The organism is Fodinicola acaciae (assembly GCF_010993745.1).
Taxonomy (GTDB): domain Bacteria; phylum Actinomycetota; class Actinomycetes; order Mycobacteriales; family HKI-0501; genus Fodinicola; species Fodinicola acaciae.
Genome location: NZ_WOTN01000001.1, coordinates 1,493,903 through 1,609,245, shown reverse-complemented (window position 1 = coordinate 1,609,245; position 115,343 = coordinate 1,493,903). Strand labels below are relative to the sequence as shown.

General features: G+C 68.1%; 105 protein-coding genes, 1 pseudogene and 1 riboswitch (2 of these 107 running past the window's edge). Of the genes and pseudogenes, 57 read left to right on the top strand and 49 right to left on the bottom strand.

Features of this window, described 5'->3' with window-relative positions; all coding sequences use genetic code 11:
• Positions 1-455 carry the beginning of a hydroxyacid dehydrogenase gene (locus GNX95_RS07555; protein ID WP_222853454.1) on the bottom strand. Its footprint begins 505 nt before the window's first position, so 455 of the gene's 960 nt are visible here — the first part of the coding sequence; it begins with the start codon at positions 453-455; the stop codon falls past the left edge of the window.
• 35 nt (positions 456-490) lie between these two features.
• On the opposite strand from GNX95_RS07555, the gene GNX95_RS07550 reads away from it, so the two are divergent.
• Positions 491-1,444 (top strand): dihydrodipicolinate synthase family protein, encoded by a 954-nt coding sequence (locus tag GNX95_RS07550; RefSeq protein WP_222853453.1) that lies wholly within the window; start codon positions 491-493, stop codon positions 1,442-1,444.
• Here GNX95_RS07550 and GNX95_RS07545 read toward each other — a convergent pair.
• From GNX95_RS07545 to GNX95_RS07535, 3 genes are read right to left on the bottom strand one after another with little or no spacing between them, the layout of a single operon-like run.
• Entirely contained in the window at positions 1,420-2,175 is a 756-nt protein-coding gene (locus GNX95_RS07545; protein ID WP_222853452.1) for an amidohydrolase family protein, read from the bottom strand. The genes GNX95_RS07550 and GNX95_RS07545 overlap by 25 nt on opposite strands.
• Entirely contained in the window at positions 2,172-2,885 is a 714-nt protein-coding gene (locus GNX95_RS07540; protein ID WP_163506391.1) for a hypothetical protein, read from the bottom strand. Before GNX95_RS07540 ends, GNX95_RS07545 begins: the two co-directional genes overlap by 4 nt.
• A complete protein-coding gene (locus GNX95_RS07535; protein ID WP_163506390.1) occupies positions 2,875-4,110 on the bottom strand; it encodes a DegT/DnrJ/EryC1/StrS family aminotransferase in 1,236 nt (411 codons plus the stop codon). The genes GNX95_RS07540 and GNX95_RS07535 overlap by 11 nt, the downstream gene beginning before the upstream one ends.
• Before the next feature lie 116 nt (positions 4,111-4,226).
• Here GNX95_RS07535 and GNX95_RS07530 point away from each other — a divergent pair, with 116 nt between their 5' ends.
• Positions 4,227-6,197 carry an NHL repeat-containing protein gene (locus GNX95_RS07530; RefSeq protein ID WP_163506389.1) on the top strand — a complete coding sequence of 657 codons (1,971 nt, stop codon included), beginning with the start codon at positions 4,227-4,229 and terminating at the stop codon, positions 6,195-6,197.
• On the opposite strand, the gene GNX95_RS07525 is transcribed toward GNX95_RS07530, so the two are convergent.
• From GNX95_RS07525 to GNX95_RS07515, 3 genes are read right to left on the bottom strand one after another with little or no spacing between them, the layout of a single operon-like run.
• The gene (locus tag GNX95_RS07525) at positions 6,190-7,449 is read right to left on the bottom strand and encodes a helix-turn-helix domain-containing protein (protein ID WP_163506388.1); all 1,260 of its coding nucleotides are present in this window, start codon (positions 7,447-7,449) and stop codon (positions 6,190-6,192) included. The genes GNX95_RS07530 and GNX95_RS07525 overlap by 8 nt on opposite strands.
• Positions 7,450-7,469: 20 nt before the next feature.
• Complete coding sequence (locus GNX95_RS07520) at positions 7,470-8,444, bottom strand: dihydrodipicolinate synthase family protein (RefSeq protein WP_163506387.1); 975 nt, start codon at positions 8,442-8,444, stop codon at positions 7,470-7,472.
• Positions 8,444-9,487: an NAD-dependent epimerase/dehydratase family protein gene (locus tag GNX95_RS07515; protein ID WP_222853451.1), complete on the bottom strand. Its 1,044-nt coding sequence runs from the start codon at positions 9,485-9,487 to the stop codon at positions 8,444-8,446. The genes GNX95_RS07520 and GNX95_RS07515 overlap by 1 nt, the downstream gene beginning before the upstream one ends.
• Positions 9,488-9,641: 154 nt before the next feature.
• On the opposite strand from GNX95_RS07515, the gene GNX95_RS07510 reads away from it, so the two are divergent.
• From GNX95_RS07510 to GNX95_RS07480, 7 genes are read left to right on the top strand one after another with little or no spacing between them, the layout of a single operon-like run.
• Entirely contained in the window at positions 9,642-10,907 is a 1,266-nt protein-coding gene (locus GNX95_RS07510) for an ABC transporter substrate-binding protein (protein WP_163506386.1), read from the top strand.
• Between the two features lie 4 nt (positions 10,908-10,911).
• Positions 10,912-11,847, top strand: a complete 936-nt coding sequence (locus tag GNX95_RS07505; RefSeq protein ID WP_163506385.1) for a carbohydrate ABC transporter permease — start codon at positions 10,912-10,914, stop codon at positions 11,845-11,847.
• Positions 11,844-12,647: a carbohydrate ABC transporter permease gene (locus GNX95_RS07500; RefSeq protein ID WP_222853450.1), complete on the top strand. Its 804-nt coding sequence runs from the start codon at positions 11,844-11,846 to the stop codon at positions 12,645-12,647. The genes GNX95_RS07505 and GNX95_RS07500 overlap by 4 nt, the downstream gene beginning before the upstream one ends.
• Positions 12,648-13,430 carry a Gfo/Idh/MocA family protein gene (locus GNX95_RS07495; RefSeq protein ID WP_163506384.1) on the top strand — a complete coding sequence of 261 codons (783 nt, stop codon included), beginning with the start codon at positions 12,648-12,650 and terminating at the stop codon, positions 13,428-13,430.
• A 20-nt stretch (positions 13,431-13,450) separates the two neighbouring features.
• The gene (locus tag GNX95_RS07490) at positions 13,451-15,568 is read left to right on the top strand and encodes an outer membrane protein assembly factor BamB family protein (RefSeq protein ID WP_222853449.1); all 2,118 of its coding nucleotides are present in this window, start codon (positions 13,451-13,453) and stop codon (positions 15,566-15,568) included.
• 50 nt (positions 15,569-15,618) lie between these two features.
• On the top strand, positions 15,619-16,611 hold the full coding sequence (locus tag GNX95_RS07485) for a hypothetical protein (protein ID WP_163506383.1): 993 nt from the start codon (positions 15,619-15,621) through the stop codon (positions 16,609-16,611).
• 51 nt (positions 16,612-16,662) lie between these two features.
• Positions 16,663-17,793, top strand: a complete 1,131-nt coding sequence (locus tag GNX95_RS07480) for a hypothetical protein (RefSeq protein WP_163506382.1) — start codon at positions 16,663-16,665, stop codon at positions 17,791-17,793.
• Between the two features lie 24 nt (positions 17,794-17,817).
• Here the strand turns inward: GNX95_RS07480 and GNX95_RS07475 are convergent, their stop codons facing one another.
• The 5 genes from GNX95_RS07475 to GNX95_RS07455 form a co-directional block, all read right to left on the bottom strand.
• On the bottom strand, positions 17,818-18,633 hold the full coding sequence (locus tag GNX95_RS07475; protein WP_163506381.1) for an FAD binding domain-containing protein: 816 nt from the start codon (positions 18,631-18,633) through the stop codon (positions 17,818-17,820).
• The gene (locus tag GNX95_RS07470) at positions 18,630-19,094 is read right to left on the bottom strand and encodes a (2Fe-2S)-binding protein (protein ID WP_163506380.1); all 465 of its coding nucleotides are present in this window, start codon (positions 19,092-19,094) and stop codon (positions 18,630-18,632) included. The genes GNX95_RS07475 and GNX95_RS07470 overlap by 4 nt, the downstream gene beginning before the upstream one ends.
• A complete protein-coding gene (locus GNX95_RS07465) occupies positions 19,091-21,382 on the bottom strand; it encodes a xanthine dehydrogenase family protein molybdopterin-binding subunit (protein WP_163506379.1) in 2,292 nt (763 codons plus the stop codon). Before GNX95_RS07465 ends, GNX95_RS07470 begins: the two co-directional genes overlap by 4 nt.
• Positions 21,383-21,636: 254 nt before the next feature.
• A complete protein-coding gene (locus GNX95_RS07460; protein ID WP_163506378.1) occupies positions 21,637-22,383 on the bottom strand; it encodes an IclR family transcriptional regulator in 747 nt (248 codons plus the stop codon).
• Entirely contained in the window at positions 22,380-23,798 is a 1,419-nt protein-coding gene (locus GNX95_RS07455; RefSeq protein WP_163506377.1) for an APC family permease, read from the bottom strand. The genes GNX95_RS07460 and GNX95_RS07455 overlap by 4 nt, the downstream gene beginning before the upstream one ends.
• A 178-nt stretch (positions 23,799-23,976) precedes the next feature.
• Between GNX95_RS07455 and GNX95_RS07450 the strand changes: the two genes are divergently transcribed.
• From GNX95_RS07450 to GNX95_RS07440, 3 genes are all read left to right on the top strand, one after another.
• A complete protein-coding gene (locus GNX95_RS07450) occupies positions 23,977-24,132 on the top strand; it encodes a hypothetical protein (protein ID WP_163506376.1) in 156 nt (51 codons plus the stop codon).
• A gap of 13 nt (positions 24,133-24,145) precedes the next feature.
• Complete coding sequence (locus tag GNX95_RS07445) at positions 24,146-26,032, top strand: primary-amine oxidase (RefSeq protein WP_163506375.1); 1,887 nt, start codon at positions 24,146-24,148, stop codon at positions 26,030-26,032.
• 143 nt (positions 26,033-26,175) lie between these two features.
• Positions 26,176-27,030 carry an SAM-dependent methyltransferase gene (locus GNX95_RS07440; RefSeq protein WP_163506374.1) on the top strand — a complete coding sequence of 285 codons (855 nt, stop codon included), beginning with the start codon at positions 26,176-26,178 and terminating at the stop codon, positions 27,028-27,030.
• Here the strand turns inward: GNX95_RS07440 and GNX95_RS07435 are convergent.
• Complete coding sequence (locus GNX95_RS07435) at positions 27,002-27,601, bottom strand: TetR/AcrR family transcriptional regulator (RefSeq protein ID WP_163506373.1); 600 nt, start codon at positions 27,599-27,601, stop codon at positions 27,002-27,004. The genes GNX95_RS07440 and GNX95_RS07435 overlap by 29 nt on opposite strands.
• Positions 27,602-27,665: 64 nt before the next feature.
• On the opposite strand from GNX95_RS07435, the gene GNX95_RS07430 reads away from it, so the two are divergent.
• Together GNX95_RS07430 and GNX95_RS07425 are read left to right on the top strand one after the other, a co-directional pair.
• Positions 27,666-29,087 (top strand): MDR family MFS transporter, encoded by a 1,422-nt coding sequence (locus tag GNX95_RS07430; protein ID WP_187369607.1) that lies wholly within the window; start codon positions 27,666-27,668, stop codon positions 29,085-29,087.
• Between the two features lie 70 nt (positions 29,088-29,157).
• Positions 29,158-30,672: an O-antigen ligase family protein gene (locus GNX95_RS07425; RefSeq protein WP_163506372.1), complete on the top strand. Its 1,515-nt coding sequence runs from the start codon at positions 29,158-29,160 to the stop codon at positions 30,670-30,672.
• Here the strand turns inward: GNX95_RS07425 and GNX95_RS07420 are convergent.
• A complete protein-coding gene (locus tag GNX95_RS07420) occupies positions 30,601-31,407 on the bottom strand; it encodes an MBL fold metallo-hydrolase (protein WP_163506371.1) in 807 nt (268 codons plus the stop codon). The two genes, GNX95_RS07425 and GNX95_RS07420, sit on opposite strands and share 72 nt — an antisense overlap.
• On the bottom strand, positions 31,407-31,781 hold the full coding sequence (locus tag GNX95_RS07415; protein WP_163506370.1) for a thioesterase family protein: 375 nt from the start codon (positions 31,779-31,781) through the stop codon (positions 31,407-31,409). Before GNX95_RS07415 ends, GNX95_RS07420 begins: the two co-directional genes overlap by 1 nt.
• A 258-nt stretch (positions 31,782-32,039) precedes the next feature.
• On the opposite strand from GNX95_RS07415, the gene GNX95_RS07410 reads away from it, so the two are divergent.
• The 7 genes from GNX95_RS07410 to GNX95_RS07380 all read left to right on the top strand — a co-directional run bounded on the left by GNX95_RS07410 (position 32,040) and on the right by GNX95_RS07380 (position 40,026).
• A complete protein-coding gene (locus GNX95_RS07410) occupies positions 32,040-33,233 on the top strand; it encodes a C40 family peptidase (protein ID WP_163506369.1) in 1,194 nt (397 codons plus the stop codon).
• A gap of 321 nt (positions 33,234-33,554) precedes the next feature.
• The gene (locus tag GNX95_RS07405) at positions 33,555-34,745 is read left to right on the top strand and encodes an AAA family ATPase (RefSeq protein ID WP_246281530.1); all 1,191 of its coding nucleotides are present in this window, start codon (positions 33,555-33,557) and stop codon (positions 34,743-34,745) included.
• A 113-nt stretch (positions 34,746-34,858) separates the two neighbouring features.
• On the top strand, positions 34,859-35,740 hold the full coding sequence (locus GNX95_RS07400) for a DUF58 domain-containing protein (RefSeq protein ID WP_163507908.1): 882 nt from the start codon (positions 34,859-34,861) through the stop codon (positions 35,738-35,740).
• Positions 35,737-36,687, top strand: coding sequence for a VWA domain-containing protein (locus tag GNX95_RS07395; RefSeq protein WP_163506368.1), 951 nt, complete (start codon positions 35,737-35,739; stop codon positions 36,685-36,687). The genes GNX95_RS07400 and GNX95_RS07395 overlap by 4 nt, the downstream gene beginning before the upstream one ends.
• Before the next feature lie 169 nt (positions 36,688-36,856).
• Entirely contained in the window at positions 36,857-37,564 is a 708-nt protein-coding gene (fabG, locus tag GNX95_RS07390; protein ID WP_425483893.1) for a 3-oxoacyl-ACP reductase FabG, read from the top strand.
• A 30-nt stretch (positions 37,565-37,594) separates the two neighbouring features.
• Positions 37,595-38,380, top strand: a complete 786-nt coding sequence (fabI, locus tag GNX95_RS07385; RefSeq protein ID WP_163506366.1) for an enoyl-ACP reductase FabI — start codon at positions 37,595-37,597, stop codon at positions 38,378-38,380.
• Positions 38,381-39,015: 635 nt separating this feature from the next.
• Positions 39,016-40,026, top strand: coding sequence for a ferrochelatase (locus GNX95_RS07380; RefSeq protein WP_163506365.1), 1,011 nt, complete (start codon positions 39,016-39,018; stop codon positions 40,024-40,026).
• On the opposite strand, the gene GNX95_RS07375 is transcribed toward GNX95_RS07380, so the two are convergent.
• On the bottom strand, positions 40,016-40,780 hold the full coding sequence (locus tag GNX95_RS07375; protein WP_222853448.1) for a hypothetical protein: 765 nt from the start codon (positions 40,778-40,780) through the stop codon (positions 40,016-40,018). The genes GNX95_RS07380 and GNX95_RS07375 overlap by 11 nt on opposite strands.
• A gap of 78 nt (positions 40,781-40,858) precedes the next feature.
• Here GNX95_RS07375 and GNX95_RS07370 point away from each other — a divergent pair, with 78 nt between their 5' ends.
• The 4 genes from GNX95_RS07370 to GNX95_RS07355 all read left to right on the top strand — a co-directional run bounded on the left by GNX95_RS07370 (position 40,859) and on the right by GNX95_RS07355 (position 44,077).
• Entirely contained in the window at positions 40,859-41,662 is an 804-nt protein-coding gene (locus GNX95_RS07370; RefSeq protein ID WP_163507906.1) for a DUF3097 domain-containing protein, read from the top strand.
• A gap of 142 nt (positions 41,663-41,804) precedes the next feature.
• Complete coding sequence (locus GNX95_RS07365; RefSeq protein ID WP_222853447.1) at positions 41,805-42,224, top strand: NfeD family protein; 420 nt, start codon at positions 41,805-41,807, stop codon at positions 42,222-42,224.
• Positions 42,225-43,280 (top strand): SPFH domain-containing protein, encoded by a 1,056-nt coding sequence (locus tag GNX95_RS07360; protein WP_163506364.1) that lies wholly within the window; start codon positions 42,225-42,227, stop codon positions 43,278-43,280.
• Complete coding sequence (locus GNX95_RS07355; RefSeq protein WP_163506363.1) at positions 43,277-44,077, top strand: TrmH family RNA methyltransferase; 801 nt, start codon at positions 43,277-43,279, stop codon at positions 44,075-44,077. Before GNX95_RS07360 ends, GNX95_RS07355 begins: the two co-directional genes overlap by 4 nt.
• On the opposite strand, the gene GNX95_RS07350 is transcribed toward GNX95_RS07355, so the two are convergent.
• From GNX95_RS07350 to GNX95_RS07320, 7 genes are all read right to left on the bottom strand, one after another.
• Positions 44,064-44,966 (bottom strand): aldose 1-epimerase family protein, encoded by a 903-nt coding sequence (locus GNX95_RS07350; protein ID WP_163506362.1) that lies wholly within the window; start codon positions 44,964-44,966, stop codon positions 44,064-44,066. The genes GNX95_RS07355 and GNX95_RS07350 overlap by 14 nt on opposite strands.
• Entirely contained in the window at positions 44,963-45,925 is a 963-nt protein-coding gene (locus GNX95_RS07345; RefSeq protein WP_163506361.1) for a quinone oxidoreductase family protein, read from the bottom strand. The genes GNX95_RS07350 and GNX95_RS07345 overlap by 4 nt, the downstream gene beginning before the upstream one ends.
• Before the next feature lie 85 nt (positions 45,926-46,010).
• The gene (locus GNX95_RS07340) at positions 46,011-47,456 is read right to left on the bottom strand and encodes an FAD-binding protein (RefSeq protein ID WP_163506360.1); all 1,446 of its coding nucleotides are present in this window, start codon (positions 47,454-47,456) and stop codon (positions 46,011-46,013) included.
• A gap of 9 nt (positions 47,457-47,465) precedes the next feature.
• The gene (locus tag GNX95_RS07335; RefSeq protein WP_163506359.1) at positions 47,466-47,891 is read right to left on the bottom strand and encodes a hypothetical protein; all 426 of its coding nucleotides are present in this window, start codon (positions 47,889-47,891) and stop codon (positions 47,466-47,468) included.
• On the bottom strand, positions 47,888-49,561 hold the full coding sequence (locus GNX95_RS07330; RefSeq protein WP_163506358.1) for a PHP domain-containing protein: 1,674 nt from the start codon (positions 49,559-49,561) through the stop codon (positions 47,888-47,890). The genes GNX95_RS07335 and GNX95_RS07330 overlap by 4 nt, the downstream gene beginning before the upstream one ends.
• A gap of 132 nt (positions 49,562-49,693) precedes the next feature.
• The gene (locus GNX95_RS07325) at positions 49,694-50,773 is read right to left on the bottom strand and encodes an S-adenosylmethionine:tRNA ribosyltransferase-isomerase (protein WP_163506357.1); all 1,080 of its coding nucleotides are present in this window, start codon (positions 50,771-50,773) and stop codon (positions 49,694-49,696) included.
• Positions 50,770-51,462 carry an SDR family oxidoreductase gene (locus GNX95_RS07320; RefSeq protein ID WP_163506356.1) on the bottom strand — a complete coding sequence of 231 codons (693 nt, stop codon included), beginning with the start codon at positions 51,460-51,462 and terminating at the stop codon, positions 50,770-50,772. Before GNX95_RS07320 ends, GNX95_RS07325 begins: the two co-directional genes overlap by 4 nt.
• A 535-nt stretch (positions 51,463-51,997) precedes the next feature.
• Here GNX95_RS07320 and GNX95_RS43030 point away from each other — a divergent pair.
• Together GNX95_RS43030 and GNX95_RS07315 are read left to right on the top strand one after the other, a co-directional pair.
• Positions 51,998-52,354 (top strand): annotated as a pseudogene (locus GNX95_RS43030) (transposase); the annotation flags it as partial.
• Positions 52,353-52,820, top strand: a complete 468-nt coding sequence (locus GNX95_RS07315; protein WP_343034779.1) for a transposase — start codon at positions 52,353-52,355, stop codon at positions 52,818-52,820. The pseudogene GNX95_RS43030 and the gene GNX95_RS07315, both read left to right, overlap by 2 nt.
• Here the strand turns inward: GNX95_RS07315 and GNX95_RS43775 are convergent.
• The 6 genes from GNX95_RS43775 to GNX95_RS07285 form a co-directional block, all read right to left on the bottom strand.
• Complete coding sequence (locus GNX95_RS43775; protein WP_163506355.1) at positions 52,801-53,151, bottom strand: 13E12 repeat family protein; 351 nt, start codon at positions 53,149-53,151, stop codon at positions 52,801-52,803. The genes GNX95_RS07315 and GNX95_RS43775 overlap by 20 nt on opposite strands.
• Entirely contained in the window at positions 53,097-53,453 is a 357-nt protein-coding gene (locus tag GNX95_RS43770; protein WP_163506354.1) for a DUF222 domain-containing protein, read from the bottom strand. Before GNX95_RS43770 ends, GNX95_RS43775 begins: the two co-directional genes overlap by 55 nt.
• 230 nt (positions 53,454-53,683) lie before the next feature.
• Entirely contained in the window at positions 53,684-54,319 is a 636-nt protein-coding gene (locus GNX95_RS07300) for a response regulator (RefSeq protein WP_163506353.1), read from the bottom strand.
• Positions 54,309-55,442: a GAF domain-containing sensor histidine kinase gene (locus tag GNX95_RS07295; RefSeq protein WP_163506352.1), complete on the bottom strand. Its 1,134-nt coding sequence runs from the start codon at positions 55,440-55,442 to the stop codon at positions 54,309-54,311. The genes GNX95_RS07300 and GNX95_RS07295 overlap by 11 nt, the downstream gene beginning before the upstream one ends.
• A gap of 12 nt (positions 55,443-55,454) precedes the next feature.
• Positions 55,455-56,027, bottom strand: a complete 573-nt coding sequence (locus GNX95_RS07290) for a class I SAM-dependent methyltransferase (protein ID WP_222853445.1) — start codon at positions 56,025-56,027, stop codon at positions 55,455-55,457.
• Between the two features lie 57 nt (positions 56,028-56,084).
• A complete protein-coding gene (locus tag GNX95_RS07285) occupies positions 56,085-56,939 on the bottom strand; it encodes an LLM class F420-dependent oxidoreductase (protein WP_163506350.1) in 855 nt (284 codons plus the stop codon).
• 182 nt (positions 56,940-57,121) lie between these two features.
• Between GNX95_RS07285 and GNX95_RS07280 the strand changes: the two genes are divergently transcribed.
• Positions 57,122-58,069 carry an RNA methyltransferase gene (locus GNX95_RS07280; protein WP_163506349.1) on the top strand — a complete coding sequence of 316 codons (948 nt, stop codon included), beginning with the start codon at positions 57,122-57,124 and terminating at the stop codon, positions 58,067-58,069.
• A 156-nt stretch (positions 58,070-58,225) separates the two neighbouring features.
• Positions 58,226-58,993 carry a glycoside hydrolase family 20 zincin-like fold domain-containing protein gene (locus GNX95_RS07275; RefSeq protein ID WP_163506348.1) on the top strand — a complete coding sequence of 256 codons (768 nt, stop codon included), beginning with the start codon at positions 58,226-58,228 and terminating at the stop codon, positions 58,991-58,993.
• 523 nt (positions 58,994-59,516) lie between these two features.
• Here the strand turns inward: GNX95_RS07275 and GNX95_RS07270 are convergent.
• The 3 genes from GNX95_RS07270 to GNX95_RS07260 form a co-directional block, all read right to left on the bottom strand.
• Positions 59,517-60,776, bottom strand: coding sequence for a hypothetical protein (locus GNX95_RS07270; RefSeq protein WP_163506347.1), 1,260 nt, complete (start codon positions 60,774-60,776; stop codon positions 59,517-59,519).
• A gap of 70 nt (positions 60,777-60,846) precedes the next feature.
• Positions 60,847-62,016, bottom strand: coding sequence for an ROK family transcriptional regulator (locus GNX95_RS07265; RefSeq protein WP_163506346.1), 1,170 nt, complete (start codon positions 62,014-62,016; stop codon positions 60,847-60,849).
• Between the two features lie 546 nt (positions 62,017-62,562).
• Positions 62,563-63,945 carry a threonine/serine exporter family protein gene (locus tag GNX95_RS07260; protein WP_163506345.1) on the bottom strand — a complete coding sequence of 461 codons (1,383 nt, stop codon included), beginning with the start codon at positions 63,943-63,945 and terminating at the stop codon, positions 62,563-62,565.
• Positions 63,946-64,360: 415 nt separating this feature from the next.
• On the opposite strand from GNX95_RS07260, the gene GNX95_RS07255 reads away from it, so the two are divergent.
• A complete protein-coding gene (locus GNX95_RS07255; RefSeq protein ID WP_163506344.1) occupies positions 64,361-67,456 on the top strand; it encodes an alpha-mannosidase in 3,096 nt (1,031 codons plus the stop codon).
• A gap of 65 nt (positions 67,457-67,521) precedes the next feature.
• On the opposite strand, the gene GNX95_RS07250 is transcribed toward GNX95_RS07255, so the two are convergent.
• Positions 67,522-68,121: a hypothetical protein gene (locus GNX95_RS07250; protein ID WP_163506343.1), complete on the bottom strand. Its 600-nt coding sequence runs from the start codon at positions 68,119-68,121 to the stop codon at positions 67,522-67,524.
• 46 nt (positions 68,122-68,167) lie between these two features.
• Positions 68,168-68,275: riboswitch (ZMP/ZTP riboswitch) on the top strand.
• Positions 68,276-68,298: 23 nt separating this feature from the next.
• Here GNX95_RS07250 and GNX95_RS07245 point away from each other — a divergent pair.
• The 4 genes from GNX95_RS07245 to GNX95_RS07230 all read left to right on the top strand — a co-directional run bounded on the left by GNX95_RS07245 (position 68,299) and on the right by GNX95_RS07230 (position 71,377).
• Entirely contained in the window at positions 68,299-69,564 is a 1,266-nt protein-coding gene (locus GNX95_RS07245; protein WP_163506342.1) for a serine hydroxymethyltransferase, read from the top strand.
• A gap of 229 nt (positions 69,565-69,793) precedes the next feature.
• Positions 69,794-70,537: a GNAT family N-acetyltransferase gene (locus GNX95_RS07240; RefSeq protein WP_163506341.1), complete on the top strand. Its 744-nt coding sequence runs from the start codon at positions 69,794-69,796 to the stop codon at positions 70,535-70,537.
• A gap of 13 nt (positions 70,538-70,550) precedes the next feature.
• Positions 70,551-70,775, top strand: coding sequence for a translation initiation factor IF-1 (gene infA / locus GNX95_RS07235; RefSeq protein WP_163506340.1), 225 nt, complete (start codon positions 70,551-70,553; stop codon positions 70,773-70,775).
• Between the two features lie 41 nt (positions 70,776-70,816).
• Entirely contained in the window at positions 70,817-71,377 is a 561-nt protein-coding gene (locus GNX95_RS07230) for a dihydrofolate reductase family protein (protein WP_163506339.1), read from the top strand.
• Here the strand turns inward: GNX95_RS07230 and GNX95_RS07225 are convergent.
• The 5 genes from GNX95_RS07225 to GNX95_RS07205 are packed head-to-tail and all read right to left on the bottom strand — an operon-like array spanning position 71,355 to position 76,858.
• On the bottom strand, positions 71,355-72,722 hold the full coding sequence (locus tag GNX95_RS07225; RefSeq protein WP_246281529.1) for a GAF domain-containing protein: 1,368 nt from the start codon (positions 72,720-72,722) through the stop codon (positions 71,355-71,357). The two genes, GNX95_RS07230 and GNX95_RS07225, sit on opposite strands and share 23 nt — an antisense overlap.
• A gap of 21 nt (positions 72,723-72,743) precedes the next feature.
• Entirely contained in the window at positions 72,744-73,820 is a 1,077-nt protein-coding gene (locus tag GNX95_RS07220) for an acetoin dehydrogenase dihydrolipoyllysine-residue acetyltransferase subunit (RefSeq protein ID WP_163506338.1), read from the bottom strand.
• Entirely contained in the window at positions 73,820-74,833 is a 1,014-nt protein-coding gene (locus GNX95_RS07215; protein WP_163506337.1) for an alpha-ketoacid dehydrogenase subunit beta, read from the bottom strand. Before GNX95_RS07215 ends, GNX95_RS07220 begins: the two co-directional genes overlap by 1 nt.
• A gap of 13 nt (positions 74,834-74,846) precedes the next feature.
• Complete coding sequence (locus GNX95_RS07210; RefSeq protein WP_163506336.1) at positions 74,847-75,836, bottom strand: thiamine pyrophosphate-dependent dehydrogenase E1 component subunit alpha; 990 nt, start codon at positions 75,834-75,836, stop codon at positions 74,847-74,849.
• Positions 75,833-76,858 carry an ATP-NAD kinase family protein gene (locus GNX95_RS07205; protein ID WP_163506335.1) on the bottom strand — a complete coding sequence of 342 codons (1,026 nt, stop codon included), beginning with the start codon at positions 76,856-76,858 and terminating at the stop codon, positions 75,833-75,835. The genes GNX95_RS07210 and GNX95_RS07205 overlap by 4 nt, the downstream gene beginning before the upstream one ends.
• 98 nt (positions 76,859-76,956) lie before the next feature.
• On the opposite strand from GNX95_RS07205, the gene GNX95_RS07200 reads away from it, so the two are divergent.
• Positions 76,957-77,706 (top strand): MBL fold metallo-hydrolase, encoded by a 750-nt coding sequence (locus GNX95_RS07200; protein ID WP_163506334.1) that lies wholly within the window; start codon positions 76,957-76,959, stop codon positions 77,704-77,706.
• Here the strand turns inward: GNX95_RS07200 and GNX95_RS42430 are convergent.
• The 5 genes from GNX95_RS42430 to GNX95_RS07175 all read right to left on the bottom strand — a co-directional run bounded on the left by GNX95_RS42430 (position 77,703) and on the right by GNX95_RS07175 (position 83,338).
• A complete protein-coding gene (locus GNX95_RS42430; protein WP_222853442.1) occupies positions 77,703-78,518 on the bottom strand; it encodes a septal ring lytic transglycosylase RlpA family protein in 816 nt (271 codons plus the stop codon). The two genes, GNX95_RS07200 and GNX95_RS42430, sit on opposite strands and share 4 nt — an antisense overlap.
• A gap of 246 nt (positions 78,519-78,764) precedes the next feature.
• Positions 78,765-80,342 (bottom strand): PH domain-containing protein, encoded by a 1,578-nt coding sequence (locus tag GNX95_RS07190; RefSeq protein ID WP_163506333.1) that lies wholly within the window; start codon positions 80,340-80,342, stop codon positions 78,765-78,767.
• Positions 80,339-80,863, bottom strand: a complete 525-nt coding sequence (locus tag GNX95_RS07185) for a PH domain-containing protein (RefSeq protein ID WP_163506332.1) — start codon at positions 80,861-80,863, stop codon at positions 80,339-80,341. The genes GNX95_RS07190 and GNX95_RS07185 overlap by 4 nt, the downstream gene beginning before the upstream one ends.
• 45 nt (positions 80,864-80,908) lie before the next feature.
• Positions 80,909-82,027 carry a CaiB/BaiF CoA transferase family protein gene (locus GNX95_RS07180; protein WP_163506331.1) on the bottom strand — a complete coding sequence of 373 codons (1,119 nt, stop codon included), beginning with the start codon at positions 82,025-82,027 and terminating at the stop codon, positions 80,909-80,911.
• Between the two features lie 261 nt (positions 82,028-82,288).
• Positions 82,289-83,338 carry an amidohydrolase family protein gene (locus GNX95_RS07175; protein ID WP_163506330.1) on the bottom strand — a complete coding sequence of 350 codons (1,050 nt, stop codon included), beginning with the start codon at positions 83,336-83,338 and terminating at the stop codon, positions 82,289-82,291.
• Between the two features lie 36 nt (positions 83,339-83,374).
• On the opposite strand from GNX95_RS07175, the gene GNX95_RS07170 reads away from it, so the two are divergent.
• The 3 genes from GNX95_RS07170 to GNX95_RS07160 all read left to right on the top strand — a co-directional run bounded on the left by GNX95_RS07170 (position 83,375) and on the right by GNX95_RS07160 (position 86,444).
• Complete coding sequence (locus GNX95_RS07170; RefSeq protein ID WP_163506329.1) at positions 83,375-84,148, top strand: SDR family oxidoreductase; 774 nt, start codon at positions 83,375-83,377, stop codon at positions 84,146-84,148.
• A gap of 24 nt (positions 84,149-84,172) precedes the next feature.
• Positions 84,173-85,414 (top strand): DUF445 domain-containing protein, encoded by a 1,242-nt coding sequence (locus GNX95_RS07165; RefSeq protein WP_222853441.1) that lies wholly within the window; start codon positions 84,173-84,175, stop codon positions 85,412-85,414.
• Positions 85,415-85,556: 142 nt separating this feature from the next.
• Positions 85,557-86,444 carry an AurF N-oxygenase family protein gene (locus tag GNX95_RS07160; protein ID WP_187369606.1) on the top strand — a complete coding sequence of 296 codons (888 nt, stop codon included), beginning with the start codon at positions 85,557-85,559 and terminating at the stop codon, positions 86,442-86,444.
• On the opposite strand, the gene GNX95_RS07155 is transcribed toward GNX95_RS07160, so the two are convergent.
• Positions 86,437-87,921: an alpha/beta hydrolase gene (locus GNX95_RS07155; protein WP_163506328.1), complete on the bottom strand. Its 1,485-nt coding sequence runs from the start codon at positions 87,919-87,921 to the stop codon at positions 86,437-86,439. The two genes, GNX95_RS07160 and GNX95_RS07155, sit on opposite strands and share 8 nt — an antisense overlap.
• 250 nt (positions 87,922-88,171) lie before the next feature.
• On the opposite strand from GNX95_RS07155, the gene ectA reads away from it, so the two are divergent.
• From ectA to GNX95_RS07140, 3 genes are read left to right on the top strand one after another with little or no spacing between them, the layout of a single operon-like run.
• Positions 88,172-88,627: a diaminobutyrate acetyltransferase gene (gene ectA / locus GNX95_RS07150; RefSeq protein ID WP_246281628.1), complete on the top strand. Its 456-nt coding sequence runs from the start codon at positions 88,172-88,174 to the stop codon at positions 88,625-88,627.
• Positions 88,624-89,874 (top strand): diaminobutyrate--2-oxoglutarate transaminase, encoded by a 1,251-nt coding sequence (gene ectB, locus GNX95_RS07145; RefSeq protein ID WP_163506326.1) that lies wholly within the window; start codon positions 88,624-88,626, stop codon positions 89,872-89,874. Before ectA ends, ectB begins: the two co-directional genes overlap by 4 nt.
• A 17-nt stretch (positions 89,875-89,891) precedes the next feature.
• Positions 89,892-90,287 carry an ectoine synthase gene (locus GNX95_RS07140; protein WP_163506325.1) on the top strand — a complete coding sequence of 132 codons (396 nt, stop codon included), beginning with the start codon at positions 89,892-89,894 and terminating at the stop codon, positions 90,285-90,287.
• 7 nt (positions 90,288-90,294) lie between these two features.
• Here GNX95_RS07140 and GNX95_RS07135 read toward each other — a convergent pair whose 3' ends face one another.
• Together GNX95_RS07135 and GNX95_RS07130 are read right to left on the bottom strand one after the other, a co-directional pair.
• The gene (locus GNX95_RS07135) at positions 90,295-90,648 is read right to left on the bottom strand and encodes a hypothetical protein (protein ID WP_163506324.1); all 354 of its coding nucleotides are present in this window, start codon (positions 90,646-90,648) and stop codon (positions 90,295-90,297) included.
• Between the two features lie 449 nt (positions 90,649-91,097).
• Positions 91,098-92,195, bottom strand: coding sequence for a pyridoxal phosphate-dependent aminotransferase (locus GNX95_RS07130; RefSeq protein ID WP_163506323.1), 1,098 nt, complete (start codon positions 92,193-92,195; stop codon positions 91,098-91,100).
• Between the two features lie 63 nt (positions 92,196-92,258).
• Between GNX95_RS07130 and GNX95_RS07125 the strand changes: the two genes are divergently transcribed.
• Positions 92,259-93,677 carry an aminotransferase-like domain-containing protein gene (locus tag GNX95_RS07125; RefSeq protein ID WP_163506322.1) on the top strand — a complete coding sequence of 473 codons (1,419 nt, stop codon included), beginning with the start codon at positions 92,259-92,261 and terminating at the stop codon, positions 93,675-93,677.
• Positions 93,678-93,694: 17 nt separating this feature from the next.
• Here GNX95_RS07125 and GNX95_RS07120 read toward each other — a convergent pair whose 3' ends face one another.
• A complete protein-coding gene (locus GNX95_RS07120; protein ID WP_163506321.1) occupies positions 93,695-94,639 on the bottom strand; it encodes a hypothetical protein in 945 nt (314 codons plus the stop codon).
• 176 nt (positions 94,640-94,815) lie between these two features.
• On the opposite strand from GNX95_RS07120, the gene GNX95_RS07115 reads away from it, so the two are divergent.
• From GNX95_RS07115 to GNX95_RS07080, 8 genes are read left to right on the top strand one after another with little or no spacing between them, the layout of a single operon-like run.
• Complete coding sequence (locus GNX95_RS07115) at positions 94,816-96,513, top strand: acyclic terpene utilization AtuA family protein (RefSeq protein ID WP_187369605.1); 1,698 nt, start codon at positions 94,816-94,818, stop codon at positions 96,511-96,513.
• Positions 96,468-97,649 carry an acyl-CoA dehydrogenase family protein gene (locus tag GNX95_RS07110; protein ID WP_163506320.1) on the top strand — a complete coding sequence of 394 codons (1,182 nt, stop codon included), beginning with the start codon at positions 96,468-96,470 and terminating at the stop codon, positions 97,647-97,649. Before GNX95_RS07115 ends, GNX95_RS07110 begins: the two co-directional genes overlap by 46 nt.
• Complete coding sequence (locus GNX95_RS07105; protein ID WP_163506319.1) at positions 97,646-99,241, top strand: acyl-CoA carboxylase subunit beta; 1,596 nt, start codon at positions 97,646-97,648, stop codon at positions 99,239-99,241. Before GNX95_RS07110 ends, GNX95_RS07105 begins: the two co-directional genes overlap by 4 nt.
• Positions 99,242-99,246: 5 nt before the next feature.
• Positions 99,247-101,187 carry an acetyl/propionyl/methylcrotonyl-CoA carboxylase subunit alpha gene (locus GNX95_RS07100; protein ID WP_163506318.1) on the top strand — a complete coding sequence of 647 codons (1,941 nt, stop codon included), beginning with the start codon at positions 99,247-99,249 and terminating at the stop codon, positions 101,185-101,187.
• Positions 101,184-102,341 carry an acyl-CoA dehydrogenase family protein gene (locus GNX95_RS07095; RefSeq protein ID WP_163506317.1) on the top strand — a complete coding sequence of 386 codons (1,158 nt, stop codon included), beginning with the start codon at positions 101,184-101,186 and terminating at the stop codon, positions 102,339-102,341. Before GNX95_RS07100 ends, GNX95_RS07095 begins: the two co-directional genes overlap by 4 nt.
• A 9-nt stretch (positions 102,342-102,350) precedes the next feature.
• Positions 102,351-103,115 (top strand): enoyl-CoA hydratase family protein, encoded by a 765-nt coding sequence (locus GNX95_RS07090; protein WP_163506316.1) that lies wholly within the window; start codon positions 102,351-102,353, stop codon positions 103,113-103,115.
• Entirely contained in the window at positions 103,112-103,717 is a 606-nt protein-coding gene (locus GNX95_RS07085) for a TetR/AcrR family transcriptional regulator (protein WP_163506315.1), read from the top strand. The genes GNX95_RS07090 and GNX95_RS07085 overlap by 4 nt, the downstream gene beginning before the upstream one ends.
• 11 nt (positions 103,718-103,728) lie before the next feature.
• Positions 103,729-104,619: an alpha/beta hydrolase gene (locus tag GNX95_RS07080; RefSeq protein WP_163506314.1), complete on the top strand. Its 891-nt coding sequence runs from the start codon at positions 103,729-103,731 to the stop codon at positions 104,617-104,619.
• Here the strand turns inward: GNX95_RS07080 and GNX95_RS07075 are convergent.
• Positions 104,616-105,659, bottom strand: a complete 1,044-nt coding sequence (locus GNX95_RS07075) for a LacI family DNA-binding transcriptional regulator (protein ID WP_163506313.1) — start codon at positions 105,657-105,659, stop codon at positions 104,616-104,618. The genes GNX95_RS07080 and GNX95_RS07075 overlap by 4 nt on opposite strands.
• A 112-nt stretch (positions 105,660-105,771) precedes the next feature.
• On the opposite strand from GNX95_RS07075, the gene GNX95_RS07070 reads away from it, so the two are divergent.
• Genes GNX95_RS07070 through GNX95_RS07040 form a run of 7 tightly spaced genes read left to right on the top strand, consistent with a single transcriptional unit; the run spans position 105,772 to position 113,268 of the window.
• A complete protein-coding gene (locus GNX95_RS07070) occupies positions 105,772-106,854 on the top strand; it encodes a Gfo/Idh/MocA family protein (RefSeq protein ID WP_222853439.1) in 1,083 nt (360 codons plus the stop codon).
• Positions 106,851-107,795: a DUF6807 domain-containing protein gene (locus GNX95_RS07065; protein ID WP_163506312.1), complete on the top strand. Its 945-nt coding sequence runs from the start codon at positions 106,851-106,853 to the stop codon at positions 107,793-107,795. The genes GNX95_RS07070 and GNX95_RS07065 overlap by 4 nt, the downstream gene beginning before the upstream one ends.
• Positions 107,792-108,511 carry a cupin domain-containing protein gene (locus GNX95_RS07060; protein WP_163506311.1) on the top strand — a complete coding sequence of 240 codons (720 nt, stop codon included), beginning with the start codon at positions 107,792-107,794 and terminating at the stop codon, positions 108,509-108,511. Before GNX95_RS07065 ends, GNX95_RS07060 begins: the two co-directional genes overlap by 4 nt.
• Positions 108,508-109,659: a Gfo/Idh/MocA family protein gene (locus GNX95_RS07055; protein ID WP_163506310.1), complete on the top strand. Its 1,152-nt coding sequence runs from the start codon at positions 108,508-108,510 to the stop codon at positions 109,657-109,659. The genes GNX95_RS07060 and GNX95_RS07055 overlap by 4 nt, the downstream gene beginning before the upstream one ends.
• Positions 109,656-110,798, top strand: coding sequence for a dihydrodipicolinate synthase family protein (locus GNX95_RS07050; RefSeq protein ID WP_163506309.1), 1,143 nt, complete (start codon positions 109,656-109,658; stop codon positions 110,796-110,798). The genes GNX95_RS07055 and GNX95_RS07050 overlap by 4 nt, the downstream gene beginning before the upstream one ends.
• The gene (locus tag GNX95_RS07045; RefSeq protein WP_163506308.1) at positions 110,795-111,613 is read left to right on the top strand and encodes a sugar phosphate isomerase/epimerase family protein; all 819 of its coding nucleotides are present in this window, start codon (positions 110,795-110,797) and stop codon (positions 111,611-111,613) included. Before GNX95_RS07050 ends, GNX95_RS07045 begins: the two co-directional genes overlap by 4 nt.
• The gene (locus GNX95_RS07040; RefSeq protein WP_163506307.1) at positions 111,610-113,268 is read left to right on the top strand and encodes a hypothetical protein; all 1,659 of its coding nucleotides are present in this window, start codon (positions 111,610-111,612) and stop codon (positions 113,266-113,268) included. Before GNX95_RS07045 ends, GNX95_RS07040 begins: the two co-directional genes overlap by 4 nt.
• Here the strand turns inward: GNX95_RS07040 and GNX95_RS07035 are convergent.
• A protein-coding gene (locus GNX95_RS07035; RefSeq protein ID WP_163506306.1) for an AfsR/SARP family transcriptional regulator crosses the window boundary here: on the bottom strand, positions 113,242-115,343 show its 3' portion. Its footprint extends 664 nt past the window's final position; 2,102 of the gene's 2,766 nt are visible here — the last part of the coding sequence; the start codon falls outside the window, past its right edge; it ends in the stop codon at positions 113,242-113,244. The two genes, GNX95_RS07040 and GNX95_RS07035, sit on opposite strands and share 27 nt — an antisense overlap.

Below are 115,343 nucleotides of genomic sequence, written 5' to 3'. Positions count from 1 at the left end.
GTGCGCGATGCGCCGATGACACCGATCCGACAGCCGAGAATTTCGTGCTGATCCGGTGCGTCCTTTGCCTCCTGCCAGCTCGAACGCGCGTGCATCGCGTGATCGAAACGGGGAATCCGATGCAACAACGCCAACGTGAAGGCCAACGCTGCCTCGGCCACCGGCCGCGCCATCGCCTGACCCGCCTGCGTGACGCGGATTCCGCGCGACCACAGCTGTTCGGTGACGAAGAACTTGACCGTCGCACCAGTGTGGGCCACCAGCCGAAGGTCTGGCGCGAGATCCAGGAGCTGCGCGGTCAGCGCCGGCTGCCCCCAGCTGGTGACCAGCACTTCGGTGCCAGGCAACGCTTCCGTCAGCTCGGCGTGGTCGTCGATCAGCCGCATGCCGGCCAGCGCGCCGTCGGCGAAGAACCTGTCGCGCAGATACGGCGACACGTCGACAAGGATGTTCACAGGCACTCCGGGATCAGGCATGCGAGGATGCGATGGTGGACTCCACGACGATGGCCAACGCGGTGCGCGGCGCCTTGCTGGCCGCGCCGGCGACGCCACGGGACGACACCGGCCGGATTGTCCAACAAGATCTGGAAAACTACGCCACCGCGATCGCCGGCGGCGTTGACGGCATCTGCGTATGGGCTCACACGGCGCGTGGCCTGCTGCTGTCCGACGCCGAGCGAAAGGCGGTGTTGGCGGCTTTTCGTACGGTGACGACCGGTCCGGTGGTCGCGGCGGTCGGGCCGCGGCCGGACGCGGTCGGCGATTTCGCCGCCGAGCTGGTGAGTACGCAACGAGTCGCCGAGGAGGCGGCCGCCGGCGGCGCGGACGCGCTGATGGTGTTTCCGGCGCCGAGCCTGGAGCCGGTGCCGACTCGCGCCGAGCGGACAATTCGGTTGCACACCGAGGTTTCCGCGGCCGCCGGACTGCCGGTGATCGGTTTTTTGCTTTATCCGGAGGCCGGCGGCGTCGCGTACGGTCCGGAGCTGCTCGCCGAGCTGTGCGCGCGGCCGGAGGTTCTCGGCGTCAAACTGGCCACGTTGTACGACGCGATGGCCTGCCAGGACGCGATCGCGGCGATCCACTCGAGTGGCGCGCTGGCCATCACCGGTGAGGACCGGATGTTCGGTCCGTCGCTGATGTGGGGCGCCGACGCGGCTCTGGTCGGCATCGCCGCGGCCGGCACGGCCGTGTCGCGAGCGCTGATGCGAACCTGGTTCGCGCAGGACGCGAAGGGGTTTCTGGTCGCGTCGGACCGGCTGGACCGGTTGGCCGTCGCGACCTTCCGTGCGCCGATGGATGGCTATGTGCAGCGCATGTTGTGGGTCGCGGAACGAGAGGGCATCCTGCCGGCGCGGTCGGCGTACGACCCGCACGGGGTGCGGCTGCCGGCGAGTGAGCGTGCCGAGATCCATGCCGCCTACGACGCCCTGACCGCGTCCTGAAGGCCGAAGAGCTCGGCGGCGTTGCGCCAGTACATCGCCTCGGCGGTGGCCGGAGCCAGCCGTGCGTCCTCCACCAGGCCGAAAGACACCGCGGGGTCGATAAGTGTCGCGTCCGTGCCGAAAAGCAGCTGCCCCTCCGGCACGCGCGCGGCCACGTGCGCGACCTGGCCGGCGTCGGTGATCGAGCACGACGGCTCAAGATAGAGCCGGTCGCAGTCTTTCGCGGCCTCCGCGGCGAGGTCCCACCGGTCGGCTCCCATGTGTGCGGCGATCACCCGTAACCGCGGGTTGGCATCGAGCAGCCGGGGCAGGTCGAGCACGTCGCCACCCCAGGTGTGGATGAGGATCACGGCGTCGAAGTCGTTGAGCAGAGCGAAAAGATCACGCATCTGTGGAGCGGAGATGGCGCGCCGCGGATAGCTGGTGTGGATTTTGACACCGACGAAGGAGTCCGTGGCCAGATAGCGGCGCAGATCGGCCTCGCAGGCGGTCAGGTCGTTGGGGTTGCAGACGACATATCCGCGCAGCCGTGGCTGGTCTTCCAGCAGTCGCGCCAACTTCGCGTTGCCACCAGGTGCGTCGTACGTGACGGCCTCGGACGCCGAGACGATCTGCAGGTCGATGCGCCACTCGTCCAGCACCCGCAGGTTTTCCCGTACGTCCCCGATGTCCATCGCGAAGAACCACGGCCCCCAGTGGCCGTGCACGTCGATGACCGGATGGTCTTTCACGTTTTCTCCAGTAGAGACCGGATCGTGCCGCCAGTGACCGCGGTCCAGTCCACATCGGACAGTCGTGCGTGCCGCATCCGCAGCACCGAAGGCGAGGTGTCGTGCAGGGGCGTACGCGATCCGAACGCGAGGTGACTCGCGCCGACCTCACCGACGACGGTCTCGATGGAGTCAGGAGCGTTGAGCAGTCGCGTCGAGGCGACGAAACCCGGCTCACGCCGCGCAAGCAGGATGAAGTCGGCGAGATGGTAGGCGTGTACGTCCAAAAACACGACGCGCGCGCCACGATCCGCGAACGGCTGCCAGCAGTGCCGCAGGTCGCCTTCCACCAACGGCACCATGCCGCGACCGAGAATGCCGTCGACCACGTGCCGATAGCCGGGAAAATGCGGCTCGCAACCCTGCAGTGGTCCGAAAATCCGCACCGCGCGCACGCCTGCGGCCTGCAAGTCATCGAGCACAGCGGTCGCCCGTAGCGCGTTGCGCAGGTTGACCGTGCCGACCGGAATCGCGTTGTCGAGGGCCAAAGTTTCGGCGTTGCCGTCGGCGTCGTCAAACCACGCGCCGCGTCCGGAGCACGCCAACGCGTTCTCGATGCCGGCGGCATCGAGCCTGGCGCGTACGGCCGGCCAGCTGAAGTCGAGCTCCGCGCGCGGCGGCCAGCTGCCGCAGAGCACGTCGCAGTCGATGTCGATCGGATCAGCGCGCATAATGCTCGTGGACTTTTCGCACCGCTGTCACGATGTCGGTCACGTCCTGGTCGGTGAAGCGTTCGTTGCAGTCCAGGACGAGGAGCGTACGCCCGATGAGCTTCTCCGCCACCGGACAGTCGCCAGCCGCGTAGGTGAATTCGCGGCGTGCCGGGGGAGAGGTCAACGGAAAACCGGACGTGCCGTAGGTCCGCCGCTCGGTCAGCGCCGGCGTCAGATAGACCGGACGGTCCAGATAACCGGCGTTGGCGGTGATGCCTTCGGCGGCCAGCGCCTTGCCGAAATCGCCGTTGCCGACCGGAAGGTCAATGAGAATGGGGAAAAGCCAGAAGCTGTGCTGCCGTGTGTCGGCGGGCAGCCGCAGCCCGGGGAGTGCGCCGAGCTCCGCGACAAGCCGGCGTGCGACCGCGCGCCGGGCTGCGACCACGTCCGCGAGCCGGGTCAGCTGGACCCGGGCGACCGCGCCGACCATCTCGTTCATCCGATAGTTGAGGCCGAAATGCAGGTGCGTACGCTCACCGGTGTCGCGCGGCCAGCCCTTGTCGGCGAAAAGCCGCATGCGGCGAGCGAAATCCGGGTTGTCGGTGACGGTCAGGCCGCCGTCGCCGGCGCTGATGTGCTTGGACTGCTGCAGGCTGAAACAGCCGATATCTCCGCGGGTGCCGGCGAAACTGGCGCCACCGGACGGAATCGTCAGATATGCCTGAGCACAGTCCTCGATCACCGCGATGCCGCGCGGCCGACAGAGTGCGACGATGTCGTCGATTGGTGCGGGTCCGCCGAAAAGATGGACCGGGATGACCGCACGCGTACGCTCGGACAGGCAGGCGCGCACCGAGTCGGCCGTGAGGCAGCCGGTCACCGGGTCGACGTCGGCGAAGACCGGCACCGCGTTGCAGGCCAGGACGGCTATGACCGTGCCGAAATCGGTGATCGGCGGCACGATGATCTCGTCGCCCGGCTCCACATCCAGTGCCGCGACCGCCAAATGCAGAGCAGCGGTGCCGGACGTGCTTGCCACCGCGTGCGAAGCGCCGATGTAGTCGGCGAATTCCGTTTCCAGCGCCGCGACCTCGGTGCCGGTGACGCGCCACAGCGCGCCGGAGGCGATCGCTCGGGTCGCGGCGGCGGCCTCGGCCGCGCCGAAGGTCCGGCCGGATGCGTCGAGCACGGTCGGCATCGGAGCCGTCCGCACCGGCGTGCCGCCGTCGATCGCGAGCGTCATGACGTCGATTATGGCCACGACCGTAAGTCGAAGCAAGACCGTTGACCGCGAGTGGAAGCGCGGCTAGCGTGCACGCAGCGACCAATTAGAGACATGACCGTAATTGGAGACGCCGCATGATCGTGTCACGTAGGACATTTCTCGCCGCCGCTGGCGGCACGCTTGCGGCGGCGGCCTTGCCGGCACCGGCGGCGGCCGCCACGGTGACCGAGCTCGGCATTCCGTTGAGCGACGTGCTGTTGATCGGCGGCGCGATCGGTCCCGGTCCGGAAGGCCGGCCGGTGATGTGGTCGGCAGCGAGCGGCGAGCCGGCGCACCTGGTTTCGATCGATCCGAAAACCGGGAAAACACTGACGTATCAGGCCTTGGAGGGTGCGCCGGGTTCGTACGCGGTGGCCGTCGGGCCGGATGGCACGGTGTGGGTGGGCGCGTACGGCACCGGCCAGCTCTATCGCCGCAAACCAGGCCGGAACTCGCCGGTGGAAAACCTCGGCCTGCCGCTGCCGGCGGAAACCTACATCTGGCGGCTGGTCGTCGACTCCTGCGGTGTCGTTTTTGGCTGTACGTATCCAAACGCCAAGGTGTTCGCCTGTCACCCGGACGGCACGGTGCGCGACTACGGCACGATCCTGCCCGGCTTCTCGTACGCACGCAGCATCACCGAGTACGGCTCGAAAATCTACGCCGGCACGCAACCGGATCCGCATCTGATCGAGATCGACAAGGTGACCGGCGCGAAACGCGAGCTGCCGCTGCCGGCCGGCGTCAGTGCCGGCCAGACCGTCTATGACCTGAACGCGTACGACGGTCGCGTGTACGCACGGTTCGGCGTCGCCATCACCGGAAGGCTCGGGATCTGGGACATTCGCGGCCAAAAGTGGGGACCGCTGCTGGACAACGTTGCCGGACTGGACGTTTCCGCGCCTGGACCGGGTGGATTGGTCTACTACACCCGAAACAGTGAGCTGACCGCACTGAAACCGGCGACCGGCAAGGAAACCGGCACGGGACTGACGTTCGCCGGTCGCGTGGTCAACAACCGGGGGATTGGCTGGGTCGATCTGCGCGACCGGGACTGGCCTGGACCGACGCTGATCGGTTTGCTGTGGCGCGGCGAGATGTTCCGCTACAACCCTCGCACGCGCAAGTCCGACGTGCGGCTGACCGACGTGCCGGGTGAGCCGATTCCGCTGGCCAGCCTCAGCGTCGGCGCGACCGGCCGGCTGTGGGCCGGCGGCTATCTGAACGGTGGCCTGGCGCAGGTCGACCCAAGCACCGGCAAGCCGTCGTTCAACCGCTTCGCTCAGACCGAAAGCGTGCTCGACCTCGGCACGACGATCTGGCTCGGCACCTATCCCGACTCGCGGTTCTATCGCTACGACCCTGCCCTGTCCTGGAACAGCATGGAATATTCGCCTGGCTCCGGGCCGGAAAATCCGGTGAAGGTGGTGGATCTCAAGGACATCGACCAGGTCCGTGCGCGCGCGAGCGTCGACGCCGGCGACCACGTCGCGTACGGCACGATGCCAAACACGACCCTCGGCGGCGCTTTGGTCATCGTGGACAAGGCGTCCAGCGCCTCGCGCGTCCATCGTCCGGTGGTGACCGACCAGTCGATCGTGGCGCTCGCGTACGCGTCCGGCCAGATCATCGGCGGCACCAGCGTCTACGGCGGCTATTCGGTGCCGGCACCGACGCAGTCTGAGGCGAAGATCTTCGGCTTTGACCTCGCCGCGGACGCGAAAACGTTCGAGGTCACGGTGCCTGGCGCGAAGGCCGTCGACGGCCTGGTGTCGGCGGCCGGTGAGATATGGGGCCTGGCTGGCGGAAAACTCTTCGCGTTCGATGTCCCGACGCGTACGGTCACGCGCCAGGTCACGGTGCCGTCGGGCACCGGCCGGCTGGCCTATCACGCCGGATCGGACAGTTTCTACGTGCTGGCCGCCAACACGCTCGTACGCGTCGCCCGCTCGACGCTGGCCGTCACGACCGTCGTGCAGCGCACGGCGCAGTTTTTGGCCGTACATCAGGATGGCCGGGTCTTCCTCGGCGACAACGCGACCCTGTATCGCGTGGACGCTATTTGAGGCGTACGCGATAGACGATCGGCGGGCGGCCGGAGGTGCCGGCCAGGACGCGACCGACGGGCTGCGCGACTCCGGCCCGTTCCAGCCGTTTGAGCGTACGACGTGCCGACCGCGGCTCGACATCGAGAGCTTCCGCGATGTCGCTCGCGGTCACGCCATCGTCGCCGTGCTGGTCCAACATCGCCTTGAGCCGGTCGAGATTTCCCCGTGACAGTCCCGATCGCCGCGCGGCGACCGCCACCGGGATCGGCTCGTCGCTTGCCGCGGACGGCTGATCGCCGCCGGCCAACATCAGGTCGCCGCCATTTCCGAGCGACACGAAGGCAGAAAACGGCCCGGTGGCGCGGCATCGCGCCAATGCTCGCCGCGCCAACGCCTCGGCTTCGGCCGCTGACCGGCCGACGCCGAGGCCGACATGAGCCCACATGTGTCGTTGGCTCAGCGAGGAAAGCAGCGGCAGTTGCTGGAAGCCATTGGTCGTCTCCTCCAGGATGCCGCGCGTGGTGACGAGCAGATATCGGCCTTCGTGCAAGGTGAACAGGCTCGCCGCGAGGGCCGTCACGTCGTCGGCGAGCTCCGGATCCGGATCGGAAACATCAACGAAACCAAGCACAACCTGGGCATCCGCCGTCACCCTGCCGAGGCAGGCGAGTGCGATTGTCTGCAACGCGGCGCGTACGGACACGATCGCCGGCGCCAGCCGGTGGATCTCCATCTCGCCGCTCAGCTCGTCGTAGACCGACCGTACGCAGGTGATGGCCACGCTGCTGGTCGCGCCGCGGGCGGACTTCCGGTGGAAATCGGCAAACTGCGCGGCGTCGCGACCGGGCCGGAACTCCATCACCCGTACGCCGTCGATCGGCAGCGCCGCGTCGCGCATCGCCTCGACCACCTGGTCGCGGTCGAGCGTGTCGATGCTGATCCGGTCGACCGTGCGTCCACTGGACAGCAGTTCCACCAAAACCCGGTAAAGGGTGGCGCCGGAGTAGGTGATGTAGGTGGCCGGCCGGTCCAACACGCCGGCTTGTTGTGCGAGCGTGTAAGGGATCGTGCCGGTGAACAGCCAGCCGTCGACCTCCGGCGGCCGGTTGCGCACCAGCTCGACCGCCTCGGTCTCGTTTCGGTATGGCATCGGCAGGATCCGCAGGTTACCGAAGTCGCGGTTGGCGACCTGCACGACCAGCGGCACGAGGTCGGGGGGGCCGATCACCGCGATCGTCCCCTGTGCCTCGGCTGTCCGTACACTGGCCATCACGCCAGCATCGTGCCACGTCACGACGCGACGCGTGGGTACGCGGCGGCGACACGCGTGATTTCGTCGGCCTGGCCAGGCGAAAGCCGCTCGTGGTCGGCGAGGCACCAGTTGCCGGCCAGCCGGCCTTCGCGGGTCAGCACCTCGTTGACGCCGGCTATGCTGCCGGCGAAGCCGTTGGCCGCGTCGAAAACCGCCGCGTTCGCGTCGGTCAGCTGCGTCGCGCGGGTCAGCAGTTCCAGCGGCACGGGACCGCCGGCTCGGACGATCGCGCGGCATTCGGCGTGCAACGCGACGGCGGCCGGTGTCCACACGGCCCACTGTCCCAGCAGACCGCCGACAATGTGGACAGTCGTGTCACCGAATCGGTATGGCGTCAGCAGATCCACGACGATGTTGTCGTCGTTTCCGGTGTAGAGCGCGATCTCGCGTCCGGAGTCGACGACGGCGCGTACGACGTCGAGCGTCGCATAGCGGTCGAACGGCGCGATCTTGATCGCCTCGACCGCCGGTATTTCCGCGTACGCGCGCCAAAACTCGTAGCCGAAGCGGCGCTGGCCGAGTGCCGGCTGCAGATAGAAACCGAAAACCGGCATGATCTCACCGATCGCGGCGATGCCGTCGAGAATGTCGGCCTCCGGCGCCGATCCCCAGCCCGGCAGGGCGACCAGCGCGAGATCGTAGCCGAGGTCCGCGGCCAGTTTTGCCTCGTTGACGGCCCTTTCGGTCGGTCCGAGCACACCGGCGACCAGCAGTGCGTCACCGGCTTCCTGCGCGGCGCAGGTCAGCACCGGCTCGTACAAACCGTGGTCGCGGATCTCGAACTGTGTGGTGTGTACGCCGACCGCGACACCGCCGGCGCCGGATTCCACGTAATAGCGGGTAAGTGCGCGCTGCCGCGGCTCGTCGAGGCTCCGGTCGGCGCGCAACGCCAGCGGATGCGCCGGAATCACCACGCCGTCGCGCAGCCGCGACCGTCTTTCCGCGGTCAGCATCAGAAGTTGCCCTTGCGCTCGGTGAAATGCGTGGGTTTGTCGAGGAGCTGGCCGCCTTCGGTCAGCCAGGCGACGGTCCAGTCGAGCATCTCGGCCAGGCTGACGCCGGGATAGCCGAACAGGCCGAAGCAGCGAGCGGCGTTGGACAGCAGCGCCGTTTCGGCTTCGCTGCCAACGAAAACCGGCTCACGGCCGAGCCGCCGGCCGAGCTCGTGAGCCAGCCAGCGTACGGACGAGGCCTCCGGACCGGTCACGTTGAGCACCAGTGGTGGGGTGTCCGCGTAGGCGAGTGCGCTGAGCGCATATCGGTTGGCGTCGCCCTGCCACACCACGTTGACCATGCCGTTGCCGAGATCGACCGGCTCGCCGGCCTGGACCGCTCGCGCGATGTCGGTCAGCACGCCGTAGCGGCAGTCGATGGCGTAATTGAGCCGGACAATGGCGAGCGGACTGCCGGTCGCCTGCGCGTGATAGGTGAGCACGCGTTCGCGGCCGAGGCAGGACTGCGCGTACTCGCCGACCGGGTCGGCCGGCACGTTCTCGTCAGCACCACCCGCGGTAACCGGCACGAGTGGGTAGACATTTCCGCTGGAAAAGGCGGAAATCCGCGCGCCGGCATAGCGTTGCGCGACCCGGCCAGGCAGGTAGGCGTTCAGAGCCCAGGTGGTCGCGGTGTCGGTCGACGTGCCGAATTTGCGGCCAACCATGTAAACGACGTTTGGCGCGTCCGGAAGTGCGGCCAGCGCGGACTCGTCGGTGAGGTCGGCGGCGACGGTGCGTACGCCGGCGCGGTCCAACTCAGCGCGTGCGTCCTGATCGCTGAATCGCGACACCGCATAGACGCGCCGCTCGCCGGGCAGCCGTTCGAACGCCGCGGCCGCCATCCGGGCCAGACTGACCCCCATCTTGCCGGCGGCGCCGAGCACGACCAGGTCGCCTTCGGTCTTGGCGAGCTGGTCGAGCAGCCGGTCGTCGGGCTCGTACACCCGCCGAGCGATCTCCGCCAGCGACATCCAGGCCTCCTCGTTGCCAATAACGGTCATGCCGAAAATAGCCGATCGTCGGCCGAACGTCACTATGCAGTCTGGTGCGGTCCAGTTGTCGGCCGGGTATTGACCGCCAATTAAAGCCTGGCTAGGGTCATGGCCAATTCGGCCACGACCGTAATTGCGTCCGGGGCAGGACGAGGAGACACACATGCAGATGAACCCGATCCGCCGGATCGGCGCGCTGGCCACCGCCGTCGTGCTGGCGGCGGCCATGGCGGCCTGCGGGTCCGGCGGCGGCGTCCCGTCCGATCCGTCCCAGGTGTCCGGCAAGGTGACGATGTGGATCTATCCGATCGGTGCCGACCTGGAAAAGACCTGGTGGCAGCCGAAAGTCGCGGAATTCCGGAAAAAATATCCCAAGGTGAACGTGGACGTGGTCGTCCAGCCGTGGGCCAACCGTGACGAGCAGCTGACCACCGCGATCGCCGGCAACAAGGGTCCGGACGTGGTTTACCTTATTCCGGACCAATTGTCGCAGTACGCCGACACCGGCGCATTGGCGGACGTCACGGACGTGATCAGCTCCGATCGCAGCGACTTCCGCGACAACGCGCTGCAGGCCATGACGTACGACGGCAAGCTCTACGGTGTGCCACTGCTGATGTCGGTCACCACGACGATGGTCAACAAGAAGGTCATGCAGGCCGCCGGCGTCACCTCGGTCCCGCAGACCTGGGACGATCTGCTCGCCGCGGCACCGAAATTCAAGGCCAAGGGCTACTATGCGACGTACTACATCGGCGACCCGAAGCAGACGCTCAACCAGACCTTCTATCCGTTGCTCTGGCAGGCCGGTGGCGAGGTGCTGTCCGCCGACGGGAAGAAGTGCACGATCAACTCGGCGGCCGGCCTGAAAGCCCTTGAGTTCGTGAAGAAACTCATCGACAACGGCTACACGCCGAAGGACGCGCTGACCGCCGCCCAGCAGGCCGAGACGAGCCCGTTCGCGCAGGGCAAGGTCGGCGTGACGATCTCCACCGCGTCCGCGGACCTGGCGACGTACAAGCTGTCCAAGGAAAACTACCAGGTCGGTCCGCCGCTCAAGGACGTCAAGTCGGTTGGCTATGGCACCGTCGGTGGCTTGTCGGTGTTGCAGTCGAGCCAAAACGCGGCCGCCGCGAAGGCGTGGGTCCAGTGGGTGACGTCTACGGCGCAGATGAAGGAGTTTGACAAGTCACGCAGCTACTTCCCGCCGCGCAAGTCGGTCGGCTCGTTGTACGCGAGCGATCCGCTGGTCGGTGGCGAGGAGAAATACCTCGACCAGATGCGGCCGGGCGTGATCAGCCCGCAGGGTCGCGCGCTGATGGACCTGATCAAGCCGCACCTGCAGGCCGCGCTGCTGGGCAAGGTCACGCCGAAACAGGCCCTGGACGCGGCGGCTGCCGAGGTCGACGCGCTGCTGGCCCGCAGCTGACGAGATGGCGACCGAGCTGCTGACCGACCCCGCGACGGCGTCCCGTACGAAACGTACGGCCGCGCCGTCGCGGTGGCAGCGGATGCGGCGGGACGGATCGGCGATCGCGCTGGTCTTCGTGCTGCCGTACGTGCTGCTGTTCCTGGTCTTCCGGATCGGCCCGGCGATCGCCGGAATGCTACTGTCACTAGTGAAATACCGGATCACCGGCACGATCCAGTGGCGCGGCCTGGAAAACTTCCAGCGGCTGTTCGCCGACTCGTTGTTCTGGAACGCTTTGCAGGTCACCATCGTCTACACGCTGATCGCAGTGCCGCTGACGGTCGTCGTGTCGCTGGCGATGGCGCAGCTGTGCGCCCGGTCGATCCGCGGCATCAAGGTCTATCGCGCGTTGTATTTCCTGCCGGTCATCACCAGCCTGATCACCAGCGGGGTGATCTGGCAGTGGATTTATTCCGGCGATGGCCCGCTCAACTGGTTTTTCAGTGCCATCGGCGTTGGTCCGCTGCCGTGGCTCTCCTCCGGCGCGATGGTGCTGCCGTCGCTGTCACTGATGAGCGTGTGGACGCGCTTCGGCTATGACATGCTCATCCTGCTCGCCGGCCTGCTCGCGATTCCGCGTGAATACAGCGAAGCGGCGATGGTCGACGGTGCCTCGGCGTGGGACCGGTTCTGGCGCGTCACGCTGCCACAGCTCAAACCGGCACTGTTCTTCGTCGTGATCCTCGAGCTGATCCAGTCGTTCCAGGTCTTCGACATCGTCTACGTGATGACCGGCGGCGGTCCGGTGCGGTCCAGCTACTCGCTGGTGTTTTTCCTGTACGACCAAGGCTTCCACTACTTCGACTTCGGTTACGCGAGTGCCGCCGGTGTGGTGCTCTTCGCGATCACGCTGGTCGTCTCGCTGTGGCAGCGGCGGCTCTTCCGGGAGGACTCGTGAGACGTCGACTGCTGCCGCACCTGCCGCTGGCGCTCGTCGCGGTGGCGACGGTTTTTCCGTTCTACGTCATGGTGGTGCTGTCCGTGCAGCACGGACGTCCGCTGTCGCTGCCAGGGTCGCTGCTGCCGATTCACATCGATTTCGGTGCGTACGCGGAGGCGCTGGCCGGCAGCGACATGGGCCGCTGGATCGGCAACACGGTGGCGTACTCGGGGATCTCGGTCGTGCTGGTGCTGGTCTTCGCGTCCATCGCCGCGTACGCCTTCGCGAAAAAACGCTTCTTCGGCAGCAAAGTGCTGTTCTGGACGTTCATCGCGATGCTGATGGTGCCCTATCATCTGACCCTGATCCCGCAGTTCATCCTGATCTCCAAGCTCGGCCTGCTGGACACGATGACCGGCCTGATCGTGCCGACGCTGGCCAACGCGCAGGCACTTTTCCTGATGCGGCAGTTCATCATCGGCATCCCCGACGAGCTGATCGAGGCGGCCAAGATCGACGGCGCCGGCGAGGTGCGGATCTTCTTCCAGATCATCCTGCCGCAGTGCAAGCCCATCCTCGCAACGCTCGGCGTGTTCGTGTTTCTCTGGCACTGGAACGACTTCCTCTGGCCGCTGGTCGCCACCAGATCGCCCGGCAACTACGTCCTCACCGTCGGCCTTTACAGCCTGCAGGCCAAAGACGTGTCGCTGGCGGTCACGATGGCCGCGGCGGTCATCACGTTCCTGCCGATCTTGCTGGTCTATCTGCTCCTGCAACGCTATTTCGTCCGTGGTGTGACGATGAGCGGGATGAAATAGATGAACGTCGGCATCGTGGGGACCGAGAGCTCGCACGTCGACCACGTCGTACGCTATTTCAACGCCGAGCATCGAGCCGGCGATGCGCGCGTCGTGGCGGTGGCGGAGGCGACCCGGGATGTCGGAGTGTCCACTGTGGTCGATCGCGCCGACGATCTGCTCGGCATGGTCGACGCGGTGATCGTGGCCGATCGCGACGGCCGGCAGCACGCCAGGCAGGCGATCCCGTTCCTGCGGGCCGGCGTGCCGGTTTTCGTCGACAAACCACTCGCCGCCAGTGTTGCCGACGCGGAGGCGATCGTAGGCGCGGCGCAGCAGAGCGACACGCCGGTCACGTCTTTTTCGGCTCTGCGCTGGCATCCACGTTTGCGCGAGCTGACCGGGCAGCCGACCGCGGTGGTCACCACCGGTCCGGTGGATCCGGCCAGTTCGTACGCCGGCGTTTTCTTCTACGGCATTCATCCGGTCGAGCTGGCGCTGATCCTGGCGCCAGGACCGGTCAGCGATGTGCACGTGCGCCGGGTCTCCGGCGCGATAGTTGCGACCGCGACTGTGGGCAGGGTCGCGGTCTGCGTACAGATGGTGGAAAAAGTCGTTCCGTTCCACGTGCTGCTGACCACCGGAACCTCGGTGACGGCGGTCGAGCTGCCGCTCGGCCCGGACTATCTGCATCCCGGGCTGGACGCGTTCCTGGACATGGTGCGCACCGGCAAACCGCCGGTGTCGTACGAAGATCTGCTGCGGCCGGTGAGCTTCCTCGCCGCCGTCGACACTGCTCTCTGACACGTCTCGCTGGAGGCGCCGTGCGTACGTTCTGGTCCGTGCTGCTGGTTTTCGCCCTGGTTCTTGGACTTTCACCGGTTCCCGCGACCGCGGCGACCGATCCGGTGGAGGATCTGGGGACACCGCTGACTTCTCTGACCATCATGAAGGGCGTCGTCGGTCACGATCCCGATGGCTCCGATGTGGTTTATGCCGTGCCGGCGGGAGAAAACGCCCGGTTGAACATCGTCGACCTGCACACCAAGCAGCTGAAGAAGGCGATCCCACTGCCGGGCGCGTCCGGCGCCTGGGCCATCACGATCGCGTCGGACGGCAACGTTTACGTCGGCAGCTACAGCAACGGCCGGCTTTATCGCTATTCGCCGGCCACCGGCTCCGTCACCGATCTGGGACAGCCGATCGCCGGTGAGGCGTACATCTACGGCTTGACGCCCGGCGAGAACGGCGTCATTTACGGCGGCACGTATCCGAACACACACGCGTTTCGCTACGACCCCGCCGGCGGCGGCAAGGTCACCGATTTCGGCACGCTCGACACGGTGCAGCAGTACGTACGCGCGACGGCGTACGACCCCGACCACAAGGTCCTGTACGCCGGCCTGCTCTCGCCGCACGCGCGGCTGTTCCGGATCGACGTGACGACGGGCGAAAAACGCGAGATCACCCCGGCTGGCTTCACCGGCAACGGATATTCCGACCTCGACTACGCGAATGGCCGCGTGTTCGGAAATGTCGACAACCAGCTGGTGGTTTTCGACGCGGCCACCGGCCAACAGGTGACCTATCGGGATCCGACCGGCGCGGCCGTCCAGCGTTTCCCGATCATCGCTCGCGGTGTGTCGCCGGTGTACGACGGCTCGGTCTATTTCACCTCCACTGCCTCGGTGCTCTATCGCTATGACCTGGCGACGGACGCGGTGATTCCGGTGACCGACAACGGAAAGAACGTCACGCTGACCCGTGGCGCGGCGATCGCGTACGGCTGGATGGACGAGGACGGCGGACCGAAACTGTATGGCCTGGCCGGCAACTACTCCGGCGGCACCTACCGCTTCGACCCGGCCACCGGCGGTGTGACGCAGTGGTCGTCGCCGTTCGAGTACGTGCCGGTGCCGCTGATGAACGTGCTCGCCGATCCGAGCAACGGCAAGGTTTTCGTCAACGCGTATCTGAACGGCTCGACCGTCGTCTACGACCCGGCGACCGGCACCAGCACCGCGACGGCGAGATCGGGACAGGTCGAGGACTGGACGTGGAGCGGCGACAAGGTCTATTTCGGCACGTATCCGTCCGGACAGCTCTCGGTGTGGGATCCGCATTCGACCGCCGCGCCACAGTTGTTGTTCAGCCTCAAGGAGGCGTACGAGCAAAACCGGCCAGTCGCTGTCGTGCCGCACGACGGCAAGCTCTTCGTCGGCACGACACCGGATTACGGCCTCTACGGCGGTGCTCTGACCATCTACGACCTGGCGACCGGATCGCTGACCGTACATCGCAACATCGTGACCGACCAGACCGTCGCGTCGATTCTGCCGGTGGCCGGCAAAATCTGGGCAGGGTCCAGTGTGGACGGTGGCCAGGGCACCGAGCCCCGCGCAACGGAGGCGGTGTTGTTCCAGTTTGATCCGGCGACCGGTCAGAAGACCGCCGAGATCCATCCGGTCGCCGGCGCGCAAAGCATCAACGAGCTGACGATCGGCCCGGACGGCAACATCTGGGGCCTCGCCGACGGCACGGTCTTCGTCGTCCAGCCGTCCACCGGGAAAGTCCTTCGCCGGATTTCCATGTTCACCGCGGACACCGGCGCTCAGGACGGCTCGTTGGTGTGGCGTGACGGCTATCTCTACGGCGTGACCGGCAGCCGGCTGTTCATGGTGGATGCCTTGTCCGGCAAGGCAACCGTGCTGCGTACCGGAGGATCGCTGCTGCGGCTCGCGCCGGCACCGGACGGCCGGATGTATCTGGTCTTCGCCGTGGCCGGCGAGTCCAACCGCACACATCTCGGCCGCTACACGCCGCCGGCAGACCCGTGTCCGAACTCCGATCTGCGCGCGCACGTGTGGATGCATGGCCACGAAACGAAGATCCCGAACAGGTTCGTGACATACGGCTGCACGCTGGCCGACTATCTCGGCTGACATCGGCAAGCACTCTTTCCCAGCCAGGGCAGGAGAACGAGGAGTAGGCCATGCGACATCCCGTGCGGAGCATCCTGCTCGGAGCAGTCACCGCCGCGGTTCTGGTCGGCGCCGCGGCCACGCCTGTGTCGGCCGCCGAGGTGCTGTACGACACCGTGTCACCGGCCAGTTCCTACCGTGCACCGGAGGAAGGAGCGGACTACGCGGCGTATCCGCTGGCGGCCATCAGCATCAACGTGGCGGCCGGTCAGCGGACGTACGTGTCCGGCGTACTCGCCTTCGCCAGTTCCACCGTCGGGTCCATTGTGGACACTTCAGTGCAGTGCAAGAACGGCACCAATGACGCCGGCAAGGTCGTACACGGCGAAAATATCGGCACCAACTACGAGCCGTCGGCGGCGATCAGTGGCCGGCTGCTCGCCACGTCGGCGACGAGCGGAACGCTGGTCTGCACGTTGTACGCGTACGCTCACTCGCTCGCCACGGCGGCGACCCGGTTTTCCATCACTTCCGGACATATCGAGGTCGGCAGCCGCAGCGTGCCGGGTGGAGTGCAGGCGGCGTCGACCCAGCAGCTCGCCAGTGTGGGCAGTCCCGTGTGGACGCCGCGCATCGTCGGCACCGAGAGCCTGCCGGGTCATTCGAACCTGTGGCGCGCACCGGCCGGGTCGACGAGTCTGAACGTGTTCGCCGACCAGTCGATCACGGCATGCAAGACCTCCGGTGACTCGGTCTACGGTTGCCCGAGCGGCACGACCGGATCGTCGTCCGCGGTGCACACGACGCTCTATGCGACGCAGTTCACCTCGACCGGTGGAGTCTGCAGGACAAGCACGTACGCGGTCAGCAGAATCGTCACGACGACACTGCACCACGACGTGTTTTATCACAATATTCCTACGGTTCCGGTGCTGGCGAGCGGTGGTTGTGTGCCGGTTTTCAGCATCTATTTGAAAATCGAAGTCTCGTCGGGCCAGGATGCGGTGGCCAACGACGCCGCGCCGACCGGTGAGATGGGTGTCCTGTTCGTCCTGCCGACCTGACCGTTGCGCCGGCTCGGTAAGGTTGGGGCGGGCAGGGGATCGAAGGAGGCCATGAAACTGCGAAGTCTGGCGGTCGTCGCCGTGGCGGCGACGGTCCTGACCGGCGCAGCGGTCGCGGCGGCCGCGGTGACCATTCCGGCCGCGACGAAGAAGGCACCGGCCAGCGCCGACGCCCAGGCCGCAGTGAACGAGCCGGCCGCCGCGGCCGCGCCGGAGGCCGCCGATGCACCGGCGCCGGCCGCATCGGCCGCGCGTGCACCGGCGGCCGCTGCCGGGGAGGTCCTGTACGATACGGTGGCACCGGCCACTTCCTATCGTGCGCCGCAGAAAGGCGCGGCGTTCGCGGTCTATCCGCTGGCCGCGGTCACGATCAACGTGGTGGCCGGCCAGCGGACGTACGTATCCGGCGTGCTGGCGTTTTCCAGCACCAATCTCGGGTCCATTGTGGACGCTTCGGTGCAGTGCGGAAACGGCCCCAGAAACGCCGGCAAGGTCGTGCATGGCGAGAACGTCGGCACGAACTACCAGCGGTCCACGACGATCACGGCTCGCCTGCTCGCCACGTCCACCGCGCGTGGCACGCTCGTGTGCCGGCTTTACGCGTACGCACATTCGCTCGGCACGCCGGCGACCAGATTTTCCATCACCTCCGGGCATCTGGAGGTCGGCCGTCGCAGCGTACCCAACGGTGTGCAGGTGGTGTCCGGTCAGCAGCTCGCGAAGGCTGGGCATGCGGTCTGGACGCCGCGAGTCACCGGCAACGCCTCGGTGCGCGGCGTCTCGAATCTCTGGCGCTTGCCGGCGGGGACGAAGAACCTGAACGTCTTCGCCGACCAGTCGATCACGGTCTGCAAGACGTCCGGCGACGGGAAATACGGCTGTCCCGGTGGCACCAGGGGATCGTCGGCTGCGGTGCGTACGACGCTGATCGCGACCCAGTTCACCTCGACCGGAGCCGTGTGCCAGACACGCACGTATCCGGTGAGCCGGACCGTGAGCACGGCGCTGCATCACGTCGTCTTTTACCACAACATCCCCAATGTCGCGGTACGCACGACCGGTGGCTGCGTGCCGGTTTTCAGCATCTACCTGAAGACCGAAGTGCGCTCCGGCCAGGCGGTGGTCACCAACAAGGCCGCGCCAACCGGCGAGATGGGCGTGCTTTTCGTGCTGCCGAGCTGAGATCCGGCAAAAGCCGGACGGGCTTCAGTCCCGTCCGGCTTTGCGCAGCCCGCGTTTCGTCAGCACCCGCGCCAAATGCCGGCGGAACTCCTCGCCGGCATGCATGTCGGCCGGGGGAGAGGTGTCCTCGGCCGCCAGCGCGGCGGCGTCGGCGGCCGACGCTCCGGACCGCAACGCCTCCTCGACTTTGTTGGCGCGCAACGGAGTCTGGCCCATGTTGACCAGCGCGACGCGACCGTCCACAGTGGCCACACCGACGATGGCCCAGTCGTTGGCGCGCCGGACGAACTTCTCGTACGCGTAGCCGCGGCCGGCCAGCCGAGGCAGCCGGATCTCCACCAGCAACTCGTCCGGCTGCAGCGCGGTTTCGAAGAAGCCACGGAAGAAGTCGGCCATCTCGATGGTCCGCCGACCGCTTGGTCCCTGTGCCACCAACGATCCACCGGTGGCCAGCACCGCGCCAGGAAGGTCGGACGCCGGGTCGCCGTGCGCCAGCGTGCCGCCGATCGTGCCGCGATGGCGCACCTGCTGGTCGCCGACCAGCGACGCGGCGCGGCCGATCAGCGGAGCTTCGGTGGCGATCGTCTCGGACGTGACGAGGTCGCAATAGCGGGTCAACGCGCCGATGGCGACCTCGTCGCCTTCGGTGCGTACGTAGGAAAGATCCGTCAGCCGGCCGATGTCGATCAGCATGGCCGGACTGGCGAACCGCAGTTTCATCAGCGGCAGCAACGAATGGCCGCCGGCGATCAGCTTGGCGTCGTCGCCGTGCTCGACGAGCAGGCGTACGGCGTCGTCGGCGGACTCGGCGCGGGCGTAATCGAATGCCGTGGGGATCATGCGTCAGCTCCTTCGGCGGCACGCCGCACGGCTCGTACGATGTTGTGATAGCCGGTGCACCGGCAGAAGTTTCCTTCCAGCCCCTCGCGGATCTCCTGCTCGGTCGGATGCGGATTCTCCGACAGCAGGCCGACCGAGGCCATCACCATGCCGGGGGTGCAGAATCCGCACTGCAACGCGTGCTCCTGCTGGAACGCGCGCTGCACCGGATGCAGGCCGTCGTCGCCGGCCAGACCCTCCACAGTGGACACCTGCCGGCCGTCGGCCTGGACTGCCAGCACGGTGCACGACTTCACCGACTCACCGTCGACCAGCACCGTACAGGCGCCGCACGAGGAGGTGTCGCAACCGATGTTGGTGGCTTTGAGGCCGCGAACCTCGCGCAGATAATGTGCGAGTAAAAGCCGTGGCTCGACGTCGTCGGTGGTTTTCTCGCCGTTGACCGCGATCTCGACCTTCATGCCTGTCCTCCGGTCGCGTCCTGAATGGCTGTCCACACTCGCTCCGGAGTGGTCGGCATCTCGATGTGCCGTACGCCCAGATGAGAAACCGCGTCGACCACCGCGTTTTGCACCGCGGGAGTGGCGCCGATCGTGCCGGCCTCACCGATTCCCTTGGCGCCCAACGGATTGTACGGCGTCGGCGTCTGCATCCGGAGCAGGTCGAAGCTGGGGACCTCGGTCGCGGACAGGAACGGGTAAGCGGCGAAGGTCGACGTGAGCGGGTTGCCGTCGTCGTCGTAAAGCACTTCCTCGTACAACGCCTGCGCGACGCCTTGCGCGATGCCACCGTGTCGCTGGCCGTCGAACAGCAGCGGGTTGAGAATGGTGCCGGCGTCGTCGACGGTCACGATCCGGCGCAGCTCGGCTTTTCCGGACTCGGTGTCGACCTCGACGATCGCGATGTGCGCGCCGAACGGGAAGGTCGCTCCTGGCGCGGTGAAAACCTTTCGTACGGACAGCTTTTCCTTCTCCGCCAACTGAGCGAACGTGATCGCCGTGGTCGGCACACCGGCCACCGTGATCGCCGCGCGATCGGTGTCGACGACGAGATCGTCCACGTTGGCCTCAAGCAACTCGGCCGCACGTGCTTTGGCGATCTGGACGAGCTCGGTTGTCGCCTCGTGTACGGCGACGCCGCCTTGCTGCAGGCTGCGCGACCCCATCGTGCCGCCGCCTTCGGGGATCAGGTCGGTGTCGCCGTATTTCACCGTGATCCGGTCGAGCGGGATGCCGAGCTGGTCGCTGACCAGCATCGACCACGCGGTCTGATGGCCCTGGCCGTGCGGCGACGTGCCGGTGAGCACGGTGACCGTGCCGTCCGGATGCACCTCGACGGTCGCGTTTTCCTTCGGTGCTCCCGATTCGTCGCCACCGCCGGTGACCTCGACATACACGGACACGCCGATGCCGAGCTGGACGACGTCGCCGCGTGCGCGTCTTTCCGCCTGTTCCTGGCGAAGTTTCGGATAGTCGACCTCGTCGGTGACCATCTTCAGCGCCGCGGCGTAATCGCCGCTGTCGTAGAGCGAGCCGCCTTTTGTCTTGTACGGAAAGACTTCCGGCGGCAGCAGGTTCCGGTGCCGCACCTCGACCGGGTCCATTCCGATCTCGGCGGCGAAAAGATCCATCGCGCGCTCGATGGCGGCGGCCGCCTCCGGCCGTCCGGCGCCGCGGTAGGCGGCGACGCTGGTCTTGTTGGTGGCGACGCTGCGAGAACGGAACTGCAACCGGTCGATGGCGTACACACCGGTCGCCATCGAGAACGTCAACGCCGGCAGCAAGGCGCCGAAAAGCGGATAGGCGCCCGAGTCCTGGATCACGTCGAGGCGATAGGCGAGCACCTTGCCGTCGCGGTTGCCGCCGATCTTGATCGTCTGCACCTGGTCGCGGCCGTGCGTCATGCCGACCAGGTTTTCCGAGCGCGTCTCGACCCAGCGCAGCGGGCGGCCGATTTTCCCGGCTATCCAGGCAACCAGGCACACTTCCAGGTCGGCGCCGATCTTCGCGCCGAAACCGCCGCCGGTGTCGGGCGTGATCACCCGCACCTTGTCGGCGTCGACGGCGAGCGCGGCGACCAGTGCGGCCTTGGCCATCTGCGCCGCCTGGTTGGAAATCCAGGTGGTCAGCCGGCCGTCCTCACCCCACACCGCCGCCGACGCGCGTACCTCCATCGGAGCTGCCGCCAGCCGCTGGTTGACGATCTCGCGCGTCACGACGACGTCGCAGTCGTCGAACACGCTGTCGTCGAATTCGCCGGGGATGGTGAAGATCGTGTTGGTGCCGGCCTCAGGAAACAGCAGCACCTCGTCGTCGAGCGCCTTACGCGGATCGACGACCGCCGGCAACGGATCGATGTCGACATCGACCAGCTCGGCGGCATCCTCGCCTTGATAACGGTCCTCGGTCACGATCGCCGCGATGATGTCACCGACGAACCGTACGGTGTCCTTCGCGAATGGCGGCCGGTCCATGCCCTTGGTGAACATCGGCAGCGGCGGCGGCAACGGGGACAGGCCACCGTCGCCTTCGGTGTCGGCCGCCGTGAAGACCGCCACGACTCCCGGCGCCCCCGCGGCCGCGCTCGTGTCGATCGACGTGATCCGGCCGTGTGCGATCGGCGACCGCACAAACGTCACGTACGCGGCACCGCGGAGTCGTTCGTCGACGAGATCGTCGGTGTACGTCGCTCCTCGGGTCAGAAACAGCGGATCTTCGGTGCGGACCACCCGTGTACCGAGAATGCTCACCCAGCGCCTCCAACTTGGTCGTCGCACCTTGATGTCTAGCAGCCCACGGCACCAGCCGGCAGCTCAGGCTTCCCTCACCGGATGTCCGGATGTGGCCCCGCCCGATTCACCCGGAGCAACTCCAGCTCACGGCCGCTCGCCAGCGGATGGTCGCGTCTCGCATAGGTAACGAAGGCGATCGGGACACGCCGGTGGAGCGGTCACTTTCGTTACATACGTGGAAACCCGGCCAGGTTGCAACGTTGGAAAGGCGGTCACGAAAGAAGTGGCGCGAGGCGGTTGGCGTGTTTGCGCAGGAGCGCGACCATCTCGGTGTTCGGTTCGGCGATGCGGTCCGGGGGACCGCTGACGGCGAGGCCGGCGACGAGGGCGCCGGTGTCATGGTCGCGGATGGGTACGGCCAGGCAGCCGCGGTCGGTGCGCAGCTCGCCGCACTGCCGCGCGACGCCGGTCGAGGCCACCTCGCGGAGGTTGGTGTCGAGCTCGGCGCGTCCGACGACGGTGTGGTTGGTGAAGCCGCGCAGCTCGCGGACCATCGCGCGCCAGTCCGGCTGCTCGGCCAGCAGCAGCTTGCCGAGCGCGCACGCGTACGGATAGCGCGCCAGCACGGCCTCGTCGGTCGGCGGGTGGTCGCGGTCGGCGTCGATCAGCACCAGGCGGCCGGAGGAAAACGACGCCAGGTGCACACCCCACCGTACGTTTCCGCGCAGATGCTCGACAATCGCGCGTGCGGCGGCCGGCGGACGCGTGCTGAGCGGCAGTGAGAGCCGAGCGGCGCGCCGTCCCAGGGCGAAGCCGCGCAGGTCCGGCAGCCGGACCAGGTATTCCTCGCCCACCAACAGGTTCAGCAGCCGGTAGGTCGTCGCCGGCGGCAACTTGAGCGCGGCGGAGATCTCCTTGGCGGTCACGCCGGGACCGGCGGCGACCACTTCTTCCAGGATTGCCAACGCGTTGCGGATGGCGCGCGGCTGCCGGCCAGGCAGCGGACTCGGGTCGGTCATCGGGACGCACCGCCGAGCACGTCTTCGGCCGACGTCTCGTCATAGACGCCAATGCCGGCGATGACGGCCGGCCGCCGCCAGCGCAGCCAGCCATGCCAGAGCAGACCGGCGGCCGACAGGAGTCCGAAGACGTACGGGTACGGTCCGCGCCAGGCGGTGACCAGGAATGCCACCAACACCGCCAAAAGCACCGGTCCGACCACAGCGGCGGCGAGCACCGGGCCGACGGTCAGCTCGCCGATACGCCGTAAGAACACCGGCGCGGACGCGCAGATCAGTAAATACGACACGAGATAGCCGGTCACCGCGACATTGACGAAACTCAACAGCAACATCGGTCCACCAGCCCCGAAAACCAGGAAAACAAAGGGAACCGCGGTGACGACCGGCACCGCCACGAAAATGGCGAGATGCGGCGTACGGTGCCGCGGATGCGTCGCGCCGAACCAGCGTGGCGCGATCTCGTCGCGGCCCATGGAGAAGAGTACGCGCGACAGCGCGGTCAGCGTTGCCAGCGTACACGCGAAAAACGACGCCGCGATGCCGAAGTCGAGAGCGACCGACAGCCACGGCGACCGGATCAGCTCGGTCATCGGGCTGCCCTGGTTGGCCAGGCCGCGACCGAGCCCGACGACCTGCGTGTACGAGGCGAGCACGAACAAAACGCCGGAGAGCGCCGCCGTCCACTGCACCGCGCGCGGGATGGTCAGATACGGACGGCGCGCTTCGACGCCGAGTGCCGCGGACGCCTCGAATCCCACCAACGCCCCCAAAGCCGGCAGCACGCCGGCCGCGACCACGCCGAGATCGCCAAGCGGCAACGAAAATGGCCGGATGTCCAGGTGTCGACCGCTGCGGACCAGCAGGATGGCGAAGATCGTCAGCATCAACGCGATCGACATGGCCTCCACGATCAGCACGACCTGCGCGGAAAGTCGTACGCCGCGCAGCGTACAGGCGGTCGCGAGCGCGCCAAGGACGAGCACGGCGGTCGCCGCGACCACGGTGTTGACCGGAATGCCCAGCCGCGACAACAGATCTCCGAGGTACAGGCCACATCCGGTCAGCATCCCCATGGCCAGTACGCCATAGCCGACCAGCAGCGCGCAGCCGGACGCGAAAGCCGCCGTCGGTCCGAGGCCTTTGGCGGTCAGGCTGTAGAGCGAGCCGGCGGCCGCCATCCGCCTGGTGAAATAGCCGATGCACCGGCCGATCACCAGCGCGATCCCGGTCGCCACAACGAAAGACCAGGTCACCCCGGAGCCGGCGGTCGCGGCCGCGATCGCCGGACTGGTCGCCATCGCCGCCGACGGCGCGACCGCCGACACCGACTGCGCGATCACCTGTGCCGGACCGAGCCGCCGCCGGTCCAGGCCGGCCACCGGAGACTGGCGGCGCAGTTGCAGGTCCACCACTGGCGTTCCTTCCGTTTCGTGCGGAAAGAAGGTAGCGCGTCGGACTCGGGACAGCGGAAGATTCCCGGGTTATGAGAATGCCACTTGCCAACTTCCCGGCAGCCGGCTCCGGAGTTTGACCGCTCGTACGGCCAGCGGCCACCCTGAAGCTGTCTGGCTCGCTCGGGGCTGCGCGGTTTTGCTGACGATCCCCTACTTCGGCACCCTCACTGGCGGGTCGCCGATTCTGGCCACCGCGCTCGGTTTGGTGCCGCTGGCGTTCTTCGGCTTCGGTGTCCGCCGGGAACTGTTCCGTGCCGACATCCAAAAGCCTAGTCTGGCCAAAACGGCGTGAAGGGGAGCATGAGATGACGGTGAGCCATCCGCTCGACCGGGTGACCGAGGGCGAGATCCGCCAGGTGAAGGCCGTGCTGACCGAGGCCGGTCTGCTCGGCGAGACCGTACGCTATGCGTTCTGCGGTCCGGAGGAGCCGGCCAAGGCCGAGGTGCTGGCCTACGACGGCGGAGCGGTGGACCGGCGGTTCCGCGTGCTGCTGCTCAACCTGGCCACCGGCGAGTCGCGTGACGTCGTCGTCTCGGTGACCCGGTCCACTGTGGACAGCGAGACGCTGCTGGACACCGAGAAGACCGGCCAGCTGCCGATCATCGACAGCGAGTTCGAGATCGTCGAGGAGATCGTGGCGGCCGATCAGCGCTGGGTCGACGCGCTGGCCAAGCGCGGCCTGGAGCCGTCGACGGTACGCGCCGTGCCGCTGTCGGCCGGCGTGTTCGACATCCCCGACGAGCCCGGCCGGCGGCTGCTGCGGACCATCGGTTTCCATCAGGAGCACGAAAAAGACCACCCCTGGGCGCATCCGGTGGACGGCCTCTCCGCCTACGTCGACATGACCAGGCGGGTCGTCACGCAGGTGATCGACCACCAGGTGCACCCGGTGCCGGCCGAGCCAGGCAACTACGACGATCCGGAGCAGGTCGGTCCGCGGCGTACGACCCTCAAGCCGATCGAGATCACGCAGCCGGACGGCCCCAGCTTCAGCGTCGACGGCGACGTCGTCGAGTGGGAGAAGTGGCGGCTGCGTTTTGGCTTCAACGAACGTGAAGGCCTGACGCTGCACCAGATCTCCTTCGACGGCCGGCCGGTGGTCTATCGCGCCTCGATCGCCGAGATGGTGGTGCCGTACGCGGACCCGTCGCCGGTGCGGTTCTGGCAAAACTACTTCGACGCCGGCGAATACATGTTTGGCCGCTACGCCAACGCGCTCGAGCTCGGCTGTGACTGTCTCGGCGAGATTCATTACGAGGACGCGGTGATCGCCGACGACTTCGGTGAGCCGCAGACGCTGGCCAACGCGATCTGCATGCACGAGGAGGATTTCGGCGTGCTGTGGAAGCACACCGATCTTTTCACCGGCGCCAAGGAAACTCGCCGCCAGCGCCGGATGGTGATCTCGTTCTTCACCACGGTCGGCAACTACGACTACGGTTTTTACTGGTATCTCTACCTCGACGGCACCATCCAGTGCGAGGCCAAGGCGACCGGCGTGCCGTTCACGTCCGCCTATCCCGGCGACGGGCACGCGTACGCCACCGAGGTCGCGCCGGGTCTGGGCGCGCCGTTCCACCAGCACCTTTTCTCGGCGCGGCTGGACATGATGGTGGACGGCCTGACCAACGCGGTCGACGAGGTCGACGTGGTGGCGGTGCCGGTGGGCGCCGACAACCCGTACGGCAACGCCTTCACCGAGGCGCGTACGCGGCTGGCCCGCGAGTCCGACGCGCAGCGGCTCGGCGACAGGAGCAAGGCGCGGACCTGGCACATCGTCAACCCGGAGGTGACCAACCGGTTCGGCCGGCCGGTCGGCTATGCGCTCTATTCCGAGGGCCTGCCGACCTTGCTGGCCGACGAGTCGTCGTCGATCCACCAGCGAGCGGCGTTCGCGACCAGGCATCTCTGGGTGACCGCGTACGACCCGGCGGAGCGCTATTCGGCCGGCGACTTCGTCAACCAGCACGCCGGCGGCGCCGGCCTGCCGACCTGGACGGCGGCGGACCGGTCCGTTGACGGCGCGGATGTGGTGCTGTGGCACACCTTCGGCCTCACCCATCTGCCGCGACCGGAGGACTGGCCGGTCATGCCGGTCGACTACGCCGGCTTCACGCTGAAGCCGGTCGGCTTCTTCGACCGCAACCCGACCCTCGACGTGCCGCCGAGCACCGGCAGCCACTGCCACTGAGCAACGAAGCCGAAACCCCCTGCTTTTGTAGGGGGTTTCGCTTTGTCCGCAACAGCTGATTGATCACATTGCCATCGCCGCAAACCGGTAGTTAGGGTGGATCTGTTAGCCATACCAACTTTTCCGGACAAAGCGAGGCTCCGATGGCCGTGGAAATGGCGGATGTCAGCTGGACGGCGCTCGGGGTGGCGATGGCGCGCGCGGCCGAGGACGACCGGCCGGATCCGCTTTTCCACGACCCGCTGGCCGCGGCTGTCATCGCGGCCGGCGGCGAGCACGCGCCTTTCGCCGCAGGGCAAGGCGAAGCGGACCTGTGGCAGCTCATGCGGGAGCTGATGGGCGACTACGTGAGCGTACGCACCAAATACTTCGACGACTATCTGTTGGCGGCCGGCTGCCGGCAGGCCGTGCTGGTCGCGGCCGGGTTCGACGCGCGCGCGTTCCGGTTGGACTGGCCGGCCGATGTGCGCGTTTTCGAGCTGGACATGCCGCAGGCGCTGCGGTTCAAGGAGCAGATCGTCGAGCGCGCCGGCGTGCGGCCGCGGTGCGAACGCGTTGTCGTGCCGACCGATCTTCGCGAGGACTGGCCGGCCGCGTTGCGCGCCGCGGGGTTTGATCCCGGTACGCCGACGGCGTGGCTCGCCGAAGGCCTGCTGCCCTATCTGAGCGTGGCCGACAACGACCGGCTGATCGCCGGCATCACCGAGCTGTCGGCGCCGGAAAGTCAGCTGTCGGTGGAATATCTGGATGCCGAGCCGGGCCAGGTGCCGGAGCTGGACGAGGTCGAGCCGCAGGTGACGGAGTGGTTCCGCGAGCTCTGGAAAGGCGGCGTCGGAATGGCCGCGGACCGCTGGCTCGGCCAGCATGGCTGGGATGCGCGGATCGACGATCCGATCCGGCTCGGCGCCGACTACGGCCGCGCGCCGTCGCCGATGTTCGCCGAGTCCGGCGCCGGCGCGCCGCAGTTCGTTACCGCGCGATTGGTTCCAGCGCGGTAAAAACCTCGTTGGCCTGGCGGCGCAACTCGGCGAGGATCTGGTCCGGCGGCTGCTCGGCCAGGCTGGCACGCAACGCGACGTCCAGCAGCAGGCGGTGCGCGGCGGTGAGCTGTGCGGCGACCAGCCGGTCGCGGATGTCCGGTGGATCGCCGAGCTCGGCGGCGACGGCCTGCTCGGCCTGTTCGTAGATCTCGCGCAGCCGCGAGCGCAGGCCCGCGCTGCCGAAGAGCGTCGCGACCCACCTCGGCCCGCTGATGCCGAGCGTGGCGTCGCGGCGGTCCAGGCGTTGCAGGTACGCGCGTCGGGACGCGTCGACCAGTGACTCGTCGGGTTTGCGCGCACGCACCGGCGCGACGACCGCGTCGATGAGCTCCTCGTACTGGTCGAGGAGCAGGTCCTCCTTGCGCGGGAAGTAGTTGGTGACGGTCATCTTGGCCACCTGCGCTGCCGCCGCGATGTCGGCGATGGTCACGTTGTCGTATCCGCGCTCCAGGAACAGCTCGGTCGCCGCCGCGCTGATGGTGTCGCGCGTCTGCCGCTTCTTGAGCTCTCGCAACCCCTCTTCGCTCACGCTCGCCAGTCTAACGCCAAATATGGGGTTGACACATTGTTAGGTCCGACCTAATTTTATGCTCATGCTTGTTACTGGAACGAGAACCGAGCGACTGGATCCGCAGCTGCTGCGGATCGGCGCCGTACTGGTGGCCGCGCCGATCCTGGCCAGCCTGGACGCGACCGGCGTCGGCGTGGCCACCGACTCGCTGACCAGCTCCTTCCACACGGACGTGAGCTCGGTGCAGTGGGTCTCGGCCGGCTATCTGCTGGCGATGGCGTTGGTGATCCCGGCGGCCGGCTGGCTGAGTGACCGGTTCGGTGCGAAGACCGTGTGGATCTCGGCCGTGGCGATCTTCATGGCCGGCTCCGCGCTGTGTGGCGTCGCGTGGTCGCTGCCGGCGCTGATCGGCTTTCGTGTGTTGCAGGCGATCGGCGGCGGCCTGATGAACCCGGTCGGCCAGGCGCTGCTGGCCAGAGCCGCCGGCCCACACCGGATCGGCCGGCTGATGAGCCTGCTGACCATCCCGGTCACCTTCGGCCCGGCGGTCGGACCAGTCGTCGGCGGCCTGCTCGTCGATCAGCTGAGCTGGCGGTGGATCTTCTTCGTGAACGTACCGATCTGCCTGCTCACGCTGCCGATCGCGGCTCGGTTGCTGCCGGCGGAGACGGCCATGACGGGTGCGCCGCTGGACTGGCGTGGCCTCGCGTTGCTGTCGCCGGGCCTGGCCGCGGCCGTGTACGGCTTCACCGTGGTCGGTGAGGGGTCGCCGATCGGCTGGTGGCTCGCCGGCGGAGGACTGGCCCTGGTCGTCGCGTACGTCGGACATGCCATGCGTACGCGCGGCGTGCCGCTCATCGACGTACGGCTGTTCGCGCGTCGCGGGTTCAGTGCGGCGACGGCGATGTCCGTGCTGCTCGGAGCGTCGCTCTACAGCTCGATGGTGTTGGTGCCGCTGTTCTTCCAACAGGTGGCGCACGCGAGCGTGCTCGAAGCCGGCCTGCTGGTGACACCGCAGGCCGTCGGCGCGGCGGTCGGCGCGTTCGTGGCCGGCCGGCTGACCGACCGGTACGGTCCGCGAGCCGTCGTCGCCAGCGGCATCGCACTGGCCGTGGTCGGCACGGTCGCGTTCGCGCAGCCGGCCGCCGCCGGTTGGCTGCTGACCGTGTCGCTGCTGGTCCGCGGCCTGGGGATCGGGGCCGTGATGGGGCCGAACATGGCCGCCGCGTACTCCTCGGTGGAGAAGCGCCAGGCGTCCCGTGCGTCGAGTGCGATCAACGTCCTGAACCGGATCGGCGGATCGCTTGGCACGGCGCTGCTCGCCGTTGTGCTGCAGGCGCAGCTCAGCCAGGTCGCACCGGTGAACGCGTACGCGTGGACGTTCTGGTGGGTCGTCGGGCTCTCGGTGGTGGCTTTGGTTCCGGCGATTTTCTTCCCTGGACGGCCCAAACCTGCCACGTACGAACGGGAGTGTGGCGCAGGCAACACCGACAAATCGGGTTAATATTCATCTCCCCGAAACCTCGCCGCCTTCGGTAATCGTCAAGGTGGGAGGGCGGTGAGAACGGAGGGGTATGCAGCAGCGCGTACGGATGGCGACGGTGGTTGCGGACGCCGAGGAACATAGCGGAAGCAAAGCCCACACAGCGTCACGCGTGTTACGCGTGGCGCTGATCGCGCTTCTGCTCGCTCTGCTGATCGACGTGCTCCTGGAAGGCTGGGTCCAGCAGGTCTTCGGCCATCCGGGTCCGGTGGATGCCCGCGGCCACTCGACCTGGATCCTCGCCGGCTGGCCGAAGACGCTCAAGAGTGTGCTGTTCCTGGCCATCCTCGGCGGCACGCTGGCGAAGGTGGCGGTCGACCGGAGCTGGCGTGAGTTCACGACCAGAGCCGAGATCGCGCTGGCCGTCGTCGGCGTGGTGATGGTGGCCGCCGGCCTGCTCGGCGGCTCGTCGGCCACCATCATCGGCCAGGCGCTGTTCGTGTATTTCCGCGGCGTCATCGTGTTTTTCGCCTGGCGTGCGTTGCGGGACGTGCCGGTCAGGCCGGTGCTGTGGACGGTCGGACCGGTCGCCGTGCTGGCCGCGGCGGTGGCGATCGTCCAGTTCGTGCTCGGAGAGCCGGCGGTCGTCGCGCTCGGCTGGACCGAGCTGACCTGGGCCGGGTTGGGTCGCGCGCAGGCGTTTTTCAACCACCCCAACCATCTCGGCCACTTCCTGATGGTCGTCGAGCTGGCGCTGCTGTGCTGGTTTGTCACCAGGCCGAAGGTGTCCTGGAAGCTGTGGCTGCTGTTCGGCTTCCTCGCGCTCGGCATGTCGACCACGCAGTCCCGCGAGTCGGCGCTCGGCTTCGCGGTCGGCGCGGCCGTGGTGATGGTCCTGCGCCGACGGCAGCTGCGTACGACGGTCAAGCCGGTCGCGGTCGCGATGGCGCTGATCATCGGGTTCGCCGGCATGCAGCTGCTGATCCCGCAGAACCAGACCACCTTCGGCGGCCGGATCGGTGGCGTCTTCGCGGCCGTCCGTGGCATGAAGACGGCCGCTGCCGCGCCGGGACAGCCGAGCGCGGAGAAGTACGAGATCCGCGTGCTGTTCTGGAAACAGGGCCTCGGCCTGTTGGTGCACCGGCCGGTGCTCGGCTATGGCGTCGGCCAGTTCGGCGGCGCCGTCGCCTTCCAGTCCGACCCGTACTGGTATGCCACCCTGACCAGCGACAAGCCGGACCTGCGGCATCCGGACTTTCCGCCGTGGACCTCGCATCCGGAGCAGGTGGACTCCTTCTGGCTGCACCTGGTGATGGAGACCGGCGTGCTCGGTCTGCTGGCGTATCTGGTCTGGATGTTCTTCGTGGCGGCGCCGACCGTACGCTCGCGCGATCCGGTCGCGCGGATCTGTCCGGCCGCGTTGGTGGCGGCGGCGCTGCTGATCGCGTGGTTGTCGCCGTCGCTGGAGGACCAGCTGTTTCCGGTGCTGCTGTTCACCGTGCTCGGCTGGGCGTGGACCCTGTCTCAGCCGACGTCACGCACGACCGTCGAGGTCGGCGTACGCGCGCCGGATGGCGACCAAGGAGTGCTCCGGTCCGAACGGTGACCGCTGCGCCAGCTCGAGCGGGTCGCGGCCGTCGCCGTAGCCGTCGCGACACAGCCACTCCAGGCTAGCCAGCTCGCCGTGCTGGCGGTGCAGGAACTCCTGGTCGACGACCGCGCCGTGGCCCGGCACCAGCTGCCAGGAGCCGCCGGCGTCGGTGAGCCGGCCGGCGAGCGCGGCCAGTGTCGCCGGCCAGTCCAGCGGATACGCGTCGCCGAAGGACGGCGGCGCACCTTGCTCGACCAGGTCGCCGCAGACCGCGACGTGCGCGTCCGGCACGACCACGACGAGGTCGTGGTCGGTGTGGCCGCGGCCGAGGTGGGCCAGCACGGCCGTACGTCCGCCGAGGTCGACCGACTCCTCGACCTCGACCGAATGGGTGGGCGGCACCGGATCGACGGCGGCCAGCTCGTCGGCGAAGCCGGGGCCGGCGTCGCCGTAGTCGCCGATCGCCGCGGCGATCGGCTGCGCGTCGATGTCCCACTGGCGCTGGCTCCAGATGCGCTCGGCGCCGAAGGCGGCGTTGCCGTACCAGTGGTCGAAGTGCACATGCGTGTTGACCAGCTCGATCGGCCGATCGGTGACGGCGCGTACCGCGGTGGCCAGGCGGGTCGCCTGAGCGACACTGGACAGAGTGTCCACCACCAGACACTTTGTCGAGCCGACGACCACGGTGGCATTCACGTCGAGCACCGGCTCGCGCCAGACGTGCACGCCTTCGGCGATCTCGACCAGCATCAGGCCCGCTTGAGGAACCAGTCACGGTCGACGATGACCCGCTCGATCAGGCCTTCGGCGACGGTCCGGTCGCCGTCTCGTACGGTCACGGTGAAGCGCAGCGTGTGACCGTCGACCTCGGTCAGCGCGGCGATCGCCTCGACTCGGCGGCCCACCGGCGACGGCGCGCGGTGGCGCAGCGACACCTGCGTGCCGACTGAGGTCTGGCCCTCCTCCAGGTGGCCGTCCAGCGCGGCGATGGCGGCCGCCTCGGCGAGCGCGACGACGCGCGGCGTGGCCAGGGTCGGCACGTCACCGGAACCGGTGGTCAGCGCGCTGTCGTCGTCACTGACGACGATGCTCTGCTGGCCGGACAGGCCGACGTATGGACCCATGAGGCCACAGCCTACTGAGTTGTCCGACAGTTGCCAGGCGACCCGCCAAGCGTTGGCAACAGCACGTCGAGCGGCGATTCGTTTATCCGATTCGTCCTGCGTACGGCCGTCGCGGCCGCGATTCGCCTAGCACATCGACCCGGCACGACACGCCGCGACACGCCGAAAAACAATCGGACAAACGATCTAATTTAGGACTTAAGCTGTCGCTTTTCTCTGGAGTGTGATCTCCTGTCACCACTGTGACTGGAGGTGTCGATGAGGGAGAAGGGTAACCGAGTGCTCGCTGGTGCACTTGGGGCATCTCTTGTGGTGGGGTTCCTGCTGGCTCCGTCGATGGCGGCCGCGGCTCCGACGCCGCCCAACCCGACCGACCAGCAGCTGGCCGCCAGCAGGCAGCAGGTGGCCGCGGCGTCCAAGCTTGTCGGCATCATCAACGGCCAGCTGGCGGCGTCGCAGGCGGCACTGTCCGCCGCGCAGGTGCAGACCGAGGTGGCCATCGAGGCGTACAACACCGCCGTCTACCTGCAGGGCCAGGCGCAGACCGGCTACAACAACGCCACCCGGGCGCTCAAGACCGTGCAGGCCGCGGTCGCAAGCCAGCGCAGCCAGATGGACCACCTGGTCGCCGCCACGTACATGACCGGCGGGGCCAACACCGCGGCGATGCTGATGACCGGCGGCAACCCGGCGAACTACGGCCACGAGCTGGCGATGCTGGACATCGTCAGCGGCGACCAGGCCGGCTCGCTCGCGCGGCTGCAGCAGGCGCAGGGCAAGCAGAAAGAGCTGGCCAACGCGGCGACCATCGCGCTGAAGGCGACGCAGGCGGCCGCCTCGCGTGCCTCCGCGGCGAAGAACGCGGCCATCGCGGCGATCACCGCGCGACAGAAGCTGACGACCACGATCCAGGCGCAGCAGGCGGTGCTCAACCAGCGGCTGGTGTCCGCGCAGCGTACGGCCGGACTGCTGCGACAGGCACGTGCCGCGGCAGACGCGCGTGCGGCGGCCGCCCGGGCGGCGGCCAACGACGACGATGACGACCCGCCGAGCAGCGGCGGTGGTGGCGGTGGCTACACCGGCGGAGGCTCCGGGTCGACGATCGTACGGGCGGCGCTGACGCAGCTTGGCAAGCCGTACGTGTGGGCCGCGGCCAGCCCGTCGGTCGGTTTCGACTGCTCGGGCCTGGTCCTGTGGGCGTACAAGAAGGTCGGCATCTACCTGCCGCACTCGGCACACCTGCAGTACGCGGAGGGCCGGCCGATCTCACGCAGCCAACTGCGGCCGGGTGACCTGGTCTTCTGGTCGTACGGGTCGAGCTGGACCTCGATCCACCATGTGGCGATCTGGGCCGGCAACGGCAAGATCATCGAGGCCGCCGACTTCGGCATCCCGGTGCACAAGAGATCGATGTACTGGTCCGGCTACTTCGGCGCCGCACGCCTGCTCTGAGCCACCGACGACGCAATCGGAATCCGATTGCGTCGTCAGGTGGCGTCTGACCTGCGGCGATGCTTTCCAAGGTGACAACCGGACACGCCTTTTGCGGGTCCGGTTGTCACCTTGTTGACCTGCTGAACCGAGCCAGCAGGTCAACAAGGTGACAGTCGGACATCCGGTCGTGGTCGCGTACGCGCGCTAAGAAGTGGATGAAGGCCGGCTAAGGATGCCGGCCGGCCCACCCCCGGCACCGGCGCGGGCGGCGCGGACGTGTCAGGCTTGACGCCGGACCGCACGATCGAGCGGTACGCATCTTCTCTGGAGGGCCCGACGGTGACGGAGCAGGCGGCTGGCCAGCACACGCCAGCACAGGACGCGACCGAACTTGAGCGCGTGCTGTTCGAGATCAAGAAGGTGATCGTCGGACAGGACCGGATGGTCGAGCGGATGCTGGTCTGCCTGCTGTCCCGCGGCCACTGCCTGCTCGAGGGCGTGCCTGGCGTGGCGAAGACGCTGGCGGTCGAGACGCTGGCCAGGGTGGTCGGCGGCAGCTTCACCCGGATCCAGTTCACCCCCGACCTGGTGCCGGCCGACATCCTCGGTACGCGCATCTACAAAGCGTCCAGCGAGGCCTTCGACGTCGAGCTCGGACCGGTGTTCGCCAACTTCCTGCTGGCCGACGAGATCAACCGCGCGCCGGCCAAGGTGCAGTCGGCGCTGCTGGAGGTGATGGCCGAGAAGCAGGTCTCGATCGGCGGCAAGACGTACGACCTGCCCAAGCCGTTCCTCACGCTGGCCACCCAGAACCCGATCGAGCAGGAAGGCGTCTATCCGCTGCCGGAGGCGCAGCGCGACCGGTTCCTGATGAAGATCGTCGTCGGCTATCCGACCGACATCGAGGAGCGCGAGATCGTCTACCGGATGGGCGTACGGCCGCCGGTGCCTCAGCAGATCATCGATCCGGAGACGCTGATGCGGCTGCAGGCCGCCGCTGACGACGTGTTCGTGCACAACGCACTGGTCGACTACGCCGTACGGCTGGTGCTGGCGACCCGGTCGCCGGCTGAGCACGGCCTCGCCGAGATCGCCAGCCTGATCTCCTACGGTGCCAGTCCGCGCGCCTCACTCGGCCTGGTCGCGGCCACCCGAGCGCTGGCATTGATGCGCGGCCGCGACTACGCGCTGCCGCAGGACCTGCAGGACGTGGCGCCGGACATCCTGCGCCACCGGCTGGTCATGTCCTACGACGCGCTCGCCGACGGCGTGCCGTCCGAGTACGTCGTCGAGCGCGTGCTGGCCAGCGTGCCGCTGCCGACGGTGGCCCCTCGGCAGAGCGCCGCGCCGCGCCGGCCGACTCCGCCGACGCTGCCGGCCGCCGCACCCCGGCCGTCGCCGACCAGCACGCGAGCGGTGCCGCCGGTGCCGGCGCCGCCAACGAACGAGACGACGACCCTGCCAGCGAGCACCTCGCTGAACAAGAGCTCCGCCTGGGAGCCGCCGGCCAGCGGTGAGCGGCCGGCGTGAGACGACTTCGGTCCGTCGAGCCACCACCTGGCGATCCGGAACGCGGCCTCGGTGGCGGCCCGCCGCGGTTGGACGACGAGCGCGTCGACGTCGTGCTGCGCCGCCTGCAGCTGATGATCACCCGCAAGCTCGACGGCCTGCTGCAAGGTGACTACCTCGGCCTGTTGCCAGGGCCGGGCAGCGAAAACGGCGAGTCGCGCGAATACCGGCCCGGCGACGACGTACGCCGGATGGACTGGCCGGTGACCGCGCGTACGACCGTGCCGCACGTCCGCCAGACCATCGCCGACCGCGAGCTGGAGACCTGGCTCTGCGTCGACCTGTCCGCGAGCCTGGACTTCGGCACGGCGCGGTGCGAAAAGCGTGACCTGGCGATCGCCGGCGCCGCGGCGATCGCGCACCTGACCGTACGCGGCGGCAACCGGCTCGGCGCGGTCGTCGTCAACGGCGAGGGGTCGATCCGGCTGCCGGCCCGGCCCGGCCGGCTGGCCGCGCAGGGGATGCTGCACCGCATCGCCGAGACACCGCGCGCCAAGCCGGGCCAGCCGACCGACCTGGCCGGCGCCATCGACATGCTCAACCGGCCGCCGCGGCGGCGCGGCCAGGCGGCGGTGATCAGCGACTTCCTCACGCCTGATGTGGTCGACCCGGCCACCGAGCCCGCCTGGGAACGGCCGCTGCGCAAGCTCGCCGTACGCCACAACGTGCTGGCCGTCGAGGTGGTCGACCCGCGTGAGCTGGAGCTGCCGGATGTCGGCGTGCTGACCGTTGTCGACACCGAGACGGGGAACACTCACGAGGTGCACACCGGCGACAAGAGATTTCGGGAGACGTACGCTGAAGCGGCGCGTACGCAGCGCGCGGCCATCGCCGCCGCGGTGCGCCGGGCCGGGGCCGCGCACCTGCGGCTGCGCACCGACTCCGACTGGCTGGTCGACATCGTTCGCTTCGTCGCCGCGCAGCGCCGCGGCCAGACCCGTGGAATGACCCGATGATCCGTTTCCTCAGCCCGTGGTGGCTCCTCCTGGTCCTGCTGGTGGTGGCCCTCGCCGGCGCGTACGTGCTGGTGCAGCTGCGCCGCAAGACGTACGCGGTGCGGTTCAGCAACGTCGGCCTGTTGTCCCGGCTGGCGCCGCGTGGTCCCGGCTGGCGGCGGCACCTCGCCGCGACCGCGTTCCTGCTGTGCCTGCTGGTGCTGGCGACGGCGATGGCCAAGCCGTCGGCGGACGTACGCGTGCCGCTCGAACGCGCGACGATCGTCCTGGCGCTGGACGTGTCGCTGTCCATGCAGGCCACCGATGTCACGCCAAACCGGATCGAGGCGTCCAAGGCGGCCGCGAAGCTGTTCGTCAACCAGCTGCCGGACACGTACAACATCGGCCTGGTGTCCTTTGCCAAGAGCGCGTCGGTGAAGGTGTCGCCGACCAAGGACCATAACCAGATCATCGCCGGCATCGACGCGCTCCAGCTGCAGGAGTCGACCGCCATCGGCGAGGCGATCTTCACGTCGCTGGACGCGATCGCGAGCGTACCGGCGGACGGCGCGTCCGGTCCGCCGCCGGCACGGATCGTGCTGCTGTCCGACGGCTACACCACCTTCGGCCGGCCGAACGACCTCGCCGCGGCCGCCGCGAAGAAGGCCAAGGTGCCGGTGTCGACGATCGCTTTCGGCACACAGGAAGGCACCGTCGAGCTGTCCGGCCGGCAGGTCCCCGTACCGGTCGACCGCGACGCGTTGCACAAGCTCGCCACCGACACCAGCGGCCAGTACTACGACGCGGTCACCTCCGAGGGCTTGAAGAAGGTCTACAACGACCTCGGCAGCTCGATCGGCTATCGGACCGAGTCGCGCGAGATCACGCAGTGGTTCGCCGGCCTCGCGCTGCTGTTCGGCTTCGCCGGCGCGGTGCTCAGCCTCATCTGGACCCAGCGCCTGCCGTAGAGGCTTGGTCGCATGGCCACCATGCGTGCGCTGGACGCACGCATGGTGGCCATGCGTGCACTAGCGCCGATCCACAACAGCGGGGTGCCAGGTTTGTAAATCCCCTGACCACGGGCGTACGCGCCGGCCGGATAGCCTGAAGCCTCCAGCAGCGCGTACGAGTGGAGGCATCTTGAGCCGGACGGTCCTTGTCACCGGAGGCAATCGGGGGATCGGACTGGCGATCGCGCAGGCGTTCGCCGACCAGGGCCACCAGGTCGCCGTGACGCATCGCGGCAGCGGTGCCCCGGACGGGCTGCTCGGCGTCCAGTGCGACGTGACCGACGCGGCGTCGGTCGACCGCGCCTTCACCGAGGTGGAGGAGAAGTTCGGTCCGGTCGAGGTGCTGGTGTCCAACGCCGGCATCACCGACGACACGCTGCTGTTGCGGATGAGCGAGGAGTCCTTCGCCAAGGTCCTCGACGCCAACCTGACGGGCGCATACCGGGTCGCCAAGCGCGCGACCGCCAAGATGCTGCGCAAGCGCTGGGGCCGGCTGCTGTTCGTCGGCTCCGTGGTCGGCCTGTCCGGCGGCCCTGGCCAGGCCAACTACGCCGCGTCCAAGGCCGGTCTGGTCGGTCTGGCGCGCTCGCTCGCGCGTGAGCTGGGCAGCCGCAGCATCACCGCCAACGTGGTGGCGCCCGGCTTCATCGAGACCGACATGACCGCGGTGCTCGGCGAGGACCGCAAGAAGGACATCCTCGGCCAGATCCCGCTCGGCCGGATGGCCGCGCCGGCAGAGGTGGCCAAGGTGGTCACCTGGCTGGCCTCAGACGATGCCGGGTATGTGACCGGTGCGGTGATCCCGGTCGACGGCGGCCTGGGCATGGGTCACTGATCTTTCCCTCGTACGAAAGGATTTTTGCCCGTGAGCGGGTTGCTGGACGGTAAGCGTGTGCTGGTCACCGGCGTACTCACCGAGGCGTCGATCGCCTTCGCCGCGGCGCGGATCGCGCAGGAGCAGGGTGCCCAGGTGGTGCTCTCCAGCTTCGGCCGCGCGCTGTCGATCACGAAGCGGATCGCCAAGCGGCTGCCGTTCGAGCCGCCGGTGATCGAGCTCGACGTCACCAACGAGGAGCACTACGCGTCGCTGGAGGAGCGGCTCCGCGAGCACGTCGACGGTCTCGACGGCATCGTCCACTCGATCGCCTTCGCGCCGCAGAACGCCCTCGGCGACGGCTTCGTCGACGTGCCGTGGTCGGATGTCGGTCCGGCCGTACAGATCTCCGCCTGGTCGTACGCGGCCGTCACCCGCGCCTGCCTGCCGCTGTTCGGCGCGCGCGCCTCGGTCGTCGGCCTGGACTTCGACGCGACGAAGGCGTGGCCGGTGTACGGCTGGATGGGTGTCTCGAAGGCAGCGCTGGAGTCGACGAACCGTTACTTGGCCCGCGACCTCGGTCCGCAGGGCGTACGCGTCAACCTGGTCGCCGCCGGACCGCTGCGGACGATGGCGATGAAGTCGATCCCCGGCTCGGAGAAGTTCGAGGCGCTGTGGGAGACCGGCGCGCCGCTGGGGTGGAGCCTGACCGACACCGAGCCGGCCGGCAAGGCGATCGTGGCGCTGCTGTCGGACTGGTTTCCGGCCACCACCGGCGAGATCGTGCACGTCGACGGCGGTTTCCACGCGGTCGGCGCCGAGCCGCCGAAGGCCTGAGCCCGGTTGGTCGCATGGCCACCATGCGTGCGCTGGACTTGAGTTCCAACCTGTTTGGCTCTGGCGGTCTTTGGGGGCTGTGTCTGTTTTGCCGTTCTTGAGTGGGGCGCGTCGGGCATTGGGTGATCCTGGTGGGCGGCTCGGTCGGGGTCGGGTGGTTTTGGTGCGCTGGCGGGGAGAGTGTTTTTCGGCCGGAGGTAGCCAAACGCGCGTTGGACCCGGGCGGGGGTGAGTTGCTTGGGTTGGTCTGGTCAGGCGCACACGTAAGGAGTGCACCCCCGGACATTGAGCTCGGCCCGGCCAGCAGTCACAACGGCATTACTCGCCTCGGCAGTCACACCCACCACAGGGGCTGACGGTCACGCAGGCGTGAAAGCCGTGTTTCGTGCATCTAGCGCCAGTAACTCGACATTCACGCCTCCGGTAAACCTCACAAGGCAGACATTTAGCGTTACGCTCAGCTGTGGATCCCATGTAGTGGACCTTTTCGCCATCTACCGGGACCACGACACCTTCCGCGCCGGTCCAGTGGCGCGGAACCACTCACCAACCCAGAGGTTAAAACTCAAGCTGGACGCACGCATGGTGGCCATGCGGACGTACGACCGGTTTCTACTGCGTGTAAAACTTGACCTGTGACTGAGTCGTACGACGCGTTGCTCCTGCTGTCCTTCGGCGGCCCGGAAGGACCGGACGACGTGATGCCGTTCCTGCGCAACGTCGTACGCGGCCGCGGCGTGCCGGACGAGCGGCTGGCCGAGGTCGCAGAGCACTACCGCCACTTCGGTGGCGTCTCGCCGATCAACGAGCAAAATCGCCAGCTGCTAGCCGCCATCAAGGCCGACTTCGCGGCCAACGGTGTCGACCTGCCGGTCTACTGGGGCAACCGCAACTGGCATCCGATGCTGACCGACACGCTGCGCCAGATGTACGCGGACGGCGTACGCAAGGCGCTCGTCTTCATCACCTCGGCCTACTGCTCCTACTCCAGTTGCCAGCAATATCACGAAGACCTCGCCAAGGCGCACGTCGATGGCCTGGAAACCGTTGTGCTGCGCCGATTCTTCAACCACCCCGGTTTCATCGAGCCGCACGTCGACGCGGTGCGCGGCGCGTACGCCTCGCTGCTGCCGAAGCGGCGCGACGACGCGCGGCTGGTGTTCACCGCGCACAGCATCCCGACGCGGATGGACGAGCAGGCCGGCCCGACCGGTCACCTCTACTCGCGCGAGCTGCGCGAGGCGGCCCGGCTGGTCGCGGAGCAGGCCGCGCCAAACGCGCAATGGGATCTGGTCTGGCAGAGCCGCAGCGGACCGCCGCAGGTGCCGTGGCTCGAGCCGGACATCAACGACCATCTGGAGGCGATCGCCGCCGACGGCGTCACCGATGTGGTGATCAGCCCGATCGGTTTCGTGTCCGACCACCTGGAAGTGTTGTGGGACCTGGACAACGAGGCGCGTGAGACGGCCTACAAACTCGGCCTCGGCTTCGCGCGGGCGGCCACGCCGGGCACCGACCGGCGGTTCGTCGCGATGGTCCGCGAGCTGGTGTTGGAGCGTACGGCCGGCGCCGAGCCGCGCGCGCTCGGCGACTTCGCCGCGCCGCAGGCGTGCACGGACCTCTGCGCCGACCTGGTCAGCCGATAGGCGAGTTGTACGCCGCGAGCCGCGCCTGCCGTGCCGCGGCCGCCAGCGGTCGCAACGCGTCCGTACGCCGGTTGGCTTCCAACACGGTCGACGCTCCGCCGTCGTCCGTACCAGCCAGCTCGACGATGCCGGCCACCAACTCCGCTCGGTGCAGCACGCGCTCCGCGCGCGGCGAATAGCCAGGCGGCAGTTCGTGCGAGCGACCGGCGCGACGCAGGTCCATCAGCGCGTCCGCGATCTCCGGCCGCCAGCGTGCCACGTCGAGGTCGACCAGCAGGTCGGTGGTCTGCCGCAGCGCGTCGGCCAGTTGCATCTCGGCCTCGCCGACGGTGCACGGGTCGTCGACGATCGGCGGCCGCAGCGGGTCGAAAGGGATCGGATGGCAACGCCACATGACCGTCTCCCACACATCGCCGGAACCGGACTCACGCGAGGTAACCTCAGGCACCAGGCCAAAATCCGGACACCGTACGGCCTCGCCGGCGGCCAGCCCGGCACGCGCCAGCGACGTGCCGGCCGGCAGGCCGCGCGGATCGCCCGGCACCGGCAGCGCCAGCCGGATGCTGTCCGGCGAGATCCGCGACAGCTCCTTCAGGGCGTACGGCAGCGGCACCGTGTGCACCGCGCCAGGCAGGTCGGCGACCTCATGTTCACCGTCGTCGCCGAGCACGGCGGACACCACGTCGTCGTATGGCACCAGACCGGTGCGCCACGACCGCAACCACGCCACCAGGCGGCCGGACCGAAGACTCACCCAACCAGCGTAAGAGATCGCGGCGCGTCGATGCCGGCCAGCCGACCACAAATGGCTAGCGTCTTTTCCGTGCGGAGCATGGATTACGGACCGGACATAATGGCCAACGACCCGCGGCGTAAGCGGGTCGCGACGGTGCCGGCGGAGCTGGACATCGTGGTGGAGGAAGCCGGCTCCGGCTTCTGTGGCGCAGTGGTGGCCTGCCACGCCGACCGGGTGGTGCTGGAGGACCGGCACGGCAAGCAGCGGACGTTTCCCTTGCTGCCAGCGGGTTTTCTGCTGGACGGAAAGCTGGTCACGCTGACCCGGCCGGCGCCGAGCCAGGCCGCGCCGAAGCCGCGGCGTACGGCCTCCGGTTCGGTCGCGGTAGCCAATGCACCGGCCCGAGTGGCGCGCGCCGGCCGGATCTATGTCGAAGGCATCCACGATGCCCAGCTGGTCGAACAGATCTGGGGTGACGACCTGCGGGTCGAAGGCGTCGTCGTGGAGCCGCTGCACGGCGTCGACGATCTGCCTGGTGTGGTCGCGGACTTCCGCCCGGGTCCGGGCCGGCGCCTCGGCGTGCTGGTCGACCATCTGGTCGCCGGCAGCAAGGAAAGCCGCATCGTGGCGTCGGTGACCAACCCATACGTGCTGGTGACCGGCCATCCGTACGTGGACATCTGGCAGGCGGTGAAGCCGGCGGCGGTCGGCATCCGCGCATGGCCGCGGGTGCCGCGCGGACAGGACTGGAAGCAAGGCGTCTGCGCCGCTCTCGGCGTCTCGGACGTGCACGAGATGTGGCGGCGCGTACGGTCGGCCGTACGCGATTTCAACGATCTGGAGTGGGAACTGCTCGGCGCAGTCGAGCGGTTGGTTGACTTCGTACTGACTGACGCGTAGGCGACGGGTTCGTGAGCATCGCATGGAAGCGGCGAGCAGAGCGGTTCCGGAGTCGAGCCATGACTCCGGAATAGGTCGTCCGAATCGTCCGATATGTTGAAGCGGCACGAGCGTCGCGGTGGGATGATGAATCATGGCCTGGTTGATCTGGCTTCTGATAGCCGCCGGATTGGCACTGGTCGAGATCTTCTCGCTCGACCTGGTGTTCGTCATGCTCGCGGCCGGCGCGTTGGCGGCCGCCGGTGGCGCGGCGGTCGGTGCCAACCTGCCGATCCAGCTGGCGCTGTTCGTGGCGGTGGCGGGGCTGGCGCTGTTCCTGGTACGGCCGGTCGCGAAGCGCCATCTCGTGCAGGGCCCCGACCTGAAACACGGCGTCGAGGCGCTGGTCGGCGAGACGGCGAAGGTGTTGGAGCGGGTCGGTCCGGACTCCGGGCTGATCAAGCTGCAGGGTGAGGAGTGGACCGCGCGTCCCTTCGACGCCACGCAGGAAATCGAATCGGGGGAGACCGTGCACGTCTTGAAGATCCAAGGCGCGACGGCACTGGTGTGGAAGGAACCGTAAATGGAAATCCTCGGGGTCCTCATTCTTTTCTTGGTCGGCGCCGTCGGCCTCATCTTCGTGGTGGCGCTGGTACGGTCGGTGCGGATCATCCCGCAGGCCCGGGCCGCGGTGGTGGAGCGGTTGGGTCGCTACACACGCACGTTGCAGCCGGGCCTGGCGATCGTGGTGCCGTTCATCGACCGCGTACGTCCGCTGGTCGACCTGCGCGAGCAGGTGGTGCCGTTTCCACCGCAGCCGGTGATCACCGAGGACAACCTGCTGGTGAACATCGACACGGTGATCTATTTCCAGATCACCGACGTGCGGAGCGTGACGTACGAGATCGCCAACTTCATCCAGGCGATCGAGCAGTTGACGGTCACCACCCTGCGTAACGTGGTCGGCTCGATGAACCTGGAAGAGGTGCTGACCAGCCGCGACCACATCAACGGCCAGCTGCGCGGAGTACTGGACGAGACGACCGGCCGGTGGGGGATCAGGGTTAGCCGGGTCGAGCTGAAGGCGGTCGAGCCGCCGCCGTCGATCCGCGACTCGATGGAGAAGCAGATGCGCGCCGAGCGTGACCGGCGTGCCGCGATCCTCACCGCCGAGGGTGTGAAGCAGTCGAAGATCCTTGCCGCGCAAGGCGAAAAGGAGGCGGCGATCCTGCGCGCGCAGGGTGATCGCGAGTCGCGCATCCTGCAGGCACAGGGTCAGGCGCAGGCCATCGAGACCGTCTTCAACGCGATTCACCAGGGCCGTCCCGACCCGGAGCTGCTCGCGTACCAGTATCTGCAGACCCTCCCGCAGATCGCGCAGGGCGACGCCAACAAGGTGTGGATCGTGCCGTCCGAGCTCGGCAAAGCCCTGGAAGGCCTGGGAAACGCGGTCGGCAAGATCGGCGAGCGGGTCGCGTCGCCGCCTCCACCGCCAGCGCCGACGCCGGCGCTGACCAAGGAGGACGACGCGTACGCGGAGCGGCCGGAGGTCGTGGCGGCTGAGAAGGCGGCGGAGGAGGCGACCGCGGAGGTCGGTGGCTCGGCGAACGGCCAGGTGACCCGACCGGTCGACAGTTGATCGTCGAGCTGACCGACCCGGACGACCCACGGCTGGCCGACTATCGCTGCCTGACCGATGTGGACCTGCGGACGGCTTTCGAGCCACCGCACGGACTTTTCATCGCCGAAGGTGAGTTGGTGCTGCGCCGCGCCGTGCGCGCCGGTTATCGGCTGCGGTCGGTTCTGGTCGACAGCAAGCGTACGGACGCGGTCGCCGACATCGCCGCGCAGACCGGCGCACCGGTGTACGCGGCCAGCCAGCAGGTTTTGCAGGCGACGACCGGATTTCACGTGCACCGGGGCCTGCTGGCCTCGGTGCACCGGCGTCCGCTGCCGGTCGTCGCCGACCTGCTCGCGGCGGCGAAGCGGCTCGCCGTGCTCGAAGATGTCAACAACCACACCAATGTCGGCGCGATCTTCCGGTGTGCCGCCGGGTTGGGGATCGACGGCGTGCTGCTGTCGCCATCCTGCGCCGACCCGCTCTATCGGCGCAGCGTACGCGTCAGCATGGGTGAGGTTTTCGCCATTCCGTACGCGCGGCTGGACGACTGGCCGGCCGGCTTGAAGGTCGTACGCGACGCGGGTTTTCGCGTGCTGGCACTGACTCCGGCCGCTGACGCTGTCGATCTGGACGGGCTGGCTGCCGACGACCGCGCCAAGCCGGCGCTCGTACTCGGCGCCGAAGGTCCCGGCCTGACCGCCGGAGCGGTCGCGGCCGCCGACAGGGCGGTGAAAATCCCGATGAGTGGCGGCGTCGACTCGCTCAACGTCGCGGCCGCGGCGGCCGTCGCCTTCTGGGAGATCAGCCGCCGCTGACTCCCCAGCTGCCGGTCCAGCGGTCACCTGGCGCAAGGACGACCAGGCCGTCACCGGAGTTGAAGGCGTTGGCGGCGCAGCTCATCGGCTCGATGGCGACCGCCGCCGGATGGTCTGGCAGCGCGTCCGGCGTGAAGACCTGGATCCAGTCGAAGGCCTCGTCCATCCAGATCGTGCCACCACCACCGGGATATTCGACGCTGGCGACGGCTCGACCGTCGGCTCCGCGCTCCGGCGCCGCGTACGAGAGATCGAGACCGACCTCGGTCAGCGGCCGGCCGGCGCGCAGGTCATCTGCCGTGCCGTCGACCGGCTTCGTGCCGGTCGGGATTTTGTTGTCGTCGACCAGAACTCGCAGCGTCGCCGGCACGCGCACGGTCACCTCGGCGCGGTCGGCGCCGTTGATCGCCAGATACGGATGGATGCCGATGCCGAACGGCGCGGCGGTGTCACCGACGTTGACGGCCTCGTGCGTGGCCTGCAGGCCGTCGTCGTCAAGCGTCCACGTCGTCCGTACGTCCAACTGGAACGGATAGCCGCTCTGCGGCGGCACGGCCCACCCCAGCGTGACCGAGTTTTGGCTCTGTGTCACGACATTCCATCGGGTCCACCGGCCGAGGCCATGGTTGGCGTTGCCGAGCGCCGGCTCGCTGATCGCCGCCTGGTGCGTGACACCGTCGAAGGTGTACGTGCCGCCGGCCAGCCGGTTGGGCCACGGCACGAGCACCGCGCCGGCCGCGCGCGGACACACGACATCGGTGCCGTAGCCGGCGAGGATGTCGCGACCGGCGACGGCATACGTGCGTACGCCACCGCCGACCTCGACGATCGTCGCCTCCGCGTCACCACGGCGCAGGACGAACTGCTTTCCGGAAAGGGCCTCGGTCACACGGTGAGGATAATCTTGCCGGTCGTCTTGCGTCCTTCCAGGTCGTTGTGCGCCTGCACCACGTCAGCGAGGTCATAGCGGTGGCCGATGCGTACGGTCAGCGAGCCGTCGGCGATCCAGCCGAACACCTCGTCCGTACGGGACACCAGCTCGTCGCGGTCGCTCGCGTAGTGCACCAGTGTCGGCCTGGTCAGGAAAAGGCTGCCGCCGCTGTTGAGCCGCTGCGGGTCGACCGGCGGCACTTGGCCGCTCGCGCCGCCGTAGAGCACCATGTAGCCGCGCGGCCGCAGCGCGGCGAGGCTCTGGTCGAAGGTCGTCTTGCCGACGCCGTCATAGACCACGTGCGCACCCTTGCCGCCGGTGAGTTTCTTGATCTTGTCGGCGAAATCGTCGTACGTCGTCACCTCGTCGGCGCCTGCGCTGCGCGCCAGCTCGGCTTTCTCCGGCGTGGAGGTGGTGGCGAGCACGTTGCCGCCGCGCTTCTTCACGATCTCGGTGAGCAGCAGGCCGACGCCACCGGCGCCGGCGTGCACGACGGCCCAGTCGCCTTCCTTGACCGGATACGTCGAGACGGCAAGGTAATGCGCGGTGAGACCCTGCAGCATCACGGCCGCGGCGAGCTCCGGCGAGACGCCGTCCGGCACCGGCACGGCCTCGCTGTCGGACACCGCCACGTACTCAGCATAGCTGCCTGGCGCGGCCTTCCAGGCGACCTGCTCTCCGACCGCGATGTCGGTCACGCCGACACCGACCTCGACGACCTCGCCGGCGCCTTCCAGGCCGAGCGTGAACGGCGTGGGGATCGGATAGACCCCGGAGCGCTGGTAGGTGTCGATGTAGTTGACGCCAGCCGCCGCGTTGCGCACCAGCACCTGGTTGGCGGCGATCGCCGGCTGGTCGATGTCCACCACCTTCAGCACGTCGGCTCCGCCGGGTTCGGTCACCTGGATCGCGCGCATTCGCAGTCCTCTCTGGTCGGTCCTGTCTGCTCATCCTGTCTGCTCAGCCGAACAGTACGACCACCGGATCTGTTCCGCGCGCCGGCTAACCGAACACCTCCGGACCCGGCGTCAGCAGCCGGTCGGGATCGACTGTTTCCTTCAACGCCAACAAATGTGGCCAGCGCTCGCCGTAGTGCCGCAGCCAGTCAGCCGGATCGAAATCGACGGACTCGATCGGATAGCGCCGGCCGCCTGACGCGTACGCTTTCTCATAGAGGCGGCGGTTGCGCTTGACCATTTCCTTGCCGAAGGCGACATCTCCTGGCGTGCCGGAGGTCATCAGCGTGAACAGATAGACCCAGTCGCTGCCGTCCTCGTCGGCGAGCCGCAGCGACGGCCTGGTGAGCTTCGAGCGGCGGTGCACGTACATCAGCACGAATCCGGCGTCGCCGACATCACGCGGTTGTAGAGACGGCACCACATCGCGGACGTATGCCTCGATCGTCGACTCGGACAGCCACAATGTCACCCACGGCTTGATCCGGTGGTCCCAGTCGAGGACGCGGCGCAGCTCGTCGACCGCCGCGTCGATCCGCGTGACGTGCGGCAGATAGTCGTCGTCGGTGATAACGGCCTTGTCGGGCGACTGCGTCAGACCACGCAGAATGTGCGCGTCGTCGGGTGGGTTTTCCTTGTCATAGAACGTAAACGCATTCAAGTGTACGGTCCCGCCGTGCTCGCCGGGACGCCACCAGTCGCCGTAGATCTCGCTGATCTCACCGCGCCTGATCAGTGTCCGCACGTCCTGGAAAAACGCCGTCTGGTCGGTGTAAGTGAGCTCGTGACCGCGCACTTTGGCCGGAGCCCTGACAAGTCGTACGGTCGCGCGCGTGATGATGCCAAACTGGCCGATGCCGCCGAGCACGGCCTCGAAAAGGTCGCGGCGGTGCGTGGCCGAGCAGCGCACCAGCTCGCCGGTGCCGGTGACGACCTCCAGATCGAGCACGTTGTCGACCTGCGCGCCGGTCTGGATGGCCGGCGGAACGCCGCCGAGCGACAGCGTGCCGCCCATGGTGAGGCCGAGGTAGCCGGTCAGCGCCGGCGGCGTCAGGCCACGCTCATGCGCCGCTTTGGTCAGTTCCAGCCAGGTCGTGCCGGCGCCGACGACCGCGCGGTCGGCCTGGATCGACTCGATGCCGGCCAGGGACCGGTTTTCGATCAGCAGGCCGCTGACCAGACCCTGCCCATTGGTGGTGTTGGCCAGCCCGCGAGCCGCGACCGGGATCCGGTGACGCCGGCAGAACCGGATCATCTTCTGGATGTCGGCCACCGAACCCGGCCGCAGCACGGCAGGTGGCAGCCGGGTCAGATAGCGGCCGGCATCCTGCGCGTCCGCGCGGCGGGTCGGCTCGTCCAGGTGCAGCGTGCCCTCCAGTGGCGGCACGCGATCGGCGTCGCCGTCACTGGCCCATGCGCGAGTGACCGGATCGAACCCGGCCACCAACGTGCCGATTCCTAGCGCCGCCAGGACATTTCGTCGCGTCTCCATGCGGCGACACTAGCGATGATCGGCGCAGCAGGGTGTCGGATTCGGGACCTCGAACGGTGCGATCCGGCCGCCGGCGGCGGGCGTGCAGACCAGCGTCAGTACGCCGTCCATCCACAGTGGACGGACGAAATCGCGCGTGTCCACCAAAGTTTCCGGTGTCGCCGGCGCGCCGCCGATGACACGCACCTGGTCGATCGCGCTCTTCTCCAGCAGGTCGGCGACCGTCAGCGTGCCGGTCAGCGCCTCCACGCCAGGGAAACGTACGGCCCGGCCGCCATCGACCGGCTCGTCCGCGATCGTGACGGCGACATGTGGTGCGTCGCCGCGGACCAGGTGCGTACAGGCGATCTCGCCGGGCACCGGCGGCCGGTCGGCCAGCCAGTGCTCGGCGTCGGCGACCGTACGGTGGCCGAGATCGTGGCGCTCGACCGTCATCGCGCCGGCAGGACCCAGATCGGGTTGGTGTAGAACCACAGGTCGTTCCACGGATCGGCGTCACCGACCACGTCCATCGCCGGACCGGCCGGGTCGATCGCGGCGCCGTGAAAGCCCGGTGCGCCGCGCTTGCCGTCGGTTCCTCGCAGGCGTACGTAAAAGCCGTCGTCGAGCCGGCCGAGGTCGTAGGTGAAGGTCGCCTGGCCGGTGGTTTTGCCGATCTGGAACGACTTCGCCACCGCGGTCTTCGGCGCAGCGAACGTGTCGCGGTCGGCCACCGGGCCGGTCACCGCGCCGCGAATCACGTCGACTCGGGCGAGTTTTGGCACGAACTGGGCCCAGTTTGGCCGGTCGGCGAGGTCGATGGTCACGGCGAGCTGCACGGACGAGCCGCGTCGCAGCACCAACGTGTCGCCGAGGGTGACCCAGCGGCCGCCAGAGCGTACGCGCACGTCGATGCCGCCGAGCAGTCCACCGTGGTCGACCCAGACCCGGCCGGCGCGCAGTCCGGCCATCACCGCCGCGTACGAGAAACCGGTCGCGCCGACGTGCGTACGACTGTAGTAACCGGGCCAGAAATCGCTGTTGGTGCTGCCAACCTTGCCGGCGTAGACCGGATCGTTGTAATGGCCGTTGGTGGGGAAGTCGCTGCCCGGGCCACGATCACTGGTGTCGTTGTAGACCCAGTGCGAGTCCGAGTTGGCGGTGATCCACCACGGCTTGCCTTCGGCCAGCAGGCTGTCCCACAGGCCGCCGACGGTCGCGGTCAGCCAGTCGAAGCCACCCCAGGTGCGATAGCTTTCCAAGGGATAGCCGGGAAAAGAGTCGGCCGACGGCGAGTTGTCGTAGGCGCCGCGGCCGCTGCCGGGACCGTACGGCTTGGGGATGCCGGAGGCCTGGTGACCCGGTGCTCCTTCGAAGCCGACCGCGATGTGCGGCTGCGCGTCGCGCCAGCCGCGGATCTCGTGCGGCGAGTCGATGCCCTTGCGGGCCGGATGGTTGGCCAGGAACAGCGCGTCCTGCACGCGGCGCTTTTTCACCGCGCTGGCCAGGAAGTTGACGCCGCTGATGGCCAGCGCCTCGTTGGCCGGCGTGGACGAGCCGGCGTTCTTCACCGACCCGTCGAAGGAGTTTTCGAACTCCTTGAGCACCGAGACCTCGTTACGGCCCGGATGCACGAAGACCGTGCCGTGCTCGGCGGCCGGGATGTTCCACTCCAGGCCTTGGAAAACCAGCGTGTCCGACACCTTGGCGCGAGCCGCCACAATGTCCGGGTTGACTTTCTCCACGCCGATTTTCGCGTGCTGGACGCTGCCGTGATCGGTGATCACCATCCAGTCCAGGCCGAAGGCGTTGGCGTGCTGGACGTGGTCGATCACCCGATAGACGGCGTCGTTGCTGTATTGCGTGTGGATGTGGTGGTCGCCGGCCAGCCACCGGAAGCCGCCGTGCTGCGAGTGTCCGGACCAGTCGCTGGCCGCGGCGGCGACCGGCACGCCGAAGGTGCCGGCGGCCGCCGCGCCAGCGCCGAGCAGGCCGGCGTTGCGAAGAAACCCGCGCCGCGACAGGTCGCCGGGCGCCAGCTCCTCGTCCGGCACGCTGCTGTCCAGTGCCGGTGGCAGGTCGACCGGCTCGGTGGCGTGGTCGTGATGGTGGTGGCCATGGGTCATGTCGTGCGCTCCGTCTCGCCGCGGTGTCCGGCTCAATCTCGGCGAGCCAGGTGAACGGCCGGCGGACGCACGTCGAAGATTGCCTAAAACATGCAGGTCGGCGCATGTTTGATGGGGAAATGTCGGATCGGTTCAGGGTTTCCAGAGCAGGTGTACGTCGCCGAACTCATGCCACCGATAGCCGGCCGCGATGGCCTCCTCGTACGACTCGGACAGCAGCCGCGGACCGCTGATCGCGGCCAGCATCTGCAGGTGCGAGGCCTCCGGTTCGTGCCAGCCGGTCAGGATGCCGTCCACAGTGGACACTCCGGACGCCGGAGTGACGACGTGCTCGGTCCAGCCGGTTTTGGCCGCCAGCCGACCATCGGTGACGGCCGACTCCAGGGCGCGTACGACCGTCGTGCCGATCGCGAGCACGCGGTGGCCGGAGGCATGTGCGGTGTCGATGGCGTCCACAGTGGACCTCGGCACACTGAACCACTCCGCGTACGGCGGCTCGCCCGACTCCTGCGATGAGACACCGCAGTGCAGCACGACCGTGGCGATCTGCACGCCGATCGCGCGCAGGTGCCGCAGCATCCCCGCGGTGATCGGCCGGCCGGCCGACGGCATTTCGACACTGCCAGGCGTGTCGCCGTGTTCGGTGCGGTAGGCCGAAATCGGCCAGCGCGCGGACACGTAGTCATAGCGGATCGGCTCGCCGTGCTCGGTGAGCCAGCGCAGCAGCGGCGCCGGTGTGCGTACGGTCGCCGCATAAAGCCTTTGTTGGCCTGATGGATACGGCCGATCGACGGCGATTTCGGCAACACCGCCGCGAAGCCGGATGGTGGCCGCCGTACGATCCACTGTGGACTGACGGCTGCCGACCGGCAACGGCGTACGGATTTCCACGATCCACTGCGATTCCGTCGCGGCCAACGCGGTGGCGGGGGACAGGCCGGTGGACGGCAACGGCGTGGACAGGTGCACCTCGACGCGCTCGCCGGCTTCGGTCACACCGGTGACCGCGGCAGGAATCGTGTCGGAGGTGTTGAGGACGACAACATCGCCGGCCGCCAGCTCATGGTGCAGGTCGCGTGCTTTGCGGTGGCGCAACGGTTTTCCGGGTTCGGCGACCAGCATGCGCACCGCGTCGCGGCGCAGGCCGCGAAACTCGGCCGGTGCGGTGGCCAGCGGAATGTCCGAAGTGGACAGTCGAATGGCCGCGGTCATCGCAGCTCACCTCCGGCATACCGGCCGGACGGCAGTGAGCCGGTCAGCAGGGGCTCAAGGCGCATGGCGGCCACGGCTGGATCGAGCAGATCGGCCGGGTCGGTCTCCGGGTCGGCGGCCGCGTGCATCTCGGTGTTCATGTCACCGGGATCGACCGCGTAGACCCGAATCTCCGGCTCCTCAGCGGCCAGGACACGGGCCAACTGGTCGGCGGCCGCCTTGCTGGCGCCGTAAAGTCCCCAGCCTTCATAGCCGGTCGTCGCGGCATCGCTGCTGATGAACACCACGGTTCCGTTGGCAGCGCGTAATTCCGGCAGCAGCAGCTGTACGAGCGCCAGCGCGGCGACGGTGTTTGTCTCCAGTACGCCACGAAAAGCGTCGAGATCCGCGGCCGCCAGCGGTGGCAGCGGTGTCGGCCCGAGTGCCGAGGCGTTGAGTACGAGCAGGTCGAGCCGTCCCTTGGTGGCGGCGACGATTTCCTTGCGGTGACGGGGATCGGTGATGTCGCCGACGACCGAGACGGTGTCCGTACGGTCGATCAGCCTGGCGGTCGCGGCGTCCAGCTCGGCCGGCGTACGCGCGTCGAGGACGAGCCGGGTGCCGCGCCGCGCGAGCCGGTCGGCGATGGCATATCCGAGGCCCTTGGACGCTCCGGTGATCAGTGCTGTTCGAGAAGATGTTTCGGTCATGAGGCCAGACTCGCGCGGCGACATGCGCGCGGCATCGGACGCTGGCCGCCGACCACCGAGACCTTGGTCCTAGGACCAACGGCCCGCGCAAATAGGTCGCGGCGTGTGTGATGGCGTGTCGTTGAGGGGTGCGGGCGCGGGTTTGTTGTCCATGAAGTTGTCGACGCTTCGTGATCATGGAGAACCCCGTGCTACGACCTGCTCGGCGACAACGATCCGCAACCGTCGTGACGAGTGGATCGACCCGCGGGTGTGGGCGTAGTCCAGGCCGACCCCTGGATCGGGGCTTTGTCGCCGGGGTGCGACGAACTGGTCCCACAACGGATCAGTCATTCATGATGACAGGGCGCGAACGGGCCGCATGATCACGAAGCGTCAACAGCTTCATGATCGGCAGACTCGTGCTTCACGCTTCCTCAACGACAGACCGCGACCATACGCTGACCTATTTGCGCGGGCTCTTAGCTTGTTGTTTAACCTCTGGTGGTCCTGTGGTCGGCCCCAGTTGATCATGGAAGCAGCCCCTTAGTTGATCATGCTTCTTGTCAAGGAAAGAAGATCAGCTAAGGGCTGTGTGATTAGTGTGCATGATGGGGATCGGCGGCTGGCATGGGGGCGGCTGGCATCGGAGCCGTTATCGGAACAGTTGGGGGTGTTCCGTCGGGAGTTCTATCGGTGTTTGCCGCGGCGTGCGGATGTGTTGTTCGAGTTGACCGATGCGGTGCTGTGTGTTGATGGGCCGGTTCGGTCGTTGGTGGAGTTGTCGCTGGCTGCTGAGCATCGGCGTGGTCATGGTGGGTTGTATGGTGGGTTGTATGACGGGGTGAACGCGGGCCGGATCGCGGTCGCCCGGTTCCAGAATCCTGTTGCCTGCCAGTCGATTCCGCGTTGTGAGGACGGTCGGGGGCGGTTCACGGATCGTGTTGGCCGTGGATGTCAGCAACTGGTTGCGGCCGGATGCGGTGACCAGCGCGGATCGGTTGTTCTGTCTTACCTATGCGCGGGGTCGGGGTCAGGCGCAGATGATCCCGGGGTGGCCCTACTCGTTCATGGAGGCGTTGGAGAGCGGACGCAGCAGCTGGTGCGCGGTCCCGGACGCCCTGCGGTTAGGGCCGGATGACGACCTGACTGAGGTGACCGCCGCGCAGTTGCGGGAGGTCGTGCGACGGCTCATCGAGGTCGGTCAGTGGCGTCCGGGTGACCCGCCGATCTGGATCGTTGGTGACAGTGGCAATGACGGCGCCCGGCACCACCTCGCGAGCCCGGGCAGAACGGTCGACCGGCCCGCCACGGAGCCGTATTCAGCTTCAAGGACCCGGCGACCTGGCCGGAACCCGATCACACCACCAGCACGCTGACCAGCAGATACGGCCATGCCGACGCGCGGTCGGTGGTGTCGCGGGGCCGGGCGAAGGCGGACATGAACGCGTTCAGCTGGATCGCGGTTTCCTGGTCGATGCTGCCGGCGATCACCACTCGCCCGTCCAGGCGTTCGGTGATTTGCAGCCGCCGGTCCGGCTCGGCCAACCGATCCTGGTCGTCCTCGGGTGGTGGGGTTTCCTGCTCGACCCGGTCGGCGATGACTTTCCCGAGCTCTTTGACGTCCTCGGGGTGGCCCGACCGGGCCAGGGTGGCTAGTGAGGCTTCGATGCCGTCGCGGTCGGGCCAGTCCGGCGGCACGGTCGACATCGCGGCGATGATTCCCGTACGTGGCTGGGATTGACTGCGCCGTCGGCTAACGCGGCGGCGGTGGCCGGCAGCTCGGTTTCGGTGAAGCAGGACCCGCCGGCGGGCTGGCGGCTGGTCATCCGGGCGACTTTCACCAGTGCCCGGCAGTCGGCCAACGACAGCCGGGTCAGCTGTTTCACCAACTGCGCCACCCGCCGCACCGGGAACCCGTCCGCGGCGGCGATGCCACGGTTTTCCAACGCGGCCACCGCGGCGACCAGCTCCGCGTACGAGCGCAGATGCGCCTGGCACGCCTGCCGCACAACGCCTTCACCTGATCGTCACCCAACGCGCGGACCTGCTCGATCGCGGTGTCCACGCTCGTACTCATGTACGACATTCTATCATTAGCGAACGCTGATCCCAAACTGTCTGACTCATCTGTTTTCCATCTTTTGCAGCAAAATATGCGCCCCGGGCATCTGTTGTCTCGATCCGCACCCACTCAACGACGTTGCGGTCAGCCAAACACCGCGACCTATCCGCGCGGCCTCTAAGGTCGCAGGTCTTCTGGCAGGTGCCGCACGGCCCACAGCGCGGCCTGCGTACGGTCGGCCGCGCCGAGCTTGCCGAGTATCGCGCTGACGTGCGCTTTCACCGTCTTCTCCGACAAAGCCAGCTCGCGTGCGATGAGCCGGTTGGACATGCCGCGGGCGATCAGGCCGAGCACCTCGCGCTCGCGGTGCGTGAGGTGCTCCGGCTCGGACACGTTGCGCATGACGGCGGCGGCGACCGACGGATGCAGCGGTGACCCGCCGGCGTGTACGGTCCGCAGCGCGCCGGCCAGTTCCGAGGGGTTGACGTCCTTGAGCAGATAGCCGGCGGCTCCGGCGCGTACGGCGTCCAAAACCGTGTTGTCGCTGGAAAAACTCGTCAGCACCAGGACCTTGACGGCGGGATGGTCGGCGGTGATCCGGCGTACGGCCTCGACGCCGGACATCCCCGGCAGCACCAGGTCCATCAGCACGACATCCGGCCGTGCGCGACCGATCAGTGCGAGCGCCTGCTCCGCGGTGGAGGCCTCGCCGACGACCTCGATGCCGTCCTGCAGCTCGAAAAAGCTGCGCAGGCCGGCGCGTACCATCTCGTGGTCGTCGCACAGCAGCACACGCACGGTCTCAGCAGTCACGCGTCACCTCCAGCGACACGATCGTGCCGGCACCGGGTTTCGACTCGACGTGCAGGTCACCGCCGAGTGCCGCGGCGCGCTCGGTCATCGACGACAGGCCCATCCGGCGCGACTGGCGTACGGTCCGCGCCAGGTCGAATCCGACGCCGTCGTCGGCAACGGTCAACCGCAGCGTCGTCGGCGTGAACTCCAGCGTCACCTCGATGTGCTGAGCGCTGGCGTGTTTGAGCGCGTTGGACAGCGCCTCGGTGGCGATCCGGCCGACCTCGTAGTCGGTGGCCGCCGACTGCCGGCGCTGCTCGCCTTTGAGCCGCAGCTCGATCGGCGTGTCGTGGATCCGGCGAAGCAGCTCGACGCGGCGGCGCAGCAGCGTGGACAGATCGTCGCGGCGTTCCTCGGCCGGTCGCAGCGTGTCGAGCAGAGACGCCAACTCCTCGCGCGCGGTGCCGGCGAGTGCGCGTATCCGGTCGACCTGCTCGACCAGTCGCGGATCGGAGTCCTTGGTCAGGCTCGCCGCCGACTCGGCCGCGAGGGTCAGGCTGAACATCGTCTGCGTGACCGAGTCGTGCAGATCCCGCGCCAGCCGCGCGCGCTCGGCGGCGACCGACAGCTCGCGCAGCCGCGACTGCCGCTGCGCGCTGACCACAGCCAGCGCCGCGTGCGCGGCCAACGCCTCGACCACGCGCATGTCCTCGTCGGTGAACTCGTCGCCGCCGAGCTTGTTGGACAGATAGAGCGCGGCGACGATCTCGCCGCTGGCCACCACCGGGACGCCGAGAAAGGAGACCATCTTCGGATGCGCCTTCGGCCAGCGGCCGGTGAACTTCGGATGGTCGCTGAGCCGGCGCAGCCGGAACGGCTCAGGATCGGCCAGCATGGTGCCGAGGAATCCGTGCGTACGCGGCAGATAGCCGATCGCGCCCCAGGTCTTCGCGTCGACGCCTTCGACCAGGAACAACGCGAAGCCGCCGTCGCCGTCCGGTACGCCGACCGCCGCGTGCCGCGCGTCGGTCAGCTCCTTGGCCGCCTTGAGGACCGTACGCAGCACCGACTCCGGTCGCCGCTCTCCTTGCAGGTCGAGCGCGACGTCCAGCAGCCGCTGCAGGGTCGCCGGGTCCGCCACGACTCCATCTTGCTACAACCGCCTGGCGTGGAACCTGACCTGCGAGCGCGTCGCCTCGACGCGTACGTCCGAGAAGCCGGCGGCGGACAGCCGCGCCGGCAGCGTGGCGGGGGAGACCGGAACCATCGTGTCGCCGATGTGCAGGAGCCGGAAACCGAGGCTCGGCAGGCTGTCGACACCGGCGAAGACACCGCCCGGTCGCAGCAGTCGGCGTGCCTCTGCGAACAACGCGTCCTGTGCGGCGACCGGTGACACGTGGTGCAGCATCGTGAAACACACGACACCGGAATAGGCGGCGGAGTCCAGCGGTACGTCCGCGCCGCTGGCACGGATGACCTCGATCCGGTCGCCGTAGGTGTTTTCCAGCCGTACGGCCAAAACCGGGTCGACCTCAACGGCGGTCAGCCGCTCGCAGTGGTCGGCCAGCACGCGCGTCGTCGCGCCGTACCCGGGGCCGATCTCGACGACGTCGTCGCCGATGCCGGCCCCGGCGAGCCAGTCGGTGAGTGGCTTCTCGACCGCGTTGGCCCACATCCGTGAGCTGCAGAGCCAGCGGTGCACCGCGTTCATCATGCGGTCGAGCATGGCCGTGGCGCGGCGCCGGCGGTTATGCCGCAGGCGCCACCGTGTGCCGGATATCGGTCACGTCAGGCCGTCGGCGAACGGCACCACGTCGCGACCGAAGGCCTCCAGGCCGGCCGGGTCGTCGCGCGTCCAGCCGGTGGCCACGTCGATGCCGAGGCCATGCAGCTGCTCGAGCTGCGCCTTCACCTCGTCGCGGTCGGCGCGGAAGTTGACCATGCAGGTCTTCTCGATCGCGTCGTAGTCGGTGCCTTCGCGCTCGCAGTGCTCGCGCAGCACGTTGAGCTTGTGCTCGACGTCGGGTCCGCCGAAGATGTTGCAGGCCTGCGCGTACTTGGCCACGAGCCGCAGCGTCTTCTTCTCGCCGCCGCCACCGATCAGGATCGGCGGATGCGGCTTGCTCAGCGCCTGTGGCGAGTTGAGCGTGCGGCCGAGCTGGTAGTGCTTGCCGTCGTACGCGGCGTCGGAGTCCGACCACATCTGCAGGCAGACCTGCAGTGTCTCCTCCAGCCGCTCGAACCGCTCGGCGGTCGGTCCGAACGGCAGACCGAGGCCGGCCACCTCCTCTTCGTTCCAACCGGCGCCGACACCGAGCATGGCGCGGCCGTTGGAAAGGACGTCCAGCGTCGTGACCGCCTTGGCCAGCACGCCCGGCTGGCGGTAGGTGGCCGCCGTGACCAGCGTGTAGAGCTTGACGCGCGAGGTGTGGGCGGCGATGAAACCGAGCGCCGTGTATGCCTCGAGCATCTCGTTCTCGACCGGTCCGACCACCGGGATCTGGAACAGGTGGTCCATCACCGAGACCCGGTCGAAGCCGATGTCCTCGGCCGCCTTCGCGATGGTGGCCAGATCGCTGCCGAGCTTGGCGGGTCCGTTGGGATAGCTGAAGTTGGGCAGGTGGAGACCAAGTTTCATGGTGTCCAGCCTATGGCGAATCGTCCGCTCAGACAGGCCCTGCCGATCCTGGGATAAATGGTTTGCCAAGCCTGGTGCCGGCGCTGCTAGGGTCCCATTCGTGTTTTACCTGCGCTAGCGACTCCAGGCGACGGTCGAGGTGTTGATCCCACCGTCGCGAGTCGCGGCGTGGGAGGAAGCACGTGCGCCTGCTGGCGCGGACCGTGCGTGGCCTGGAACCGGTCGCTTGCGCGGAAATTCACGAACGGCAGCTCGGCTGGGTGGAGAGCGTCCGCCACCGTGAGGTGGTTTTCCATCCGGTCGGCGACGCCCTGACATTGCGTACGGTCGACGACGTTGCCACGCTCGTCGCCGAAGTCGACGGCATCGGAGTGTCCACATCGGACCTTCGGCGCCTGTCGGCGGCCATCGATCGGCTCGAGGTCAGTGAAATCATCGGTCATGGGTCCAATGTGGACGTATCGGCGTCGGTGGTCGGCGCGCGGCGGTTCAACCGGTACGACGTGGAGGACGCGGTCGGCTCGCGGCTGCCCGGCTATCGGTCGCGCCGCGGCGGTGTCCGGCCGCCGGATGGCCTGACCTGGCGCGTGACGATCGAGGGTTCGCTGGCCAGAGTGGCCGTACGGCTCGGCCGCGCGCCGCTGCACCGGCGGCCGTACAAGGTCGCGTCGGTGCCGGGCACGCTGCATCCGCCGGTCGCGGCGGCGATGGCGCGGCTGGCCGGGGTCGCCGAGCGGCACGTGGTGCTGGATCCGTGCTGCGGAGCCGGCACGACGCTCGGCGAGTCGCCGGGTCTTCGCGTCGGTTTCGATCTGGACGTACGCGCGGCGGCGGCCAACCTGCGCGGCGTGACGTTGGCGGTCGCCGATGCGTCGGCGCTGCCGCTGGCGGACGGATCCGTCGATCGTGTGCTGGTCAATCCGCCGTGGGGTCGGGCCGTACGACCTGGCGGCGGGCTGACCGCCGACCTGGCACCGCTCTGGCGTGAGCTGCGTCGAGTGGTGACAGGTGAGGCGGTCGTGGCCGCGCTTTTGCCCGACGGCGTGACGCCGGCGGCCTTCCATGCGGTCCGTCGCGTGCCGATCCGCGTACACGGCCGACCGGCGGTCATCCACGTACTGGCCGGATAAGGCCGGCCAGCCCCATTCCGATCGCACCGCCGACTGATTATCGTCAGCCTCCATCATAATTCGGAAGGCGGGGTCCGATGAGGAGTTGGACAAGGCGGTGCGCGATGGTCGCCGCGGTCGTGTTGGCGCTGGCCGGGCTGACCGGCGTACGCGCGGATGCCGCGGCCCGGGCTGCCTGCGGTGTTGCCGGCGATCCAGCGGTGGACCGCCGGCGGCGCGCAGGGTTTCGGCTGGACCGGCAACGGCAGGATCGTGGTCAACACAGCCGACTCGGCGGCATTGGCCGCCGACGCGCGTACGTTCGCCACCGACGTCGGCGTGGTGATGCACCAGCCCGCGCCGCCAGTGGTGACCGGCGTGCTGGGCGACGCGCGGGCCGGTGACGTGTTCGTCGGGCTCGGCTCGACGGACCAGCTCGGCTCGGAGGGCTATGCGCTGACCGTCGCGCCGGTGCTGCAGTTGTCTGCTCGGGCGGCCGCCGGCGTGTTCTGGGGGACGCGTACGGTCCGGCAGTTGCTGCGCCAGTCGAGGACGTTGCCGGCTGGCGCGGCTCGGGACTGGCCGCGATATCGGATCCGCGCGGCGCTGGTGGACGGCCAGCCGTTTCCGATGGGGTGGTGGTTCAACGAGGTGCGCGAGCTGTCGTACCTGAAGATCAACGAGATGCGCTTTCCGGCGAACGCGGCCGGCATGACCGAGGCGCAGGAGCGGCAGCTGGACGCGTTCGCCAGGACCTACCACGTCGAGCTGACACCACTGATCGACATGCCGGCGTATCTCAATGTCGACGAAACACCGCTGCCGGACGCGTACGCGCTGCGCGGCGACAACGGCGAGAAGTTCGACGGCGCGCTGGATCTCACCAACCCGGACGCGGTGGCCTGGGCCCGAGGGCTGATCACCGGCTACATCGACGGCGGGTGAGCGTCACTCGGCGCTCAACGCCACCACAAACCCGGCGTTCGGCGAGCGCCACAACAAACCCGGCGCTGGGCGAGCGCCGCAAGAAACCCGGCGCTCGGCGACTACCGACAGGATCGCGGCGCTCGCCGAACGCCGTACGAAACGCGGCGCTCGCCGAGCGACGGCGGATGAGCGTCACTCGGCGCTCAACGCCACCACAAACCCGGCACTCGGCGAGCGCCACAACAAACCCGGCGCTGGGCGAGCGCCGCAAGAAACCCGGCGCTCGCCGAATGCCGCGTAAAACACGGCACTCGCCGTTGGTCGGCGGCTGGATCCTGCACCATTTCTGGTCGGGTGCGGTCTTCTCGTCGCCGTGCCGGTGACCGTGGTATTTCTGTTGTTGGCGGCCGTTCTGCTGCCGGAATCGCGGATTTCGCACGCCGGCCGTCTCCGGCCGGCGATCGTCTGCCCTCGACCGCGCACGACGCGTTCACCGATGGCCTGCATCTGGTCGCTGTGACATGCGCGGTGATCCTGCTCGTCATCGTGACGCTGAGCGTGCTCCTCCCGCGGGATTAGCGCGTTCGGTCCACGGGGTCAGCAATGCGTTGCCGGCCAACGGGTCGCGGTCTCGCCGCCACGGCTGGCCGATGGCGATCGCGGCGGCGATGGTGACGAACAGCGCGCTCGGCAGGAACAGCCGCAACGAGGTCGGGAACGGTGCCAGCAAAAGCGTGCCGAGATAGCCGGTGAAGGCGGCGGCGACCAGCGCGGTGACGATCGTACGGCGGAGCAGCACCGCGCCGATCACCGCGACCAGCGCGAGGACGAGCATGCCTTGCTCGTTGACCAGCGACCGCAGCTCCAAGCCCACCGACAATGCGACTCTGCCGGCGTAATAGGGAAATCCCTGGACCGGGCCGGTGAACTTTCCTTCCGTGTTCTGGGAAACCAGGTCGGTGAAGGTGACATGCGAGAACAGGTTGATGACGACCGTGGAGGCGAGTACGCCGGCCGCGGTCGCCGCGCACGCCTTCCACCAGCTGTCCCGCAGCTCGCTGGTCTGGCGCCAAGCCCACACCGCGACGAAAAACGCGAAAGCGCAGGCGAATGTGATGAGCTGGCGTGAGGTGTTGGCAAGGACGATCATCGCGACGCAGGCGACGATCCGCCGCATCGTCATCGGTGGCGTGGCGCCGGAGCGTGTCGGCCACGGCAGCGTGAACAGCCAGCAGGTCGCGGTCAGCAGGCTGAGCGACTCGGCGAGCGGCGTCACCGCGTACACCATCGGGGAGACGACGAGCAGCAACACCATGGCGAGCGTGGCGGCGACCGGTCGCGCCAGCCGACGCAGCAAGGCGTAGAAAGCTGGCACGAACGCCGCGTACGCGAGGAACGGCACGACGAACATGCCATTAACGCCGAAAAGTGCGACAAACGGCGCGGAAAGCAACGAATACAGCGGCCGGCCGGCGAACGAGTAGAAGGCCCGCGCGTCCCAGATCGGCGCCGCGTCCTTGACCCCCAGGAGCGTGACCGAGAAGTCGTGCACCTGCTGGTTGGCCGCGTACGGGTCGGCACCGAGGATGCGCAGCGTGAAATACAGATATGACCGGGAGTCGAACAGCCAGAGGTTGCGGCCCTGCGACAGCAGGAAAGTGAGATGTGCCGCGCCGGCGAGCAGGCCGACGGACAACACCAGGATCCACAGCAGCCTGCTGGTCCGGCGGCTCGTCGTCGGCGCGGCGGCCGTCTGGTCGGGGGAGGTGCGGGGGGTGACCAAGTCGAGTTGGCCAGGCATCGATACGTCGTCCCATCGTCGCGGATCCCCGTCCCGGCGATGGTACGACGGCTGCCATGGCAGCTGCAGATCAGCCAGCAGCGTAGGGATTTGCCAGCGCCGGCAGCGTGTCGGCGGCGAACAGGCGGCCGGCCAGGTGGTCGAGCGCATACCAGACGGCGCCGATCGGTACGGCCTCGGCGCCGAAGCCGGAAACCGCCACCCGCGGTGTGCTCATGCAGCGCAGCTCGAGCTCCGCGGTCAGGTCCGGCACGACAAGCTGCGCGTAGCTGGCGAAAACTCCGGTCAACAGCAGCATTTCGGGGTCTACCAAGGAAACCGCGATCGCCGCGACCTCGCCGATCGCGCGCGTGTAGCGGCGCATAGCCTTGCGCGCATTGGCATCGCCTTCGATCGCGGCGGTGGCGACGTCGTGGATGTGGTCGCCGGTCCGCGCCGCCACCGAGCAGGCGAGGATATGCTCGATCGCCGCGTCACCGTTGAGAGCGTTGAAAACCGACACGTCGCCGGCCATGCCACTGTGTCCGCAGCGGATCCTGCCGTCGAGCACCAGCGTGACGCCGAGCCGGCGGCCGGCCTGCAGCACGATCAGGTCGGAAATCCCTTGCGCTGCACCAATTCGCTGTTCGGCCAGCGTTCTCATCCACGCGTCGTTCTCCACCACGACCGGGAGCTCGAGCAGCTCGGTCAGCTCGGCCGGCAGGTCGGCGCCCGACCAGTCCGTTATCGCCGAGGACAACAGGACCTTGCCGTCCGGCGCGAGCTGTCCGGTCGTACCGGCGCCGACGAGCCACACGTCGCCGCGGCCAAGGCCAGCCCCGCCAAGCGCGTCGTCGATCGTCGCGGCGGTTGCCGCGAGCCGTCGCGTACGCGCGTCGTCCGGATTGACGGCGCGCTCCGCTCGCGCGACGACGGTGCCGGCCAGGTCGGCGACGGCCGCGCGGATCGCATACGCGCCGATGTCGACACCGACCACGTGGCCGGCCGCCGCGTTGAAGCGGAAGCGCTGCGCCGGCCGGCCACGGCCCGACGCATACGGCTCCTCGGCGACGACCCAGCACCGGTCGGTGAGACCGCGGATCACCTCGGCCAGCGAGGCCCTGGTCAGGCCGGTGCGCTCCACCAGCTCCGCGAGCCGCAGGTCACCACCAGTGCGGATGGCGGCCAGCACGGCGTGCTCGTTGATCTGCCGCAGCCGGTTGAGATCGCCAGCCGGCACCGCGGCTCGTGGCACGATCACACCGGCGACCTCCTTATTTCGCCGGACACTATCATAATTGAGGACGCAATCGGAATCCGATTGCGTCGCCGAACGCGGCGATCGGGTGATGTCTTTCCGGCCATCGGCTGCGCGGACCGGGCGCGGAAGGTGTCATGGCGTCCCGGCAGGTGGCGAAAAGGTCCACTCAATGGGATCCACGGCCCGGGTGGAACGATAAATGTCTGTCTTGTGAGGTTTACCGGAGGGGTGAATGTCGAGTTACTGGCGCTAGACGCACGAAACATGGCTTTCACGTCCGCGTGACCGCCGGCCCCTGTGGTGGGTGTGACTGCTGAGGCCAGCAATGCTGTTGTGGGCTTCTCGCCAGGCCGGGCTCAATGTCCAGGCGGGCTAATTGTCCGGTTTGATGTCTTGTTAACCAAGTATTACCCGGTCTGGCCGTCTCACCTGCATGGTTGGCCACAGCAGTCACACCAGCACCGCCCCTCGCCGCCGCTGGATGTTCACAGAGACTCCCTGACGCGCGCCTGGATCGCGGCGCCGTGGAAGTCGTTGCCTTCCAGGTCAGTAGCCGCGGGTACGGCGGGCGGCTGGCCGGCGCCAACCGGCGGCCATGGCAGCGATCGGCGTGCCGCGGAAGGCGCGTACCAGCTCGCCGCCCACGGTGATGCCGGCGGCCAGCGCCATGCCGATGGCCAGCGCCTGCGACAGGTTGAGCCACCCTTGACCGACGTTGCCGCCGCCGAGCTCCAGCAGGCCGCGATAGAGCGCGGTGCCGGGCAGCAGCGGACCGATCAGCGGCACGACGTACGGCAGCGCCGGCCGCCGCTGCCAGCTCGCGGCGAAATGCGCCAGCGTGCCGACGACTGCCGCTGAGACACCGGCGGACACGACTGGGTTGAGGTTGGCCTCGCGCATCAGCGTGTAGAAAACCCAGATCAGGCCGCCGCCGACCGCGGCGAACAGCAGCTCGCGCGGTGGTGTGTGCAGCGACAGCGCGAAGGTCACCGTCAGCGCGACCGCGGCGACGATCTGCAGCGCGTCCAGGCCTGGCGGCATGGCTGGCAGAGCGGCCATGGACAGGGGGAGTCCAAAGTGGACGGCGGTGTAGACGACGATGCCGACACCGGCCACGATCGCCGCCAGCGCGAAGAAAACCTCCAGGATCCGGGCAGCCGAGCTGACGAACGCGCCGGTGATGCCGTCGGCGACGCTGGCGACCAGCGGCCGTCCCGGCAGCAGCGTGATGATCGCGGCGGTGATGACCGCCGAACCCTGCAGCTGTACGCCGGTGGCCATGATCAGCACCGCGGTGAGCGCGGCGATCGCGGCCGCGACGGAGAACTGGTAGAACTCCGCGACTCCGCGCCTGGCAAGGAAAACGGTCGTCCGCTCGGCGAGCAGCGCGGCGACGAACGCGACGCTGGACACGATCAGTCCACCGCCGGTCAGCACGCTGGCGGCGGCCGACATCAGCGGCAGCGACAGGGCGATGATCCAGCGCGGGTAGAAGTTGCGGCCGTGCTTGATCTGCTTGAGGTCCAGGAACGCCACGTCCAGCGGCAGGCCGTCGGCGGCGTCGCGGATCAACTGGTGGACGGCGACCAGCCGCGTGTAGTCGGGCGAGCGCCGCCGTACGACCCGCTCACCGGTGACCGGCGCCGCGCCCTGGCCCGGCAGGCAGGAGATGGAGATCGCGGTGAAGTTGACGATCACCTCCGGCCGCGGCAGGTCGTACGACTGCGCCAGGCTCAGCATCGCCTCGGTGACGCTTTCGGTGGACTCGCCACTGGCCAGCAACAGCTCGCCGACCCGCAGCGCGAGGTCCATCGCGCGATAGGTCTCCGGCGTGCCGGGTTCCTCTTCGGTGAGGTCGACGACGACCGGCCGCCGGTGCAGCAGCCGGGACCACGGAGTGCGCGTACGTGGCCGGACGATCGTTTCCATGGCGGTGCCTGGCGGACCTTTCTCAAGTGGACACAGGGAATGACCCCTGCGAGATGTTTCGGAGGTGGAAGGTGTGGGGGACGGACGCCTAGGAATGTCGTCGGTCGGACAGGCCGGGACAACGCCGGCCAACTGGTGCGAACGCCGGTCGCGGAATACGCGTCGACGCCGCGGCCAGGGGGTGGTCACTGGCTGCGGTGACGGCGGTGTCACAGCGTCGCACAGCTAAATCGTAGGGGTTGCGACGCCTTCTGAAAGCCCCCTTGAGCTGTCACGTGTGCCACATGCTGGGAACGTTCCCGGAAAGTCGCTGACCAGTGCCGGCAACCCCGCGCGGACCGGCCGGACGTGTGGTTAGTGTGGACCAGACCACCACCGGCCGGACCGGTTACCGGCGTTCGAGAGGACAACCCCTGTGCACGACGATCGCAAATTGATCGAGGACCGCCTCAGCCGCGCGTTGCGGCAGCGGATCCGTCCGGCACTGTACGTGCGGACCGCGCCGCTGACCGTACGTGCCTGGCACGTCGACGGGGAGCCGGTGCCGACCGCGGACGCGCTCGCGGCGCACGCCGACGGCAGGTTCGAGTCGTTCGAGGTCGGCCAGGCCTGGGGGACGCCGTGGTCGACCACCTGGTTCGAACTGACCGGCGAGGTGCCGGCCGACTGGCGCGGCGAGCGGGTCGAGGTCGTCCTCGACCTGGGTTTCGAAGGCGACGGCCCCGGCTTCCAGGCCGAGGGTCTGGCGTACGACATCGACGGCGTGCCGATCAAAGGCATCTCACCGAAAAACGCGTACGTGCCGGTCGCGGACGGCACCGGAAACGTACACATTTTCGTGGAAGCCGCGGCGAACCCGGCCGTGCTGCACGACTTCCTGCCGACCGACCTCGGCGACAAGCTGACCGCGCCGCAGGTGAAGATCTACCGGCTGGCCAAGGCCGAGATCGCGGTCCGCGACGAGGACGTCTGGCAGCTGATCCACGATGTCGAGGTGCTCGACGAGGTGATGCGCGAGCTGCCGGTCACCGAGCCGCGGCGCCACCTCATCCTCCGCGCGCTGGAGCGCGCACTTGACATGCTCGACCTGCACGACGTGCCCGGCACGGCGGCCGCCGCGCGCGAGCAGTTGGCCGAGGCGCTGGCACAGCCGGCCAACGCGAGCGCGCACCGGCTCTCGGCGACCGGCCACGCCCACATCGACAGCGCGTGGCTGTGGCCGCTGCGCGAGACCGTACGCAAGGCGGCGCGGACGTTCGCCAATGTCACCGCGCTGGCCAAGGACTATCCGGAGCTGGTGTTCTCCGCGTCGCAGGCGCAGCAGTACGAGTGGGTCAAGAACAACCAGCCGCACATCTACCAGCGCATCCAGGACGCGGTGAAGTCCGGCAACTGGGCGCCGGTCGGTTCGATGTGGGTCGAGTCCGACGCCAACCTGCCCGGCGGCGAGGCGCTGGCCCGCCAGCTGATCGTCGGCAAACGCTTCTTCGCCGAGGAGTTCGGCGTGGACACCCAGGAGATCTGGCTGCCCGACTCGTTCGGCTACACCGCCGCGTTTCCGCAGCTCGCGCGGCTGGCCGGGGTGCGCTGGTTCCTCACCCAGAAGCTGTCATGGAACCAGACCAACCGGCTGCCGCACCACACGTTCTGGTGGGAGGGCATCGACGGCAGCCGCGTCTTCACGCACTTCCCGCCAGTGGACACCTACAACGCGGTCTTCTCCGGCGAGGAGCTGACCCGGGCGGTCAGCCAGTACGCCGAGAAGGGCCTCGGCAGCACCTCGCTGATCCCGTTCGGCCACGGCGACGGCGGCGGCGGCCCCACCCGCGACATGCTCGAGCGCGCGCGCCGGCTGGCCAACCTGGAAGGCGCGCCGAAGGTCGTCGTGGAGAAGCCGGAGGAGTTCTTCAAGCGGGCTGAGGCCGAATACGCCAACGCGCCGGTCTGGTCCGGTGAGCTCTACCTGGAGTTCCACCGCGGCACGTACACCAGCCAGCACCTCACCAAGGCCGGCAACCGGCGCAGCGAGCACCTGCTCCGCGAGGCCGAGCTGTGGGCGGCGACCGCCGCGTTGCAGGGCAAGGAATATCCGTACGAGAAGCTCGAAGAGCTCTGGAAAACCGTGCTGCTGCACCAGTTCCACGACATCCTGCCGGGCAGCTCGATCGCCTGGGTGCACCGAGAGGCACGTGAGACGTACGCACGCGTCGCCGGCGAGCTGGAGACGTTGATCGGCGCGGCGCAGGAAGGCGACGGTGACGGTGCCAGCCAGGGGATCCGCGTGTTCAACGCCGGGCCGCTGGCGCGTTCCGAGGTCGTGGCCGTGCCGGTTGAGCTGGCGCATGGCGTCGAGGCGGACCAGAAACTGGCCGACGGACGGGTCGCCATGTGGTCGACCACGCCGGCTCTCGGCACCGGATCGGCCGAGCCGACACTGCCGAGTGGTGTCACTCCGGTGTCGGTCAGCGACCGCCGGCTGGACAACGGGCTCGTACGGATTTCGTTGGACGACAACGGTTTCCTGCGCTCGATCTACGATGTGGCGGCCGACCGGGAGGTGCTCGCGCCGGGGCAGGTGGGCAACCTGCTGCAGCTGCATCCCGACCACCCCAACCAGTGGGACGCCTGGGACATCGACAAGTTCTACCAGCACTCGCACCGCGATCTGTCCGAGGTGGACAGCATCGAGGTGCTGGACGCCGGCCCGCTGACCGGCGCGATCCGGGTCCGCAGGTCGTTTGGCGCGTCCAGGATCGACCAGGTGCTGCGGCTCGGCGCCGGCAGCCGGCGGCTGGACATCGAGACCGAGATCGACTGGCACGAGGACGAGAAGGTGCTCAAGGCGGCCTTCCCGATCGACGTACACGCCGACCGCACGGCCTCGGAGATCCAGTTTGGCCACGTCCACCGGCCGACGCACCAGAACACCAGCTGGGACGCAGCGCGGTTCGAGGTCTACGCGCACCGCTGGGTCCACGTGGGCGAGCCGGGCTACGGCGTGGCGGTGGTCAACGACGCCACCTACGGCTACGACGTCGGCCGGACGACGCGCGATGGCGGTGGCACGACGACGACCGTACGGCTGACACTGCTGCGCGCGCCGAGGAGCCCCGACCCAGAGACCGACCAGGGCGTGCACCGCTTCACCTACTCGATCCGCGCCGGCGCCGGCATCCCGGACGCGGTCGCCGAGGGTTACGCGCTCAACCTGCCGCTGCGTGTCGGCGCCGGCGCTCCGACCGAGCCGCTGGTCGACGTGTCCGGCTCAGGTGTGATCGTCGAGGCGGTCAAGCTGGCCGAGGACCGGTCCGGCGATGTCGTCGTGCGGCTCTACGAGGCACACGGCGCACGTACGACCGCGTCCGTACGTGCCGGCTTCGACCTCGCGTCCGCCGGTGTGGTCGACCTCCTGGAGCGGCCGCTCGAGTCCGCCGAGACGGTCGACGGCGAGCTGCGCGTGCCGCTGCGGCCGTTCCAGATCGTGACCGTACGCCTCAAACCGGCTCGCTAGACCCTCCCGAGGGTGACGTTTCGACGGTCGTCAGAACACCTCGAAACGTCACCCTCGGCGTCGTGTCAGCGGAGCGGGTTGACGGTGTCGTGGAAGATCTCGCGGATGTCGGCGGAGTCGCTGCCACAGATGGCGTACGTGGCGGCGATGACGAGGCGGCGGTCGATCGCGGGGTCGTTGACCTCGACGCTGAAGCGTGCGCGCAGGCCGGTGTGGCGGCGGATGCGTACGCTCACCGCGCGGCTGCCTTGCTTGCTGAAGACCATCTGGAACGGCATGACGACACCGTCCGGCACCAGGATGAACGGAAACACGTAACGGATCGAGCTGACGCCGACGGCACGTGAGACCAGCAGCGGAGCGTCGTTCTGCTCGATCGTCCACGGACTGTACGTGAAGTTGCGGAAGTGCGACTCGATGGTGCCCAGCAGGCCGTAACGCGGTCCGAAGACCTTGTGGCCGCCGAAGCTCGCATAGCCGGCGATCTCCTGGAGTCCGCGACCGACCCGGATCTCGGCCAGGTCGCGGAGGTTGGACGTGACCCGCTTGACGATCCGAGCCACCGGCTCCCGCTGACCGCGTATGTAAAAGTCGAGCTGCGTCGCTTTGAACGTGTATCGCGTACGCACCGTGAATCGGTCGAGCGTCTGCAAATCGGCGGTCACGGAGGCAGGGTAGGGCTGCTGCGCCAGCCGAGCGAGTCGGTAGGGTGGGCGGTGCCGCGACTGGCGTACGGGACGTGGAAACGACCACGAGGGAGCGGCACAGCCCGGAGCGATCCGGGAGCCAACCGGAGTGTCGCGCGCCTGGGCACACCGCAGCCCGAGCCGCCAGGAGAGCCGATGACCCAACACCATCCCGCACTGTCCGCCGAGGACCCAGAGCTCGCCGCGCTGATCGCGGCCGAGGAGCAGTTGCAGGCCGACACGCTGCGGATGATCCCGTCGGAAAACTACGTGTCCGCCGCCGTGTTGGAGGCGACCGGGACCGTACTCACCAACAAGTATTCGGAAGGCTACGCCGGCAAGCGTTACTACGAGGGCCAGCAGAACATCGACCCGATCGAGACGCTGGCCGCCGACCGCGCGAAAGCGTTGTTCGGTGCCGACCATGCCAACGTGCAGCCCTACTCCGGCTCGCCCGCCAACCTGGCCGTCTACCTGGCCTTCCTGCAGCCGGGGGACACCGTGCTCGGCATGGGACTGCCGGCCGGCGGTCACCTGACGCACGGCTGGAGCGTGTCGGCGACCGGCAAGTGGTTCAAGGCGGCGCATTACGGCGTACGCAAGGACACCGGCCGGATCGACATGGACGAGGTCCGCGACCTGGCCAGGACAGAGCGGCCGAAGCTGATCATCTGCGGTGGCACGGCGATCCCGCGCACCATCGACTTCGCGGCTTTCGGTGAGATCGCGCGCGAGGTCGGCGCGGTGCTGCTGGCCGACGTGGCCCACATCGCCGGCCTGATCGCCGGCGGTGCGCATCCGTCGCCGTTCCCGCACGCCGACGTCGTGTCGACGACGACCCACAAGACGCTGCGTGGTCCGCGTGGCGCGATGCTGATGACCAAGGAGGAGCACGCGAAGGCGATCGACCGCGCGGTGTTCCCCGGCCTGCAGGGTGGTCCGCACAACCACACGACCGCGGCGATCGCGGTGGCGCTGAAGGAGGCGGCCACCGATGACTTCAAGGCGTACGCGCGGCAGATCGTCACCAATGCCAAGGCGCTCGGCGAGGAGCTGGCCAAGCGCGGCTTCGACCTGGTCTCCGGCGGCACCGACAACCACCTGCTGCTGATCGACCTGACCAGCAAGGACATCCCCGGCAAGCCGGCCGCGAAGGCGCTGGACCGGGCTGGCATCGTGGTCAACTACAACACCGTGCCGTTCGACCCGCGTAAGCCCTTCGACCCCTCCGGCATCCGGATCGGCACGCCGTCGCTGACCTCGCGCGGCCTGCCGGCCTCGGAGATGGCCACCGTCGCCGAGTGGATCGACCGCGTGGTCGCCGCCGAGAAGGCCGGCGACGAGGACACCATCGCGAAGGTACGCGCCGAGGTGAAGGCGCTGATGGACGGATATCCGGCTCCGGGCGTCCCGGTCGCATGATTCAGATCCGGGCAGGCGGCCGATGAGGATGCCGGCCGCCTGCCCGGATAATCGTTACGCCGGCCGGCATCCGGCTGGTACGGTCTGCTCCGGACCGTGACATCGCCTGAGGAGGTGAGACCCGTGAACGTTGATCAGTGGGTGCTCTCCCGCCTCGTCACGGTCGGCGACTGACCTAGGGGCCTAGTTGTCGCCGGAGCGCCGCACGGCACTCCGGAAGGTGAAAACAATGGACTCCACACTCGTGGTCAACCGCGTGTCCGCGCGGCAGTGGCACGCCTTGGAAGACGACCTGGTCGTCGGTCGCGGCGATGTCTCACGGCGTCCGGACGGTCGCGTGTTCGTCAGCGTCGATGCCTGGCACCCCGCGGTTTTCGACCAGCTCGCGGCTGTGCTGCTGGCCGAGCTGCCCCGGCCGCTCTACACCGTGGTCGACGAGGACGATGTCGACCTGACCTGCGGCTGGGAACGCGCCGGTTTCGTGGCGCGGCGCCGGGAATGGGAATACGTGCTGGCGACCGATCCGCGGCTGACCGGCCTGGACGTGGCCGTACGACCGCCGGATCTGACGATCGGCGCGGCGCGAGAGCGGCCGGTGCACGCGCTCTATCGCGCGATCCGCGAGGAGGTCGACGCCGCCGTCGGCTGGCAGGAGATGCCGGCCGAGGTGCTGTCGCCGCTGCACGACGTGTCGGCGTACGCGGTGGCGACGCTGGCCGGTCGCGACGTCGGCCTGGTGCGGGTCGCGCCGTTGACCCGCCGGCCGCGCGTCGGCCTGATCGCGGTGCTCGCCGCATACCGTCGTCGCGGCATCGCCCGCGCCATGCTGGCACATGCGCTCGATTCGTTGCACCGCAACGGAATTCAGACGGCGTCGGCCGACATCAACGCCGCCAACCATGCGGCGCTCGCACTGTTCGAGGGGATCGGCGCGCGGCGGGCCGGCAGCAACCTCGAGCTCGTACACCGCTGAGGACTGGAGAGAAATGCCGAAAACCAAGGACGGCATCGACGTCGAGGGGACCGTCGTCGAATGCCTGCGTAACGCCGTTTTCAAGGTGGAGCTGGAAAACGGACACCAGGTGCTCGCGCATCTGAGCGGCCGGGTGCGCAGGAACTACATCAAGATCATGCTGCAGGACCGCGTGCTGGTCGAGCTGAGCCCGTACGACCTGACCCGTGGCCGGATCATCTTCCGCTATCGATCCTGACCTGTGGACGCATCGGTGCGGCTCACGGCATGGTAACTGCCATGGCGAAACTGATCTATTCGATGCTGATGTCGCTCGACGGCTATGTCGAGGACGAAAAAGGTGCCTTCGGCTGGGGTGCGCCGTCGGACGAGGACGTGCATACGTACGTCAACGAGCTGGCGGCGCCGATCGGCACCTACCTCTACGGCCGGCGGATGTACGAGACGATGGTCTACTGGGAGACGGCGGGTTCGCTGCCGGCGGTCCAGGGCGAGTGGGCGCGGTTGTGGCGGGCCACCGACAAGATCGTCTACTCGCGTACGCTCGCCGAGCCGTCCAGCGCGCGTACGCGGATCGAGCGCGACTTCGATCTCGACGGCGTACGCCGGCTGAAAGAGGAGTCCGGGCGCGACATCGCGATCGCCGGTCCGGAGCTCGCCGCGCAGGCGATCGGCCTGGTCGACGAGCTGCACCTGATCAAGTCGCCGGTGGTGGTCGGCGGTGGCAAGCCGTTCTTCCCCGGCGGCGTACGGCTGGATCTCGAGCTGCTGGACGAACGGCGGTTTTCCGGTGGCGTGGTCGCGCTGCGCTATGCGGTCAGCGACGCAGGTCGACGGTGACATGTTCGGCAAACCGGTAGGGCCGGTGGCTGAGCACGCCGCCGAGGTGCCGGCGCAGCCGTGACATCTCGGCGCGTACGGTCACCGTGCGGGACGGGTCGCCGAACAGGTCGCTGGACAGCTCCGACGCGCTGCGGCCGTCGCGGTGCACGGCCAGGATGCGCAGGATTTCCGCGTGCCGATGGGAAAGCCGGTGCGTCCAGCTGCCGCTCTCGCCGCTGACCGTCAGCGTCGCGTAGCGCGGGTTGGCCACGTCGATGACAGCCGTGGTCGCCGGGGCGGATCCGGTCGTCGCCGGCCGGATCAGCCAGCCGCCCGGCAGTGCCTCGAGCTGGCAGGAACCGAAGGCCGGCAGCCAGCCGGCGCCTTCGGCGGCCGGCTCCGGCAGCATGACGCGATCGACCGGCGGCAGGCCGGCGGCCGCGGCGACCCAGCCGTGCGGGTCGGTGACCAACGCCGGTCCGTCGACGCGGGTCAGCGTCGGCGCGGCGACCACGCGGAGGCGTTCGAGGTCGAGCAGGTGGTCGTCGCGCAGTTGTGCCTGCGCGAGCCTTGCGACCGCGTCGACCAGCGCGAGCGTGCTTGGATGCACGGTGCGCGCCGGACCGGACAGGTCGACGATGCCGAGCAGCCGGCCGTCGCGCGGATCGTGGATCGGCGCCGCCGAACACGTCCAGGTGTGGTGCGTACGGACGAAATGCTCGGCGGAATAGACCTGCAGCGGCCGCTTGGTCACCAACGCTGTGCCGATCGCGTTCGTACCAACGGTTTCCTCGGACCAGCACGCACCCTCGACGAAGCCGAGGTCGTCGGCGGTGATGCGTACGCGCGCGCTGCCCTCGCGCCACAGCAGGCGGCCGTCGGCGTCGACAACCACCATGATCGTGGCCGTGTCGTCGGCGACGCTGGTCAGGCCGTCGCGCAGGACCGGGAGGACGCGCGCGAGCGGTGACCGGCGCCGGCGGTGGTCGATCTCGTCGCCGGCCAGCGGCACCGGATCGCGGCCGCGGTCGGGGTTGAGCCGCTGGCCGAGCATCCGCTGCCACGACTGGCCGATCACCGAGCGTACGGCCAGCTGGCCGCCTTCCATCGCCTGCGCGTGCGCGCGAGCGAGCAGCCGGGCGTGCCGGCGCGGGTCGGCCCCGGCCGGCAGCGCGGGCTCCAGCTGCCGCGGCATCACCTCATCCTGCGCCTTCGCCGCGGCCGGCGAAACCCGCTGGGCCGGCAGTTTCCGCAGCACGTTCCACGTGTGGAAGTCGGTCACCGAGGTGAAGGCCAGTTTGACCGGCCGATGTCCTTTTGGTGTGGAGATCTCCAACTTCACGACCGCGTTGCTGTCGACCACGTTGCCTGGCCTTCGCGATGGTCAGGGGATGGCGTCGCGTACGGCGGCGGGGTTTTCCATGTGGACCATGTGGCCGGCGCCGTCGATCCGCCGCAATGTCACCGATTCCGGCAAGGCGGCGGCGTTGCCGATCGGCACGACCCGGTCCTCGACGCCCCACACCACGCTCACCGGCTTGGTCAGGGCAGCCAGCTCCCCGGACACGTCGATGCCATCCGACAATGTGCGCAACAGCGCGTCCAGAGCCGCGGACACGCCGTCCAATCGCTTGTATTTCAGCAAATCATCGGCGAGTTGCCGGTTGACCAGCTTCTCGTCGGCGAACAGCGCGGCAAGGTGCGGCTTGAGCTCGCGGCGCGTCGACGCCGAGGCGAAGCCGCGCAGGTAGTCGGCGTTGATGTCCGGACCGATGCCGGCCGGCGCCACCAGGGTGAGGCCGGAGACCACCGGCGAGGCGGCGGCGCGTACGGCGACGGCTCCGCCGAGTGAGTGGCCCACCAGGTGGGCGCTGGAAATGTCCATGGCGGCAAGGAAACCGAGCAGCGCCGACGACAGCAGGTCCAGCGATCCGTCGCCGACGTCCTTCGCCGAGGCGCCGTGGCCCGGCAGATCCAGCGCGTACGTGGTGAACCGCGACGACAGCGGCTCCTGTACGAACAGCCACGAGTTCTTGTCGCCGCCATAGCCGTGTACGAGGACGAGCACATCGTCGCCGTCGCCGAGTTTCGCGTACGACAGCGCGCGCCCGTCGACTGTGACGGTCGCGATCTCCGGACCGCTGGCCTCCTCGACGGCACCACTCGCGTTGTCGGCGCGTGCTTTTTCGACGGCCGCGTCGATGTCGCCGTCGGACACGTCGGAGCCGGCCACCACCGCGATGGTGCCGCCGACCGGTGCCTGCTCGCCGGGACCGGTGACGATGCGCCGCAGTACGCCGGAAAAATCGGCCTCCAGCGTGCCGACGATCTTGTCGGTGTCGATCTCGACCAGGTCCTGGCCCTTGCTGATCTCGTCGCCTTCCTCCACGAGCCATTCGGTGACCGTGCCGGTGGTCATCGACAGCCCCCATTTCGGCATGACGACAGCCTGGATCCCCATCAGCGCTTCCACTCCACGACGTGCTTGACCGCGTTGACGATTTTCTGTGCGTCCGGAATGTAAAGATCCTCCAGCACGTCGCTGAACGGCACCGGCGTGTGTGGCGCGGTCACCATCTCGATCGGCGCCTTCAGGTCGGCGAATGCCTGCTGTGCCACCAAAGCCGACACGTCGGTGGCCAGGTTGCAGCGTGGCGGAGCCTCGTCCACGACGACCAGTCTGCCGGTGTTTTCCACGCTTTCCAGGATGCTGTCGGTGTCCAACGGGCTGGCCGTGCGCGGGTCGATGACCTCGGCCTCCACGCCGGACGACGCGAGCTCGGTGGCGGCCTGCAACGCCGTGTCGACCATGCGCCCAAAGGCGACGATGGTGACGTCCGAGCCATCGCGCGCGATGTTGGCCTCACCAAAGGGAATCGTGTAGCTCTCCTCCGGCACCTCGCCGGACATGTCGTAAAGCGCCTTGTGTTCGCAGAAAATCACCGGGTCGTCGTCGCGGATCGCCTGCAACAGCAGCCCTTTCGCCTCGTACGGGTTGGACGGCAGCACGACCTTGAGGCCGGGGATGTGCGTGAAGACCGGATAAAGTGCCTGCGAGTGCTGCGCGGCGGCGCGCAGGCCAGCGCCGTACATGGTGCGTACGACCACCGGCGTGACCGCCTTGCCGCCGAACATGTAGCGGAATTTGGCCGCCTGGTTGAAGATCTGGTCGAAGCAGACCCCCATGAAGTCGATGAACATCAGCTCGGCGACCGGCCGCAGGCCACGCGTCGCGGCGCCGATGGCCGCGCCGATGAAGGCCGACTCGGAGATCGGCGTGTCCAACACCCGGCCCGGGAAGCGGTGGTAAAGGCCTTTGGTGACACCGAGAACGCCGCCCCAGGCGTCCATCTCGCCGGGCGATCCCTCGCCGCCGGCGTTGTCCTCACCCATCACGATGACCGAGTCGTCGCGCTCCATCTCCTGCGTGAGCGCCTCGTTGATGGCCTCGCGGTAGCTGATCGTACGCGCCATGGCTGTTCGCTCCTCAGTACGAGACGTAGACGTCGGTCTGCAGGTCGGATTCGGTCGGTTTCGGCGCGGATTTCGCCGCCACCACGGCGTCCTCGATCAGCGCGGCCACCTCGGAGTCGACCGCGTCGAGGTCGTCGCCGGCGACCTGGCCGGTTTCGGTGACGCGGGCGCGGAACCGCTTGAGACAGTCCAGCGTCTCCCTGGCCTTGGCCACCTCGTCGGCGCGGTAGGTCTGCTGGTCGCCCTCGAAATGGCCGTAATATCTGGTGAACTTCACCTCGAGCAGCGTCGGGCCGCCACCGGCGCGGGCACGTGCGACCGCTTCGCCGGCCGCCTCGTGTACGGCGAAGAAGTCGAAGCCGTCCACGATCACGCCAGGCATGCCGAAACCGGCGGCACGGTCGGCGATGTTGTCCGAGGCGACCGACCAGGTGCTCGACGTGGTCTCGGCATAGCCGTTGTTTTCCGCGACGAAAACCGCCGGCAGGTTCCAGACCGCGGCCAGGTTGAGCGCCTCCAGCGTGGTGCCCTGGTTGCTCGCGCCGTCGCCGAAAAACGCGACGCCGACGCCGCCGGTCTGCTGGATTTTCGCGGCCAGCGCGGTGCCGCAGATCAGCGGCGGACCGCCGCCGACGATGCCGTTGGCGCCGAGCATGCCCTTGCTGAGGTCGGCGATGTGCATCGAGCCGCCTTTGCCGCGACAGGAACCCGTTTGTTTGCCGTAGATCTCGGCCATCATTTCCTTCACATCGACGCCCTTGGCGATGCAGTGGCCGTGCCCGCGGTGCGTGCTGGCGATCGAGTCGCGCGCGTCCAGATGCGTGCAGACGCCGGTGGCGGACGCCTCCTCGCCGGCGTAGAGGTGCACGAAACCCGGGATCTCGCCGGTCGCGAACTCGGCGTGTACGCGGTCCTCGAACTCGCGGATCGTCCGCATCGTCCGATACGCCTGGAGCAGCGCGGTGGCGTCCAGTTCGGTGGTGGTTGGCAGGGTGTCGGTCATCCGGTGCCTCCCTGGGCATGGTGGAGGAGTCCCCGTGCGGCGGCGGCGTGCATCACCGCGCCGATGTCGATGCAGCGCGGACCGTCCGCACGCAGCCGTACGGTCGGCCGCGGACCGCTCGGTCCGAACTCGATCTCACGTTCGCCGTCGAGCGCGATCACGCCGGACTCGGCCGCGACCGTACGCACCGAGCCGGCCGGCAACACCCCGAAGGTGCGTACGCCGACCGGCACGACCAGGCCAGGCGCGATCGGTGCGTAGACGACCGGTTTTCCGTCCGGCGCAAGCGAAAGCTCGACGCCGTCGGGGGAGGAGCGCGAGCTCGGACACAGCTGTCCCGGAATGCTGGACAGGCCGATCGCGTCCGGCTCGGCGAAACAGCAATAGAGCTCGGTCAACGCGGTGGTGTCCCACAACGCGCGTGCGCCGACGTGTCGTGCCGTCGACACGCATACGTCGACGAGCGCGACCTCCGCACGCGATCCACACACGACCTCGAGGACGCCGGCGCGGTGCGTGGCGAGGTCGGCGTCGACCAGGCCGGTCGCCAGCAGGCCGACCGCGAGCCCGGCGACAGTCGCCTCCCGCAGCTGCGGAAACGCGTTGTTGGTGCCGGTCGACAGCGGCATCAACGGCACGTCAGCGCAGGCCGCGGCCGCGACGCGCGCCGTACCGTCGCCGCCGAGGCAGACGATCGCTCGCGCGCCGGCGGCGACCATCCGCGTCACGGCCAAGGTCGTGTCGGTGGCGGTCTGTGTGATCGGATCCTGGTCGAGAAAGTCCACATCCGGCCACGGCGGTCCGGTGTGCGTGCGTACGGCCCGATAGACGGCCGCGGAGATGCCACCGAGGTCGGTCGACATGAGGACGCGGTCGACGCCGAGCAGGCCGAAGCCGGTGAGCATCCGCTGCACCATGTTGGCCTTTTCGGCGGTGGGGAAGACCGACGCGCTGGCCACCAGCCGGCGGATGTCCCGGCCGGACATCGGGTTGGCGACGATGCCGACGATCGCGTCTGTCACCGGTCCCTCCTTCGACAGGAGACCTGCGTCACTATGAACCCGCGACCGCCTGCGGCGAAAGGGTTGCAATGGGTTGCAGCGGGCCGTGCAATGGAGGCATGACGGTGACCGTGACGTTCGCCGGCTCCGGCGACGCCTTCGGCAGCGGCGGCCGGTTGCAGTCCTGCATCCACGTACGCCGCGAGTCCGGTGCCGTCTTCCTGCTCGACTGCGGCGCGACCTCGCTGGTGGCATTGAAGCGGCTCGGCCTGGATCCCGGCGAGATCCGCACGGTCTTCCTGTCACATCTGCACGCCGACCACTTCGGCGGCCTGCCGTTCCTCGTCCTGGACGGCCAGTTTTCCGGCCGCAGCAACGATTTGCTGGTCAGTGGACCGGTCGGACTCCAGGAGCGGATCATCGCCGCGATGGAGGTCGGCTATCCGGGATCCTCAGCGGTGCGACGGAAGTTTCGGACGCGTACGGTCGAGCTGACCGAGCAGAGCACCGGCATCGACCTGCCACGGATGATCGACGGCGTGTGCGTACGTGCGTGGCTCGCCGACCATCCCAGCGGCGCGTCGGCTTTCGTGCTGCGGCTGGAGTTCGACGACGTGGTCATCGCCTACACCGGCGACACCGCGTGGACCGACGGCATCATCGAGGCGGCCGCCGGTGCGGACCTGCTGATCGCCGAGTGCTACTACCGCGAGAAGAGCATCCCGTATCACCTGACGCTGAAGGCGCTCACCGACCACGCCGCGAAGCTGAGCTGCGAACGGGTCGTGCTCACGCACATGTCGGCCGACGTGCTCGGCCATGAGATGCCGTACGAGGCCGCCCACGACGGCCTCGTGGTGACTCTTTAGCCGACCACCTGATAGCGGACGGTGGCCACACCGGCGCTGGTGGAGGCGATCCGCTTGAACGCGGCGGTGGTCAGGTCGAGGCAACGGCCGGAGACGTACGGGCCGCGGTCGTTGATGCGTACGGTCACCGTCTTGTTGTTCTTGACGTTGGTGACCTTGACCATGGTGCCGAACTTCAGCGTCTTGTGCGCCGCGGTCATCGCGCTCGGGTCGAACGGCTCGCCGGAGGCGGTGCTCTGGCCCTCGCCGTAGAAGGAGGCCTTGCAGGTGCCGCCCGTGGTGACCGGTGAGCCGCCGCTGCCTCCACCGCCGTTGTCGTCGTTGGAGCCCGACGAGGACTTGGACGGCGACGGGGTCGGCGACGGCCGGGTCCCCATCGACCGCGACGCCTTGTCGCCGGCGTACTGGCGCAGGTCGGCCGGCGGCGTCGCGGACGGTGTCGGCGTCGCGGTGTGCGACGGCGTCACGATCTGCACCTTGTTGGGCGGCCCGGCGGTTGTCATGGAGTGCACGGCGGCGACGCCGGCGGTGGCGATCGCGAGCGTGCCCACGGTGACCGCGCCGGCGACGACATAGCGCGTACGCAGCAGCCGGCGCTTCGGCTCGGGCGGCTCGGTCAGGCTGTATTCGCCGAGGTCAGCAGGCTCCTCGCTGGCAGCCTCCGGCTCGCCCGGCTCCGGCTGCGCCGGGATGGCGTCCATCTCGGCGGTGTGCGACAGATCCTCGTCGCCGGGGTGCTGGCTGCTCTCGAAGCCGCCGTCGTGGCTGCTGCTGTCGTAGCTGCCCTCATGGCTGCTGTGCCGACCGGACAAAACTGGCCTTCCGCAGGGAAACAGGACGGAGCAACGCGGGGTTTCGGCGTTGTCACTGAAGATCACGCGAGATCATACTGGCGTCGATCGGGGTCGCCACCGGCAGCACTGGCGGCTGGCGACCTGGCAAACTCTGGCACGCCACCGGCGCCGATGTTCGCCGTTCCGGTCGATCTGTGAGCCTTCTCGCAGACAACGCCGAAACTGTAACGCCGGCCCGGTAGGCAGGCGATGTCCAGCTACTTTCTATCTCCGCGACGCATGAAGTGTGGTGTTCTGGAGCACCGCGCCGGAATTGTCCGGCACTCGCACTGCCTCGGTCACGGTCGGCGCGATCGACGGGGTGCTGCCGGCGATCAGCCGCATCGCCTCGGCCTCGGTGATGTCCACGACCGGGTGGCCGCCGTGCGGCGTACCGGTCGTCGCGACCAGCGTCACCAGGCCGGCGCGGCGCTGGAAGAACGACCGGTGGACGCGCCAGCCGATGATGCCGTCGACGCCGATCGCCGCGGTCTCGCGGTGCAGGCTGCCCTTCCGGCTGACCAGGTAACGGTCGGTCAACGCGTGGCCGAGGTTGCGATAGCGGTCCCAGGCCAGTACGGCCGCGATCGGCAGCAACACCAGTGACAGCAACAAAACCCACAGCGGCAGGAAGTCGATCCAGACCAGCGCGCCAAGGACCAGGATGATGAGCGCGGTGACGCCGAACGCCCGGGTGAATCGCCGAGTCATCGCGGCGACCGGATGGCGTACGAGCTGGGTCGTGGTCGGATCGGTGGTTTCCTTGAGCACCTTGGCGGCGACTTTGTGGGCCTCGGCCAGTGGTGCCGGTGGCAGCAGCAGGCCGCCGCTGGACCGCTCGGCGCCTTTGCCGCTGTTGCTCAGGCCGGCGGCGACCGCGTTGACGCGACCACCGCGTACCAGCCGCAACGGAAGTGCTTCCTTGATCTCGACGCCGCGCAGCCGGCGCTCCTCGATCGACACCGAGCGGGTGGTCAGCAGCCCGCGGCGGATGTGCAGCGTGCCGGCCTGCTCGCGGGTCAGCCGGAAGTTCCAGTACGCCAGCACGTACGCCACCGTCGAGCAGATGGCGACGACCAGCACCAGCGCCACCAAGATGACCGCGATGGCGACCAGGATTCCCATCTGTTGCAACGAGTTGATGGTGTCCTTGACCGGTCCGTAGTTGACGATCGCGACGCGAACGTCGTTTGCGCTGTGGCCGAAGATACCGGCGGCGGCACCGACCGCGGCCAGGCCGGAGAGTGTGAACGGCGCGAACCGCAGCCATTTCGGGTCGAGCCTGGCCAGCTCGACCTCGGCCGGCTGCGCCGCGACCGGCTTGTCCAAAGTGGACGGTCCGGCGGTCGCACGGTGCAGCAGCTGCGTACGAAGGGCCGCCGCGGCGTCCGTGGTGATCGCGTCGAGCTTCAGTTTTTCGTGCCGCTCATGGTTTTGCTGGCCGGTGCCGATGGTGACCGCGGACAGTTTGAACAGCCGGTGCATCAGGTCCGAGGACATGTCGACCGTACGGATGCGATCGCGCGGCACACCGAGATGGCGGCGGTTGAGCAGGCCGCTGCGCAGCTCGACCTGGTCTGGCCCGATCCGGTAGGTGGTGGTGAACCAGTGCAGGATGCCGGCCGCGATCACCAGCACCACGCCGGCCAGGCTCCAGTATTCGTACGTGTTGTTTTCCGAGAACCGCCCAAAGATGAAGACACCCAGCAGCGGGATCGCGAAACGGGCGAGCTCGCGTACCGGCCGGATCAGCAGCATCCGCGGATCGAGCCGCTGCCAGCCCTCGTCGTTCGCGGCGGTCATGTCGCGTCGCCGCGGGTGGCCTGCGTGGTGGTCGTCAGCTCGTCCACCAGCCGCGCGGCCTCCTGGCTGTCCAGGCCGACGATGCTGACCGGCCCGGCCGAGGACGCGGTGGTGATGGTGACCTTGGCCAGCTTGAACAGCTGCTCCAACGGGCCGCGCGCGGTGTCGACGGTCTGGATGCGGGAGATCGGCGCGACCCGGTATTCCTGGTTGATCCAGCCGGCCTGCGTGTAGACCGCCTCGCCGGTGGCCTGCCAGCGGTGTACGCGGTAACGCCACTGCGGCATCACGATCGAGTGCGCCACGCCGACGACGACGGTCGCCGCGATCGTCGCGTACAGCCAGCTGAGATATCCCTGGCTGACGACCAGTGGGACGACCTGGGCGACAAGCAGGACGAGCCAGCCGATCGCCGCCTTTATGGTCCAGAATCCGATCGCGCGGCGGCTGACCAGATGCTGCGGCGTACGCAGCCGCAGGCCGCTCGCCTCGGCGAGTGTTGCGGTGGTGGGTTCGTTCACCCTGTCACTTTCTCCCAACCTGACCTACCTCGCACGTGTCATGTGTCATGCGACAGTGCCAGCCTGACGTAATGCCTCGAGCCGGTCGCCGAAGCCCAGCTCGGTCAGCACGGCGTCGGTGTCCTGGCCGGCCCGCGGCGGCGCCTGCGGCGTGCCGGCCGGCGTACGGTCGAACCGCGGTGCCGGCGCCGGCTGCGTCACGCCGTTGACCTCGACGAACGTGCCGCGCTCGGCGTTGTGCGGATGGCTCGGTGCCTCGGCCGGCGTCAGGACGGGGGACAGGCAGGCGTCGCTCGCCTTGGCCAGCTCGGCCCACTCGTCGCGGGTCTTGGCCCTGACCGCCGCGGCGATGCGTTCGCGCAGCTCAGGCCACTGGCTCGGGTCCATCCGGTTGGCCACGTCGGCGAAGCCGAGGATGTCGCGCAGCTCGTCGTAGAACTTCGGCTCCAGCGCGCCGATCGCCACGTGCTTGCCGTCGGCCGTCTCGTACGTGTCGTAGAAGGGCGCGCCACCGTCGAGCAGGTTGGTGCCGCGCGGTCCGTTCCACATGCCGACCGCGCGCATGCCGTGCAGGAAGGTGGTGAGCAGAGCCGCGCCGTCGACCATGGCCGCGTCGACCACCTGCCCCTTGCCTGAGCGCTCGCGCTCGTACAAGGCGGCGAGTACGCCGGTCGCCAGCAGCAGGCCGCCGCCGCCGAAGTCACCCACCAGGTTGAGCGGCGGCACCGGCGACTGTCCGGCCCGGCCGATCGGGTCGAGCGCGCCGGCGATCGCGATGTAGTCGATGTCGTGCCCGGCGGTCGGCGCCAGCGGCCCCTCCTGACCCCAGCCGGTCATCCGGCCGTAGATCAGCCGCGGGTTGCGCGCGAGGCACTGCGCCGGTCCGTAGCCGGCTCGCTCGGTCACGCCGGGACGGAAGCCTTCGATGAGCACGTCCGAGCGCTCGACGAGCTTCAGCAGGATCTCGACGCCGTCTGGTTGCTTGGTGTCGAGGGTGATCGACCGGCGGCTGCGCTCGAGCGGGGTCCCCGGACTGCCGGCCGCGCTCGTCCGCTCGACGCGTATGACGTCCGCGCCGAGGTCGGCCAACACGGTCGCCGCGAACGGCGCCGGCGCGAGGCCGGCCAGCTCGATGACGGTCAACCCCTGCAACGGTCCGCTCATCCGCGCCACCCTCCTCAGCCCTCACCAGCATTGTCACCGTACGCGTCGGTAGCCATGACCGGCCCCCCGCGTGTCCGACGACGCAATCGGAATCCGATCGCGTCGTCGGATGCCGCCTGACCTGCGGCGATGCGATCCGGTGCCGCATTCGGACACGCCAGCCGGCGTCCGATCGCCACCTTGTTGACCTGCTTCCGGCCAAGAATGGTCGACAAAGTTGCAATCGGACATTCCGGCCGGAGACCCAGGAGACCGGAGACGCTAGGTGATGCGTTCACCGCGGCGGAGTACGGCGGCCGGCTTGGCCAGGACAGCCGGGTCCTCGCGCGGGTCGGCGTCGAAGGTGACGAGGTCCGCAGGACGGCCGTCGACCAGGGCCGGGCGGTCAAGGAACGTACGTGCGACAACGCTCGCCGACCGGAGAGCGTCCAATGGCGACAGTCCACAGTGGACCAGCCAGCCGACCTCGTCGGCGATCGTGCCGGCCACGTCGGTGCCGGACAGCACCGGCACGCCGAGAGAAACCGCCAGTGGCAACAAAGTGCGGAACAGCTCGATCCGGTCGGCCCGCCGTTTGACCCGCTCGGGCGGCGCGTTCGGCGGCAGGAACAACCCGGCGCACAGCGTCGGCGTCCACGCGCAGCCGCTTGAGGCCATCGCGCGTACGGTGTTCGCGTCGAGGCCATAGCCGTGCTCGACACTGTCGATGCCCGCCGCCACCAGGTCGCCGACGTACGCGGTCGCCGTGTGGGTGGCGACCCGGCCGCCGGCCGCGTGCACCGCGTCGACCATCGTGCGGATGGTGTCGATGTCGTAGGACGGCGTCGCGTCGACGCCTTTCTCCATGCGGTAAGGAAAATCGCCGACCAGCTTGACCCATTGCGCGCCGGCCCGGATCTGCTCGACGGCCGCGGCGGCCAGCGACTCCGCGTCGACCGGCGTGTGCAGCGTGGGAAAATAATGGCCGTCCGAAGCCAAAAACCGGCCGGCAGCGAGTACGCCGGACGACTCGTCGCGGGCCAGCGGCAGCGTCAGCGACGGATCACCTCCGACATCGCGGAGCAGCAACACACCCGAGCGCCGCGACGACTCCAGCACGGCGTCTCGGTGCGTACGGTCACCGAGCACGTAAATATGCTCGTCGCTCTCCTGCAACGTCAGATGCGCGTGCGAGTCGACCAGACCCGGCAACACGAAGCGCCCCGGCAGCGTCTCGGCGCCGTCGACCGGCGTACGCGTCAACGCACCGCCGGAAACCCAGAGCTGGTCAGCTATGCCGTCAGGCAGGACAGTCGTCGGAAGTCGCCACATGGCACAGAATGATCGCAGACCCTCGAGGAGGAAAGCATGGATTTGTCAGGAGCGGGGATCGTCATCACCGGCGCCGCGCGCGGCATCGGAGCGGCCTTGGCGCACCGGTTCGCCGTCGACGGAGCGCGTCTCGTACTGGCGGATCTCGACGCCGACGCGGTCACCGAGACGGCCGACTCGCTCAGGGCCGTCGGCGTCGCGGCGGACGTGTCCACACCTGACGGCAACCAGGAGCTGGTGGCCAAGGCTCGCGAACATCTCGGCGAGATCGACATCTTCTTCGCCAACGCCGGCACGGCGGCGGGCCGCGGTCTCGACACGCCCGACGACGAGTGGCAGACCGCGTGGCAGGTCAACGTCATGGCGCACGTGTACGCGGCGCGTGAGCTGGTGCCGGCCTGGCTGGACCGCGGCCGCGGCCACTTCGTCAGCACCGCGTCGGCCGCCGGCCTGCTGACGATGATCGGCGCCGCGCCGTATTCGGTGACCAAGCACGGCGCGGTTGCCTTCGCGGAGTGGCTGTCGATCACGTACGGGGACCGCGGCATCACCGTGCAGTGCCTGTGTCCGCAGGGCGTACGCACCGCGATGCTGGCGGGCTCAGGTGAGGTCGGCCAAGCCGTACTCGCCGCCGGCGCGATCGAGCCGGAGGAGGTCGCCGACACCGTCGCCGCGGCGCTGGAAACCGGCCAGTTCCTGATCCTGCCGCATCCAGAGGCGAAGGGTTACTACGAATACCGCGCGACCAAGCCGGACGGCTGGCTCGCCGGGATGCGCAAGCTGCAGAAAGCGGCATCGGCTGGAAGCTGACTCACCGGTAAGGTGTCAGCGGGGGTGGTCGCGGTGGATGTCGGTGCGATTGGCCAGGACCTGGCCCGACACTGGCTCGTGTACGCCTCCATGCCGGTCATCGCCGCGATCATCGGCTATGTCACCAAGCGCGTCGCCATCGACATGATGTTCCGGCCGATCGAGTTCGTCGGCATCCCACCGTTTCTCGGCTGGCAGGGGATCGTCCCCAAGAACGCGCGCCGGATGGCCGACATCGCGACCGGCCTGCTGCTCGGCCGGCTGCTCGACCCGCAGGAGGTGGTGAGCCGGCTCGATCCGGAGCGGCTCGCCAAGGAGATGGAGGCGCCGCTCCGCCAGGTCGTCGAGGACGTGGCGACCCACGTGCTCGCGCGTTATCAGCCGAGCATCTGGGAAATGTTGCCGCCGGCCGTGCAGCGGCTCGTACTGTCCAATGTGGAGTCACGTGCGCCGGCCGTCACGCTGAAGCTGATCGAGGAAGTGATGGCCGATGTGGAGAGCTTCGTCGACATCCGCACCATGGCGGTCGAGAACATCACCCGCGACAAGCACCTGCTCAACCGGCTGATCCGGGACATCTCCAAGGCCGAGTTCACCTTCATCGCCCGCTGCGGCCTGGTTTTCGGCCTCATCCTCGGCTTTGTCCAGGTCGTCGTCTGGGCACTGACCAAGGAGCCGTGGATCATGCCGATCTTCGGTCTGGTGGTCGGTGGCGCGACCGACTGGCTGGCGCTGAAGATGATCTTCCATCCGCGCGAGCCGACGCGGTTCCTCGGCCTGGTCACCTGGCAGGGCCTGTTCCACCGCCGCCGCAAGCAGATCGCCGCCGACTACGGCCGCCTCATCGCAGAGGAGGTGCTGACCGCCGACGCGGTCGTCGAGGCGATGCTGACCGGGCCGCGCTCCGACCGGGTTTTCCAGCTCGTACAACACGAGGTGCAGAACATCATCGACGAGCAGACCAGCATCGCGAAGCCGTTCGTGGTGCTCACCGTCGGATCGCGCCGCTATCAGGAGATGAAGGCGAGCGCGGCGCGGCTGGCGATGGCGCGACTGCGTGACGCGGTGATGCCGGCGGCCGGCTATGCCAGCGACGTGCTCGACATCGGCAACACCATCGCCAGCAAGATGCAGCTGCTCAGTCCGATGGAGTTCGAGGAGTTGCTGCGGCCGGCGTTCCGGCAGGACGAGTGGAAGCTGATCACGGTCGGCGCGGTGATCGGCTTCCTGGTCGGCGAGCTGCAGGTGTTCGTGTTGCTCGGCTGAGAGACTGTTGGGGAACTGAGGCACGCGATAGCCGAGCCCAAACGCCGCCTGCCGGCACCGGACAGTCTCTGAGAGCTCTTGACAGCGACGGGCGTACGGCGGAATGTGTGTTACAGCACGTATCGTGTATGCGGAGGCCGTGATGACCCAGCTGCAAGATCGCGAACGCACCGCCAGCCGGCTCCTCGACTCGTCGGCGCGCAACTCCTTCGACCCCGATGTCGACGTCGACTGGAGCTGTGACCTCGATCCGGACCTGCCGTACGCACCGTTCAAGCGCGTGTCGCTCTATGGCACGCCGGTGTGGGACCGGCTGACCCACCGCCAGCGCGTCGAGCTGTCCAAGCACGAGGTCGCCAGCATCGCTGGCGTCGGCCTGTGGTTCGAGGTGATCCTCATGCAGGTGATGGCGCGCTACATCTACGACCGCAACCCGCGCACGCCGCACGCGCAGTACGCGTTGACCGAGATCGGCGATGAGACCCGGCACAGCCTGATGTTCGCCAAGATGACGGCGAAGTTCGGCACGCCGTCATACAAGCCGGCCCGGCTGGTGCACGAGCTCGGCCGGATCTTCACCGTGGTCGCGAGCGGTCCGAGCATGTTCGCCGGCGTGCTGGTCGCCGAGGAGACGCTGGACCGGCTGCAGCGCGAGTCGATGGAGGATCCGGACATCCAGCCGCTGGTGCGGATGGTCAACCGGATCCACGTGGTCGAGGAGGCGCGGCACGTACGCTTCGCGCGCGAGGAGCTGGTGCGCCAGATGGCGCGGCACTCCAAGGTGGGGCTCGCGGTGCACCAGCATCTGACCGCGGTGGTCGCTTTTTACGTGATGGACAGCATCATCCAGCCGTCGGTCTACCGGTCGGTCGGCCTGGATCCGGTGGCCGCACGGAAACAAGCCAAGGCCAACCCGTACTACCTGGAGACGCGCCGCTGGATGGGGGAGAAGATCATGGCCTACCTCGACGAGGTCGGCATGATCAGCGCCCGTGACCGCATCTGGTGGCGCCGCGCCGGTCTCATCTGAGACCCCACGGCAGCTCGTCGACTGGACACGTCGTGCCGGCCGCAGGCAGCCGTCCGCTCGTCAGGTAGGTCAGTTCGTACGCGTCGGCGCACGCACTGCGCGGCCGAAGCAGCGCGGTGTGACCAGGTGCGTCGACGGCCAGCAGCCGCGCGTTTCGCAGCTGTCGTACGGCTTTCACCGCACCGGACAGCGGCGTCGACGGATCGTGCGTCGAGTTGACCACGAGAATCGGCGTCAGCGAACGGTTCCACGGGCCGACGAAGCGGTCGCGGTCGGCCACCGGCCAGGTCGGACAGGGCATCGGATCGAAAACCTGCATCCGGCCAAACGCCGGGATGCGTACGTCCTCGGTCTTGCCGAGCGCCGTGTAGGTCGACAGTTTCCTTGGCGCATCGGCATCTTCGCACTGGACGGTCGGATACGCCTCGGACCCATTGTCCACATAGGACATCGAGGCCGCCGGCGGTTTGCCGTCGTACAACGACTGCAGCAGCGTGCCGAGTTTCGGCCAGTCGGTCATCGGCTCGCTGAGCAGGTTGTAGACGTCTCCGGAGACGGCCGGATAGTCGTACGTGCCGATCGGTTTGCGCTTGACCGAATCCAGCAGCCGCAGCCATTTCGCCGGCAGGTCGCCACCTTTGCTGAACGCGCATTTCGGTCCGGCCTGCGCGCACAGCCGGAAGAACATCGACAGCACTTCCTGTCCGGCATCGGCCACACCTTGCCGCGTACCGATCGACAACGTGCGTCCTTCGTCGCCGTGACCGACGGCGTTGCCGACCATGTCGAGCGTTCCGTCGATGATCATCGCGCGTACGTTGCGGGGGAAGAGGTTGGCATAGGTGGCGCCGACGACGGTGCCGTACGAGAAGCCCTGGAAGGTCAGCTTGTCCTCGCCGACCGCCTGCCGCATGCGATCCAGGTCGCGCGCCACGTTGACGGTGGACATGTGCGCGAGCAGCGGTCCGGCGTGTTCGCCGCAGCGCCGGCTCAGCTCCGCCGCCTGCGCATAGAACCGCTGCTCGGCGGCCGTGCTGAGGTCGGGGAAGTACGGCACCTGGTCGAAGTAGGCGCGCTGCTCGGCCTGGCTGGCGAAGCAGTTCACCGGCGTTGACCTGCCGATTCCGCGTGGATCGAAGCTGACCAGGTCGAAGCGCGCGCGTACGGCCGCGGGGAAGGTGGCGGTGTGAGCGTACTGGCGCAGGCTCTCGTACCCGTCCGCGCCGGGGCCGCCGAAGTTGGTGAACAGCGAGCCGATCCGGTGTGCCGGGTCCGCCGCAGGCAGCCGGATCATCGCGATCGAGATCCGCCGGCCACGGGGCTGGCGATAGTCCATCGGCACGGCCAACCGCGCACACTCGAATCCCGCGAAGTCGCTTCCGCAACTTGTCCAGTCCAACCGTGACGTGGCACTCGCCGCGGTCGGGGTGAGCAGTGCGCCGAGTATGGTGAGAATCGCGAGGCATCGGATGATCACGGGCGCACCGTAGAGCAATGCGCGCGGCCGCGCCAGCATGACTTTTAGTCAACCCGAGCCACGGAGCGTAAGTTTTCTGGTCGAAAATTGTGCAGCATCTCACTGTTTGAAATTCAAAAAGCCGGTTATGGCGGCCTTCCTGAGATGAGACATCCGCCGACCTTTGTTAGCTTCGATGAACATGGCGACGCGAACGGATACCGTGGAACAGGTGTGCATCAGCCGTCCCACCTTGGACGACGGCGGGCAGATGTGGCGTGTGGCAAGGGATTCCCAGGTCCTGGATGTCAACCCGTCGTACGCCTATCTGCTGTGGTGCCGCGATTTCGCCGAGACGTCCGCGGTGGCGCGGCTCGGTGACGACGTTGTTGGCTTCGTCAGTGGATATCTGAGACCGTCCACACCGGAAACCGTTGTGGTGTGGCAGATCGCGGTGGACGAGCAGGCTCGCGGCCGGGGCGTCGCCGGCGCGCTGCTGGACAACCTGGTCGAGCGGCTGGACGGCCGCGCCAACCGGCTGGAGACGACCATCACCGCGGACAACGTTGCCTCGCAGCGAATGTTCGCCGCTCTGGCGCGTCGTCTGGGCTGCACGCTCGACCGGTCGCCGCTGTTCGTCGACGACCTTTTCCCGGACCAGCACGACGCCGAGGACCTGTACCGGATAGGTCCCTGGCAGACCCCGCCGATGAACGGAGCGAAGTGAGCATTTTCCAGACGTTGGAGTCCGAGGTTCGCAGCTATTGCCGTGGCTGGCCGACGGTCTTCGACCGTGCGGTCGGCAGCCACCTCTACGGCGAGGACGGCCGGGAATACCTCGACTTCTTCGCCGGCGCTGGCGCGCTCAACTACGGTCACAACAATCCGGTGCTCAAGGCCGCCCTGGTCGACTACCTGATGCGTGACGGCGTCACGCACGCCCTGGACATGAGTACGGTCGCCAAACGCGACTTCCTGGAGACTTTCCAGGAGCTGATCCTCAAACCGCGCGGCCTGGACTACAAGGTGATGTTTCCCGGTCCGGCCGGCGCGAACGCGGTCGAGGCGGCGCTGAAGCTGGTCCGCAAGATCACCGGCAAGGAAGCGATCATCAACTTCACCAACGCGTTCCACGGCATGACGCTGGGCGCGTTGTCGGTGACCGGAAACTCGATGAAGCGTGGTGGCGCCGGCATTCCGCTGGTGCACGCGACCCCGATGCCGTACGACAACTACTTCGACGGCCAGACGCCGGACTTCCTGTTTTTCGAGAAACTGCTGGAAGACAGCGGCAGCGGTCTGAACGACCCGGCCGCCGTCATCGTCGAGACCGTGCAGGGTGAAGGCGGCATCAACGCCGCGCGGATGGAATGGCTGCGCGGTCTTTCCGAGCTGTGCAAGAGCCACGGCATGCTGCTGATCATCGACGACGTACAGATGGGGTGCGGCCGCACCGGTCCGTTCTTCAGCTTCGAGGACGCCGGCATCACGCCGGACGTCGTGTGCCTGTCGAAATCCATTGGCGGATATGGGCTTCCGCTCGCCCTGACGCTGATCCGGCCGGAGCTGGACGTATGGGAGCCCGGCGAGCACAACGGCACTTTCCGTGGCGTCAACCCGGCATTCGTGACCGCCACCAAGGCGTTGGAAGAATACTGGCAGGACGACAAGCTGGAAAAGGCCACGCTGGCAAAGGGCGAGACGATCGGCCGTACGCTCGAGGAGATCGTCGAAACCTATCCGAGCCTCGGCCTCCAGGCGAAAGGCCGCGGCTTGGCGCGCGGACTGGCGATGGAGACCGGCGACCTGGCCGGCAAGGTGTGCGCGGCCGCCTTCGAACGCGGCCTGCTGATGGAGACCTCCGGCCCGGACGGCGAGGTCGTCAAGCTGATGCCGCCGCTGACCATCGGCGATGATGATCTGGAGGCGGGGCTGCGGCTGGTGTCGCAGTCGGTTGCCGCCGTCGTCGGCTGAGATCCACGGAGGACTCGATGATCGTACGCACGCTGGACGAGATCGACGCGACCGATCGGGACGTGCAGACGCCAAACTGGCGCAGCAAGAGAATCATCCTGGCAAGGGAAAAAGTCGGCTTCTCCATGCACGAGACGGTGCTTTATGCCGGCACCGTCAACGATTTCTGGTATGCCAACCACGTCGAGGCGGTGTTGTGCATCGAAGGCGAAGGCGAGCTGATCGACAAGGACAACGGGACGACCTACCAGCTGCGGCCCGGCAGCCTCTATCTGCTCGACGGCCACGAACATCACCAGTTGCTGCCGAAGACCGACATGCGCACGATCTGCGTCTTCAACCCTCCGGTCACCGGCCGCGAGGTGCACGACGAAAACGGCGTCTACCCCCTGATCACCGAAGAAAGCGCCTGACCGCTGCTCAGGCGGTCGCCGGGCGCTGATGGCGACCTACTTGCGCGGGGCTCTTGTTCGCTGCGGCGCCGAAGTCGTTCAGGATGTTTACTTGTGGCACGACCAGGATGTCTTCGGCATGCAGGTGCAGCCGCAGTCGCGTCTCGCCAGCAGATTCGGACCGGCCATCTGCCGCGGCGATGCTCAGCCGCGCACGCGCGGCTCCGCGGTGGCCGGGACGGATCGCCGCCTGCAGCTCGTCGAACGTGCTCATACCCTCGTGCAGGATGGCGTCGGTGATGGCAACGAGGTCATGGTGGCCGCACATTCCCGCGAGGTCGAACCAGGTGCGTGGCGCGGACGTGACGGACAGACCTGCCACCTCGCAAACCTCAAAGGCTTCCAGCCGACCCGCGTGCACACGTAGACCATCGCGATGACGTGGCCTCGGTCCGTTCCCTACGGTCACATGAACAGGACTGTCGCCACGTTGCATGGCCGGCAGTGGCAGACCCCATACAGTTGCGGCTGAGAGATGGCTCAGCGCTGCATAGCGGCCAACCGCAACCAGAGGCGCGATATATGCTTTCCTTCGTTCGTCATTGACTGGTGTGTAGACACCGCGATAACGACGGCGCCAGTGATGTCCGCGCAAATGTCGATCGCTGATGCCGTGTGCACGCGCTTGTGACCGTGACAAGGGAGTTGTCATGAGTCCATGGTCCGCTACGCGTCAGCCCTTTCTGTCGTTTTCCACAGGCAGACTTTTGAGGTGGTGAGGTCGACGTTGTTTGACGCGACACGCGGGCGATGAAGTCAGCAACGTCGAGTTCATGAGTGCACGGATCGGAGGGCGGCGGTGAAGGCTTTGAAGGCGGCCTTGAGGTCCTCGATCGGCAGGAAGCCGAAGCCGAGCCGGAAAACCCGTGGTTCCTCGCCAAACCAGCTGCCGTTGGCGACGCGGATCTCGTACTTTTCCAATGTACGATAGAAGCTCTCCACCGGCACCGCCGGTTTGAGGCGTACGCAGCAGATGGCGCCGGCGTTCGGCCGGACCCATTCGACCAGGTCGGCGTTCTCGGCGACCCAGGCTTCGGTCGCGGCCAGGCCGTCCGCGAGCACCGCGCGGCGCTCGGCCATGATCTGGTCGTATTTCCGGAAAACCCGCAGTGCGAGCGCTTCCGTGACCGGTGAGCCGGTCAGGACGGTGCCGAATTTCGCGCGTACGAGCTGGTCGATCAGCGCGCGGTCCTGGCTGATCGCCCAGCCCAACCGTAGACCTGGCGCGCCATGGCATTTCGACAGCGATGCCACCGAAACGACGCGCGGATCGAGCGTCACCACACTCGGCGCGACGGCGTTGTCGCCATATGTCGCCTCTCGGTAGGTCTCGTCGGCGATGACGTACGCATCGGAGGACTTTTCCCTCACCAGTGCCACAACAGCCTCGAACGTCTCGGCGGACAATGCCACGCCGGACGGATTTTGCGGCGATGCCAGGCTGACCAGCTTGGTCGCCGGTGTCAGCTGATCGGCGAACGCGTCGAGATCGAGTTGATAGCCGTTGTCGAAGCTGAGCGGCACGACGCGTACGTCGGCGCCGACGGCGTCGAGACTGCCGCGAGCGACCGGAAACAGCGGCGAGGTGGTGACGGCCTGGTCGCCTCGCTCGCAAGTCAGGAAGGCCAGCAGGAAAAGCGCATGCATGCCACCAAAAGTCAGCACGACGTCGTCGGCATCGACGCCATGTGCTTGCGCGATGATCCCGCGCAGCCGCGGGTCGCCGGCCGCGCTGCCATAGCTCAGTGGCAGGTCGGTGTCGTCGAGCAGGTCGCTCAGCCGCAGGTCCGGACCGACACTCTCGGCCAGTTCGTAGCGCGGGTTGTCGGTGACCAGCGACATGATCTCGTTTGCCGGAAGACGTCTCATAGGTCGATGGTCGGCCGGCTCGGCTGGCGTCCGTAGAGCCAATCCGGCAGAATTGGTTTGGAGATGGAGCCAATCGAGCTGACCGAGCGATTGGGCCGCTGGTCGTCCGGCCGCGGCCCGCTCTACCTGTTGCTCGCTGCGCGGATGCGCGAGCTCATTGACGAGGGCGAGCTGCCGGCCGGCGAACCGCTGCCGGCGGACCGCGTGCTCGCCGGTGCGCTGGCGGTCGGCCGCACGACGGTTGTCGCCGCGTACGAACAGTTGCGCGTCGACGGCCGGATCGTGCGGCGGCAGGGGAGTGGCACGAAGGTGACCGGCGATCCGCGGCCGGTCGCGACCACCACCGCGGCACCAATGTTTCTCTATCACCTGGAAAAGCAGGACGACGAGACGATCCTGTTCGCCTGCGCCGCGCCCGACGAGCCGCCGCAGGAGGTCGCCGACGCGTACGCGCTGGTCGCCTCGCGACTGCGTGAGATTCGGCGCGATATTGGCTATTTTCCGGCTGGCCGTCCTGAGCTGCGCGAGGCGATCGCGCAGCGATACAGCCGCCGCGGCGTGCCGACCGAGCCGGCCGACGTGCTGGTGACCAACGGCGGCCAGCAGGCACTTTCGTTGCTGGCGCGCGCCTTCGTACGTCCCGGTGATCGCGTTGTCCTGGAGGCACCGACCTATCCCGGCGCGTTGGAGACGTTGCGCGAGCAAGCGCCGGTGTTTCGCGCGCTTCCCCCTGGCCTGCCCGGCTTCCGTGGCGTGGTGGGAAAAGAGCGGCCGGCGCTGGCGTACGTCATCCCGACTTTCCACAATCCGACCGGTTTCGTGCTGTCGACGTTGGAACGGCAGCGCCTTGCCGCCGAGGCCGAGGCCGCCGGTGTGCCGCTGGTCGCCGACGACGTGCCGGCCGATCTGGCTTTTCCTGGCGAACAAACGCCGCCGCTGATGACCGGCGCCGCGGTGATCAACCTGGGTTCGCTGAGCAAGTCGGTCTGGGGCGGCCTGCGGATCGGCTGGATCCGCGCGCCGGCCCCGCTGATCGCCAGGCTGGCCAGGATCAGGGCTGTGCAGGACATCGGCGGTGACACGCCGGCGCAGCTCGCCGCGGCGGAGATTTTCCATCGCCTAGACGAAATCTGTGCCCGACGTGCACCGGAGCTGCAGAGGCGTCATGACGCGCTGGTCGAGGACCTGAGCGACGCTCTGCCAGAGTGGCACGTGCCGGCCGTACGCGGCGGCCAGACGCTCTGGGTCCGGTTGCCTTGCGGCGACGGGGATTCCTTCGCGCAGGCGGCGATGCGGCACGGCGTGGCGGTGCTGGCCGGCTCCGGCCTGGACGTGTCCGGCGCGAGCGCGGACCGGATCCGGTTACATTTCCGGCTGCCGGCCGAGGTTCAGGCCGACGCCGTACGCCGTCTGGCCGCCGCGTGGCGCACCTATCGGCCACCGGACATCGCCGTGCCGGGTCGCGCGGCACTGGCCGTCTAGTGTCCTGGCGCAGGACACTAGGACCACTCGCAGGTAAGGGAAAGGACGCCGGGTTGGATGTCGTCCTCCAGCACGTGCACCGCGGAATGCGGACCGAGCGGCAGCTCGACCGGCAACGGGTCGGGACGCGACGGCTGGTAGACGCAGCGGCTCGGCTGGCGCGCCGGGTCGAACTGCAGGAAGAGCAGATATTGGCCGCCGGGAAACGGAAAACCGCGGCGATGACCGGGAAACGGCGACCGCGCGGTGCCGTCGACGAACTCGTAGCGCATCGCGTGAGTGTCGCCTGGTTCCAGCTGCCGGCCGAAGATCACCTCGGCGGCGATCATGCCCTCGCCGCGGTCCCGGCGGATCCGGCCGATCTGGCAGTTGGCCGTTGCGCGTACGTCGATTTCCGTTGCGTCACAACCAGGATCGCCGGCATAGAGCGCCACCAGCCGGTCGGTGCGGCCGGTCGCGGCGCGTACGACGTGGTGCAGCTCGGTGCGCGCGAGCCGGCCTTCGGCGTCCATGAAGAGACACTCGTGCAGGCTGGCGATACGTACTTTTCCTGGCGCGGAGCCAATCTCCACCAGCAGCCGGTCGACGGCCTCGCGGGTGCCGGTCATCACGTCGGCGAGCTGCCGCGAACCCGGCACGTGGTTGACCCAGCGGCCGCGCGGCCGGCGGGAGCCGAGCAGCATGGTGAGCGATCCGGCCGGCAGCCGCAGGATCTCCTCCAGCATCGTCACCGCACGCAGCGACTCTGGCCGCTCCGGCCGGCGGATGCCCTGCTGCCAATAGCTGAGGGTCGACTGCGCGACCTGGACGCCCTGCTGGCTGAGCCGATATTGCAGGCGCGCCAAGGACAATCCGCGGCATTCGATCGCGGTCCGCAGTGCGGCGTGGAACGGTCCGGTACGCAGTGACCGCGCCAGAGCGCGCTCGCGCTCGACCGCGGCTGGGCTGGTGCGCGTGGACATGGGTCCCTCCAACGGCGCGCGACCCCGACTCCCGATCGGTCGGATTTGATGCGAAAACAACACTTACCACATAGTTGTGGTGTGCGGGGAGGGTTCCGTGCAATCTGTGGCAACTAGATCGTTAAAACAAGCATGCGCGCTTGATTTTTTCTCGCCGACCCGGCAGGCTGCCAGGCATGACGGCTGGGGAAGTGCTGCGGATCGGCAACGCGTCGGGTTTCTACGGCGACCGCTTCTCGGCCGTACGCGAGATGTTGACCGGCGGTCCGCTCGACGTGCTGACCGGCGACTATCTCGCCGAGCTGACCATGCTGATCCTCGGCCGCGACCGGATGGCCGACGCCAGCCTCGGCTATGCCAAGACTTTCCTGCGACAGATGGAAGAGTCGCTCGGTTTGGCGCTGGATCGGGGCGTACGCGTCGTGACCAACGCCGGCGGCCTCAATCCCGCCGGACTGGCCGCGAAACTCCATGAACTGGTCGACCGGCTCGGCGTGTCGGCTTCGGTGGCGTACGTCGACGGTGACGACCTGCTCGCGCGCGGTGAAGAACTCGGCTTCGGGAAACCATTGACCGCCAACGCGTATCTCGGCGGCTTCGGCATCGCCGAGTGCCTGCGCGCCGGCGCGGACATCGTCGTCACCGGCCGGGTGACCGACGCGTCGCTCGTCGTCGGTCCGGCGGTGGCGAGATTTGGCTGGACGCAAGGCGATCACGACGCGCTGGCCGGGGCGGTGGTGGCCGGTCACGTGATCGAGTGCGGTCCGCAGGCGACCGGCGGCAACTTCTCCGGCTTTCGCGGCCACGACGTACGCCGGCCGAGTTTTCCGGTCGCCGAGGTGCATGCCGACGGCACGAGCGTGATCACCAAGCACGACGGCACCGGTGGTCTGGTCACCGTGGACACGGTGACCGCGCAGCTGCTGTATGAGATCGGCGGCCCGCGCTATGCCAATCCGGACGCCACCGCTCGGTTCGACACCATCCGACTGTCCCAAGTGGACACTGACCGCGTGCGGATCAGTGGCGTACGCGGCGAGCCGCCACCGCCGACCCTCAAGGTCTGCCTGAACACCCTCGGTGGTTTCCGCAACCAGGTCGAGTTTGTGTTGACCGGCCTGGACATCGAGGCCAAGGCCGACCTGGTGCAGGCGCAGCTGACCGACACGTTGGCGGCGGCGCCGCCGGCCGAGGTGCGGTGGACGCTGGCGCGTACGGCCCTGCCGGACGGCGAAACCGAGGAGCAGGCGAGCACGCTGCTTCGGTGTGTGGTCAAGGACATCAATCCCGACAAGGTCGGACGAGCCTTCAGCGGAGCGGCGGTGGAGCTCGCGCTGGCCAGCTATCCGGGCTTTTTCGTGACCGCGCCGCCGGGGAAGGCCTCGCCATACGGTGTCTACACGGCGGCGTACGTCGACGTGGACGCCGTGCCACACACCGCGATTTTGCCTGATGGATCAAGGGTTTCGGTGGCCGCCGCCAAGGAGACGTTGCCGTTGGCCGATCTCGCCGAGCCACCGCTGCCGGCGGAATTGACCGGACCGACGCGGCGCGCGCCCCTCGGCATGGTGGCGGATGCGCGCAGCGGCGACAAGGGCGGATCGGCCAATGTCGGCCTCTGGGTCCACTCGGACGAGGCCTGGCGTTGGCTCGTACGCGCGGTGACCGTCGAGGAACTCAAGCGGCTGCTGCCAGAAGCGGCAGAGCTGCCGGTTTCGCGTTACGTGCTGCCGAATCTGCGCGCGTTGAACTTCGTGGTCGACGGCCTGCTCGGCCAAGGCGTGGCGTCACAGGCGAGGTTCGACCCGCAGGCCAAGGGACTCGGCGAATGGTTGCGCTCTCGGCACCTCGACATTCCGGAGGTGTTGCTGTGACGACCGACGAACGGCAGGCTTTGGCCGAGACCGTACGGAAGTTCGTCACGTCGCGGGTCCTGCCAGAGTTGGACGCATGGGAAGCGGCCGGCGAGGTGCCGCGCGAGCTGCACCGCGAGGCCGGCGATCTGGGGTTGCTCGGCGCGTCATTTCCAGAAGCCGTCGGCGGTGGTGGCGGCGACTTGCTGGACTCGGTCACCATCAGCGAGGAAATTCTCGGCGCCGGTGGCAGTGGCGGACTGATCGCCGCGCTGCTCACCTGCGGAATTGCCTTGCCACACATCGTTTCCGCCGGTGACCAGCGACAGATCGAGCGTTGGGTCAGGCCAACGCTGGCCGGTGAGCTCATCGGCTCGCTGGCCATCACCGAGCCGGACGGCGGGTCGGATGTCGCGGCACTGCGTACGACCGCGCGGCGTGACGGTGAGTTCTACGTTGTCAACGGCAGCAAAACCTTCATCACCTCCGGCTGTCGCGCCGACTTCGTCACGACCGCCGTGCGCACCGGCGGTCCTGGCGCGCACGGAATTTCACTTCTGGTGATCGAAAAAGGCACACCTGGCTTCAAAGTGTCGAAGAAGCTGGCGAAAATGGGATGGTTGTGCTCGGACACAGCCGAGCTCTCGTTCGCCGACGTACGCGTGCCGGCAGCGAACCTGGTCGGTGCCGAGAACACCGGCTTCTATCAGCTGGCCGAACACTTCCTGACCGAGCGGATTTCGTTGGCGGTGCAGGCGTACGCGGCCGCGCAGCGCGCTCTCGACCTGACCGTCCAGTGGTGCCGGCTGCGCGAGACCTTCGGCCGGCCACTGATCTCTCGGCAGGTTGTCCAGCACACGCTGACCGAGATGGCGCAGCGGATCGACGTGGCACGCACGTACGTGCGCGAGATCGCGCGGCGGCATGTCGCCGGCGAGACCGACCTGATCGCTCAGGTGTGTTTCGCCAAGAACACGGCCGTCGCCACTGGCAGCTGGGTGGTGGACCAGGCCGTCCAGCTGCACGGCGGCATGGGATATCTGCGTGAGTCCGAAGTGGAGCGGCACTACCGAGACATGAAGATCCTGGACATCGGCGGCGGTGCCGCGCAGATCATGACCGGCCTCGCGGCGCGGCGGTTGGGATACACGTCATGACCGTGCTCGAGTCCCAGGTGGACGTGGCGTCCGAGGCGTACGCGGCCAACCGCGAGGCGATGCTGGCCAAGCTCGCCGAGGTGGACGCCGAGCACGCCAAGGCGGTCGCCGGCGGCGGACCGAAATATGTGGACCGACACCGAAAACGCGGAAAGCTCCTGGCGCGTGAGCGGATCGAGCTGTTGATCGACGAGGACAGCGCGTTTCTCGAACTGTCGCCCCTTGCCGCTTGGGGGACGCAATACGCTGTCGGCGGCAGCATCGTCACCGGTGTCGGGACGATCTCTGGTGTCGAGTGCGTCGTGGTGGCACACGATCCGACTGTGCGCGGTGGTTCCAGCAACCCCTACACCGGCCGGAAAGTCCGCCGTGCCATGCAGATCGCCGAGGAAAACCGGTTGCCGCTGGTCAACCTGGTGGAGTCAGGCGGCGCCGATCTGCCGGCACAGAAGGAGATCTTCATCCCCGGTGGTCAGCTTTTCCGTGATCTGACCAGGCTTTCCGCGGCGGGCATTCCGACGATCGCCGTCGTCTTCGGCAACTCGACGGCCGGCGGCGCGTACGTGCCGGGGATGTGCGACCACGTCGTGATGATCAACGAACGGTCCAAGGTCTTCCTTGGCGGACCTCCGTTGGTGAAGATGGCGACCGGCGAGGACTCCGACGACGAGTCGCTCGGCGGCGCGTCGATGCACGCGCGCATATCGGGCCTGGCCGACTATTTCGCGGTCGACGAAGCGGACGGCCTGCGGATCGCGCGGCGGATCGTGGCGCGGCTCAACTGGCGCAAGCAGGGTCCGGCACCAGCGGCGCGGATCGCGCCGCGCTATTCGGCCGACGATCTGCTCGGCATCGTGCCGGTGGACCTGAAGACGCCGTTCGATCCGCGGGAGGTGATCGCGAGGATCGTCGACGACTCGGATTTCGACGAGTTCAAGCCGTTGTACGGCGCCAGCCTGGTGACCGGATGGGCGCGCGTGCACGGCTATCCAATCGGCGTCCTGGCCAACGCGCGCGGCATCCTTTTCAGTGAGGAGTCGCAGAAAGCCGCGCAGTTCATCCAGCTCGCGAACCAGTCCGACACGCCCTTGTTGTTTCTGCACAACACAACCGGCTACATGGTCGGAGCGAGTTACGAGCAGGGTGGCATCATCAAACACGGTGCGATGATGATCAACGCGGTGTCCAACAGCAAGGTGCCACACCTGTCGATCCTGATGGGGGCGTCCTACGGTGCCGGCCATTACGGCATGTGCGGCCGCGCGTACGATCCACGCTTCCTGTTTTCCTGGCCGAGTGCCAAATCCGCGGTGATGGGTCCGCAGCAGTTGGCCGGTGTGCTGTCCATTGTGGCCAGAGCTTCCGCGGAAGCCAAAGGCATGCCATACAGCGACGAGAACGACGCGGCGATGCGCGCCGCGGTGGAGAACCAGATCGAGGCCGAGTCGCTGGCGATGTTCCTGTCCGGCTGGGTTTACGACGACGGCGTGATCGATCCGCGGGACACCAGGACGATTCTCGGCCTGTGTCTGTCGGCGATCCACAATGGACCGGTACGCGGAGCCGACGGCTTCGGCGTCTTCAGGATGTGAGTGGGATGCCGATCACGACGGTCCTGGTGGCCAACCGCGGTGAGATCGCGCGGCGCGTCTTCCATACGTGCTCTTCGCTCGGTGTGGCGACGGTCGCGGTGTTTTCCGATGCCGACGCTGGCTCGCCGCACGTACGTGAGGCGGACACTGCCGTACAACTGGCAGGAAACGCAGCCACGGACACGTATCTGCACGTGGATGCGTTGATTGCCGCGGCGAAGCAGTCCGGCGCGGACGCGGTGCATCCTGGTTATGGCTTCCTGTCGGAAAACGCGGCGTTCGCGCGGGCGGTCGAGGACGCCGGCCTGGTGTGGATCGGTCCGCCGGCGGCCGCGATCGACGCGATGGGTTCGAAAATCGCGTCGAAGGAGCTGATGGCGAAGGCTGGCGTGCCGGTGCTCGACCGGCTCGATCCCGCTGACGTGCGGCCGGCGGATCTGCCGGTGCTGATCAAGGCGTCTGCCGGCGGCGGTGGCCGGGGCATGCGGATCGTACGCGATCTGACGGATCTGCCGGCCGAGCTGACGGCGGCTGCTGCCGAGGCGGCATCGGCTTTCGGCGACGGCAGCGTGTTTTGCGAGCGCTATCTGCCGACCGGCCGGCACATCGAGGTGCAGGTCATGGCCGACGCGCACGGCACCGTGTGGGCCATGCAGGAGCGCGAGTGCTCGATCCAACGGCGGCACCAGAAGATCATTGAGGAAACGCCGTCGCCGCTGGTGTCAACTGTGCCGCGGATGCGCGAGAAACTGCTCGAGGCGGCGGTCGCGGCGGCCAGGGCGATCGACTATCGCGGCGCCGGCACGGTCGAGTTTCTGGCCACCGACGACGGCGAGTTTTTCTTTCTGGAGATGAACACGCGGCTGCAGGTCGAGCATCCGGTCACCGAATGCGTGCACGGCGTTGATCTCGTACGCGCGCAGCTGCGGATCGCCAACGGTGAGCCACTCGGCGAGATGCCGCCGGCCAGCGGCCATGCGATCGAAGCGCGGCTCTATGCCGAGGATCCGTCCGCCGACTGGCAGCCGCAGACCGGTGCGCTGCATCGCTTTGGTCTGGCGCGGCCGGCGGCGCAGTTCGAGCTGTGGCGGCACGGCCTGCGGCTGGATTCCGGTGTGGAGAGCGGATCCGAGGTCGGCATCTTCTACGACCCGATGCTGGCGAAGGTGATCGCGTATCAGCCGGCACGTGCCGACGCGGCCACGGCTTTGGCCGGTGTGCTGCGAAAAGCCACGATTCACGGCGTCGGGACAAACCGCGATCTGCTCGTACGCGTGCTGACCTCTCCGGACTTTCTCGCCGGCCAGACACGCACCGACTTCCTCGACCGGCATCCGGAGGTTTTCCAGCCGTTGTTGGAAGGCGAAGAGGCAAGGCTCGCGGCTCTCGCCGCCGCTCTCGCGGATGCCGCGGCAAACCGCCGAGATCCGGAGACACCGATCGGCTGGCGCAACGTCGTGTCAGCGCCGATCGAAAAGAAATACGACGATTTCGTTGTGTCATATCAGATGACGCGTGACGGCTTGGCGGCTGCTGGCTATCCGGATGTTGAGCTGGTCGAGGCGACGTCCGATGCGGCCGTGCTGACCGTTGGCGGCCTGCGGAGGCACTTCGCGGTCGCGCGCTATGGCGACCTGCGATGTGTCGACTCGGCGGCGGGGTCGGCGCAGTTGCACAGAATCGGCCGCTTCGCCACGCCTGGCGCGGAGGCCGTCGCCGGCTCGCTCACGGCGCCGATGCCGGGATCGATCGTCCGGCTGGCGGCCGCCGCCGGCGACCGCGTACGTGCCGGACAGCCGCTGTTGTGGCTGGAGGCGATGAAAATGGAGCACCAGGTCAACGCGCCGGTCGACGGCGTGCTCGAGCAACTGTCCGTCCACGTTGGACAGCAGGTGGACATCGGGGCCGTGCTGGCCGTCGTACGCGCGGAGGAGAGCGGATCGTGAGTTTCGTCGAGACCGAGGAGCGAAAGGCGCTGCGGTCCGCGGTCGCCGAGCTGGGCCGGCGCTATGGCTATGACTACTACCGGAAGAAGGCGCGGGCCGGCGAATACTGCCACGAGCTGTGGCAGGAGGCCGGCAAACAGGGCTTCATCGGGGTCAACATCCCGGAGGAATTCGGCGGTGGCGGCGCCGGCATGAGCGAGCTGTCGATCGTGCTGGAGGAGCTCGGTGCGGCCGGCTGCCCGCTGCTGATGATGGTCGTGTCGCCGGCGATCTGCGGCACGGTCATCAACCGGTTTGGCACCGAGGACCAGAAAAAGCGCTATCTGCCGGCGATCGCGGACGGCTCGTTCACGATGGCCTTCGGCATCACCGAACCGGATGCCGGCTCCAACTCGCACCGGCTCACCACCACCGCGCGCAAGGACGGGACGGAATGGGTGCTGTCCGGCCAGAAGGTGTTCATCTCCGGAGTTGACGTGGCCGACGCGGTGTTGATCGTCGGCCGGACAGAGGACGCCAAAACCGGCAAGCTCAAGCCCGTGCTGTTCATCGTGCCGACCAACGCGAAGGGCTTCGAACGCAAGGAAATCGACATGGAGATCGTGTCGGTGGACCGGCAGTTCATGCTTTTCCTGGACGACGTGCACCTGCCGGCGGACGCGTTGGTCGGCACCGAGGACGCCGGACTGATGCAGCTTTTCGCCGGCCTGAATCCCGAACGCGTGATGGCGGCCGCGTTTTCCTCCGGGATCGCCAGGCACGCGCTGGAAAAAGCCGCCAAGTATGTCAAGGAGCGTACGGTCTGGAAGACGCCGATCGGCGCGCACCAGGGCATCGCGCATCCGTTGGCGCAGGCCAAGATCGAGCTGGAGCTGGCGCGGCTGATGATGCAGAAGGCGGCCTTCCTCTATGACAGCGGCGACGACATGGCGGCCGGTGAGGCGGCCAACATGGCGAAGTACGCGGCAGCCGAGGCCTGCGTGAAGGCGGTCGACCAGGCCGTGCAGTCGTTGGGCGGCAACGGAATGACGGCGGAGTACGGTGTCGCGTCGCTGGTCACCGCGTCGCGCGTCGGCCGCATCGCGCCGGTGAGCCGCGAGATGATCCTCAACTTCGTGGCGCAGTTTTCGCTCGGCCTGCCCAAGTCGTACTAAAGGAGAGTCGTGACCGACGAACTTGTGCATTATGAGGTCGACCGTGCCGTCGCGACGATAACACTGGATTCACCGCACAATCGCAACGCACTGTCCGCACAGTTGGTGAGTGAGCTGGAAAATCATCTCGCTACCGCGGCGGAGGACGACGGCATCCGCGCGATCGTCCTGACGCACACAGGTGGCACTTTCTGTGCTGGCGCCGATCTGACAACGGCAGGCAAGGCCGTCGGAGGTGGCGGCGCGGCTGCCAGCATGCTCGCGCTGCTGCGGTCGATCGCCGCGCTGCCGAAACCGGTGATCGCGCGGATCGACGGTCACGTACGAGCCGGCGGTCTCGGCGTGATCGGCTCGTGCGACATCGTCGTCGCTGGTCCGGCGTCTTCCTTTGCTTTCACCGAAGTGCGGCTCGGCCTCGCGCCGGCGGTCATCTCGTTGGTGACGCAGTCGCGGATGACCGAGCGCGCGGCGAGCCGCTATTACCTCACCGGCGAGAAGTTCGACGCGGCGGAGGCGGAGCGGATCGGTTTGGTCACCGTCGCTGTGGCGGACGTACGCTCTGAGACCGAGAAGATCCTTGCCGAGCTGCGGACATGCTCGCCGCAAGGGCTGGCGGAGTCGAAGGTGGTCGCGAGCCGTGCGCTTGTGTCCACAATGGACGCCGATGGCGTACGCGTGCAGGAGCAGTCGGCCAGGCTGTTCGCCTCGGAGGAGGCGGCCGAAGGAATGCGAGCGTTTCTGGAGCGCCGGCCACCGCGATGGGCCGTCGAATGACCGGTCCGGTCGTACGCGAACCGCGGCAGGACCGCAGCCGGCTCACCCGGCAGCGGCTGCTGGAGGCGGCGGTCGACTGCCTGGCCGAGCGCGGCTTCGCCGGCAGCACGGTCGCGGTGGTGGCCGAGCGGGCCGGTGTCTCACGCGGCGCCGCGCAGCATCATTTTCCGACCAGGGAAGAGCTTTTCCTGGCGGCCGTACGCTATGTCGGCGCGGTCCGGATGGCCGAGATCCGGCATCGCGCGGTGAGCCTTCCGCAGGACGTGCCGCGCACCGAGGCGATCATGGACCTGATCGTCGAGCTCTACACCGGACCACTTTTTCGCGCCGCCTTGCATTTGTGGGTCGCCGCGGCCGCCGAGCCGCAGATGCGCGTGGCGATCGTGGCGCTGGAATCCGAGCTGGGACGCGAATCGCATCGCGCGATGGTCGAGTTGCTGGGTGTCGACGAGGAAACTCCGGGCGTACGCGAGACCGTCCAGGCCACCTTGGACCTCGCGCGCGGCCTTGGCCTGGCCAACCTGCTGACCGACGACAGCGCGCGCCGAGCGCCGATCGTGCGCCAATGGGCACGTACGCTGGATGCGACAGTGCGCAGCTGAGAGGAGTCGCGATGCCGGTCGACCCGACGATCCAGGCCGCCATGGAGAGCATGCCGCCGCTGGTCGCCGAAGGTGCCACCGTCGAGGAGATCCGCGCGGCATATCGCGTGCAGACGGCGAAAGCGCCGCGCGACGAGGTCGGCGCGGTGGAGGATCGCAGGATCGACAACGGCGTCCGCGTACGAATCTATCGGCCGAAAACAGCCGGACCGCATCCGACCGTCGTCTATTTTCACGGTGGCGGCTGGGTTTTCGGCGACCTCGAGACCCACGACAGTCCGTGTCGGACGCTGTGCGCCGATGTCGATGCCGTTGTGATGTCGGTGGCTTACCGGCTGGCGCCAGAACATCCGTTTCCGGCTGGTGTCGAGGACGCGGTGGCGGCGACGCGCTGGGCCGGCGAGCATATCGACGAGCTTGGCGGCGATCCGGAGCGCTTGGCGGTGGCCGGCGACAGCGCCGGCGGCAACCTCGCGGCCGTGGTGAGCGGCCAGTTGCTCGACAGCGGACCGAAAATCGCCGTGCAGGGGTTGTTCTATGCCACAACGGACCTGTCCCGGAAATATCCGTCCGGTCCGAAGTACGCCGACGGCTATGTCCTGGACCGCCGCGCGCTGAAGCTCTTCGGCCGGGCATATGCGCCTGATCCGATGGATCCGCGAGCATCGCCGCTGTTGTTCGAAAAGCTCGCCGAGCTGCCGCCGGCGCTCGTGGTCACGGTCGAGTACGACCCGTTGCGCGACCAGGGGACCGCATACGCGGATGCGTTGCGCACGGCCGGCGTACGCGTCGAGCAACTGCATGTCGACGGCATGATCCACGGTTTCCTGACGATGGGGGACATTCCCGTGGCCAGGCGCGCGACAGACCGGAGTTTCGCGCTGCTGAAGGACATGCTCTAACGCGGCGGTGCCGTGGACGTGCGGATGATCAGCTCGGCGCCGATGGGAAAGACGCCGGCGGACGGTGCCGGCTGCTGGCCGAGCGCGATCCGGCCGGCGATCTGGCCGGCCTCGGTGAGTGGCAGCCGTACGGTCGTCAGCGCGGCGTCGGCGCTGTAGGGCAGGTCGTCATAGCCGGCGACGGACATGTCGTCCGGCACCGAAAGTCCTTGCGAGTGCAGGAAAGTGCACGCGCCGAGCGCGATCGTGTCGTTGCCGGCGACGAGCGCGGTGAGGCCGCTGTCACGCTGCAGGAGTTCAGCGGCGCCGTTTTCGCCCGTCGTACGGCTGAAAACGCCACTCAACACCGGTCCGTCGAGGCCGTGGTCGGCCATCGCCTGGCGGTGACCGGCCAGCCGCAGCCTCGTCGTCGTGCGGCCGGCCGGACCAGAAATGTAGCCGATCCTGCGGTGGCCGAGGCTGATCAGGTGCGAGGTCAGCGCGTACGCACCGCCGCGGTTGTCGAAGTCCACAGTGGACACACCAGGTGCGTCGGCCAGCGGTGGCCGGCCGCACTGCACGACAGCGCAGCCTGAGCTGATGAGCGCGTTGACCTGCTTGGCGAGTGCCTGCAGGTGGCCGGAGTCGTCCACCGTGCCGCCGGTCAGCACCACCGCGCGAGCGCGTTGGCGCCGCAACATGGTGAGATAGCGCAGCTCGCGGCCGGGATCGCCGTTGGTGTTGCCGATGATGGCGAGCACGTCGGCGCCGCCGGTCTCGTCCTGGATGCCGCTGGCGATCAGGCCGAAAAACGGGTCGGCCACATCGTTGACGACGATGCCGACCAGGTCGGAGGTGGCGGCGGCGAGTGCGCGAGCGTTGCCGTTGACGACATAGCTGAGCTCGGCCACCGCGCTCTCGACGCGCGCTGCGGTGGCTTTGGAGACCGGGTAGTTTCCGTTCAAAACACGCGAAACGGTTGCCGGTGAGACGCCGGCCAGGCGTGCCACGTCGGCCAGCGTGGCAGGTGAGCCAGCGCGTTCGGTCGCCGGTTCGACCATCTCGGTCACCGCCTTCGGTCAGGTCCGCGGCGGGCCGTTGACAGACCGCCACTCCGGATCATAGGTTCTATCATATAGAAAGCGCTTTCTATCCGGGAGGTGGCGACGGAACGTGCCGGCTGACAAGCAGATACGCGTCGTGGTGATCGGCGCCGGCAAGATCGCCGTGGGTGCGCACATGCCGTCGCTGCAACGGTTGGGTGACGCCGTGGTGGTCGGTGCGGCCGACGTGAACGAGGAGGCGCTGGCCGCTTTCGCGGAGAAATGGAAGATTCCGCAGACCGATGCCGATGTTGACGCGCTGCTGGCGAAAACCGAGCCGGACCTGGTCGTCGTGTGCTCGCCGCCGGGCCTGCACAGCCAACACGTGATCGCCGGTCTGCGCGCCGGAGCCTGGGTCTGGTGCGAAAAACCGCCGGCGCGGTCGCTGTCCGAATACGACGCGATGATGGCCGCGCAAGGCGAGACGGGGCCGTACGCGTCGATCGTCTTCCAGCAACGGTACGGCTCGGGCACGCGGCACCTTGCCGAGCTGGTACGGACAAATGCTCTCGGCGAGCCGCACGTCGCGTTGTGCCAGACGACCTGGTTTCGTGACGACGCATACTTTGCCGTGCCGTGGCGCGGAAAGTTCGAGACCGAGGGCGGCGGCCCGTCGATGGCCCTGGGGATCCACCAGATCGACCTGATGCTGACGGTGCTCGGCGACTGGTCGGAAATCCGCGCGATGACAGGCACACTGGCGCGCCAGATCGAGACGGACGATGTCGCGATGGCCTCCGTACGCTTCGAACGCGGCACGATGGCGAGCATTGTCACCAGCGCATTGTCGCCGCGCGAGGAAAGCTATCTGCGCTTCGACTTCCGCGACGCGACGGTGGAGCTGAGCCATCTGTACGGCTATGACAACTCGCATTGGCGGTTCACGCCGGCCAAAGAACCGCGGACAGCGGTGGAAAAGGCGTGGCCGCCGGCCGACGACGTACGCAGTTCGCATTTCGCCGCGCTGCAGGACGTCGTGGCCAGCATGCGAGCCGGTGAGCGGCCGGTGACCGGTGGGGCGAGCGGTCGCGCCGCGTTGGAGTTGATCACCGCGATGTACGCGTCGGCCGACACCGGCCTGCCGGTGCGGCGCGGGGAGATCGGCCCGGGCCATCCGTATTACCAGTCGATGAACGGAAAGGCGTTCTCGTGACAGCCAGCGCGATCCAGGTCGTCCACACGCACGGCGAGTCGATCGCGGTCTCGACCGGCGGCTTGGAGATCTTTCGTTACGTCTATCCAGGCGATCCTGACGCGTACGAGGGCCAGAAACCTTACGCACATCCGTTGCGTACGCTCGCCGGCGACCTGGTCACCGGCTATCGGCCGCACGACCATCGGTGGCACAAGGGCCTGCAGTTCGCGGTTTCGCATCTGAGCGGCCACAACTTCTGGGGTGGCAACAGCTACGTGCACGGCGAGGGCTATCAGTATCTGCCGGACATCGTCGGCTCGATGCGGCATCTTGGCTTCGATGTCATCGATGTCCGGGAAACCTCGCTGGAGTTCACCGAAAGGCTGCGCTGGCAGACCGCCGCCGGTGAGCAATGGGCCAGCGAGGTCAGGGAAATCGCCGTCGGCGAGGTGTTTCCGGAGCATCGGACCTGGTCGATCCACTGGCGTACGGCCATCACCAACCTGCGCGATGCGCCGCTGCTGATCGGCAGTCCGACCACCGCCGGCCGGCCGATGGCCGGCTACAGCGGCCTGGCGTGGCGCGGACCGCGTGCCTTCACCGGCGGCGAGGTGCTCGGCGCCGGCGAGCAGGGCGGCCCGGAGATGATGGGCCAGCCAGGGGACTGGCTTGCGTTCGTGGGCAAACATGACGACGTCGACTCGGTGTCGACGCTGCTTTTCGAGCACTATCCGGGAAACCACGCGGTCGAGGGAGCGCCGTCGAAGTGGTTCGTACGCACCGAGCCGTTTCCGATCGCCAACCCGTCGCTGGCCTTCGACGAGGAGATCGCGCTGTCGCCCGGCGCCGTGCTGTGGCGGTCGTGGCGGGTGGTGATCCGCGCCGGTGGCTGGGATCGCGACGGCATCGAGGCGTTCCGCAAGGAGTTTCCGTTGCCGGCCGGGGGAGACCGGCGATGACCGGCGCCCTGCCTGGCGCGATCGGCATCTCGAACCTGCGGGTGTACGACTGGCCGGCACGCGCTGGTGGCGACGTTTTGTGCGGCGGCTCACCGCACATGCACCTCGCCTGCACGGAGGCGTACGCGGTCGTCGGAGGCAGCGGAGCCGTGCAAACGCTGACAGCGCGCGGATTCCGGAACACATCGCTGTCGGCCGGTGACGTCGTCTGGTTTAGCCCCGGCACGATCCACCGGCTGATCAACGAAGGCGACCTGCGGATCGTCGTGATGATGCAAAATGCCGGATTGCCGGAGTCGGGCGACGCGGTCTTCACCTTTCCACCGGCGGTCCTGGCCGATCAGGATGCGTACGCGGCAGCGTCCACTGTGGACGCTTTGCGACCGGAGGAATCAGTGCGAAAGCGTCGTGACCTCGCACTGAAAGGATTTGCCGCCCTGGTCGACGGCAGCGCCGAGGACCTGGCCGCCTTCCACCGAGCCGCCGGCGCGCTGGTCGCGCCGAAGATCGCCCAGTGGCGTGGCATCTGGCGCGACGGACCATTGGCCGCGGCCGAGAGCACCGGACGCCAGCTGGATGCGTTGGCCGGTGGAGATGTCAGCCATCTGGTCGATGCGGACGTCTACAGTGGACAACCGACGCAGGCGTGGGGGATGTGCGGCCGGCTGGAACGTTTCGAGCCGGTCGAGAAGACAAGCGCGGGGAGTGGACAATGACGACACGGACCGTGGAAATCGCCATGAACGGCGTGACCGGCCGGATGGGCTATCGCCAGCATCTGGTCCGGTCGATCCTGGCGATCCGCGACGCCGGCGGACTGGAGCTGCCGGACGGCACGATCCTCATGCCGGAGCCGATCCTGATCGGCCGCGACGAGGCCAAGCTGCGCCGGATGGCCGAGCAGCACAAGCTGGAACGCTGGACGACCAGCCTGGACGAGGCGTTGTCCAGCGACAGCGTGGACATCTACTTCGACTCGGCGGTGACCTCGGCGCGCGAGCCGGCCGTACGCGCGGCGATCGCTGCGGGAAAGCACGTCTACTGCGAAAAACCGACGGCGACCAACCTGGAGTCGGCGCTGGAGCTGGCTCGGCTGGCCGCCGGCGCCGGCATCAAGTCAGGTGTCGTCCAGGACAAGCTTTTCCTGCCAGGCCTGCGCAAGCTCAAGCGGCTGGTGGACGGCGGCTTCTTCGGGCGGATCCTGTCGATACGCGGCGAGTTCGGCTACTGGGTCTTCGAAGGCGACTGGCAGCCGCCGAACCGGCCGTCGTGGAACTACCGCGCCGAGGACGGCGGCGGGATCGTGCTCGACATGTTTCCGCACTGGGACTACGTGTTGCGCGGCATTTTCGGTCCCATCAAGACCGTGCAGGCCACTCATCGGGTCGGCATCAGGGACCGGGTCGACGAGAACGGCCGGCCGTACGACGGCACCGCCGATGACGCCGCGTACGCGATTTTCGAGCTGGACAACGACATTGTCGCGCAGATCAACTCGTCCTGGACGGTACGCGTGAACCGCGACGAGCTGGTCGAGTTTCAGGTCGACGGCACCGAAGGCAGCGCGGTGGCCGGACTGCGGCGGTGCCGCGCGCAGCACCGGTCGGCGACTCCGATGCCGGTGTGGGACCCGGACATGCCGACGCCGATGGACTTCCGGTCGCAGTGGCAGGAGGTGCCGGACAACACGGTTTTCGACAATGGCTTCAAAATCCAGTGGGAGCAGTTTCTCCGGCACGTGTACGCCGACGGTGAGTGGACGCACGACCTGCTTTCCGGTGCCCGTGGACTGCAGCTGGCCGAGCTTGGTCTGCGCGCCGCCGCGGAAGGCCGCCGGCTTGAGGTGCCGGAGCTGACCCTGTGACGGTCCGCATCCCCACGGCCGACGGTGGCGTTGTCGCGTACGAGCCGGCGAAAACCGGACGCGTCGCCGCGCCGAGCGGTGCGCCGCTGACCGAGCGCGTCGTGTTCGCGGCGGCGCACGTCGTCGCGGATCCGTTGGCGGACAACACGCCCGGCCAGCCGGCCGCGCTCGACTGGGACGCGACGTTGGCTTTTCGGCGCCATCTCTGGTCGTACGGCCTCGGCGTCGCCGAGGCGATGGACACCGCGCAACGCGGCATGGGGCTGGACTGGCCGGCCGCCGCCGAGCTGATCCGCCGCAGTGGCGCCGCCGCCGCCGCTGCCGGTGGCCGGATCGCCGTCGGAGTCGGCACCGACCAACTGGACGGACCGGCCACGATCGAGCAGATTTCCGCCGCATATCTGGAACAACTGGCGGTGGCGGAGGAGGCCGGCGCGCAGCCGATCGTGATGGCGAGCCGCGCGCTCGCGGCCGCCGCGACCGGTGCCGAGGACTACCAGAAGGTCTACGGTGAGGTGCTGTCGCAGACCGGCCGGCCAGCGATCCTGCACTGGCTCGGACCGATGTTCGACCCGGCTTTGGCCGGATACTGGGGAAGTGACGACCTCGACGCGGCGACCGACACGCTGGTGGAGCTGATCGCGGCGCACGCCGGCTCGATTGACGGCGTCAAGGTCTCGCTGCTCGACGCCGGTCGCGAGGTGGCATTACGACGGCGGCTGCCGGCGGGCGTACGGTGCTATTCGGGCGACGACTTCCATTACCCGGAGCTGGTCGCCGGCGACGAGCACGGCCATTCCGACGCGTTGCTCGGCATTTTCGACCCACTGGCACCGATCGCGTCGCAGGCCGTACGCAACCTGCCGGAGCTGCGGCAGCTGCTGGACCCGACTGTCGAGCTGTCGCGGCATCTTTTCGGTGCGCCGACACGGTTCTACAAGACCGGCGTGGTTTTTCTGGCATGGCTGGCCGGATTCCAGCAGACGCCGCGGATGGTCGGTGGTTACGAGACGGCGCGATCGGTGCCACATCTGGCGCGCGCGTACGTCCTGGCCGACCAACTCGGCCTGTTTCCTGAGCCAGAGCAGGCAGCCGCGCGCGTACGGTCCTTCCTGGCGCTGGCCGGAGTCGACCAGTGAGCCGGCTGTCCATCAACCAGCAGACGGTGAAGCAGCTTTCGTTGCCGGAGCTGGTGAAGGCGTGCGCAGCTGTCGGCGTCGACAAGGTCGGTCTGTGGCGCGAGCCGGTGGCGGAATATGGCCTGGAACGGTCGGCACGGCTGTTCGCGGACGCGGGATTCAGCGTGACGAGCCTGTGCCGCGGCGGCTTTTTCACCGCTGTGGAGCCAGAAACGCGCCGGCGAGCGCTTGACGACAATCGGGCGGCGATCGATGAGACGGCCGCGCTCGGCGCGCCGATTCTGGTGTTGGTCTCCGGCGGAATGCCGGATCGAGATCTGGTTGGCGCGCGGCAGCGGGTGGTGGACGCGATCGCCGAGTTGGCGCCGTACGCGGCGGAGCGCGGGGTGAAGTTGGCGGTCGAACCGTTGCATCCGATGTTCGCCTCTGACCGGTGTGTGGTCTCGACATTGGCGCAGGCGCTGGAGATCGCCGAGCGGTTTCCGGTCGACCAGGTCGGTGTCTGCGTCGACACCTATCATCTGTGGTGGGACCCGGAGCTGGCGACCGGGATTTCGCGTGCGGGTGACCGGATCGCGACATACCAACTGGCCGACTGGATCACGCCGCTGCCGGCCGGTGTGCTGACCGGGCGCGGGCAGATCGGCGATGGTTGTGTCGATTTTCCGGCGTTCACGGCCGTGGTGGAGTCGGCCGGCTACGACGGACCGATCGAGGTGGAGATCTTCAACGACGAGCTGTGGCGGCGTGACGGCGCCGAGGTGGTGGCCGAGATCGCTGAGCGTTTTCCGGCCTGTGTGGGAAAGCCGTCTTGACCAGCTCGCCACTCGACGCGCCGATCGCGGAGAGCCCGAACAGCGCGGACGAGTTGGATCGGCTGCTCATCGATCATCTACGGTTGGCGATCGAGCGGCAGTCGGTCGATGGCAGTTTCGATGTGGACGGCCGCGAACTCGATGTCGGTGACAACACGCTGGGCGTCGTTTCGCTGTTGGCGTATGGCTGGCACCGCTTCGGCGACCAGTCGTACGTCGAGCCCGCTCGCCGTGGCCTGGCCTTCCACCTGGCGCGCCGCGTCTTTCGTACGGACAACCCCGGCACGCCGTATCTGCGCGTCGGCGGCAGCGGCGAGGCGCATGCACGCTATACGTTGACACCTGGCCGGATCCCTGGCGGCGACTGGCCGACGACCGTGTGGGCCCTGCTGCACGTCGTGAACGTCCTCCGGTTTGGCGACGGCCTGGCGACGGCGGCCGAGCGCGAGGCGCTGGTCGATCTCGGCCGGTCGTATTGGCGCTGGTGCACCGAAATCACCGCATTCGATCCGCAGGATGCCAGCAATCAGGCCATCGCCTGCGTGATCGCCGGGCACCAACTCGGCGCGTTGACCGATGACGCGGAGATGAAGCGTGCGGCGAAGGAATTGTACGCGACCAAAATCAGGCCAACCCGCGCGACCGACCGTGGCTACACGTATTTTCAGGAGCACTCAGGCGGGTTCGACCAGAACTACGGCGCGATCGCGCTGACGTTCGTGACTGAGGCCTATCTGGTCACCGGCGACGAGACTTTCTTCGAAGACGCCAAAGAACATGCGCGTTACCTCAACCTGCGGATGTCTGTCAGCGGCTTCGACTACGGCGGCGCACGGCACAACGAGGAACGCGACAACTCGCCGAGCGTTCTCGGTTTGCGCTATTGGAGCAACGCGCTCGGCGACGACCTCGGTCGCTATCTGACCGACAGCCGGCGTGCGTTTCACATGGACACGGCGGATGGCGTGCCGACCGGCCATTTCGCGTTCACCACGATCTGGCTGATGGAGCACCGGCAGGACTGGTGGCCGATTGGCCGCGAGGAGAACACGCGTTTCAAGCTGCGCAAGGGAAACGTGTCGATCGTGTTCGACGAGTCGCTGACGCCCTACCTGGTGAGCATCGGCCGGACCGAGATCATCCGTACGACCACGGCCATACCGGCGGCGGCGTCGATGGAACTCAACCGCGGTCCGTACGCGATAAAACTCGTCGGACCCAGGGCCTATATTTGCGATGGAGCCAGTCTGGTCATTGTGTCCACGGTGGACGCACCATTGCCGCTCGGCCTGCCTTACCTGAGCGCGGGGCGTAAGGTCACCAGCGTCACGGTGGACGGCGTGGAGCTGGATCTGGGGGAGGCCGGCCGATCGCTGGAAGGCAGCATCGTACGCGCCGGAGAGCTGGAAATCCGCGGCCGGATCCGGGTGACGAACGCCGCGGCCGGCATGGACTATTTCAACTCGGCGGCCAGCCGCGACCTGCTGATGGAGCCGTATTCGCTGACCGTCTCGACGGTGTTCGACCCGTGGGGTGTGCCGAATCCGCAGGCCGGCTGGGACGCGATGCGCGGCACGACCACGTTCGAGGCGTTGCCGGACGCCGACGGCATGGTGGTCGTACGGTTCTCAGGAGCAGGCGGCGAGCGTGCGTGACAGCTGCGCGGCGCGCTGCCGATAGCGCCACGCCGGACCTGGCCGGTGCTCGGATTCGTTGAGATCGCTCAACAAGGTCAGTGCGTCGACCTCGGAACGCCGGTCGCCGATGTTGCGGTAGGTCGCAAGCGTGTCCTCCAGGAGAGCGATCGCCGGTCCAGGAGTGCCGCGTGCCGCGCACAGCCGGCCGAGATGCAACTTGGTGTTGGCGAGGCCGAGTTCGTTGCCGACATTGGCGAAAATCGCCATCGCGTCCTCGTGGAAGCCGGCGGCGGTGTCCGGCTGTCCCTGATGTTCGGCCAGCAGGCCAAACTTGATGAACAGCTGCGCCGACCGGTTGTGGTCGCGGACCGCACCTGCCTCGTGCCGCGCCTGCTCGAGCCAGCGGCGTGCGGTGGCCGGACCGGACCGCATCCGGACCAGGCCGATGGCTCCCAGCGCGTAGGCCACACCGTTGGCGTCGCCGCATTCCTCGTACAGTTTCAGCGCCTGCTGGTAGAACTCCAGCGCGCGTGCGTCGTCGTGGTTGTAGTGGCAGGTCGCGCCGAGCCCGGACAACGCGGCCGCCGCGCCGTCGATGTCGCCCACCTGGTGGAAAAGCCGGAGCGACCGGTGGAATTTCCGAGTCGCCGCACGGTATTGGTCGGCGTAGATGTCCAGCTGTCCGAGACCGCGCAACACCCGGGCCTGGCCACGCCGGTCGTCCGCGGCCTCGGCGGCGGCCAGCGCGGCCACGTGCGTACGGCGCCAGTCGTCGGCGTTGGCGCGCAGCTCGAAGTAGGAGGCCAGTCCGACGGCCAGCTCGACCGCCACCTCTGCGGCGCCGGCCTCGGCCGCGCGTTCGGTGATCTCGACCAGCCGGCCGCGCTCGGCTTCCAGCCACCGCAACGAATGCCGGCGCGCGCGGTCGACGACCGGTGCCGCCGGCTTCCAGTGATTGCCGGGCACTACGCGGAAAAACGTCGGCGGCAGGGTGTCGGTGGCGTGCGAGATCAGGCTCAGCCAGCCGCCGGCGAGCCGTTCGATCGCGGCGCGCGAGGCGACCGGCTGGCCGAGAAACTGCCGCACCAGCGCGGAAATCTCGTACGTCGGCACGCCGAGCGCGTCGGTGCCGGCCGGCTGCAGCAGGCCGGCGCAGACGGCCTGGTCGAGCAGGCCGGATCCGTCGGAGAGCGCCCCGACGGCCCAGTCCGGCACGGCACCCGTGTCCAGGTCGGCCAGCGCGGCCAGCGTCTCGAGCGCACCGGCCGGTAGCCGCCGTACGTCCGCGTCCAGGCTCGCGCGTACGCCGTCCGCGGCCGCCTGCAGGTTGTCGCCGACGACCGACCACAGTGGACGGTATGGCTGCGCGGTCAGGTTGGCGGCGGCGGTGCGGATCGCGAGCGGCAGCCCGGCGCACTCGGCGACGATGTTCCGCGCGCTGGCCGGCTCGGCCTCGATGCGGTCGGCGCCGACCAGCGTGGCAAACATCCGCGTCGCGTCGGCCGCGCTCAACGGTGCCAACGACAACCGGCGTACGCCGGCCAGGCTCGGCAGGTGGTGGCGGCTGGTGACCAGCGCGGCGCTGCCGGCGGTGCCCGGCAGGAAGGCGGTCACCTGCTCGGCGGCGGTGACGTTGTCCAGGATGACGAGTACGGACCGGTCGGCCAGCAGCGACCGATACCGCGCCGTACGCCCGGCGAGTCCGGCCGGCAGCTGCGCGGCCGGCACGCCGAGCGCGCCGAGGGTCTCGCCGAGCGGTCCGGCCACGTCGGCGGAGCCGGCGAAGTCGACATAGACCTGACCGCCGGGGAAGCGGTCGCGCAGCCGGTGCGCCGCACGGATGGCCAGCGTCGACTTGCCGGCGCCGGCCGGGCCGGTGACCAGCGCCAACGCGGTCGACTCGTACGCGCGCACCAGCCGCTCGGTCTCCGCCTCGCGGCCGGTGAAGTCGGCGCAGTCCGGTGGCGTCTGGAAGATCCTCGCGGTGCCGAGGTCGACCGGCGCTGCCGGGCCGGTGTCGGTGTCGGCGAGCACGACCTGCTGCAGCGAGCGCAGCGCCGGCCCGGGATCGATGCCGAGCTCGTCGACCAGCA

Coding starts and splice junctions, on each gene's coding strand:
- GNX95_RS07540 (WP_163506391.1), bottom strand. CDS start 2,885: ATGCGCGCTGATCCGATCGACATCGACTGCGACGTGCTCTGCGGCAGC.
- GNX95_RS07535 (WP_163506390.1), bottom strand. CDS start 4,110: ATGACGCTCGCGATCGACGGCGGCACGCCGGTGCGGACGGCTCCGATG.
- GNX95_RS07530 (WP_163506389.1), top strand. CDS start 4,227: ATGATCGTGTCACGTAGGACATTTCTCGCCGCCGCTGGCGGCACGCTT.
- GNX95_RS07525 (WP_163506388.1), bottom strand. CDS start 7,449: ATGGCCAGTGTACGGACAGCCGAGGCACAGGGGACGATCGCGGTGATC.
- GNX95_RS07520 (WP_163506387.1), bottom strand. CDS start 8,444: ATGCTGACCGCGGAAAGACGGTCGCGGCTGCGCGACGGCGTGGTGATT.
- GNX95_RS07515 (WP_222853451.1), bottom strand. CDS start 9,487: ATGACCGTTATTGGCAACGAGGAGGCCTGGATGTCGCTGGCGGAGATC.
- GNX95_RS07510 (WP_163506386.1), top strand. CDS start 9,642: ATGCAGATGAACCCGATCCGCCGGATCGGCGCGCTGGCCACCGCCGTC.
- GNX95_RS07505 (WP_163506385.1), top strand. CDS start 10,912: ATGGCGACCGAGCTGCTGACCGACCCCGCGACGGCGTCCCGTACGAAA.
- GNX95_RS07495 (WP_163506384.1), top strand. CDS start 12,648: ATGAACGTCGGCATCGTGGGGACCGAGAGCTCGCACGTCGACCACGTC.
- GNX95_RS07485 (WP_163506383.1), top strand. CDS start 15,619: ATGCGACATCCCGTGCGGAGCATCCTGCTCGGAGCAGTCACCGCCGCG.
- GNX95_RS07480 (WP_163506382.1), top strand. CDS start 16,663: ATGAAACTGCGAAGTCTGGCGGTCGTCGCCGTGGCGGCGACGGTCCTG.
- GNX95_RS07475 (WP_163506381.1), bottom strand. CDS start 18,633: ATGATCCCCACGGCATTCGATTACGCCCGCGCCGAGTCCGCCGACGAC.
- GNX95_RS07470 (WP_163506380.1), bottom strand. CDS start 19,094: ATGAAGGTCGAGATCGCGGTCAACGGCGAGAAAACCACCGACGACGTC.
- GNX95_RS07460 (WP_163506378.1), bottom strand. CDS start 22,383: ATGACCGACCCGAGTCCGCTGCCTGGCCGGCAGCCGCGCGCCATCCGC.
- GNX95_RS07445 (WP_163506375.1), top strand. CDS start 24,146: ATGACGGTGAGCCATCCGCTCGACCGGGTGACCGAGGGCGAGATCCGC.
- GNX95_RS07440 (WP_163506374.1), top strand. CDS start 26,176: ATGGCCGTGGAAATGGCGGATGTCAGCTGGACGGCGCTCGGGGTGGCG.
- GNX95_RS07430 (WP_187369607.1), top strand. CDS start 27,666: ATGCTTGTTACTGGAACGAGAACCGAGCGACTGGATCCGCAGCTGCTG.
- GNX95_RS07425 (WP_163506372.1), top strand. CDS start 29,158: ATGCAGCAGCGCGTACGGATGGCGACGGTGGTTGCGGACGCCGAGGAA.
- GNX95_RS07420 (WP_163506371.1), bottom strand. CDS start 31,407: ATGCTGGTCGAGATCGCCGAAGGCGTGCACGTCTGGCGCGAGCCGGTG.
- GNX95_RS07415 (WP_163506370.1), bottom strand. CDS start 31,781: ATGGGTCCATACGTCGGCCTGTCCGGCCAGCAGAGCATCGTCGTCAGT.
- GNX95_RS07410 (WP_163506369.1), top strand. CDS start 32,040: ATGAGGGAGAAGGGTAACCGAGTGCTCGCTGGTGCACTTGGGGCATCT.
- GNX95_RS07400 (WP_163507908.1), top strand. CDS start 34,859: ATGATCACCCGCAAGCTCGACGGCCTGCTGCAAGGTGACTACCTCGGC.
- GNX95_RS07395 (WP_163506368.1), top strand. CDS start 35,737: ATGATCCGTTTCCTCAGCCCGTGGTGGCTCCTCCTGGTCCTGCTGGTG.
- GNX95_RS07370 (WP_163507906.1), top strand. CDS start 40,859: ATGGATTACGGACCGGACATAATGGCCAACGACCCGCGGCGTAAGCGG.
- GNX95_RS07360 (WP_163506364.1), top strand. CDS start 42,225: ATGGAAATCCTCGGGGTCCTCATTCTTTTCTTGGTCGGCGCCGTCGGC.
- GNX95_RS07345 (WP_163506361.1), bottom strand. CDS start 45,925: ATGCGCGCGATCCAGGTGACCGAACCCGGCGGAGCCGACGTGCTGAAG.
- GNX95_RS07340 (WP_163506360.1), bottom strand. CDS start 47,456: ATGGAGACGCGACGAAATGTCCTGGCGGCGCTAGGAATCGGCACGTTG.
- GNX95_RS07335 (WP_163506359.1), bottom strand. CDS start 47,891: ATGACGGTCGAGCGCCACGATCTCGGCCACCGTACGGTCGCCGACGCC.
- GNX95_RS07330 (WP_163506358.1), bottom strand. CDS start 49,561: ATGACCCATGGCCACCACCATCACGACCACGCCACCGAGCCGGTCGAC.
- GNX95_RS07325 (WP_163506357.1), bottom strand. CDS start 50,773: ATGACCGCGGCCATTCGACTGTCCACTTCGGACATTCCGCTGGCCACC.
- GNX95_RS07320 (WP_163506356.1), bottom strand. CDS start 51,462: ATGACCGAAACATCTTCTCGAACAGCACTGATCACCGGAGCGTCCAAG.
- GNX95_RS43775 (WP_163506355.1), bottom strand. CDS start 53,151: ATGTCGACCGTGCCGCCGGACTGGCCCGACCGCGACGGCATCGAAGCC.
- GNX95_RS07290 (WP_222853445.1), bottom strand. CDS start 56,027: ATGCTCGACCGCATGATGAACGCGGTGCACCGCTGGCTCTGCAGCTCA.
- GNX95_RS07285 (WP_163506350.1), bottom strand. CDS start 56,939: ATGAAACTTGGTCTCCACCTGCCCAACTTCAGCTATCCCAACGGACCC.
- GNX95_RS07275 (WP_163506348.1), top strand. CDS start 58,226: ATGCCGCGGCCCGGGCTGCCTGCGGTGTTGCCGGCGATCCAGCGGTGG.
- GNX95_RS07270 (WP_163506347.1), bottom strand. CDS start 60,776: ATGCCTGGCCAACTCGACTTGGTCACCCCCCGCACCTCCCCCGACCAG.
- GNX95_RS07260 (WP_163506345.1), bottom strand. CDS start 63,945: ATGGAAACGATCGTCCGGCCACGTACGCGCACTCCGTGGTCCCGGCTG.
- GNX95_RS07245 (WP_163506342.1), top strand. CDS start 68,299: ATGACCCAACACCATCCCGCACTGTCCGCCGAGGACCCAGAGCTCGCC.
- GNX95_RS07240 (WP_163506341.1), top strand. CDS start 69,794: ATGGACTCCACACTCGTGGTCAACCGCGTGTCCGCGCGGCAGTGGCAC.
- infA (WP_163506340.1), top strand. CDS start 70,551: ATGCCGAAAACCAAGGACGGCATCGACGTCGAGGGGACCGTCGTCGAA.
- GNX95_RS07230 (WP_163506339.1), top strand. CDS start 70,817: ATGGCGAAACTGATCTATTCGATGCTGATGTCGCTCGACGGCTATGTC.
- GNX95_RS07220 (WP_163506338.1), bottom strand. CDS start 73,820: ATGGGGATCCAGGCTGTCGTCATGCCGAAATGGGGGCTGTCGATGACC.
- GNX95_RS07215 (WP_163506337.1), bottom strand. CDS start 74,833: ATGGCGCGTACGATCAGCTACCGCGAGGCCATCAACGAGGCGCTCACG.
- GNX95_RS07210 (WP_163506336.1), bottom strand. CDS start 75,836: ATGACCGACACCCTGCCAACCACCACCGAACTGGACGCCACCGCGCTG.
- GNX95_RS07200 (WP_163506334.1), top strand. CDS start 76,957: ATGACGGTGACCGTGACGTTCGCCGGCTCCGGCGACGCCTTCGGCAGC.
- GNX95_RS07190 (WP_163506333.1), bottom strand. CDS start 80,342: ATGACCGCCGCGAACGACGAGGGCTGGCAGCGGCTCGATCCGCGGATG.
- GNX95_RS07180 (WP_163506331.1), bottom strand. CDS start 82,027: ATGAGCGGACCGTTGCAGGGGTTGACCGTCATCGAGCTGGCCGGCCTC.
- GNX95_RS07175 (WP_163506330.1), bottom strand. CDS start 83,338: ATGTGGCGACTTCCGACGACTGTCCTGCCTGACGGCATAGCTGACCAG.
- GNX95_RS07170 (WP_163506329.1), top strand. CDS start 83,375: ATGGATTTGTCAGGAGCGGGGATCGTCATCACCGGCGCCGCGCGCGGC.
- GNX95_RS07160 (WP_187369606.1), top strand. CDS start 85,557: ATGACCCAGCTGCAAGATCGCGAACGCACCGCCAGCCGGCTCCTCGAC.
- ectA (WP_246281628.1), top strand. CDS start 88,172: ATGTGGCGTGTGGCAAGGGATTCCCAGGTCCTGGATGTCAACCCGTCG.
- GNX95_RS07140 (WP_163506325.1), top strand. CDS start 89,892: ATGATCGTACGCACGCTGGACGAGATCGACGCGACCGATCGGGACGTG.
- GNX95_RS07130 (WP_163506323.1), bottom strand. CDS start 92,195: ATGAGACGTCTTCCGGCAAACGAGATCATGTCGCTGGTCACCGACAAC.
- GNX95_RS07125 (WP_163506322.1), top strand. CDS start 92,259: ATGGAGCCAATCGAGCTGACCGAGCGATTGGGCCGCTGGTCGTCCGGC.
- GNX95_RS07120 (WP_163506321.1), bottom strand. CDS start 94,639: ATGTCCACGCGCACCAGCCCAGCCGCGGTCGAGCGCGAGCGCGCTCTG.
- GNX95_RS07115 (WP_187369605.1), top strand. CDS start 94,816: ATGACGGCTGGGGAAGTGCTGCGGATCGGCAACGCGTCGGGTTTCTAC.
- GNX95_RS07110 (WP_163506320.1), top strand. CDS start 96,468: ATGGTTGCGCTCTCGGCACCTCGACATTCCGGAGGTGTTGCTGTGACG.
- GNX95_RS07105 (WP_163506319.1), top strand. CDS start 97,646: ATGACCGTGCTCGAGTCCCAGGTGGACGTGGCGTCCGAGGCGTACGCG.
- GNX95_RS07100 (WP_163506318.1), top strand. CDS start 99,247: ATGCCGATCACGACGGTCCTGGTGGCCAACCGCGGTGAGATCGCGCGG.
- GNX95_RS07085 (WP_163506315.1), top strand. CDS start 103,112: ATGACCGGTCCGGTCGTACGCGAACCGCGGCAGGACCGCAGCCGGCTC.
- GNX95_RS07080 (WP_163506314.1), top strand. CDS start 103,729: ATGCCGGTCGACCCGACGATCCAGGCCGCCATGGAGAGCATGCCGCCG.
- GNX95_RS07075 (WP_163506313.1), bottom strand. CDS start 105,659: ATGGTCGAACCGGCGACCGAACGCGCTGGCTCACCTGCCACGCTGGCC.
- GNX95_RS07060 (WP_163506311.1), top strand. CDS start 107,792: ATGACCGGCGCCCTGCCTGGCGCGATCGGCATCTCGAACCTGCGGGTG.
- GNX95_RS07055 (WP_163506310.1), top strand. CDS start 108,508: ATGACGACACGGACCGTGGAAATCGCCATGAACGGCGTGACCGGCCGG.